Below are 96697 nucleotides of genomic sequence, written 5' to 3' on the forward strand. Positions count from 1 at the left end.
CACAGCCCGCTCCCGCATGGTTGCTTACACGGGATGAGCGGAGCGTTTTGAGCTCGGACTGCCTTTTTGCAGATTCTATCCATTTCTCAGCGCAATGCGATGAGTACTATGGAATCAAGAACGGCAGTACGAGCCAAAACGCGCAGCGATTCCCGCACACAGCCCGCTCCCGCATGATTGCATACCTGGGATGAGCGGAGCGTTTTGAGCTCGGACTGCCTTTTTGCAGATTCTATCCATTTCTCAGCGCAATGCGATGAGTACTATGGAATCAAGAACGGCAGTACGAGCCAAAACGTGCAGCGATTCCACGCATAGCAACAGCCCCACATTACCCCTCGCTCTCAGCCGGCTTAATCAAGCTCAGCGCAGTGTCTATGGCACTTGCAACGAACGAACGATCAGGCCGGGATTTCAAAAAAACCGTAAGCCCGATCAATTGAATGATCAGCGACTGAGCGGTCTGTTTGGCATTGATGCCATCATCTAACTCCCCCGAGCGTATGCCGCGCTCAATCGTTTCCTGAAAAATAACGGACAAGTACATCTGGTGCTCCCGTGTCAAAATCTCGAATTTCTCATCATGAGGCGAAAGCTCGACCATCGTATTAATGCAGAAGCATCCCCTGCCTGGAACTTGCTCGTAAGCCTCATCCGCCAAGCTTTCAAAATACGAGCGAAACGCTGCTCTTACAGATGCATTCTTCTGAAGACTAGCCCGAATGGATGCAGCATGATTTTGCGTATATTTCCGAAAAGCCGTTTCAAACAGCTGCTTTTTATCTCCAAATGCGGAATATAGGCTCGGCCGTTGAATCCCCATGCTCGATGTCAGATCGGTTAACGAAGTCGCCTCATACCCCTTCTCCCAAAACTGCTCCATTGCGGCAGTCAGCGCCTTCTCCTCGTCAAATTCCCGTGGACGTACCATTCCCATCCCTCTTTTCATACTGAAAGGTATATATAAATACTACGAATAAGCAAGATCAATGTCAAACAGTTGACATGAGATCATTATACACTATATATTTATCGAGCAATAATTTTGTACCGATCAGTATAAAAAAGGAGGCTTCCTAAGCATGATCGATAATTCCGCAAACGGAAATGCAGCACCGGCATCTGCCATATCCGGATTCACTGCCTTTTTATTCGCTATAGCTGCCGGCTTGTCCGTAGCTAGTATTTATTATGCACAGCCATTGCTGGACACGATGTCGAACGAGTTCAGCCTTGCACCCTCATCTATGGGTATCGTCATCACCGCTACACAAATCTGCTATGCGCTAGGTTTGCTGCTGCTTGTTCCGCTAGGCGACAAGCTGGACCGGCGCAAGCTGATCTCCGGACAAATGCTCTTGTCCGTTGCGGCTCTGCTCGCCGTCGGATTCGCGCCTAACGCAACCTTCCTATTTGCTGGTGTCGCAGCCATCGGTTTGCTTGCGGTTGTCACGCAGACACTCGTTGCGTTTGCTGCTAGCTTAGCTTCTCCCGTTGAACGCGGTCGTGTAGTTGGAGTTGTGACAAGCGGCATTGTCATCGGGATATTGCTTGCCCGGACGTTTGCCGGCACCTTGACGGACCTCGCCGGCTGGCGTGCCGTCTATCTCGTATCCGCATTGCTCACACTCATTATGGCAGTGACACTGTTCCGGATATTGCCTAATAGCGAGCAAGTACATCAACGGGAAGCATTGCCTTACTGGCGGCTTATCCAATCGGTGCTGCTGCTCTTCGTCCAAGAAAAGGTACTGCGCATCCGCGCTGCTCTAGCCTTCTTTATTTTCAGTGCGTTCAGCATTTTATGGACTTCTCTTGTGCTTCCGCTAAGCAGTCCGCCACTCTCACTCTCTCATACGGCAATCGGCGCGTTTGGCCTCGCCGGGGCGGCAGGCGCACTTGCAGCTGCGCGAGCCGGACGCCTTGCAGACAGCGGGCATAGCCAGCGGACAACCGGAGTTGCACTAAGTCTTCTGCTCGTTTCCTGGCTGCCGATTAGCTTCGCCGTTCAGTCGCTGTTCGCACTTGTGGCAGGCATTATCTTACTCGATCTTGCCGTTCAAGCCGTTCATGTTACGAGTCAAAGCATGATTCTGTCCATTCGGCCGGAGGCGCGCAGCAGGCTGACAGCGGGTTATATGATTTTCTATTCGATAGGCAGCGCGACAGGCTCCATCGCCTCGACGCTTGTATACGGAAATTTCGGATGGCACGGCGTTTGCTGGCTTGGCGCAGCTGTCAGCGGCATTGCTCTTCTATTTTGGGGAGTTACCCTTCGCCATACGAGCGGCAAAAAGCTGCAAACAATACGATAGAGGAATTTCGTTCAAAATGCAGAAATGATTACTAAAAACTGGAGGTGTCTTTTATGCCAGATCACCATAAAACTAACATCCATGCCGTTCAATCTCTGAAAAACTACAAATTCAGCGGACTGGATGCTTCTCTTGTAGGCGCCGTTAAATCAGCAGCAGACTATTATCAAATCGATGTTTCTACCGCATGGCTGTATGGCATAACAGGCAACGCTTTTCTGCATATTTTGGACGAAAACTTGAAGGAACCAAACGGCGGCGATATTGAGCCTGATGTTTTTCGGCTAGTACGGAATATTGGAATCGATATTCAGGGCCGTCATCAATATGCCAACGGTGAGCGTTTTCTGCAGCTTCAGAAGGAGATGTGGGAGAAGGCGAAGCTCGCCATTAATGCCGGACAGCCTGTATTCGCTAAAAACCTCGACATCAACAATCAGACTTCCCTTATTACCGCTTATGATAAAACCGGCTATTATACGGATTCGTGGCATACCGGAGAAAAGTTCGCAGACAACGTCATCGCCTGGACTGATCTGGGGTTTAGCCGCTGCACCTGCATAAATTGTGTCCAAACCCGAGATCAAACAGAAATCTCTCCCCTTCCTGTAGACAGACTGATTTCTTTGCACTGGGCAACGTCTGCTCCGGCTGCCGATCCTTATTCTGCATTCAAGGAAACGTTGGCGTTCGTCATCCGCTTAAATGATGAAGAGCAATACACCAAGGCAGGAAAAACATACAGCGTTGGCAATAAGGCTTATCAAAAATGGCTGACAGCTATTGAGGCAGGCGAGGCGGATGCCTATTACTTCAGCCTGTTCATAGAAGTGTTACGGGAAGCCAGACGCAATGCAGTCCAATTTCTGACTGAAGCGCAAGAAAAACTTCCGGCATTAGATCCGTCACTGCTGAATGAGAGCATTGCAATCTACAACCAAATTGCCGCAGATTATTCGATATTAGGTGCTATGTATCCTTACTCGGAGCCTCCCGTGCGCGAACTGAAAGAAAAAGAGCGTTGCATCGAACTCATTAGCGGTATTATGCACCTTGAGAATAAAGCGCTGGACACCTTAAAAAGATTTATGCACACTTGATCTAATAAGGTGCTGTGCTCGCAGAAAGCCATTTCACAAAAAAAGCCGGACTGGCGTCCTTAAAAGGACACCAGCCCGGTTTCATAATTCATTAGACATGCTGTGCGTTATTCAACTGCTTGAACATTTCGTCGCGTTCCGCGCGGGAAGCTTGCGAGGTAAGCTTGGACCAGCCATACGCAATCTCTTCTTCGCCTTGCGCGAGGCCTTCCATAACGGCATCGGCAAACTCGTCGAGCGGCACGCCCGCGGTATTGGCTCCAGGTATCCCTAAGTCGGTATTCGTATGCGGAGGACAAATCTCAATGACTTGAACGCCATGCTGAGCCAGCTGATGCCGAAGCGTCAGCGTAAATGAATGAAGCGCCGCTTTAGTGGCACTATAAACAGGAGCAGATGCGATAGGCACATGAGACAAACCGGATGTAACATTCAGGATGGCCGATTGCTCCTTGTTTTTCAAATGCGGCGTGAATAAAGCTGCCAGATGAATCGGCGCTGCCAAATTTGTTGTCAGCTCAACCTCTGTATCCTTCCAAGGCTCCCCGCCATCCACCGTTATAAACCGCATGACACCGGCATTATTAAGGAGCACATTGACGTCCGGATGCTCCTGTGTGACCCGTTCAAACAGTGCTATACGCTCTTCTTCCTTGGACACATCGAATCGATACGTATGCAGCTCCGGATAAAGCGCTTTTGCTTCCGCCAGCTTGTCCTCTCTTCGTCCAACAATAATTACTTTATTGCCTGCCTGTATCCATCTTGCGGCAAGCGCCAAGCCAATGCCGCTCGCGCCTCCGGTAATGAGAATCGTATTGGAATCCCGTTTCATATCCATTCTCCCTCTCGTGTAATTGATTTATGCTGCGTCTTCACATAAGCTATTGTATAGCTGAAAAAACGCATCAAGAAGGTGTCTGGTTATACTGGTATTACGACTCCCACCCTTCTACCGATCATGAACAGGAGGACTGGAATTTGGCCACAACTGAAATTAACCGATATAACGAATTAGCTCATTTTCTCCGAAATCGCAGAGAACGCTTAACGCCGAAGCAGGTCGGGCTTCCCGAAGCCGGCCGCAGGCGAACGCCCGGACTGCGGCGCGGAGAAGTTGCCATGCTTGCCGGAGTCAGCTTGGAGTGGTACACCTACTTGGAGCAAGGCCGTTCGATTCATGTGTCAACGGAAGTGCTGGAAGGACTAGCGATTGCCCTGCAATTAGACGCGGCGGAGCGCAAGCATATGTTTCTGCTGGCACATCGGCAGCCCCCGCCTGAGCAAATGAAATCGCAAAGCGAAGTGAGTCCGGCTCTGCAGCGCTTTCTCGACGCGCAGGGCTTAAGCCCGTCTTGCGTTATGGATGCCCGAATGAATATCGTGGCGTGGAATGAGGCCAGCTACATACTGAATGGCGATTTGAGCCGGATGCCGGAGAGGCAGCGGAATTTGTTATGGTATACTTTTACAAACGATGATTTCCGTAAATTGAAGGGGCCGCAATGGGAAGATCATGCACGCCGGACCGTCGCTCAATTCCGTGCTGATTATGCCCGTTACGGAGACGATCCTTGGTGGGGCGAGCAGGTCAGAGACCTGTCCGGGATCAGTGAGGAATTTCAGACTTACTGGGAACAGCATGACGTCTTGGACTATACCCAGGCGCATAAAATTATGCAGCATCCGGTTGTTGGCGAGCTTGCATTCGACTATATTTCGTTCCAGCCGCAGGACAAGCCGGATTTGAAAATTTCCATTCACATTCCGCTCGATGACGGGGTAACGAAGGAAAAAATCCGAAAGTTTCTGGAAGAGAGAAACTGATGTCCCGTGCTAAGCCCGCTTCGTTTCCTGCGGCGGGCTTGGCACAAGCCGCACGTCCTTCGTAAACCATAAGCGATAGCTGATCTGGCTTAACAAAATTGCCGTTAATGCTGCGGAAGATGCGAGTACAAACATAATCAGCATCTGATAACGGACCGCTTCGATCGGATCGGCTCCGGCCACAATCATGCCCGTCATCATGCCGGGCAGTTGAACGAGTCCGACCGTTTTCATTCCGTCAATCGTCGGAATCATGCTGGAGCGGACAGACCGTTTGACCGATCCCTGTATCGCTTGCCGGGCTGTCGCCCCAAGCGCCAGCAGCGTCTCGACCTCGCCCCGGGACGATTCTAGCTCACGCTTCATTTGACTCAAATAAATGCCGGCTACAATCATAGAGCTTCCGATCACGATACCGCTCACCGGAATAATATATTGCGGTGTTGGCTCTATGATGGAGAAACCGAGCAGCAGCGCCATCGTCAGCCCTTCCGTACAAGCCAGCGTTATCGCAATCCGAAGGCGAATGCCGCGTATTTCCTTAGCTCGCGACCCTGCATTCCAAGACGCGACGCCAATCATAGATAACAAAATAAGGACGATAAATACAGGATTACGCGTATCGAATATGAAGTGAAGCACATAGCCGATAAAAAGCAGCTGCAGCGCAGAGCGGACCGTTCCGATAAGGATGTCCTTCTCCAAGCCAAGCTTTTTCCAAATGGACAAAAAAGCAGTAATGGCGACAAAAACAAGCGTACTCGCCAGCGCTAAATTACTCATCCCCATCCGCCTCTCTTTCAAGAGGCTTTTGAATAAAGCGCCTTGCCTGCTCGGTAGATGGCCCTTGAAAAAAAGCTTTCGTATCTCCGCGTTCCAGCAGCTTTCCCTCGCCCATGAACCAAATTTGATCGCTGACTGACCGGCTTTGCTCCATGTCATGCGTAATCCATGCCATTGCCGCCCCTTCTCGCTCAGCCCACCGGTTAAGCATCTGCTCCACCGCTTCTTTACTAGTCGGATCTAAGGAAGAAGTCGTCTCATCCAATAAAAGCATCGATGGACGAAGCAGCAAGGATCGGACCAGCGCAGTCCGCTGCTTCTCGCCTCCCGACAGCTCTACGGCAGGCTTCGTCCAATCCAAATGTCCAAGCTCCGCTTCGGCCATGCAGCGGCGGGCTAGCTGTTCATCAAAAGGCGTGCCATGCAGCAGGCTGGCTGTTCGCAAGTTTTGTTCCACAGTCCCGGCAAGCATAACCGGTGCCTGCGCGACGTAGCTAAATTTTTTTCCGCCATTGCTCCGGTTTAAATGATTGTTGTGCTTTGCCTTCCAATTGAAGCTCACCTTCATCCATCGATTCTAGCAAGGCGGCAATGCGCAGCAGCGTGCATTTTTCCCCGTGCCTGAAGCTCCCAGTAGCGCAATACGCTCCCCTTTATCTATGCTAGCCGTAATCTCTTGGAACAGCCATTCTCCCGCTTTATCCGGCCTTCGTTTACTTATCTTATTCATGCTTAATAATGGTGCCAAGCTTGTTCCTCCCGTAATTCGTTTGTACGAGTATATGTATATCTTCATTATAAACCTGATGCTGCCCATCTTACATATCTCTTCTATCGATTCTTCGCTTCACGTATAATGGGAGAGAAGGAGTGATATTCTATTGTTGACAGCAATAAACAGGCAGGCTTTTATCTCGTATGACGATGAAAGTCTGGCATCCGCTTGCTTTAAGCCATTAATTACGGCTTACAAGGAGATTGAGAGCCGGGGAGGAGATTTCTCCGCCGAGCTGTACCCGCTTCTGACTTCAGGTCAAAAGGCGCTGTTCGTATTCCGAACGCATTACCTGCATGCCATCAAGTCTGAAGCTGACTATTACTGGTGGACGGCCTATTATATGGCCCAGCCTTTGAGGTGGAAGGGACTGCTGCAAAGCCTCAAGTATTTCGATGATTCTGAAATGCTTGCTCTGCTGGAACGTACAGAACAATCGCTGAGACAGCGAAATCATCCTAGAAACCTGGCAAACTTCGACGTCTCACTGCAGGATATGGAGACGGATCCTAAGCTTCATGTCGAGATGAGCAATTTTTATCATTTTTATTTGGAGGCGTCACACTCTACCTGGAACGTAATTACCCGATATATTCGTCTGCATCCCGAACAATTCGTCCATTTCGAATAGAATCATTATAAAAAAGACTTACCGGATTCACGATTAAATCTTCGCGAATCGGCAAGTCTTTTTGTTATCTATTATACGCCTGCTTTAGCCTGTTCGAATTGCGATCTGACGATTTCTGTCGCTTCAATCATCGTACGCAGCGATGCGACAGTCTCGTCGATGCCGCGTGTTTTCAATCCGCAGTCCGGGTTAATCCAGAACAGTTCCGGATCCAGCACTTTCAGTGCGCGTCCGATCATGTTCGTCATCTCAGCAACCGCCGGTACACGAGGGCTGTGAATGTCGTATACGCCAAGACCAATGCCCAGATCATACGTATGCTCTTCAAAGCTGTGAATCAGCTCGCCGTGGCTGCGCGACGTTTCGATCGAAATAACGTCTGCATCCAGTGCACGAATGGAATCGATAATGTCATGGAATTCGCAATAGCACATATGCGTATGAATTTGCGTTGTGTCCGCAACGTCCGAAGTCGACAGACGGAACGCCAGCACTGCCCAGTTCAGGTAATGCTCCCAATCCGCACGTTTGAGCGGCAAGCCTTCACGCAGCGCCGGCTCATCCACTTGAATCATTTCGATGCCCGCGCTCTCCAGCGCCTTCACTTCTTCTGCAAGAGCTAATGCGATTTGGTACGCAACTTGCTCACGCGTAATGTCGGAACGGACGAAGGACCAGTTCAGAATCGTAATCGGACCTGTCAGCATTCCTTTTACTGGCTTAGAAGTCAGCGACTGCGCATATACCGTTTCTTCAACAGTCATTGGCTGGCTGAATTGTACATCGCCATAAATAATCGGCGGCTTCACGCAGCGGGAACCGTAAGATTGTACCCAGCCGTTGCGAGTGAAGGCAAAGCCGTCCAGCTTCTCCCCGAAAAACTCGACCATGTCTGTACGTTCGAATTCGCCATGTACGAGCACATCAAGGCCAATTTCTTCCTGCAGCTTGATCCACTTCGCAATATGCTCGCGAATAAATGCTTTGTAAGGCTCATCCTGCAATTGGCCTTTGCGCCATTGCTGGCGTGCCGCACGAACGTCAGCTGTCTGCGGGAAGCTGCCGATCGTCGTCGTCGGAAGGAACGGAAGATTCCAGCGTGCTTTTTGCGCGGCATTACGCGATGCGAATACGGATTTTCTGGACGAGGACTGTTTGCCGATCTCGGCTACAGCATCCTGAACGCTTTTCCGGTTGCGGGAAGCTGATTCATTCAGAGTACGAAGCACAGCATCATTGTTGTCCAGCTGATCTTGCACAGCCGCTTCGCCTTCACGGACTGCGCGGGCAATAACAACGATCTCTTCGAGCTTCTCGTTCGCGAATGCGAGTGCATCGGACAGCTCGGCAGCAAGGCCAACCTCGCCTTTAGCGGATACCGGCACATGCAGCAGGCTGCACGAAGGCTGTACAATAAGTCTCTCTTGCGGAACGACAGCTGCGATACGATTTACAAGCGCCGTTTTGTCGCGAAGATCGGCACGCCAGATGTTCCGGCCATCCACAACGCCTGCGGCAAGCACTTTATTAGCCGGGAAACCAAGCGCCTCCAGCTGCTTCAAGCTGCGGTCCCCAATCGTAAAGTCGAGGCCAATGCCTTGTACGGGCAGCGTGACTACCGCTTCATACTGCTCAACGGATTCGAAGTAGGTTTGCAGAAGCAAATTCAAGTTCGGAGCAGCTTGGTTCAACCAGGCGTAAATCGATTGCACCAGCTTCAGTTCCTCTTCCGATACGCTTGCCACTAACGAAGGCTCATCGATTTGTACCCACTTCACGCCTTCAGCTTCCAGCTCTTGCAGCACCTGCGCATACAAAGGCAGGAACTGGTCAACAAGCGCTGCAAACTGGGACGGCTCATAGCCTTTCGACAGCTTAAGGAATGTGTAAGGACCCACGATGACAGGCTTGCCTTCAATGCCAAGCTCCTGCTTCGCTTCGCGGTAAGCGTTTAGCGGACGGTTTTCAACCAGCTTTGGCGCAGCGCCGTTAAGCTCAGGCACGATGTAGTGGTAGTTCGTATTGAACCATTTCGTCATTTCCGATGCCGATGCTTCTTTATTGCCGCGAGCGATTGCGTAATAGACGGATACTGGCACTGGACCGCTGCCCAAATAGCCGAAACGCGCAGGCACGACACCAAACATCGTTGCTGTATCAAGGATGTGGTCGTACAGCGAAAAATCGTTAACCGGGATAAGATCGATTCCGGCATCTTTCTGTACTTGCAGATGCTTCAAGCGAATCGACTTCAATTGCGTCAGCAGTTCTGACTCTTCCAGCTTGCCTGCCCAAAAAGCTTCAAGCGCCTTTTTCCATTCTCTGTTTTCACCAATACGCGGATAACCCAAATTGCTGCTTCTCAAAATAGTCAATGATTTCAGCCTCCCAATCGATTTGTAAAATTCCAATAAATAAGCGCAACAAAAAAAGAGCCATCTTTACCCAAGTTCGAAAGAAGCATAGGTAAAGACGCCCCCCGTATAAGCAACGATGGCTATCTTTAACACCTCCCTATCTCCCGTAGGTACAGCAGTGCTGTCGAAACAGGCAGGTCTCCTGGCTTCAGCCTCAACATCCTTCGCTGCCTTCCCAATCCCGACCGGATCAGTGGCTTTTATAATGCGAATGGACTCCGCTGTTACAGTGGCGGGACCGCGCCGGCATTGAACCGGACTTCCCTTTTAAGCTCTAATCCGGGTCTAGTCGGATAAGAGCACCTGTTTCCTTCATATGAAGTTTTGTTTTCAAGTTTTGAAGCATGTATAACCATACGACATGACATATATTTATACAACGCTTTTTTTCATACCTGAATGCTATGAATTATACACGGTTTCTTAGAAGAAGGACAGCACAATTCCGACGGCGAAGCCGCAGATCGCGCCGTTAACGCGAATCCATTGCAAGTCATTGCCGATTTTTTGCTCCAGCATTTCGACGAGCGATTTATCATCCATTCTATCCAAGTTGTCTCGAACGAGCATGCCGATCCGGTAATGATTGCGTTCAATAAGCTGAACCGTATAATCGAGTATGGTCCGCTCCCATTGCTGAAGCAGCTCCTCCTTCTCTTTGGCGCGATCCGTTAAGTAACGGACTCCCTTCACCACAGAGCGGCCGCCCCGGCTATATTCTTCCTCCAGCTTGTCCAGCAGCAATTGACGCAGTTCTTCCAGGCGCAGGTGAATAAACCGTTCCAGCTCCACGCTGTCAGCTCCGTTCTCCAGCCACTGCTTAAGCTGTTTCATGAGCGCTTCATTCTCATGCAGCTTCTCGGCTGCGGACTTCACTTCGTTCAACAGCTTGGTCCGGTTCTCGCTTCCAGGCTGGCTCAAGTCGCGAATGGCAGAGAGCAGCATGTTTTGCACCATTGGACCGAGCTTTTCTGCACTCATAAATCCGATAAACGCTTGTACAGCAAATCCCATAAAGCCGCCAACCTGCAGCTCCTCCAGCTTGCTGTGGGCTAATTTTCCGAGCAATTGCTCTGTTTCCCGCTTCGACACCCACTGCTTGCCCGCTCCAAGCAAATAATCGAGCGCTTTCTCGTCCCAGCCCTCATGAGCAAACTTATCGGTCAGCTTCAGAACGATTGGCCGAATGTCTTGCTTCCGCACATAATCGGCGACAAATCCACGAATGATTCCGCTAAAACGCTCCAAAGGCAGCCGATCCAGCGAGGTTTGCGCGAATTGGACGAGACTCAGCCTCGTTTTACGTTTGCCGATCAGCCGAACGGCTCCTGAAGCAATGCCATTGAACAGCTTTAACTCGCTCAGCTTGCGGCTGATGCTGTCCTTGTTCAACAGCTCCGTCTCCATTGCCGATATAAGTGAATTCACGATTTTATTGCGGTTTTTGAGCAGCAGCGACGTGTGTGGAATCGGTATGCCAAACGGATGGCGGAATAACGCGGTCACCGCAAACCAATCGGCAATACCGCCGACAAGCCCTGCTTCAAAGCCGCTTTCGAGCATTCTGGCCCAGCCTGCATCCGGCAGCATATATTTGGTGACGATAAATCCCGCACCCATTGCGGCAAGCGAAATCGTTGCGATATATCTTGTTCTCATCAAGCTTACTTCCCTTCTGAAACGACTGTCCTGCAAACCAATGCGTTCAGCGTTAATCTCGGTTGCATCTAACCTAATTATACCAGATAATAAAGTGAACATTTCAATCTGGCGCAATGCGTCTTTTTTGTTGAATAAAAGGAGAATTACATTGACGAAGACAAAAGCAATTTTGCTTAAAATAACACCGCCTCAATTTTTGACGCTTGGCTTCATTATTATTATAAGCATCGGCTCGCTCCTGCTCTCGCTTCCGGCCGCAAGCACTGATGGAATCCGAACTCCGTTCATCGATGCTCTATTCACGGCCACTTCGGCGGTATGCGTAACCGGCCTTGTCGTTGTGGATACGGGCACCCATTTTACGATGTTTGGACAAGTCGTCATTTTGGCACTGATGCAGATTGGCGGCCTCGGCTTTATGACGATGGCGACGATGCTCGCACTCGCTTTCCGCAAACGCATCTCCCTGCGGGAAAGACTGCTGCTTCAGGAGTCGATGAATCAGGCTTCGCTGGAGGGTATCGTCCGCTTTATCCGGCGGGTGCTGGTCTATGCATTTGTCATCGAGATCGTTGGCGCGCTGCTGCTCGCAATGCGTTTTTCGCTAACGATGCCTATTGGCAGGGCGCTCTATCTGGGCATCTTTCATAGTATTTCCATGTTTACGAACGCTGGCTTCGACGTGATGGGAACGGTAAATGGCCCCTTCTCCAGCTTTGTCGGCCACGTAAACGATCCGATCGTCAATTTCGTCATTATTATGCTAATCTTTCTCGGCGGCATCGGCTTTATCGTATTGGCGGAGTTGTGGGACTTCTCGAAGGTTCGCAAGCTCAGCCTCCATTCCAAAGTAGTGCTGACCGCTTCGGGCGTACTCTTTTTAGCCGGGGCTGTACTTATATTTATTTTTGAATTCACGAATGCCAGAACGTTGGAGCCGCTCAGCATCACCGGCAAACTCTACAGCTCGCTGTTTCAGTCGATTTCCCCTCGTTCAGGCGGGGCGAATACGCTCGACATCGGCGCTATGCGGAGCGCGACCCAGTTTTTAATCGTCCTGCTGATGTTCATCGGAGCTTCTCCTGGTTCAGCGGGCGGCGGCATTAAAGTAACGACCTTCGCCATTCTCGTCGGCGCCGTCATCACAATGATCCGCGGCAAGGAAGACGTCGTCTTTTTCAAAAGAAGACTGGCAAAGGACCGGGTTCATAAAGCGCTGACGATCTCCATCGTTGCGCTGTCCGCCATCGTCCTGTTCACCATGTTAATAAGCGCCACGGAGGACGTCGAGATATTGACCGCGCTGTTCGAAGTCACCTCGGCGTTCGGTACGACAGGCTTATCGATGGGATTAACGCCCCATCTGACGCTGCTCGGCAAGGTGCTCATCATTACGATGATGTTCATCGGCCGGCTGGGGCCGCTGACCCTCGCCTTCACGCTCGCTCCTGGCGAGAAGGAGCTGTACCGCTACCCGGAAGGGAAAATTATGATCGGCTAAGCTGAGGGCTTAGAAGGAAAGAGAGAGCTTGGACACATTAGTTGTGTTCTGGCTCTCTTTTCTATTGTTTGCGAACCTGCTTCGCTCTCTCCTGACACTCAGCAGAACGCCGCTCTACCCGTACGCCCAGCAGCACGCCACTCTACTACGAACCTACTTCGCTATTTTGCGAAACTAACTTCGCTCTACCCGTACGCCCAGCAGCAAACCACTCTAGAACGAACCTGCTTCGCTATTTTGCGAAACTATCTTCGCTCTCCGATGATACTGTGCACATAGCAGCAAGTTGCAGCGAAGCTAGCTTCGTTATTCGTGAACCTTGGTTCTCCAATTGCGAAAATTAATTCGCTATCGTGCCCATACTCCCTGTTACAGAGGTCTACTGCGAAATTTAGTTCGCTAATTTGCGAACCTGCTTCGCTCTACCTAAACGCCCAGCAGCTCGCCACTTTACTACGAACCTACTTCGCTAATTTGCGAAACTAACTTCGCTCTACCCAAACGCCTAGTAGCACGCCACTCTACTACTACGAACCTATTTCGCTATTTTGCGAAACTAACTTCGCTCTACCCAAACGCCCAGCAGCACGCCACTCTAGAACGAACCTGCTTCGCTAATTTACGAAACTAACTTCGCTCTCCGATGATACTGTGCACATAGCAGCAAGCTGCAGCGAAGGTAGCTTCCCTATTCGTGAACCTTGGTTCTCCAATTGCGAAAATCAATTCGCTATTGAGCCGACGCTGCCCGACTCAGAGGCCTACAGCGAAATTCGGTTCGCTATTTTGCGAACCTGCTTCGCTCTTCCCAATGCCCAATGCTCAATGCCCAATACAAAACCCCCAGCAGCCAGCCTCACTACAGCGAACCAGCCTCGCTCTAGCCCACTGCACAGCACTAAAAGCGCAAAAGGCGCTAAGAGGGGGATCCCCCCTCCTCTTAGCGCCTAACCCAATAAAATGTTACTTTTACCTTCCTGCACCCTGCTTCTTTCGCTCAATAGCCATCCGTCTAGCACGGATGTGAAGGCTTACTCCTATTGCTGCTTCACCCGAGCGCTCACAACGTCCTGGCAATCAAGTACAACCGCACCTATCAGCAGCAAACAACAAACAGTTAAGCCTCCCACTCTACAATCCGGTCGCACAACCGGTGCAGCAGCGGCCGCTCGTGGCTGATGAAGACCAGGCCAAGCTGGCGCTGCCTCGCGATTTCCAGCACGGCGCTCCAGATTTGCGCCTGCGTCAGCGCATCGAGCATCGTCGTCATCTCGTCGGCGATCAGCATCTTTGTGACCCCCGCCCAGCGCCCTCGCAATGCAAAAGCGCTGCAGCTCGCCGCCGGACAGCTCGCCGGGCCGCCGGCCGAGCCACTCCTCGGCAATGCCCATCGCCTCCAGCAGCCCAGGCTCCGGCATCCCGCCTTCCGCTACAATCCGCTGCATGCGCCAGCGCGGATTGACGGCCCGCTCGGGATGCTGAAACACCATCTGCACCGGACTATAGCCTTTAACAGCCAACGGCATACCGCCATACAGCACCTCGCCCTCCCCGGGGATCGCGCAACCCGCAAGCAGCTTGGCAAATGTCGTCTTACCGCAGCCGCTTGGCCCCGCTATCCCGACAATTTCCCCGGCGGCTACCGACAGGTTCCGATCGCGGAATATCCAATCTCCTCGACGGTCATAACGGTATCCCAGTCCTTTCCCCTCAAGAAGCATAGAAGCACCTCACGGCCCCGTCCCGCAACGGCATAAATTCCGGCCGCTGCGACCCGCATTCTTCTGAAGCATGACTGCAACGCGGAGCAAAAAGACAGCCAGGCGGCAGCTTGTCCGGATGGGGCTGCGAGCCGCCAAGCGGCTTGAAGTCATTGCCCGGCAGCGCCTGCCACAACGCCTTCGTATACGGATGCCGCAGCCTTTCTCCATCACCTGCAAAATCTGCTGCCGCTGCGTTCTCCATCACGGTTCCCGCATAAAGCACAACAATTCGATCCGCAAAGCTCAAAGCAAGCTGGATATCATGTGTAATGAACAGCACGGCGCAGCCCGCGTCCGCCAGCTCGCGGAACTGCCGCGCCGTCTCGCGCGCAGCCTCCTCATTCAAACCCGGAGTCGGCTCATCCGCCACAATCAGCTTGGCGCCGCTCACAATTGCCGTCGACGCCAATACGCGTCTAGCCATGCCGCCTGACAGCTCATGCGGATACAACCGCGCCGTTTCCTCCGCCAGACCGTTGCGGGCAAACACCTGCTTTTGCAGCTGTTCACCCCCTTCACCGCTAGCCGCAACGGCATGACGCACCTGCTTCCCGACCCGCATTAACGGGTCCAAATAGGTAACAGATTGCGGCACAATCGCAATCTCCTTGCCCCGCAACGCCGCCTGCCTGGCTGCATCAAGCGGCGCGCCGTCATAGCGGATGCTTCCGCTATAATGAGCATTATCCGGCAGCAAGCCCATAATCGCATGGGCAAGCAAGCTTTTGCCAGAGCCGCTAGAGCCTACAACCGCTACGACTTGTCCGGCATCTACAGTAAGCTCCAGCCCGTGAATGACTTCCATCGTCCTCTGTCTGAACAAACCGGACTGCCGCCGGAAGGATACCGTCAACCCTTCTACTTCCAACAAAGCCATTCATGCCGCCTCCCCTGTCTAGTCATGCAATCCTCTGGCATCCGCAAGCCGCTTCATCAGTTCGCCGAACATACCGAAGGCCCGTACCGTAAATAGCAGGCATAATCCCGGAAAAAAAGCGAGCCACCACATGCCGGTCGATAAATAGCGCATCGATTCCGACAAAATAATGCCGATTGCAGGCTGATGCGGCGACAGCCCAAGCCCGATAAACGTAATTGCCGCCTCGTGCAAAATCGCATGAGGGAACAGCAGCAGCATACCGACAAGAAGCTGCGGAACCAAATGGGGCGCCATATGATGCATGGCAATCCAGAGTCGTGATTTGCCCAGTCTTTGCGACACTAGCACAAATTCGGCGCTGCGCAGTTGCATCACTTCAGCCCGGATAACCCGGGCGAGGCTAGGCCAATGCGTACAGGCAATGCCGATTACGATGCCCTTCAATCCGCCGCCGCACACGAAGGCGATAAGAATCAAGGTGACCAGATGAGGCACGCTGAGAAATAGATCGATCAGCCAGCTTAAAAAACGGTCAGCCGCTTTCCCCATAGTCGCAGCAAGCAGACCAACAACAGCAGCGATCACGCTGCTCGAAATCGCCCCGAGAAAACCGACAGCCATGCTCAGGCCAAGTCCTTTGACCGTACGGGTAAACATGTCGCGGCCCAGCCAGTCCGTACCAAAGAGATGCTCCAGAGAAGGTGCTAAGTTCCGGCTGCCCAAATGCGTAGACAGCGCTTCACTGCCCAGCAGCAGTCCTCCTGCCGCAGCAATCGCCAGATACAGAACCGAGATGCCTCCCGACCATAGCGCGCGGCGGCCGCTGAACGATCTCTGCTTTAATACCGGTACCGGTTTCATCTACAGCGTCCCCCGTTCTTTCATTCTCGGATCGACAGTCCGGTAAAGGATATCGGCAATCGCATTACCCGCAAATACGAACATCGCCGTGAACAGTACGATGCCAAGCAGCAGCGGAACATCGCCGCGCAATCCGGCTTCGACGGTAGCTTGTCCGAGTCCCGGGTAAGAGAAAACCTGCTCCGCCAGCACCGCACCGCCAAACAGCTCGCCAAACGATGTAAATTGCAGCGTCAGTGCGGGCAGTGCAATGTTGCGCAGGCCATGTCTGAAAAAGAGCGTAAATCCCTGTTCTCCGCGCGCTTTGGCAAACCACACATAATCGCTGTCCAACACGTCGATCAGCTTTTGCCGTGTATGCAGCGCGATGCTCGAGATTCCCACAATGCTCAACGTCAAGGCCGGCAATATCATATGTCGAAGCCGGTCAAACAACGACACATCCTCCGCAAGCTTGCCTGCGGGCACGCCAAGCGCAACCGGAAACCAGCCAAGCCACACTGCAAAAACAATGAGCAGCAGCAGTCCCATCCAGAAAGTTGGAGTTGAGGCCAGTGCATAGCAATACCATTTAATGATCCGGTCAAGCCAGCGATCCTTGTTCATTGCGGCGAGAACGCCTGCCGTAAATCCGATAACGCCAGATAGCAGCCAAGATACCGCCATTAGCGACAAGGAACTGACAAAGCGCTCGCCAATTACCTCGATGACCGGCTGCCGATAAATCATCGAGACGCCCAGATCGCCGTGCAGCAAAGCGGAGCCCCATCTCATAAACTGCTCCGCAGGCGGATCATCCAGCCCCCAATAGCTGGCGATAAGCTCACGCTGCTCATGACTGACGACGAGCATATCTGCACCGATATAAGCCTGAACCGGGTCGACAGGAGAATTGCTGACAAGGACAAACGATACGATGCTGATCGCGGCAAGCAAGGAAGCGAGCCGCAATGCCTTCCACAGCAGCGCCTTCGTCACTTGCAGAAGAGTATAATTTCTCCGTTCGCTTGCTTTACTCATTTATCCAGCGCCACTGCTCGATATTGTTGGTAACCGGCCAGCCGTGCCCATGCGGATGAATCTTTTGCTTACCGATATCCAGTCCGTCTTTTACTAGATACAAATGATCAATATTGACGAGCCATGCCCACGGCGCATCGCCTTGTACGCTTGTGCCCGTCTTGCCGTCCCACTGCGATTTTTTCCAGTAGTCCATCGCATCCTTTTCCTTCGTCGCGCGAAGCGCCTTATCCATCCACTCATCGACCGCCGCATTGCTGTAATAGCCAGAGTTGTTGTAGTCGACACCACGGAACTTGCTGCTGTATAGATTATACATTTCAATCGGGTCCTGACTGCCGAAGCCATATAAGACCGCATCCGAGTACATCAGCTTGCCGATATCATCCCAGCTCTTGCCCGCTGCATCGATCTGAATGCCCGCTTCCTTCGCCATATCCGCTGCTGCAAGAGCCAGCGATTGGCGCGTCATATCGCCTGCCGGGTACAGCAGCGAGAACTGCGCTTTGACGCCGTTCTTTTCCACGATGCCGTCTCCGTCCGTATCCTTCCAGCCGCCGTCCTCCAGCAGCTTGGCCGCTTTGGCAAGGTCTCCGTCCTGGAATACGGTATCCGGATTCCACCACGGAAGCCCGTCATTGACTGTGTACGCCGGAGTGCCATGACCTTCCAGAATGCCGTCTACCAGCGCTTGGCGGTCGAGTGCATAATTAAGCGCTTGACGGATCGCAAGATCCGAGGTTACGGCATTGCCAATCGGATAACCTTGATCCGTCTTTTCTCCAGGCTTAACATAAGGAAGCATAATGCCCCGGTTATCAACCGATTTCGCGGCTTCAACACGCATTCCCTTTACCTCCTGCTTACTGAATGCCGAAGGAATGTATGCGACGTCAAGCTGACCCGATTTGGCCGCAGCAAATGCAGCATCCTCGCTCAAGAATAAGAATGTCATCTTTTTGAAAAAAGGCTTGTCTCCGTAATAGAGATCATTATAGGCAACAATAACCTGCTGGCCGCGATCCCACTGCACGAGCTTGTAAGGGCCGGAGCCGACAGGATGCGACGCGTAGTCACCGCCGTAAGCATGCTCAGGAACGATGCCAAGTGACGTTAGCAGTGTAATGAAAGTTGACTGCGGTTCCTTCAACGAAAAAACGATCTCATCATCACCGTTGACCGTAATAGCCGCTATATTCGTTACGTCGATGGCTGAGCCTTTGCTTCCCGCTGTCTCAAACGTAAATTTCACATCCGAGGCGGTCAGCGGTTTCCCGTCAGAAAACTTTACGTCATCGCGAAGCTCAACGGTCCATTGCTTGCCGTCTTCAGACAGCGAGTACTTCTTCGCCAAATCATTGGCAATGCTCATATCGCTGTTTCGCTTCAGCAGCGTGCTCTGAAACATCGGAGAGCCATATCTTCCCCATCCGGTCGTTGGATCAAAGCCCCCTTCCGGCTCTGAGCCTACAGCCAGAAGCAATTCATCCTTAGCCTCTGCTGCTTGTACTGGCTGGCGGTCAGGTTTCGCCGCACCTGAGCATCCCGATAAAATAACCAATAACGCCGACAATGCCAATAAAAGGGTTGTCCTTTGCCAGTATCGTTTATTGCTCATCCTGCTCTCTCTCCCCTTCTTATAAAAGCTCATTTCTGCAAACCAGTTTCCGCCTGCTTGCTATCGTGCCACGTTTTAACAAAATTGTAACACAGAAAAAGGAAACGAACATCCCTTTTCCCCTTAAAAATTGATTGTAAAGTCAGAAAACCTAACGTCAATCTAATATATTGGTAGTATCATCGTTTTAGGTGGTTTATAATGGAAAAATGAGGCTTCAACTCGGAGGGAATGACATGCCTATCAAAAAACAAGCTGCTCTTATGTTAGCTTTACTCCTACTATTGCTCACTAGCTGCACAGCCAAAGTGGAAGAGGAGACGCTTACCGACCCTTATCCCCCCTACGAGCTGCCCATTATCAATAAACCGAATGAGGATTTATTGGTTATTCCGCTGCCAAGCGATGGCATGCTCCGGGATACCGAACAATATCTTATAGGCTCGCTGCTTGTCGTTGAGCCGAAATACGAGACGCAGGTATACCGCAGAGGAGATGTTGTTTATTACAAAACACCTGCTGATAACTTAGCATTCGATATGGCCAGAATCATTGGACTCCCGGGCGAAGTGATCCGTATCCGACAAAGCAAGATTTATATCGACGGCATGAGGCTAGATGCGTTTTACGGTCAGGAATCGTTTGGACTCCAAGGGGCGAAATCTCCCGATCCCATTAATATGGAGCTGACGCTGCCTGAGGAGCACTATTTTCTGCTAGGCGATCTATGGTGGAGAAGCTTCTATAGCAGCATCGTCCAAGGACCAGTATCTGAATCGGCCATTCAAGGTCAGGTTGTGGCATGGACGGGACGAAATCAAATAAGCACGGTCCATCCCCAGCGATGATCGGCTGAGCAAATAGGCGCACAATCTCATAATTACCAAGCTATACAGCCGGATGACCATAAAAAAGGCTCCTTGTCAGGCCATTACTCGGCCATGCAAGGAGCCTTCGTCCATTACCGGTGCCCATGCCCCGGATGATCATGTTCTTCCCCGGCATGTTCTTCTTCCGCGAACGTTACAGACAATTCGGCATAGGTTACACCCTTTTGCACCTGAATTTGCTGATGCAATTGGCGCAGCTTGGCAAGCTGCCCCCGGACCGCGATGATCTCAAGGCACTGGTTATGATTCAAATGCACATGCATATTCGAAATGATATCGCGATGATAATCATGCTGAATCTCCATCAGCAGCAGCGGCAGCTCTCTCGCATGATGGTCATAGACCATTACGATCGTACCTGCGACTAGCTGCTCCGGCTTCAAACGGGACGGCTCCAGCAGCGCTTTGCGCGCCAGATCCCGTATTGCCTCAGAACGATTCGAATAGCCTTGTTCTTCGACGTATTCGTCAAATTGTTCGATCAGAGGCGCCGGGAACGATACCCCGAACCTCGTCAATTCCTCTTTATCCGCCATTTTGGACAACCACCCAGTCTAACCGTATAATTGTCCAAAGTTTACCACAGTTCTACCGGTTCATCCAGCCGCCGTCCACGCATAATACGTGACCCGCCATATAGTCCGAGGCTTGCGATGCAAGAAAAATCGCCGGCCCCATTAAGTCTTCCGCAGTTCCCCAGCGCGCTGCCGGAATGCGGTCGAGAATCTGCCTGCTGCGCACCGGATCATCACGGAGCGCCTCCGTATTATCCGTGCTCATGTATCCAGGAGCAATCGCATTCACTTGGACACCCTTTGCCGCCCATTCATTGCCCAGCGCCTTCGTTAATCCAGCAACGGCATGCTTGCTCGCCGTGTAGCCCGGAACGTTGATGCCGCCCTGGAAGCTTAACATCGAAGCGATGTTAATAATTTTGCCCGAGCCTTGAGCGATCATATGATTGCCCGCCAGCTGACAAAGTACAAATACCGAATTTAAGTTCACGTCCAGTACATCCTGCCAATCTTCAAACCGGTGCTCAGCTGCCGGTGTACGGCGGATAATGCCTGCATTGTTGACGAGAATGTCCAGACGTCCCAGCCCTTGCAGCGTCCCTTCAATGATGCCTGGCAGCAGGCTGCGGTCCGATATATCCGCTTGAATCGTAATCGCTTTACGGCCAAGCGCCTCAATCTCGGCTTGAACAGCCGAAGCCGGCGTGCTGTTCGTTACGAGCGCAATATCAGCTCCCGCTTTGGCTAAACCAATCGCAACCGCCGTGCCAAGCCCCCGGCCTGCCCCGGTTACAATTGCCGTTTTTCCAGTTAGATCAAAAAAACTCATTTTACGTTCCCCCTACGCCTTCATAATCCGGATGCCCTGCTCCTCATACTTGCGTACGACAGCATCATCGACAGCTGCGTCCGTCATAATGCAATGAACCGCATCCAGCTCTGCGAACGTAATTAGAGCGCCACGGTCAAATTTGCTATGGTCGGCTACACAATAAATTTGCTTGGCGCATTCCATATAAACTTGCTTCAGCTTGGTCAGCTCTTCGGTAAAAATCGTCAAGCCGTATTCCATATGAATGCCCGTCGTCGATAAGAACAGCTTGTGCACGTTAAGCCGCTTAATCCACTCATGCCACTCATTGCCGATCAACAAGTTATGATGACGATAACCGCCCGGCACGATAAGCCGAACCTGGTCCTTCGCCGTCAGCTCGCGAATAATGAGCAAATCGTTGGTCAACACCGTAATCGGCATGTTTTTCAGCCGCTTCGCAATTTCAAGCGTCGTACTCCCTGCATCCAGCGCAATAATGTCGTCTGGCTCGATGACAGAAATCGCAAGCTCAGCAATGGCCGCTTTTTCCTTCTGATGCTTGCTGTTCGGAATTTGCAGCGGCAGCAGGCTGTCTTCGCCATCCTGAGCCATGACGGCTCCGCCGTGAATCCGTTTGAGAAGCCCTTTCTCCTCCAGCTTCTCCAAGTCTTCACGTACTGTTTTCTCTGTGACCCCAAACGATTCGCTTAATTCGGAAACCTTGACGCTTCCTTTCTCCTCCAACTGCTTGACGATATACCGATGACGTTCTGCCGCAAGCATACTACTTCAACTCGTCCATTTTTACGACATCCATATCGGTGAAGGTATAGTTCTCTCCCGCCATCGACCAGCAGAACGTATAGTTGCTCGTGCCCGCTCCGGAGTGAATCGACCATGGCGGAGAAAGAATCGCTTGCTCGTTAGCCACGACCAGATGTCTCGTCTCCGAAGGCTCGCCCATCATATGAAATACACGGGCATCCGCATTCAGGTCGAAGTACAGATATGCCTCCATTCGGCGGTCATGGAGATGGGATGGCATCGTATTCCAGATACTGCCCGTCTTCAAGCTGGTTACGCCAAGCATCAGCTGGCAGCTTTGAATACCGTCTGCATGGATATACTTGTAAAGCACCCGCTCATTGGACGTCTCAAGCGAGCCGAGATGTGTCGGATTTGCCTGCTCCACCGTCATTTTCCGCGTCTCCAGTTCTTTATGGGCAGAGGTGGAACAGAAGTACAGCTTCGCAGGATTGGCGCTGTCCTTGCTGGCAAGATGAACCTCGCGTTTGCCTTTGCCGACATAGAGTACATCCAGCCGCTCCAGCTCATAGACTTCGCCGTCTACCGAGATAACCGCTGTGCCTTGACCAATATTCAGAAAGCCGACTTCACGGCGCTCCAGAAAATAGTCCGTTTTCAGCGTATCGGGATCTGCCAGCTCCAGCTTCTCTTGAATCGGGAAAGCACCGCCTACGACCATCCGGTCATAATGGCTGTATGTCATCGAAATTTGATCAGGATTGAACAAGCCCTCGATCAAAAAATCTTTTCTCAATCGTTCTGTCGTGTATGTTTTGAAATCCTCAGGGTTCGTTGCGTGACGCACTTCCATTGTCAATTCCTCCTCATTCGTATAGGGATGTTCGAAAATGTTCGTTTTCATAATAACACACATTTACGAACTTAAATAGCTGTTTGTTTCTTTTTCTGCAACCTTTCAAAAATCGTTCACGTCTGAGGGGTGTCAAGCTACATGACATACATTCTCGGTAAATACGGAAGGAGCTTGCTTGTATGACACATAAGAAAAAACTGATCGTATTGTTGACCGCCGCCGGCTTGCTAGGCACATCTGCTGTAGTTGGAGCTGCTGGAATGGTAGAGAAAGTAACGGGTATTTTGCATAAGGACGTGAAGGTAGTCGTCAATGGAGAGAACACCTCCCTGACCCCCGTCTACATTAACGGACAAGCGTATGTTCCGGTCCGCGGTGCTGCAACTGAGCTGGGATACACACTCCATTATGATGCGAAAAACAAGGAAATCGAGCTGAATGGCAAAGGCCAGGAAGAGGCTGACTATATGCGCGGTACCGGCGTTATCGTCAATGTGACGGAGGACAAAGGGCAATACCGGATTGAGCTGCTCGGCAAAGGCTCCAACTCCTGGGTGATTCTGTTCGCCGACGCGAAGACTGTTATTAAGGATAAAGCCGGCAAGACCGTAGCGGCTAAGGATTTGAAAGCCGGCCAGCAAATTAACGCAGAATATGGGCCGGTGATGACGATGAGCTTCCCTGGCCAGTCACACGCTGCGAAAATTACAGTTGAAGCGGACCGTGCTGTGAAGGAAGATGTCATTCAATCGGTTAAACATACGGAGGATGGCTGGCAAGTTCAATTCGGCGAGACCAAGGATGGCAAAGCTGTTCCAACGCTGACACTGAATGCCGGCAAAGAAACTAGCGTCCTGACACCTCAGGGCGAATCGGTGAAATGGGAGGATCTGAAAGCCGGCACGAAGGTACGTGCTTACTATGGTCCGTTCGAGACGAAAAGCATCCCGCCGCAAAGCCCGCTGTTCTATCTTGTCGTGCTGTCTGACGTCCAGACTCCTGGTAAAATGACGCCTGAAGCTGCTCAGCAATACCGTGATTTGGCTTGGGCGAAAGTATCCGATCAAGCGAAGCACATCAAAACCAAAAAAGATGAAGCAGTCGTTGAAATCGTCTCTGCACAGCACTCAGGAGTTATGGCTTCCAGCGATGAGCAGAAAAAAGCTGCTTGCCGAAATTAAAGCTGCGAACGGCAATCTCGTAACGGTCACTTACACTACCGATCAGGATGAATTGCTTGGGCCGTTGACCGCCGTATTCGATTTCAATACGAAAGCGTTCATTGGCTTTAATATCCGCAAGTAAATCTTCTATATAATAGAAGGTAACAAAAGGACATAAAAAGGCTGCCGGGTCGCTTGCTTGCGATTCCGGCAGCCTTTTTATGTTATACATGTGATCTGGCGCGGCTGCGCTAGACCAGTGTTTTAACCATATACAACAGCAGCTCATCATCTACTCTGACGGTAGTTCCGGGCTTCACTTCCTCATTACTATACATAATGCCGTTACCATCCAGAACGTAGCCGCGTTTCGTATACATCATTTGAGCGTTCCCGTAGTCCTTGTATAAGCCCACGCCTAGGCCAATCTTATTGCCAGTCTTGGCAGCGATAGCCTCCAGTTTGTCAAATAAGGCACTGGCAATTCCTTTGAGTCTGTATGCCGGAAACACGTCCAAACTGTTTATTTCGGGAATTGCTTTCTGATTAAAATCAGGATAAGCGGAGCTGTACAGCAAGTGACAGCATCCGGCTAATTCGCTGCCGTAATAAGCGATAAGCGTTACCCGCGTGCCCTCCCGGTTTTCAGCCAAACATTTCTCGTAATAATCACTAGAGCTATACCACGGGTAGATGGCTGAAAAGTTTTCATCCAGCGCCGATGCTTCCTCTTGAGAGGATAGCCGTTTCAACGTAATTTGCTCTTCCATTCTAGTTCTCCCCCCTGTGAAGCTTCTATATAGATGCTACAAATGTGGCGCCGCGTTACGGAATCTTATAATAGAGAAATCATCCAAGGTAGAAGACAACACCGCATCCCGGAGCGGATGCAGATTCGGTGTAACGCGCAGCTCAACGCCTGAAGCCGTTATTTTATGGAGCAGATCATCAATCGGTTCGACAGCCTGCGGCTTAACGGCGTTCTCCGAAATATAATAGCCTGCATTTTCATCAAAGCATTCAAATCCAATGTGGTCAAAAGCATACTGATAAAGCCTCGTCTGATTAATTCTCTCGTACCAACCGCTTTCTATTGCAATAATGACCTTTGCAGTCGTAAAGGAGAAAAAATCGCTCCTGGTCCCCATCGCTCACTCCGTCTGATAATGCATAGATGACACGAGGACACTCTCTCGGAAACAGATAGTTAACGAGATGCGCCTCATCCAGCGCCCATACAACCGGTGACATTCCCGGATATGCAGCAGGCGGTCTGGGACTAAATTGTGCAATATCCGACTCTTCGCTAATATGATAGAGCAATCGTTAGCCTCCCTTAAATGGATGGTATTCCCTCTTTTTCCGTATAGCTCATCATACAACAACGTTCTTGTTAATAAAAACGGCTAGAGAATTTGGTTCTTCTTTACAGTCCGAGCTCCTGCTCTGTTTATTGCTTAGATAAACATATTTTTGCGGAATTCCATATTTGATGATTGTATTTTTATTCGTTTAAGTGTATATTTATTCAATAATCAATACGTGATGGGGGTTTGATGAGGATGACGAAAGCTGTACAATCGCAAACGGCCGGCCTGTTGGCTGCTGCGGAGCAATCGGTGCTGTTTACGGCGAAACGTCCGGCTGTAGTAATGCAACGCGGCGAGGGCATGCATTTATGGGATACGGAAGGCAAGTCGTATTTGGATTTTATCGGAGGCTGGGCAGTGACGTCGCTTGGTCATTCGCCTGCTATTTTGCGGGAAGCACTCCTGAAGCAGTCTGGAGAGCTCGTTCATGCGAGCCCCGGCTTTTACAATAAGCCGATGATTGAATTTTCACAGCTGCTAACTGGAATTTCCGGCTTTGATAAAGCTTTTTTTCGCGAGCAGCGGCTCCGAAGCTAACGAAAGCGCGGTAAAGCTGGCGCGTAAGCATGGCGCTCTTCACTTGGGCGGTGCATATGAGATCATTACGCTAACGAACAGTTTTCACGGCCGAACGCTGGCTATGATGTCAGCCACGGGCAAAGCCCAATGGGATACGCTTTACGAGCCGAAGGTTCCCGGCTTTATTCATGTGCCAATCAATGACTTTGACGCTTGCTTTGCGGCAATCAGCCACAACACCTGCGCGATTATGCTGGAGCTTGTACAAGGCGAGGGCGGCGTGAATGCGGTCGATCCCGCTTATTTGCAGGCAATCCGCAAGGCATGCGACGTTTACGGCATCATGCTAATTGTGGATGAGATTCAGACAGGACTGGGCAGAACCGGCAAGCTATTTGCTTTCGAGCATTATGATGTTCAGCCTGACGTGTTAACGCTTGGCAAAGGAATCGGCGGAGGCTACCCGTTATCCGCAATGTTGACGAAGAGTAAATTCGACCTATTCGAGCAAGGCGATCAGGGCGGTACGTACGCCGGGGCGCCGCTAGGGATGGCCATCGGTCTCGCAGTCGTCAAGGAAATCGTGCGCCTCGGTCTCGCAGAGCAAGCCGCCATAGTCGGCAGTTATGCCATCAGCAAGCTGCAAGAACTGGCACGAGTCTATCCGCTCTCCAATATTCGCGGCAAAGGACTGCTGCTTGCTTTTGATGTTCCTGAAAGCTCTGCCCAATCCCTCGTCGCCCAAAGCATGGAAGAAGGGCTGCTGATTAATGCGCCAAAGCCTTCTACGATCCGCTTAATGCCTCCACTGATTGCAACAAAATCCGATGTGGATGAAATGATTCGCTTGCTCCAGCAGGCGCTGGCACGCATCGGCTTGGCAGCTTCCTAGCGTTTATTCCTAACGTGTACCCCCGAACTCCTTCCTATTGAGAAGGTGTCCGGGGGTATTTGTGCAATAAATTCGGGACTGCGTAGAACAAATTGCTGTTTGCCCTCGGCTTTTCGCCATGGGCCTAACAATGCTATAATTTTTAGAAATAAGGACAGAGCGGAAGGCAGGCGTTACTTACGATGAAAACAGAACTGGAGCTTATCGTTCGCCCCACCGAAATTGATGTGAACGGCCATGTGAACAATGCGAAATATTTGGAGTATCTGGAGTGGGGCCGCGAGGAATGGTATGAAGCCGGCAGCCTCCACTACGACGTATTGAAAGCGCTAGGCGTTCAGACCGTTACGGTGAATATTAATATTAGCTACCGGCATGAATGTGTGCAAGGAGACCACTTAACTGTAGCAACCGAGCCAAAAACCGTTGGACGAAGCAGCTTCGTACTGGAGCAGCGAATCTATAACGAGGCGGCTGTCCTTTGTGCTGAAGCACTCGTCACGAGCGTCGCAATGGACCCTCAAACCAGGAAAAGCCGTCCGGTGCCGGACGAGCTTAGAAGGCTTTTTGAAGCCGGGCTTTAATCGGAACAAAGGCTAAGTTACATAGAATGCATACAAAAAAGCGTGCTGACGGCGGAACTGCCCTCCTCTGCACGCTTTACTTTTATCCTTGCACAATTAAATCTGTCTGCTGCGACTCATATTCCGATTTCCGGATGCCGTAGTACACGATATCTTCGAACACATCCCACTTCAAAATATGCTCCTTCAGTTCGCCTTCCCACTTCATTCCAAGCTTCTTCATTACATTCGTGGACGCCGGATTTTTGACCATCGCAATGGCGTAAATTTTGTTGAGTCCCAACTCCTGAAAGCCGAAAGAAAGCACGCGCTTTGCCGCTTCCGTCGAATAGCCATGTCCCCAGTACGGCTTGCCCAGCCAATAACCCAGCTCTGCCTTACGGTGCGGCTTAGATAAATTCAGGCTGATACAGCCGATTAATTTGCCATCGTCCTTCGTAACGACTGCAAAAGGGAATCCGTTGCCCTCGCGGCTGTTATTTTTGCTGGAACGTATCCATATCTCCGCCCCGCCATCCGGATAAGGATGGGGAATGTTCAGCGTCATTTGGGCAATCTCGATATGACCAGCCAACTGCTGAACCTCCCTTGCATCCGACAATTCGAACGGCCGCAGCAACAATCGGTCTGTTTCTAATGTAGGCAGCATCATCGCCATCCCCCTTCGGCTTCTATTTCAACCGATTATAGTACAATTTCTGGAAAAGACAATAGTTACAAAGAAGGAAAATTAGTAAAAGAAAAGGAGCAAATCAGTAAAAACTGTAGCATTCTACGGCCCTGGAATTGGGCTAACCCCTTCTTATTGATCAACATCCTCTAGAACGAAGTAGCTTCGCTATTGAGCGAATCCCGCTTCGTTAATAAAGCCGCTCCGCCTCTCCATACAGATTACAGCGAACCAATTTTCGCTAATGGAGAAGCAAGGTTCTCGAAAAACGAAATTCTCTTCGCTAGCCCTTCACATGCACGCCCAGCCTCACCGAACAGCGAAATATGCTTCGCTATATTGCGAAGCAGCTTCGTTATGCGACGCACATTGCCATAGACATAGACATAGACAGCCATCAAGCTCAATAAGAAGCTATAACGAAAGAAAAACGGCCATCACGGCCGTTCCTCTCATTCCGATACCTGTTTGGCCAGCTGGCAGAAATCAACATGGCTCATTAAATCGCTTAACGTATATTTTGCAAGAAGCTGTATCGTCTGCTGTTCCGCCTCGGCCATAATGCTGCCTAGCGCTTCATCCAGCTTCATAATCGCTTCACCGGCTTGATTGCACTCTGTGCCCTTGACCGACTCCAGCTCTTGCTTGCATTCCGTTTCTTTGATCGGCTCGCCTGCACTGCAATCATCGGACTTCACCGCTATATAGATGTCGCCAAGCGTAAGCTTCTCCGGCACCACTTTCAAGCAGTAGCCGCCATCGCGGCCCTCTCTGGCTTCCACAATACCGGATTGTGACAGCAGTGCCAGCACTCTGCGAAGAAAGGTAGCATGGGAGTTCACTTTCCCAGCGATCGATGCGCTTGTGACGAATCCTCCGCTTTGGGCCAACCAGATAAGCGCATGAACGGCTATTCCGAACCGTGGTGGACCGACTTGTATGCTTCGCGTATTCATGGCATATCCTCCTTATGAATCATGACAGTGTATACATTTAAGTGTATCGTAATTAGCCGCTTATGCGCAAGCCGACCTAGCCTCCCCACCAAGCCCCCTCAACACATGAAAAAAAGCGGAGCCACATCGCTCCGCTTCTTCCAATCTGCCCGCCAGGCGAGCACATGCCTATGTTAACTATTTACCTTCACCTTGGCGTAACGGTTGTCAGGAACCGGCAGCTCCAGGTTGCCCCTTAGCGTACCCGATTCATACTCGGTTCGGTAAATACCGCGCTCCTGCAAAATCGGAACGACCAGCTCTACAAACTCATCCAGTCCTTTAGGTGTAGCCGCGTGGAAAATAAAGCCGTCAGCCGCTTCTTCCTCATGCCACTGCTGAATGAGATCAGCGACTTTTTTCCGGCGTGCCGATAAACGGCGTGCGCGGCGTAGCTGAGCGAAGCGCAACCTGACGCAGCGTCAGATTTTGCTCCTTCGCGATCCGTTTGATCTTGTCGGTACCGCTCTTGAAGCTGTTGCCGCCAAGCTCGCCCAGATCCGGGAACGGCTCATCCAGCGGATATTGCGAGAAATCATGATGCTCGAAGAAACGACCCAGGTACTCAAGCGCTTTTTCGATTGTAACGAGCTTAGTCAGTTCCTCGTATTTGGCATCGGCCTCTTCTTGCGTCACGCCGACAATAGGCCCGAAGCCAGGCAAGATCGCAATCTCGTCGGCCGAACGGCCGTAGGCAGCCGCTCTGCTTTTCACATCGGCATAGAACTGCTTAGCTTCCTCAATGGTTTCGTGACCAGTGAATACGGCATCAGCGCTTTTCGCTGCCAAGTTTTTGCCGGCTTCCGATGAGCCCGCCTGGAACACAACGGGATGGCCTTGCTTCGAACGGGCAATATTAAGCGGCCCTTGTACCTTGAAATATTCGCCTTCGTGATCCAAGCGGTGAAGCTTGGAGGGGTCAAAGAACACGCCGGATTCCTTGTCGCGGACGAAAGCGTCATCCTCCCAGGAATCCCACAGCCCTCTTGCTACTTCCAGATATTCTTCGGCGATCTTATAACGTTCAGGATGCGACGGATGCTCTTTCTTGCTGAAATTTTTAGCTGAACCCTCCAGCGGAGACGTTACAACGTTCCAGCCTGCGCGGCCGCCGCTGATTGTATCAAGAGAGGCAAATTGTCTGGCGACCGTAAACGGCTCGCTATAGGAGGTCGAGAGCGTTCCCACAAGACCGATGTTTTTCGTCACCGCACCTAAAGCGGACAAAATTGTAATCGGCTCAAAACGGTTCAAGAAATGCGGGATCGACTGCTCGGTAATATAAAGGCCGTCCGCAATGAAGATCAGGTCGAATTTACCCTCCTCCGCTTTCAGCGCCTGCTGTTTGTAAAATTCGATATTAACGCTAGCGTCCGTTAACGCATCGGGATGCCTCCATGCGCCTATATGTCCGCCAACACCGTGAATGAGAGCTCCGAACTTCAGTTTTTTGCGTTTAGCCATTATGTTTCCCTCCAATTATATCGTGATAAACCGTTTGCCGAGCGCCAACACAATGCCATTCAATTTCCTGTAAGCATTAACTTAACAAAGCTGTTTCTTTCAACAGCAGCCGGTAGCACTTAACCAGCACTTCGCCCTTCTGCATTTCCTTATCGAAAGCCCGCTCAAAGCCCAGCCGTTCGTACAACCGGACAGCAGACTCCATCATATCGGAGGTATGCAGATGCAGCGTGTCGGAGCCAAGCTCAATGGACCTGCGGGCACTTTCTTTAATAAGAGACGTTGCAACGCCTTTGCCTCGCGCTTTCGGCGAGGTAGCCAGCAGGCGGATAATCGGAGTATCGATCCCGAGCTCCGGCGCGCCGTAGGCGGTTTCCGAAGAGGTGAACATCTGAACACTTCCGACAATTTCACCGTCCAGCTCCGCAACGATGCGGGCAACCGGTCCCTCCCGGTCAACAGACTCCCTAATACTCTCTGCATATTGCAGCCAGCCGTCACCCGGCATTACCTTCTCATATTGACCGTAGGATTCCAGCATGAGCGCTAGAATAGCGTCCCGGTCCTTGTCCTCCGCATCACGGATTATAATACCGTTAATTTCCGTCATCGGATCATCATCCTCCCTATTTGCCGTGCTAGCTTAAAGCAAAGCTTTCCCGGAAAACTTATAATTCCCATGAAATAAGTAAGATTAATATATTTACCTTAACATGAGCCAGGTCCAGCCGTAAAATCAACCTTTTCGATCGATGTATTAAATTTTTGAATAGGCTTCTTTAATCCGGCCGATTTGCCCGATGTGGCGCTGAACGTGATTGGTGAATCCTTCAACGGCCGCAGCAACGCTAACTGCGTCGCCTTTAAAGTTAATGCCCGATTTCCCCCAGTCGGCCTCGCTTAATCTGCCAAACAAGAGGCTGTTGTAGACGAGCAGCGCTTTGAACAAAGCCAGCACATCAGATGCATCGCCTTGATTCCCCTGTTGTCCACTAACCCATAGATCTTGGCTGAAAGCAGGCAGCGTGGCTTTCGTATCTGCCAATATATCCCGAATTCGGAACGATACGACGATATTGTGATCAGCCAGATGCGTCAGCACCTCCGTCACGCTCCATTTCTCTGGCGTTTCCTTCCATTTCAGCTGCGTTGCATCCAGTCCCTTGATCGCTTCCTGCAATTGATCATGCGTATTTAAATAGCCTTGTACATCTGCTGGTTGATTGCTCATTGTCTCTGCCTCCAATAATCGAATTTTACCGCTTGCATCACTATCCCTATTCATTACCGCGACGATGCCTGTTGAAACCGGGCGAGCGAGAACAATCCGATATCCCGCTTCGTGCTGCCATCCCAAGCCAAGTCTGCAAGCAGCTCACCGACGGCGCTGGAAAACTTGAAGCCGTGACCGGAAAAGCCTCCGGCAAGCCATACATTAGGCTGTTCCGGATGAACGTCGATAATAAAATCCTCATCCGGCGTAAATTCGTATTTGCACACCGCTCCGCGCAGCAGCTTGCCTGCTGCCTGCGGCATAAAGGTCTCTAATGCTTGGCGAATATCGCCCTCATCCTCCGGGTAGCTGCCAAAAGGCTTAACGTCCTCTCCAGGCAGCCAAGGCACCCCTGTATCATGCCGGCCAATCTTCACCCCGGCGCCGCCAATACTCGGGAAGCCATAATAGCCGCCGTTCTCCGTACCAAGGGTAAATCCGGGAAAGACTGATTCATTGAATAACGGCTCCGCTGATTCGAACCAGCCCACCGTCTTGCGGACAGGACGAATGGGCAATGTGATGAAGGGCTCCAGCGTCTTGAACCATGCTCCTGCGCTTACGATGACCTTGCCGGCGCGAATGATTCCGCCGGGCGTGTGTACAGCAACACCTTCGCCGTCCGCTTCAATATGGCGAATAATCGTGTTAACGAGCAGTTCCGCCCCTGCGGCCAGCGCCTGCTTCCGATAAGCCGCTACACAGCGCTCACTGAACAGATAACCGGCATTCGGCTCGTAAAGCCCTTGATAATGCTCCGGCAGCTGAATGCCCGGCCAGCGCTTCTGGATTTCATCCGCGTCCAAATATTCAACCTCGACCTTAAAGGCTGCCGAGCTGTCCCGCTTGTCCTCCAAGGAATAAACACCTGGTGAAGCCATATTTATGACGCCTGATTGCACGAGTAATTTCTCGCCGCTCGCATCCTCAAGCTCATTCCACAGCTCATGTGAGCGAAGCGCCAGCTCCGTATAGATGGCTCCTCCTGAGTAGGCGTGGCGGATGAGGCGCGGCTCGCCATGATGGCTGCCATTGCTGTGCGGAGGATCAAACGCGTCGATTAATAGCGTCCGGGCTCCCCGGCTCGCCAGATGGTAGCCGGCACTCATACCCATCGAGCCTGCGCCAACTACGATTACATCATAAGAGGATCGCAACGTACTCACTGGCTGATCCTCCCTGCTGCTGGCTCCTTCAACTGCTCCAACGCAAGCAGCGCAAGCTCGGTGAAGTAACCCGCGCTTAGCGGCAAAGCCCGTTCATCCAGATCAAACGCCGGATGATGCCATTCCTGCGGCCCTGCTGTCCCCATAAAGACGAAGACGCCTGGCACTTGCTTCTGATAAAAGGAGAAATCCTCGCCAGCCGGCGAAGGCACTGGTACGATTGCTGTCAGTCCCGCTCTTTCAGCAGCCTCTTCCGCTACGACAGCAAGCTGTTTATCGTTATAGACTGGCGGCGGCCCTTGAATCCATCGTACTCTGGCCGTTGTTCCGAATGCGGAAGCTACGCCAAGAACAACTTCTTCAAACCGTGCCAGCACCTTCTGCCGCACATCCTCTTCGAATGTGCGAATCGTCCCCTCCAGCACTGCCTTGTCCGGAACCACATTCCAAGTGGTGCCGCTGTTCAGCTTCGTCACGCTGACAACCGCGCTTTGCAGCGTACCGACGTTGCGGCTGACAATGGATTGCAGCGCAGTAACGATATGAGCCGCCGTTACAACGGGATCATTGCCGGCTTCCGGCACCGCTGCATGTGTGCCTACGCCGTCGACTTCAACGATGAAGCCGTCCGCCGCTGCCATTAGCGGTCCTTCCTTCACGCCAACTACGCCAACTGGCAGGTTCGGTTTATTATGCATTCCGAATACAGCCTGCACACCGTTAAGCGCTCCGCTCTCAATTACTTTAAGCGCGCCTTGCGCTTTCTCCTCAGCAGGCTGGAACAGGAAGCGAACCGTTCCATTCAGCTCATGCTCCCGCTGCTTCAGCAGCACAGCCGCGCCAATGATGGAAGCTGTATGAAAATCATGCCCGCAAGCATGCATCTTTCCTTCTATACGTGAAGCGAACGGAAGCCCCGTCTCTTCTTGAATCGGCAATGCGTCGATATCAGCGCGAATGGCGATGAGCGGTCCTTCGCCCGCAGGCTTGCCAATCTCGGCGATTACGCCAGTGGCAAGTCCATAATCGGCAATGCGTACTCCCGCTTCCTCCAGCCAGCGCCGAATGGCTGCCGTCGTCTCGAATTCTTCATTCGACAATTCCGGATATTGATGTAAATGGCGCCGAATATCGATCAAATACTGATCAAAATCCGGCGCAGCATTCCGTGCTTGATTAGCCATATGCAGCTCCTCCTCTTTCCGCAGCCTTTATTAGCTGCCTACCGACAATTCGGAGAACGCCTCGCTGAGCAGCTCGTAGGACCGCAGTCTCAGCCCAAAATCTTTCACAGCGGTCGTGACGATAAATTCGTCTACACCGTATTGCTGCTGAATTTCCAGCAGTCTGCGCCGAACCGTTTCCTTGGAGCCCTTAGTCACCTCGGCGTCCCTCTCCGTAATCGTATATTCCTGACCCGACTGTTTGCCGAATTCCTCTGCTTGCGCAACCGTTCCAAGATTCAGCGTTTTGCCATCCGCCAGCGTAATCCGGACATTTTTCATGTCCGTTGCGAGCAGTGCCGCCTCTTCATCAGTATCCGATACGATTACAGATAATGCAATAATGGCTCTAGGCTTCTTGCCGGAAGCTGAATGGAATCGTTCGCGGTAAAGGGCCAGCGCTTCTTCGGCGACAGCCGGGTCGCTGTTAATGAACTGGGCAAATACGTAAGCGTGGCCCTGCTCTGCAGCCAGCTCCGCACTGCTGACACTCGTTCCAAGCAGATAAATGTCTGCAGGCTGCTGTGGAATTGGCGATGCTTGAATGCCAGCTAGCGGATGCGTATCCGGCAGCGTGCTGTTCACATGATGCGACAGCTCCTCCAGCTTTTCTGACAACGTCTGCGGTTCCGTAATCCCTTTCTGCAACGCTTTGGTCGAACGGGGCAGTCCGCCCGGCGCACGGCCAATGCCAAGATCAATTCTTCCTGGAGCCAGTGTAGCAAGTATATTAAAGTTCTCCGCAACCTTGTATGGACTATAATGCTGCAGCATGATGCCGCCGGAGCCGAGACGAATCCGCTCCGTTTGGCCGATCAAGTAGGCAATCAGCACCTCCGGCGATGATCCGGCCAGAAAACCGTCATGATGCTCGGACACCCAGAACCGGTGATAGCCAAGACGCTCCGCGTGCTGAACAAGCTCTACTGTATGGCGGAATGCATCGACAGGCGTCTCTCCTTCAAAAACCGGACTTTGATCCAAAATGCTAAGCTTGATCGTCATCGGTACCCTCTCCCTTTTGCGCTAGCGCTGTACTAAATGTTATAGACCCAGTCCGATGTAATTCGCTTCAGAAATTGCTTCGTCCGCTCCTCCTTCGGCGCTCCGAACAGTTCATTAGGCTTGCCTTCCTCGACGATGACACCGCCGTCCATAAAGACGACATGATTGGATACTTCACGGGCAAAGCTCATTTCATGAGTCACTACGATCATCGTGATGCCTTCATTAGCGATTTTTCGGATAACATCGAGCACTTCACCGACCAGCTCGGGATCAAGAGCCGATGTTGGCTCATCGAACAATATCACTTCCGGGTTAAGCGCCAATGCTCTGGCGATACCGACCCGCTGCTGCTGTCCCCCGGAAAGCTGGCTCGGATAAGCGTCGAGCTTGGCGCCGAGTCCTACCTTCTCCAGCACCTCTACACTTCGTTTGCGGGCTTCTTCCTTAGGCAGCTTTTGCACGATGACGAGGCCTTCCATGACGTTCTCCAGTGCCGTCTTATGCTTGAACAGATTGTAATGCTGGAACACCATTGCCGATTTTTGACGGAGCTGGTGGATATCCTTCTTTCCGGCATGCTTGCAGTCTACAGTGTAATCGCCGATTGCAATCGTGCCGTCATTAGGCCGCTCCAAATAGTTCAGGCAGCGCAGCAGCGTCGTTTTGCCGGAGCCGCTCGGGCCCAGAATGACAACGACCTCTCCCTTTTCTACAGAAAGGGTAATATCTTTAAGCACCTGATTTTTCCCGAATGATTTTGAAATCCGACTCAGCTTGATCATGCTACACCACCTCGATTATAGTTGTTGATCCGGCGCTCCAGCAGTGCTGTGCCCCGTTCGATCAATATCGTCATTCCCCAGAACAAGAGCGCTGCTGCAATATAGGCCTCAAGAAATTTCCAATTGCTTGCGGCAACGATCTGCGCCTGTGCATTAATCTCAACGACCGACACGGTAAACGCAAGCGTTGATCCGTGCAGCATGCCGATCAGGTTGTTCGACAGGTTAGGCAAGCTGACAGCGAGTGCCTGCGGCATTACGATCCGCCGCAGCGCTTGCGGCGTTGTCATTCCGATTGAGTATGCCGCTTCCAGCTGGCCTCTGTTAACGGCCGTAATACCTGCTCTGACTACCTCCGACATATAAGCGCCGGCTGTTATGGAGAATGAAATATAGACAAATCCAATTAGCGGAATGGCCGTTGAACGAATTCCCCAGCCAAGCGCTCCAGCAATGCCGTCGATCAGCATCGGAAGCCCGAAATAGATGAGCAGCAGATGCATAAGCATTGGTGTCCCCCGGACAAACAGAACATAGCCGGAGGCGATGGGATGAAGCACGGGAACACGGTAAATGCGAATTAACGCCACTGCCGTACCGATCAGGAAACCGACAAGGACCGATACAGCCGTAATAAGCAACGTGTTCGGAAGGGCTTTGAACAAACTCAGCAGTGCCGTTCCGATAAAGCTGAAATCAAGCTGCATATCGATCTAGCCCCCTTCCTCGATGCGCGTCACGAGCGGTTTGCCCCATAAGCTGCGTTTTCTCGATCTGTGCCCATGCTGGACAAGCTGCTTCTCATGCTTCAGCAGTCTGCGCTCCACATAATGGAACGCACGCTCCAGCACCGTGCTGATTACGAAATAAATGAGCGATAGAGCAATATAGGTTTCGATAAAATGCTGCGTCGCCGTGCCTAGCGTCTGCGACTTTCCAGTCATCTCCATCGCACCCAGCGTGAAGGCAAGCGACGTATCTTTCAAATTGGCAATCGTGAGGTTAGCGAATATCGGCACTGAGATGGCCAGCGCCTGCGGCAATATAATCCGGGTAAAGGCCTGAAAGCCGTTCATCCCAACCGAGTAGGCCGCTTCAACCTGCCCGCGCTCCACCCCGTTGACCGCAGCCCGGATGCCTTCGGAAATGAAAGCCCCGCTATGCAGTGAGTACGACAAAATGACAAACACAAGCACATCCGTCCGGGATAGATCGATATTCACCAGCTTGAACAACTCCGGCACGCCGTAATAGACAAGAAACAGCTGAATAAGAATCGGAGTGCCACGGAAAAAAGATACATAAACCTGGGATACTCGTTTCAGCACCGGAACGTTGTACATCCTCGGGAGCGCCACCAGAAAGCCAATTAGCAGTCCAAACACAAGCGACGCCGTAACGATAAACAATGTAATGTCCAAATAAGACAGCAATTTGGGTATAAAGTCGAGCACGTAGTTTATGTCGAATTTTTTGCCCATTTTCACACCTCACCTTATACCCAAATGATTAACTTAAAGATTACTTCGTCGTTGCTTCGTCCAATGATTTCGTGAAATCTTGACCCAGCCATTGAACGCTAAGCTTCGACAGCGTGCCGTCTTCCTTCACCGATTTGATCGCCTCGTCCAGCTTATCGGACAGCTCCTGGCTGTCTTTGCGGAGCACGAACAGCACATCCGATTGGATAAGCGGCTCGCCTACCGTTTTCAAAGCCGGCTTGCCGTCTGCTCCAGGGTAGAACGCCAATGCAAAGTCGGTTGCCATCGTAGCGTCAACACGTTTGCTTTGAATAATATTAACAAGGTCATTGGCTGCGCCGCTGGAGTAAACGATGTTAAGCGCGTTGTCATGCTCTTTGTTGTATTGCTCAAGGAAGTAAGCTGCGTTGCTGGTTGGCGTTGTATATACCTTTTTGCCTTTCAAGTCTTCAATGGAGTTAATCGTCGTATCGTTTTTATCTACAGTCACCTTCGTCAAGAAAATGCTGTACGGCTCTTTGTTGAATAGAAATTTCTCGATCCGCTCCGGATTTTTCTCCATTTGATGGGCGATGAAATCTATTTTATTCGTCTCGAGGCTCAGCAGCAGATTGGAGAAATCCATCGTCTTGAACTCGAATTCATATTCCGGCAGACGTTTGTCCAGCTCTCTGACAAGCTCAACGTCAAACCCGGTCAGCTTGCCGCTGTCGTCAATAAAGCAAACATTCGGAAATTGGGTGCCGGTACCGACGATAATTTTTTTAACCGTCTTCGTTCCGCCATTATTGCCTGACCCCGATGCAGCGCTAGAACCGTTGCCGCCCCCGCTATTGGCTCCGCAAGCGGACACGACCAGTGCCAATACGATCAATGCCGCTACTATCGAAAACTTTTTCATTTCAATTCCCCCATGAATTTTTATTAAACCTATAATTCCTACTGTTTTTGTAAGAATTGATTTGACATTAATTTATCATCCGCCTTCTCCGCCGTCAATAAGCCGGATAATAGAGTTTTTCTATAAGAGAATTCAACAATCCAATAAAGGCTGTCAGAGCTATATTTTAGCGGAAAAACGGATGCTCCTTGGCCAGCTTCTGAAGGGTATTAAAGTACGTCGTATGTTCGCCGCCGAGTGCGATCATATTCGTCTGCAGTGAAATCCCGGCGACCTCAGGGAAGTCAATCGGGAACAACTGGCCGCTGTTCACTTCTTCGAATGCGCACAAGCTCGGCAGGAAGCTGATCCCCGCTTGCTCTAGCACGAGTTTTTTGGCTGTTTCCAAATTGTCGGTATGATAGACGATAGCAGGCGGCTCATTCAACTCTTCAAAGGCACGGTGAATGCGAATCCAATCCAGCGCGCCGCATTCAAAGAATACAAACGGATAATGCCCGATTCGATCGATCGTAAGCTCGGAATCGCCGATGAACGGATGGCCTTTATATACATGAAGACGGATGGGGTCCTCGTACAGCTTCACTGACTGCAGGTTCGGATGATTCGTATGGCGCACGAAGCCGATATCGATTTCTTTGCCCAGCACCTTATTGACGATATCGTCTGTTCCGCTTGTAATGACTTTAAAGTGGATGTCCGGATATATTTCCTTGAAGGCCGGCAGCAGATGCGGCAGGACGTAGTTGGATACCGACACGGTGCAGCCGATGCGCAGCTCGTTCGGGAGCGCTTTTTTCTGATGCAGATGAAGTTTTCCTTTTTGCAGCGTTTGAAGAATCGATTGCGCATAAGGCAAAAACCGCTTGCCCTCCTCCGTCAGCTGAATTTGCTTCCCCAGCCTGTCGAATAATTTGCAGTCGAGCTCCCGCTCCAGCGATTGAATACGCGCCGTTACCGACGGCTGTGATAAGAATAAAATTTCCGCCGCTTTGTTAAAGCTTCCGTAATGTATGACGTAGACAAACGCCTCGATATTGTCGATATTCATCATCGTTTCCCCCTTGCCCGCTCTTTGTTTACTTTTCCAATTAGATAACTAGGATTTAGTGGATTGGATTAATAGTAGATCAGGTCGGCTAAAGTGTCAACAGTTGGAATTTCCGGTGAACGCTGGACAATGGCCGCTTGCGGGCAATCTGCTCTGTCAGGCATCGAGAACGATACTTTAGTGCGTCATTCCACTGCCGATCTATGTAAAAAAAGAAGCCCGCTGACTTGTGACGTCAACGGACTTCCTCTTATTCAATGGCGTTTATTTAATAACGCCCTTCTTCAAAATCAGGTTCGCATACAACGCGCTTTCGCCGGTTGCGATAACAGCATAGGCCTTTTTTGCCCGCTCGTAAAAAGCGAAACGCTCCACTTCCTCGAACGGCTCCTTCAGCCCGGTCCGCGCTTCAATAATCGCGCCATATTCCGCCCAGATCGGCGTCTCCGCCGTATCACCAGGCACAACGCCCATCAGCGCAGCTGGCTTCTCGACATACTGATCGAGAGGGAAAAGCTGCAAAATCGCATCCAGCAGCTCCGGAATGTTATGCCCGTCCGCTCTTACAAGACGCTGCGTATGGCTAGCGCCAGGAAAGTTGCCGTCGGCGATGACGATCTCGTCGCTATGACCCATTTCCATCAATATTTTCAACAGCTCGGGCGAAATCAGCTTGGAAATACCAATCAGCATTCATCTCACTCCTTCAGGTTGTATCACGATCACTCTTCATCGCTCAAAGCAAGCTTTAAAGCAATTGCTTGTATGCCTCATAGGCTTCGTTCCAGACAGCAGCTTCCGCCTCATCCGGCAAGTAAGTCTCCACAGGGAAAGATGCTGCAGACAGCTCGCGTGCTTCTGCCAAGTTGGAGCATTGGCCCTGCGCCACTAACTGCATCAGCATATTGCCGATCGCACTCGCCTCTACCGGACCAGCCCATACCGGGCGACCCAGCGCGCCTGCGGTCAGACGGCACAGCAGCCGGTTCTGAATACCGCCTCCGACCATATGCATTCCCGCGTAGGCATTACCGGTCAACTGCTCCATTTTCTCCAGCGCATGGCGGTACTTGAGCGCCAGACTCTCCAGAATACAGCGGGCAATCTCCGCTTCCGTCTCCGGTACCGGCTGCCCCGTCTCCGCGCAAAAGGAACGAACCTTCTCCGTCATATCGGACGGACCAAAGAAACGTGTATCGTCAGGATTAATCAAGCTGCGGAACGGAGCGGCCTGCCCCGCCAATTCGGCAAGCTCGGCGAATGAAATGACATTCCCCTTCTCATCCCACTCACGCTTGCATTCCTGCAATATCCATAAGCCCATAATGTTCTTAAGCAGCTGGTATTTGCCGAAAGCGCCGCCCTCGTTCGAGAAGTCATGCTCCATCGCCTCTGCCGTTACAAGCGGTTGATCCAGCTCCGTGCCAAGCAGCGACCAAGTCCCGCATACGAGATAGGCAAATGCTCCTTCGCCTGCTGGAACTGCGGCTACCGCCGATTCCGTATCATGCGTAGCAACAGCTACCGCCTCTATCGGCGGCACATCCAGTTCCTCGCATACCTCTGGCGTCAATGGACCAATACGCGTACCCGGATGAATCGGCTCCAGGAACATACTGGACGGAATACCCAGACGATCCATCAGCTCCGTGTTCCACGCTTGCTGCTCGGGATGGTACAGTTGCGTCGTCGTTGCCATCGTAAACTCGCACACCTTACGGCCCGTCAAGAAATAAACGAGCAGATCCGGTGTCAACAGCAAAGTCGCAGCCGCAGCCAGCTTCGGAGAAGCCGCCTTTCGCATCGCATACAGCTGATAGATGGTATTGAACGGCATAAACTGAAGTCCGCCCTGCTGGAACAGTTCCTCCTTGCCGACCATGCCGATAACTTCCTCAATTAGCCCCTCTGTCTGCGGATCACGATAATGATACGGGTTGCCAAGCAGCTCGCCATTGCCGTCGATCAGGCCGAAATCGACTCCCCAGGTGTCGACGCCAAACGTTTCCGGGCGATGCCCTTCTTGAAACGCTTTGCGGATCGCCTTCTTCATCTCATGCAGCAGCCGTAAAATATCCCAGTGCAAATGGCCGCCGACTCCAATCGCATGGTTCGGAAAACGGTGAATCTCTTCGACCTTCAGCTCGCGCTGCCCGTCCTCCGCTTGCATGAGCTTGCCGATTAGCGCCCGCCCGCTGCTTGCTCCCAGATCGAAAGCCAATACGGTTGACAGCAACATCGTTATGCCGCCCCTTTCCTTATTGCATTTTTTGCAGCAATTGAATCCGGTAAGCTTCGCTCTCCAGCGAGGCGATTTCCTCGAATTCCTCTTTGGTGAGCACCTTTGGCTCTTTAATCGCTTTTGCGATCAAGAAAATTTTCGAGCTTTCCTCGACCACTTCGGTCCGGTAATACGCTTCGCGCAAATTGCGGCCTGTCGTAACCAATCCGTGGTTGCCGAGCAGAATCGAACTTGCGTCGTTTACTTTTTCAACAAGCGCTTCAGCCAATTTGTCCGTTGTAGGCAATACGTATGGCACGTAAACTGTTTTGCCAACGAGAGCTGCCTGGTCCGGGAACATAATCGGAAGCTCTGTCTCCACGAGCGTGAACGCGATGCAATAAGGCGGATGCGTATGAACAATTGCTCCGATCGACGGATTTGCCCGGTAAGCCCACAGATGCATCAGTACTTCAGAGGAAGGACGCAGACCGATGTCTGTAATGGCTCCCGTCTCGATATCCACCTCTACCCATTGCTCCGGCTCTACTTCATCCAGTGCAAAGCCGCTTGGGGAAAGATACATTTTACCCTCATGCTTGGCGCTAATATTGCCGCCGGGACCAACCACCAATTTATTAGCTACCGTTTTTTTTGCGTATTTGCACAGTTCCTGACGAATGTCCATGCTGCTCATCCTATTTTCCCCCGATCCCTAATATCGTTTATCTGCCTAATGGCATAGCGCAGCCGAGCGCCTCTCGGGTGGGAGAAACGGCTCGGCATGCGTCAAGCTAGCTTAGTTGTACAGTGGTCCAAAATTGCTGCAAGCGCGGTAGTCGGCGCTTTCTTTGCTTTCTGTGCCGAACAGGCCCCAAACGCGTGGACGGAAGATTTTCTCTTCCGGCACGTTGTGCATGTTAACCGGAATGCGCAGCATCGAGGCCAGCGTAATCAGATCCGCGCCGATATGGCCGTAGCTGATCGAGCCATGGTTCGCTCCCCAATTGTCCATAACGTCATAGACTGTCGTGAACGCGCCTTCGCCTGTCAAGACAGGTGCAAACCAAGTTGTCGGCCAAGTGGAGTCCGTACGTTTGTCGAGCGTGTCATGCACATCTGAGGGCAGATCAACGGAATAGCCTTCCGCGATTTGCAGCACAGGCCCGATTCCTTTAACCAAGTTGATACGGGACATCGTCATTGGCATGCCGCCGCGAGTCAGGAAGTCCGAAGAGAAGCCGCCGCCGCGGAAATATTCCACGCCAGCCGGACGCCATGAAGTCGCAGACAAGCAGTCAGCTGCTTCCTTCTCCGTAATATCCCAGAACGGCTTGAGCGCCGGCTTACCGTCGATCTGCTGTTCGCCAGTACCGTCCAGCGTCGCTGAGCCGGAGTTGATCAAGTGAAGAATACCGCCGGCAGCATGGCCTGTCAGCTCGTGGCCCGTCACGCGTTTAACGGATTCAGGACTCCAGTACGTACGCACATCGGCGAAAATTTGCGCCGTATTCGTCAGCAAGTAGCCGAAGAGCATAACGACGCCATTCAAGCTGTCATTCTCCGTCGATACGAGGAATGGAGGACGGATGCCGTTCCAGTCAAAGGAAGAGTTCAAGATCGACTCCATAAAGTCACCGTTCGGGAAATGGTCCGTCCATTGACGTTGACCCTGGAAGCCGGAGACGATCGCATTATGTCCCATCGCCTCTTCACCGAAGCCAAGCTCAGCTAGACGCGGATTGCCAACCATCAGATCGCGGGCGATGAGTGCCATTTTGACAACAGTCTCCCAGTCCTTGTCCTTCTGCTCACGCGTCGTTTGAATGCTGGCCGGGTTGTTGTCCGGACCCTCGAGGCAGTTTTCTTTCGTCCATGCAAGCGCTTTCTCGAATTCCGCAACATCATAGATTTGCTCTTCGAAGCGGCGTACAAATTCGGACATATCGATATATTCAGTGCGCATGCCCAGATACTCCTGGAAGAACGCATCATTAACGATGGAACCAGCGATACCCATCGATACAGAGCCCATCGACAGATAGGATTTGCCGCGCATGTAAGCAACAACCAGACCTGCATTTGCGAACGAAAGCAGCTTGCTCTTCACATCCTGCGGAATCGAAGTGTCAGATGCTTCTTGTACCTCTTGACCGTAGATACCGAAAGCAGGAATGCCTTTTTGCGCATAGCCGGACAATACAGCAGCCAAATAAACCGCACCAGGACGCTCTGTGCCGTTAAAGCCCCATACTGCGTTTGGAATCGATGCATTCATGTCCATCGTTTCCGTACCATAACACCAGCAAGGCGTTACCGTTATCGATACCCCTACATTTTCACGGGCAAATTTATCCGCGCAAGCAGCTGCTTCCGCCACGCCGCCGATGGTGCTGTCTGCAATGACGCATTCCACCCGTTCGCCGTTCGGATAGCGCAAGTGCTCCGAGATCAAATCGGCGACCGATTGCGCCATATTCATCGTTTGTACTTCAAGCGACTCGCGAACCCCTTTGCGACGACCGTCAATCGTTGGACGAATACCGATCTTCGGGAAACCACTTTGAAAGCGATATGCTGTATCCACCATAATAAACCCTCCAATGTTAAAATGAGTGCCGGTATCGAATCATTTGCGTTACCGATAACTCCAATTTATCAAGGCTGTACCTTGCTGTCAACTTCTTTCTCTTGTAATATAAAATTATGATTTGACGCGAGGAGCTTAACGGTATGGTTACGATCTATGATATTGCCGCCAAAGCGAATGTATCGGCTATGACGGTTTCTAGAGTTATCAATAACACAGGACGGATTAGCGAGAAGACGAAGGCTAAGGTCAAGAAAGTGATGGAGGAAATGAATTATGTGCCGAATCAGATGGCGCGCAGCCTCGTTCTTCAGCAGACACGGATTCTTTTTCTCCTAATTACCGATATTACAAACCCCTTCTATACGACATTGTCACGCGGAGCGGAGGATGCCGCTACGAAAAACGGCTATCGCCTCCTGTTCGGCAACAGCGATGAGAATCTGGAGAAGGAAGCCGGCTACATGAATACGATTCTGACTACGCGGGTAGACGGCGTGCTCATCGCTCCTACCGGCGATCCTTCACTGCCTCACCTAGAGCAGCTGCGCTTGCATAATATTCCGTTTGTGCTGCTCGACCGTGAAGTACCCGGTATCGAATGCGACATCGTGCTTGGCGATAGCAAAGAAGGAGCCCGGCAGCTCGTTGACCAACTGGCCAGCCAAGGCCATAAGCATATCGCCTTGGTTAATGGCTCCAGCTCTGTCTCCAGTGCCAGAATGCGGCGGTTAGGCTATGAGGAGGCGCTCAAGCTGAACGGACTGCCGCTGCATGAAGATCGGGTTTTCGAGACGAGCTTCGGCCCGCGCAGCGACCTGACCGGCCTTGACGCATGGATCAGCTCGCTGGATCCGCTGCCTTCGGCCATCGTAGCCGGCAACAACGTGCTGGCTGTCGAAGTGATCGGACTGCTGCGCAAACGCGGACTGCGTATCCCTGAAGACATCTCCATCGTCTGCTTCGATGACTTCGGCCCCTACTCCGAGATCGATCCCTTCATTACAGTGGTCGCGCAGCAAGCTTACCAATTCGGCTATATGGGCATGCAGATGCTCATCGACCGGATTCAGAACCGCGAGGATGCCGGTCCGTGGAAAAAGATCGTGCTCCCCGCTGAGCTCGTCGTCCGCAGCTCTGTGAAGCGGCTGGTTGACTAAGCAAGCGGGCGGGTATATAAATGAAACTGTGCAATTCAGCTATTCCTCTCCCGGCTTAGACATTCCTTAAACGAAGCGGCTTCGCAAATAGCGAAGCCGCTTTCGTTTGTGGCAGTTGTCTAACGGCCTAACGGCCAGTAAATATGCTTGAAGGCAGCTAAGAGGGACTTCGCTGATCACTTCAGCGTTGCATTTTCGCTATTAACGGAGAATTGAGTCGCCAAAAGGGACTAGCTAGAACTCATCATGGCTGCCCTCTGAATGGCTTGCAACGAAGCAGCTTCGCTAATTAACGAAGCTACCTTCGCTGCAGGAGTCAATGTGCGGTTGTTACCGCAGCGGAGCGAAGCAAACTTCGCTATTGGTGAACCAAGGTTCGCGAAGAACGAAAATCACTTCGCTAATTGAACAAAACGGCTTAGAGCATAGGCAAATAGCGAATATGGCTTCGTTAGATAGCGAAGCAGCTTCGCTGGAGGCGCAAAACAGCTTTGCAAAAAAAAGACTAGCCCTTGAGCATCAAATCTGCTCAAAGGCCAGCCTGGTTTACTGTTTAAAACTACTCAACTTTAATGGAATCAAAGAATTTCTCTTGAACAAGCTTAGCTGCAGCATCCAATTGACCTTGCAGGTCAGTGCCTTTTTTGGAGAAGACTTCTTGAATGACGTTAGCCATAGCGCCGTAGTAATCTTGCGTGTTGTACTGCGCTTCTGCTTTACCGTCCAGCAATTTATTCGATTCAGCGTTGTATTTGTATACATTGTCGTATTTGTCGAAGATTGCTTGAAGTTTTTTGCCATATTCCGAATCCGCTGCAAAGTAGTTGATGTGCGGCGGAATAAAGAATTTGCCTTCCGTTTTACGAGTTTGGATATCCTTCTCGATTGCTGCCAAATAGTTGTCTGTGAAATAGTCAAACGTAATGTAGCGGAATGCCATTTCTTGCTCGTCTTTCGTAGCGTTAGGGTTAATGATCAGGTAGTCGCCACCCAGAACGCCAGTGTGCTTGCCGCCTTTTTCAGCTGCAGGCATCGGGTAAGTCAGAACGTCTTCAATTTTCATACCGCCTTGGTTCAAAGCTTGCTCCAGAATGTTCTCAGCACCAGCCATAACCATTGCTGTACGTCCATTTGCAAATGCGCCTAATGCATCGCCCCAGCCCAGTGCCCAGTCTTGCGGAATAACGTTTGCTTCCCATCTCAGCTTGTTGTAGAACTCAAGCGCTTTCAAGCCAGCTTCGGAGTTGAATGCAGATGTTACTTTGCCGTCAACTGTTTGCACATCGCCGCCTGCTTCGAACAAGAAGTTCGTCCAGTTCCAGCCAGCTTCTGTTCCTTTACCCATAGGAGCGATACCAGCGATGCCTTTTTTCGTGTCGGCTACGCCTTTTGCTGTGTTCAGCATATCTTCCCAAGTCCAGTCATAGGAAGGAAGGGCAACGCCTTTTTCATCCAGCATTTTTTTGTTCACAACAGTCGTTACTACGTAGCCTTTTTGCGGTACGCCGTAAATTTTACCGTTGATGTTAAACGTGTTTTGCAATACAGGGTTGATTTGATCTTTGAATTCATAGTTATCATACAGTTCAGTGATGTCAGCCGCCCAGCCTTTTTACAACCAGGAAGCTCGCTTCTGTCGCAAACGTGTTGTAGAACGTTGGCGCTTCATTCGCAGCCATTTTAATTCCGATTTCTTCCGGTTTATAGTGCCAATCGCTCTTCACGATTTCAACATTCGGATAAACGGCGTTAAAACGTGCAATTTTGTCGTCTTCCATCTTGCGGTTTTCCACTTGGTCAGGCAGCGGATAGTAGATACTGATTTTAATTTTTTCTTTGTAATGTCATCTTCCGGTGCCGCCGTTGCGTCTGTCGTAGCTTCCGGTTTTTGCGTTTCCGTGTTCGGTTCTTTTGTCGGTTCGTTGTTGTTTTTGCTTCCGCCGCTGCAAGCCGAAAGCATGGAGATCAAAAGGACAAGACTGATAAAAATGCCTGCGTATTTACGCATGGAAACTCCCCTTTTCGCTTCGAAATGTTGTTGCATATTCATCATAAGGGAGCGCAGCGATACAACACGAGGTGTATTCCTATTCCGATTGTGTGCATCATTACGCTCCGTGAAATTTGTCATTAGCCTTTTACTCCGCCCAAATGCAAGCCTCTCATAATGTACTTTTGGAAGACCAAGAATATGGCGATCGGCGGAAGCATGACGAAGGTCAGAATAGCGAAGCGAATGTTGACATCCATCCTTTGTGCTTCTATGACATACTTGTAAATAGCCGTTGCCAGCGGATAGCGTTGGTTATTGTGCATGACGAGCGATGGCCAGAACCAGTCATTCCATGCCGTCGAAAAGACGAAGATCGCGAGTGTCGAAAAGATCGGAATCGACAATGGTACGGCAATTTGCGTGTACGTTCTCCATTCAGAGGCTCCGTCGATTCTTGCCGCTTCGAACATTTCAAAGTGAAGGTCGTCGAAGAAATTTTTAAGCAGCAGCAGGAAAAATGCATTAGCGCCAGCCGGCAGCCAGAATGCTGCAAACGTATTCAACAGTCCCAAATCCTTCAGGTTCAAAAAGTTCGGAATGATGTACGTTGTTGGAGGAATAAACAGCGTCATCATGAAGAAAAACTGCACCATTTTTTTACGAGGCACATTAAGCTTGGATAAGCTGAATGCAGCAAGTCCCAGCACGCCGATCGTTACAACCATATTGCCCAGGAAGATAAACATCGTATTGCGGAAAAAGAGCGGAAGCTCAATGAAATTCCACGCTTTCTTGTAGTTCTCGAAATGCCATCCATCCTGCGGCAGGAAATGCGGCGGGAAAGAATTGACCTCCACATTTGCCTTCATACCGTTGAACAACGTAGACAAAATCGGATACAACATCGATGCAACCATAGCAATAATAACGAGTATCATGATACCGTAACCGATCTGGTTCGGTCTTCTCTTAAAGTCATGCGGGGACATTATCCCCCTGTCCAATGGCTTCATTGTTAGTTTTCCCCTTTCCGCTGCAGCCTGTATTGCAAAACGCCGATGCCGCCCAATACGAGGAACATGAGTACACCCAGCGCCGATGCAACGCCGTAATCAAGTCTCGTGAACGCATTCTTGACGATATATAGCGAGTACGTAAGCGTCGCTTTATTAGGTCCGCCGTCAAGCATAGCGAGTTGAGATTGATAGCCTTGCGTTGTTGCAATAATTTGCAGAATCAAGAGAAGTCCAACCAATTTGCTGATGGAAGGCAATGTAATGTACCGGATCCGGTTCCAGACGCCGGCGCCGTCAATTTCAGCCGCTTCGTACCAGTCGCGAGGAATACTAAGTACAGCAGCCAAATAAATCAGCATGGCAGAACCGAAGGATTGCCAAGTTTCCATGAAGACAATTGATATCATCGACCAGCTTTTATTGGTCATAAAGGCTATGGGGTCCAGTCCCATTTTTGTGATTAGCCCGTTGATCGGGCCAACAGAATCATAGAACCAGCGCCATAGGCCGTAGAGAACGACAAAGGGAAGAACGTTAGGCAAATAAGCAGCCACCCGTACAAACCCTTGAAACCGGCGCAATTCAGATATTGCAATCGCAAACAATATCGGAACCCAGAAGCCGATAACAAGACATAGCAACATGTAATATAACGTATTTTTCACTGCAATCAATACATCGCTGTCGCCAAAGACGGACTTATAATTGTCGAAGCCGACAAAATTGTCGCCTTTGACAAAATCGATGTGATAGAAGCTGTATACAAATCCTTTTACAATCGGCACCCATAGAAACAGGATGAAGATTGCAATTGCGGGCAATAGAAACAAGAGTCCCCAAAAATATTTCCTTGTCCCGCGGGCCAGCCTGCTCTTCTGCTTAGGTGCGGTATCCGGCGGCCCATACATAGCTGGTGTTGATTGTTCCATTATGTCTCCCTCATTTCTTATCTATCGCTCCATCTCATTGTAGAAAAAAAGACCCCTACTAGATAAGGTGCGTATCTAAGCTAATGATAGGCAATTTTACTTCTTTAGCTCGCTAGGACTAATTCCGAAATATTTTTTGAAAATTTTGCTAAAATGCTCGGGCGATTCGTACCCGACCCGTTCCGATATTTCATAGCGCCGCAAGTCGGTCTGAAGAAGCAGCCGACGGCTCTCTTCCATTCGCAATTTAATAACATACTCCCATAAATTGATGCCGGTTTCCTTTTTGAACAAGTAGCTTAAATAATTCGGGCTTACGTGATTGTTATGCGCGACCTCATGCAAGGTCAGCCCCTTTTGCGCATAACGTTCGTGAATGTACGTCTTCGCTTTGTCTACGATCATGCTGGTCTGTGCGCTCAGCTCTTCTTCGGATGGCTGCTTCGGATAGAGACTCCAATTGAAATCACCGTAATAAAAGACGAAATGATCCGGATGCTGCCCGCTGAGCTGCAGCGCTTTGTTCGATTGCTCATTTAATACATTGAGATACTCGATCCCTTTCATAATCTGACTGATTCCGACCATGCTCGATATGCCTAAAAACTTATGAATGTTGAAATTAAGACTGCGGCCGATCATATCAAGCTCATTGACACGATCAGCTCCCGCTTCCTCATACTGCTCCTCGTTCCATTGCAAAATAACGCCGATTTCTTGATCGGAGCAATAGAAGGCGGTATGGCTTCTCTGCTCGTTGAGCAGCTCGTTCGTTATGTTAAGTGCGGCATATTGCAGCAGCTTGCTGTCACCACTAACAAGCTTTCGTTTGCTGTCGTCTGGCCCGCCTTTCCAGTTTAATCGAATACGCAGCATCGAGAAATACGGGCCGGCCAGCCGAATCCCGTGCTTCGCTTCCAGCTTCCCCGTAAGCTCGATTGCACCTCGCGGATCAGCTACGAGACGGTTTAGCCAATCCACGCTTTGCGGGAGCGGTTCTGCCATATGAAAATGCTCCCGCAAGCCCGCGATGAGCTCATCTTGCCCCGCCGGCTCCGGCTTGCGCATTTTGAGCAGCACATTCCTTACCGTATCCAGAAATTGATCGCCATTCAACGGCTTGATCAAATAATCCTTCGCCCCGAGCCGCAGCGCCATTTGCGCATACTGGAATGTCTCGTGAGCGGATATGATAATGGTCTCTATCCAAGGCTTAATCATTTTCGCCTGCTGCATCAATTCAATGCCGTTCATCGTTCCCATTTGTATATCTGTAACTAGCAGGTCAATATCCTCCGCCCGCAAGTAATCCAGTGCCTCGTATCCATTATGCGCCATGTGAATCGTCTGAATATCGATGCCAGAAGCGGCCAGAAGGCTGCAAAGCCCTTTACAGATCAACGGTTCATCATCAACGACCAATATCGTATACATCGCTTCGCTCCCCCATTTCAACAGCAACTGGAAGTATGATCGTCACAATCGTACCGCCGCCGCCGCGTTTACTATAATGAATGCCATACAAGTTGCCGAAATGCAGCCGGAGCCTTTGATGAATATTTCGGATTCCGTAGCCCAGCGGCGACGGATTAGAGGGTTCTTCATTCAGCAGTCCCTCAATTGCTTTGTAATCCACTTCCTTATAGCCGTTATCCTCTACACGAATGAGCAGTTTGTCTTCCTCGTAAGCTGCCGATATGACGATCTCCCCATCCTCGCCCATATGCCGAACGCCATGTAAAATCGCATTTTCGATCAACGGCTGCAAGGTGACCTTCGGAATAAGATGATGCATCATCTCGGCCGGGACGGACCAAATCACTTTGAAGTCATAATCATAACGTTTCAATTGCAGATGGACGTAAGCCGCCGCATGCTCCAGCTCCTCTGCAAGCGTGATAAGCTCTCTCCCGCGGCTTAAGCTGATCTTCATCAGCTTGGACAATTCCTTAATCATCTCAGCGGATTCGGACTTGCCTTCCAGTGAGCTTTTCCAATAAATGCTTTCCAGCGTGTTGTACAGCAAATGCGGATTAATCTGCTGATACAAAATTTGCAGCTGATTTTCCTTCTGCTTAATTTCCATCTTGTAATTGTTATGGATGAGCACATTCAATCTCCGTGCCATATCGTACATCGCGGCTATGAGAACACCAACCTCATCGTTGCGCCCTCCGCCGGGGGTCTCCGGTACACGTCTGCCCGGCTCGTAGCCTCGGACGAAGGAAGCCAGCTTCTGAAGCGGTCTCATGAGCGATCGCCAGAAATAGACGATCAGAATACATCCAAACAGCGCGTATCCGATGGAAATGAATTGAATAACCCGCTTCAGTTCATTCTGCTGCTGCAGCAGTGATTTGACCGGAATTTTATAAATCAGCCGGTGCTGTGATGTCTCATTCTCATGCATTACATAAATGTAATCCCCCGTCATGATGGGACGAGCTTCACCCTTGCCGAGGTAAACGTTTTCAGGGAGCGAAAGCGTCGTTCCCATCATGCCTGGCTCGTTGGAAGCGAGTACCTTGTTACTTGTATCTGTAAAATAGATTTCACTGCCCGGCAGCTCGACCGACTGCAGCGACTCGCCGATTTTTTTCTCCATCTTGGTGGCAATCAGCACTCCGATGACGCCGTGTCCCTCGGATGTCGTATATACCGCGCGGACGTAGGCGAGCGTCTGCTTTTTCAGCAGCATATCATTGCTTTCTGTAATGCGCATAAAGCCCTGCCCTCTTTTCTCAACGGCGGCATCAAACCATACAGGCTTGTTGGCTTTATTAAAGAAATACACACCGCTTGGCGTCACTTGGAGCTTTGGCGCAAAAAAATAGTAATCATTCGGATCGTAAATATAAAGAGAATAATAGACTGCCTCTCCGCCGTTCAAAGGCGTAGAATAGGCGGCAAGCAGCTTATCCATTTTGTCATATTTGCGTACGCGTTGAATGACCGTATCGGATTCTCTAGGAATTAGCTGCTGTGTCGTCGGATTTTGAATAATCGTCGTCGTAATTCGATTAACGGTATCAATATCCCGTTCAATCAGCGTATGATTTTGCTTGTTCAGCTCGACATAGGCATTGGTTACATGGCGCTTCAAAATTTGCTCCGCCTTGTTGTTGCCATACCACTGAAGAAGGAAGGTTGGTATAACCAGGATCAGAAACAGCAGAATCAGCTGCTGCCTCACTTTAATGCTCGTCATCGGATTTCTAAAGCCCGCTCTCATCTAGTGCTGCACCCCCAGCTCTTATCCTTAATATAGCAAAAAAGCGAACATCCAGTATGTTTAATTTTACTTATTTTATAGTTGTTTTTACCGAATTTGCACATCCCGACTTCAATCGACAAATGCAGCAAATTACTCCTTACAAAGTTGTGACTTTGGAATCATATACAATCTTTTCCAGAGAAAGCATAATAATTCTGGCAGTCTGTTTCGATGTCGATAATCGATAAAGAGGAGTGTGAGCCCATGTCCAAACCCATTCTCATTCTGACTGGCGACGGAGCTGAGGTTTTAGAAGTCTACTATCCGTATTATCGTGTGCTGGAGGAAGGTTACGAGGCTGTTATTGCTTCCCCGGAAAAGAAAGTGCTGCATACTGTCGTTCATGATTTCATCGAAGGCTGGGATACCTATACAGAAAAGCCGGCGCATCTGCTTGCTTCTCATATCGGCTTCGCCGACGTGAATCCCGCCGACTACGCAGCGCTAATTATTCCAGGCGGAAGAGCGCCAGAATATATTCGCCAGAACCCGGAGCTGCCGCGCATCGTTCAGCATTTCCTCGACACAGACAAGCCTGTAGGTGCAATTTGCCACGGTGCTCAAGTCTTTCTGGCGCTGCCGGACACTGGCTACTTTAAAGGCCGCACTTTGACAGCCTACAATGCCTGCAAACTTGAGGTTGAACGCTTAGGTGCTACTTATGCTGAGAATACGCTTCATGTAGACGGCAAGCTCGTCAGCGGCCATGCTTGGCCGGACCTGCCCGGCTTCATGCGGGAGTTTCTAAAGCTTGTCCGTCAAGAGAATGCCGGCAAAGAGAGTGATAGCGAAGCGTTATCGCTGTAGCCGTCCCGCAAGCTCTTCCCCGCCGTATTGCATAATAAACGGCAGCCGGGGCGATGAGCATATGCTCAGTTTAAATCGCCTCTAGCTGCCGTTGATAGATTAACAGATGCATGTTTTCTTTTTGCTGCCGATTCTGCCCATCGTTTCAATTTTTTCAATATAGGCTTTCGCCAGCGGCACTTTACAGGCGGTATCGCCAACATCGACATGTACTTTGCCGATCGCTTCTCCGGCCGCCTTTGCTTCCTCCGTCAGTTCCTGTAAATAAGCGCCAACCGAAATGACGAACTGATTCATGGAATAGCGTACGCGATTCCGCTCGCTGTGAATGGTAGTACGCACTCTAGCCAGATAGTTCCGGATTTCTTCTATATTGAGTTCTTCGTCAGGCGTAATCGACACATAATTGGAGTAAGTGCTCCAGCCGCATACCGCGATCAGTTCTTCCTCAGATTCTATCCATTCAACAGCCAACTCATGAGCATATGCGCTTTCCGCCGCTACACCTGCAACTGTATATTCCGCAAGTGCGTGCCAGTACGCCTTTTGAACCCATTTTTGGAGCTCGGCCTTTGTTATCATTTTGGGATTTATGGTCAGTCCCGACAAATACATCGCATCGTAGTTTCCCGATTCATAAAGCTGCAGCGCCAGCTGCTGATCCTTTTTAACCGGTTTGACCAGCTTCTTCATATCACCGATTTTGACGCCGAAGAACGGCTCTTTCGCCCCATGCCGTATATAGGTTTTTTTCGTCTGCTCCGTACCCATTCCGGCCAATGCTTCCATTACTTCTTCGTAAGTCATTAGGTTTCGAGTCCCCCTTCTTAGCCACTGACGAAGCATAGTTCGCTTGTCCTTGTTAGTATATCGGAGAGAGCGCTTTCCCTCAATACAAATGTTCCGGTTAAAGTCGTATGAATGACAAGCGGGATGAAAATAATAAAGCTGCCTCAAACAGGTTCGAAATCAACCTTTCGAGACAGCTTTTATATTAATCCCCGATTGGGAACCAGTTCGGCGTACGCTCGACGGTTCTCCGTATCGGGTCGGGTTTGTTGTAATTGTTGTCCGAGGATGGAGCAGCTTTGGTTGTGCATGCCCCTTTATGTCCGCCATTCGCTTCAAACGGCTTTCCTAGCGTATGGGATTCTTCCTTACCGCCGCCTGCATGGTCAAATAAAAGCTGATAATCTCGATTCATCTGCTGCATCATTTCCTTTTCTTTGGCTTGCTTCAAACTCAAGCATGTTCAATTGCTCTGTCAGTTCCATAAACCAGGTCTCATCCCAGGTCGAAAGTGCAAGATCGATCAGATTACGAACAGAAGCCTCATCCTGTTCAATCTGCTCCGGCAGCTTTTTCAGCCATTTCTCGCGTACAACCGTCGGCTTGCCAATCGAACGCTCATTATCCGATTTCACCACATTGACCTTCACGATTCCTTGCAGTGCGTCTATTTGCTCAACAAATCCAAAAATGAATTCACCGTTAACCGTTCTTCCCTGTACCCAGTCGCTCACTTCGTATTTCATGACAGACACCGCCTTAATCAAGAATAGTCAAACTGTAACTTTATTTAGTACTGTAATAATAAAATACACAGTTGAAGATGTCAAGCGGTTGTTGGGGGAAAATTTAAAGAAGGTAGTCTATTCGGCTAACTTCATAATATCGAGCATGTCGTGGCGGAAAAAGAAAAACCACATAGGAGTGTATACTCACATGTGGTCAAATAACTATAACTATTTATCCTATTGTCCTAATCGATTTTATTAAGTCGTAATCATAAATACTGAGATAATTTTTTGGTGTGATGTATTTCCTTATAGATGCTCTTTTGATTGGATGTACGATTTCCCATTTGTCTACATCAAGATTAGCATACAAAACATTCGTTTCCCTGCTTCTTTCAACATGCTCAACTTCACCAATAAAAAGGAAACTGTTCTCTACCTCAAACCAATTAAAATCAAACTCCCTATTAGATAGGTACTTGTTAGGGTTATTTCGAAATACTTTTACAGCAATGTTTTCTTCCAGATTTGAATTAATATTTGTTTTGGCAATCCATCCTGTATCAAGCACATATTTTGATTCTGTTACGCAAATATAATTTCCGGCTTCTAATTTCAGTTGTGCATCTTCGAGTTTTACTGCAAATTTTATTGGAACAAAGTTAAGCAAAATTGCAATTAGTAATACAGATAACGTTATAGAGAATGCTGCTCTCTTCACTCTGCCAACTTTATCTGACAACATTGACATCACCCTCATCGTGTAAACTTCAACAAAGTACGATTAGCCTAATTGTACGGTGTATACGTGTGACTGGAACATTAATAAACAACAAGAGTCCGCCAACTCTCACAGCCGGCGGACTCTTGTTGTTTATTTGAATTTGTACGTCCAGAACCGCTCGGTTCCGAAGCGTTCGCGCACTTCTCTGCGCTTCCAGCTGTCTGGCCCCTCGAGCTCCTTGATCTGGAACTGCGAACGGTGCGCAAGCACGGAGGCGACCTTTTGCTCCAAAAAGTCGTTGACATCATTATACACATCGGGCTCGCCGATATTCTCGACCGTATTTCTTGAGAAGGCCAAGCATAGTACCGGAGGCCGCTCGTTGACCGGCAGACGGCCAACCGTTCTTACGACAGCAGCACCTGTCGCATCATGATCGGGGTGGACACTGTATCCCGGATAGAATGTAATAATAACATCCGGCGCAACCTCTTTGATCAATCCGTCGATTGTTTCGTCCAGCTTGTCCTGATCTTCGAATTCGATCATTTTATCATGGAAGCCAAGCAGCCTTAAATCTTGGATACCTATGGCAAGACAAGACTCCTCCAGCTCTTTCTGGCGGAATTTCGGCAGCGTCACACGGTTGGCAAAAGGCGGAATTCCCATCGTCCGGCCCATTTCGCCAAGTGTTAAGCAGCCATAGGTGACATGCGAGCCATTCTCGATCGCTTTAGCCAGCGTTCCAGACAGGCCGAAAGCTTCGTCGTCGGGATGCGGTAAAATGACGAGAATGCGTTGATACGGTTGAAAAGTTGCCATCGATATGTGCTCCTCTCTTACCTTGTTTCTCTAAAACGGGCTTGGACTTAGCTGCAAGGCGACTACAAGCTTGCCCTGTCCGTCATGACCAGCCAATATGAGCCGTTCTTCATCCAGCTCGTCCCAATGTGTCAAGCCTTCGGAATAGATCCAGCCGGTCGCGGCTTTAAGCCCTACCCGATACGGGCCTTCTCCAGCGATAGAGCCCGCTGAGTAGTGAATAACAGCATTCGTAATAAAAGTAGCCGCCGGATGTTTCGAGCTGTCATTATGGGCTGCATAAGCGCCCGATGTCATCTCGACATGTACATATAGCGACTGATCCTTCCAGGCATCGATTCGTTGCTGGACTCTCTTCTGATTAATAAGCTGCATGCCGTTGCTCCTTCCAAAGCCAATATGGAATGGCGGCCAATGGCCGCCTCAAATTTAATTCTCCGTAACCAGTTCCACTAATGTGCGGACCATTACGCCGGTAGCGCCTTTAGGCTCCCAGCCTCTGCTGCGGTCCAAGAAGGCAGTTCCTGCGATGTCCAGATGAACCCAAGGCAGCTCCTCGGCAAATGCGCCGACAAACAAGCCACCTGTAATCGTACCCGCATAGCGGCCGCCCGTATTTTTCAAATCGGCTGCATCGCTGTTCAACTGCTTCTTGTACTCCGGATAAGCCGGAAGCTGCCATACCCGCTCGCCGCTTCGCTCCGAAGCCCGCTTCACCTGCTCCATCAGCGCTTCATTGTTCGTCACGGCGCCAGTTGCATCAATGCCAAGCGCAGTCAGCACAGCACCAGTCAGCGTCGCGATATCCACAAGCTTCGTAGCGCCGCGGCGGATTGCCGTCGTCAAGCCATCGCCAAGGACAAGCCGTCCTTCAGCATCCGTATTGACGACTTCAACCGTCAATCCGTTCATCATCTTAATGATATCGCCAGGCTTGAACGCACGATCCGAAGGCATATTTTCTGCTGTAGGCACTACAGCGACGATATTAACGGAAGGCTTCAGCTCGCCGATAACGCGCATCGCGCCTAATACAGCTGCTGCGCCGCCCATATCGGAGATCATCGCCTCCATACCCGCTGCTTTTTTCAGCGAGATGCCGCCTGTATCGAAAGTAATGCCCTTACCGATAAGCCCCCATGTCTCAGCATCATCGTGAGCACCTTTATAATGAAGCACGATCATTCGCGGCGGATAAACGCTGCCTTGACCTACTGCGAGCAACCCGCCCATTCCTTGCTCAAGCGCTGTCCATTCATCAATAATCTCGATATCCAAATCATATTCCCGCGCCAGATCCTCGGCATAGGTGGCCAAGTCCTCGGGACGCAGCCGATTTCCGGCCATATTCGTTAAATCTCGTGCCGCAATGACGCCGTCAGCCACCGTATGCCCAAGTGCGATGCCGTTCGCCCATTGGCGGGCAAAGCTGTCGGGATCGGCAAGCTGCGCCGCTGGAGCAAACGTTAGCTTCGGAAGCGAATACCGCTGCTTCTCGTTACGCAGCTCAGGAAGCCTGTCATGTACCGCCAGCCTTAGCCCTTCCGTTAATGCCTGAGCTGCCGCTCCTGGCGACAGCTTGCCCGCTAGTATGCTCTCCGGCAGCAGCAGCTGCACGGTTTGCGCTTTAAGTTTCATAATTGCTTTAGATGCAACTGCACCAGCCAGCCGCAGCCCGTCTAATCCCGCATCTTCGCCGATGCCGACGAATACGATATGGCTTGCGGAATGGAGTCCCAGTGTAGCGAATGCCTCTGCTTGTTCAAGCTCGCCTCTGAACAGCCCTTTCGTTTGAGCAGCACGCAAGGCGTTGTCGATTTGCGGCTGTACCCATTGCGCCTCCTGCTCCTTCAGCTCAGAAGGACTAATTAGACGAATGACAGCTTCCACTGTTCCGGCTGAAGCCGCAGTCTCATATGTAAATGATGTACTCATCAATAATTCCTCTCTTTCAAAAACAAAATCGGGGTGCATACCCCGATTTTAATCGTTTATTCGGTTAATGGCAAATAGATTGTAAACGATGTTCCGCTTCCTTCCAAGCTATCAACACGTATGGAGCCGCCATGATTGCGGATAATTCGATAACTTACCGACAGGCCAAGACCGGTTCCGGCCTCCTTTGTCGTAAAAAAGGGATCGAATAGACGGGCCAATGTCGCCCTGTCCATTCCTTTGCCATTGTCTCTTAACGTTATCTCGGCATTCTGACCGTCGGAACGGGTAATGATATCAATTCTCCCCCTTCGCTGATCACTGACTTCTTCAATGGCATCCAATGAATTTTTCAAAATATTCAGAATCACTTGCTTAATTTGTTTGACGTCAATCGATACCATTACTTCCGTATCCTCGTCATAGGATTCGACATGGAATTGACAATTGCGCATTAACGCTTCACTTTCTGAAAGCAATACAACTTCATTAATCAGTCGATTGATCGATACTGATTTCTTCATGGGAGCAGAAGGTTTGGATGAGTTTAGAAATTCATAAATGATATCGTTGGCACGATCGATTTCCGCTAAGATAATGCGTGCGTACTCTTCCTTGCCAAGCTGCATTAAGTAGGGACGGAGAAGTTGTATAAAGCCTCGGATGGAGGTTAAAGGGTTCCGTATTTCATGGGCAATGGCTGCGGACATACGTCCCAGCATAGCCAGCTTATCGTTCTGAAGCGCGGTTTGCTCGATTTGTTTGTATTCGGAGACATCCTTGACGTTAATCAAAAAATCGCCTTCCAGCTGATCGCCGTATGTAACAGTGACAAGCAAATGCTTGCCATCCTTGTCCTGAAATTCATAATACCCGCTTCGGCGAAGAAACATTTCCTTATAAAGCCGCACGATCACTTTCTTAGTGGCCGTACTGAGCTGCCTATGTGTCAAAATTTCATTCAAGTTGCAGCCAATTAGCGTCTTGCGCGGTATATCCAGCATCTTAGCCATTTGAACGTTGATAAAAGATAAAATTCCATCGCTGTCAAACAGCGCAATGCCGTTATCCATATGCTGCAGCACATTTTCATATTTATTTTTAACCATTTCGAACGAACGATTAGAATGAAACAGCATCTCGCGCATTTCAGTAAAGCGCTGCTCCGGTGATTTTTCCGGAATGCGGTGCAAACGCAGCGTGACCATGACTTCAATCAGAAAAATAAAGGAACGATTATAAAGCTGGATTGCTTCGTCGGAATCGACATTCGCCACGATGATTAACATGCACTCTTCATGTATCGCGATAACTTCCTCTGGATGCATGCCATGCAAATCAGTACCGAGCTCCGATGCCTTGTAAAGGGACATTTCTTTTCCGCTCTTAACATATTCGGCAAGCGCCGGGAAATAGCGCTTTCGAATCAGCTGCATCATAAACTCCTCCCCGGCAAATCTATAGACATCATTGCAAATATTTATTTAATCATAAATTTTGTTAACAATAGATGTCAACCGGAAACTTTGTCGAAAAATGGTTATGATAGAAATAGATGGGTGACGTTTTTCCCGTGGCTGTACACCTATACTAGACTTAGAGGGTACTAGGAATGTTTCATAATAACGGAAATTTCCCCCTGTGAACCTGATCATTTTCGACTAATTTTATTATCCGACCTGCTCATTATTCTGGTGATGACGGCCTTTCCCCTTATGTTTATGACCGGAATCTTTACCGTTGCCGTTGTGGTTAACATTGTCATTGTTACCGTTGTTCTTGCCGTTTCCCTTGCCTTGTTCCTTGCTCTGATCCCCCTGTTTGCCTTTATCCTTGCCCTTGTCCTTACCGTTGCCGGAATTCCAGTTGTGACCGCCGCCCCTCTGCCCTCGTTCCTCTTTATCCTTTTTTCCGTGATTGTGACCCTCCCAGTCCCGGTGGTTGCCTCCGCTTTTACCTTCGTGCTCCCTGCCGGAACCTCCTCCTTTACGGTTGTCCTTTTGTTCCTTCCAGTCTCCCTTTTTGTCTGGTTCCTTTGGCTTATTCGGCTTATGCGGCGTTTCCGGTTTACGAATAGGATGCTTGCCCGGTGTAGCAGAAGGCTTATTGGGTTTATTGGTAATCGTTGCTGACGCAGGCTTGCCTCCATCGGTTGCAGGCTTGACTATGATTGGTGCCTTGCTTCCCTTATCTTTCTTTGCCTCATTCTCCAGCTTCTCTTTGTCCACAAGTTCTTTCAGCTTCTCTTTGCTCGTATGGTCAGACTGCTCAACGATCGTATTTACACCGCCGATTGGCTCTGTCACTTTATCGATAGACTGCTGTTTCAATGACTCTATTGGTATCGCATAACCTTCTGCCTTTGCCATCAAATAGACGGCCATCTTTCCTGAGGAGATTCCATTCATCGCCGCCTCATCGCGAAGTTCGACCGGAATCGACAGTGCCGTAATCTTTGTTTTCGTGTCGAGCGTTAATTGACTTATCATCCGCTTAATCGCCTGATCGACCTGCAGCGACAAGGCCGCTTCAAACTCGGGTCCAATCTTCGGATTCAGGAGCAAACTCGTAATGACGATATCTTTTTCAGGGCCGCTCAAATAATGGGCTCCCGCTATATTCTTCATAATTGAATCTGCAACCTGTTCAATCGGCTTACCCTTATAAGCTATATTTTTAATCATTTTACTGCCATCTTCATTCAGAGCACGCAGCTCCCACACATTTTTTCTTCGCATCAACACCGATTTCAATACTCGGATTGATATCCATGCTTACATAGGCAACAACGGGATGATTCTCGCTTTGGACGAAAAAGAGGATCGGCAGCATCAGCAGAATAATTGCGGCTGCAGCTCCAGCATACCAGTAGCTGCGCTTCCTTCTCGGCTTAGTAAAAGCAGCGGCAGTGGAAGCCCCCGCCCCTGTATTCGCTTCAAAGAGAATCTCTTCGCCAATCTGGACCTTCTCCTTCAGCGGGATGGATACGAATCTGCCGTCCGCCGTCATTACGACTGCCTGTTTCCCGTTCACTTGCATTACGACACCGCGATTCATCTTCCCGCCTCCTCACTCAAATCTCTCTCTTGTCCTGATATGTTCAAATAATCATATAAATAGGGATACGACCCTTGTAAAAGAAATGAAACTGCAATTATATATTTACGATTGCGCTCGACAGTTTTGCGCGACACGCCGCAAAGCTCTGTCAGTTCTCTGACCGGCAGCTTGCCGCTTGCGCGAAGATGCTCGAATAAATGCGTCTCTCCTGCAAGAGTAGAGGCAATGCCAAGCAGCATTAGCCTGGAATCTGCATGCTTTGGCGAGCTGTCCACCAGCTCCATGAAAGAGATTCCAAAGCTCTCCAGCTCTTTGCTATATTCCTGAATTTCCATCTTCCGTTCATCGGAAGCGAGCTTCATCTCATAGGCTTGCAATGCCTGCCTCGTCTCAATGGGATTATAGGTCTGCTCATCCTCATCCTGCATCTCGAAAGTGCTGTAAGGAAGCGATTGGGTATGCCTTTGCTCCTTGCGCACGAAGTCAATCAGCCGGCGTCGCATAACCGTTTCGGCGAAGCCCAGAAAGGATCTGCCGGATTCCGTTGAGAACTGATTAATGGCTTCATTAAAAGCCATCAAGGCAATGCTGAATTCATCATCCCTTGACGGATCTACGTAGCGTTTACAGAACCGGCTGGTTACTTTGGCGATATACGGTCTGTAGTCCGAAATAAATTGCTCCCGTAAGCTCTCATCGCCTTGCCTAATCTGCGTCACAATGGCTTCAGGAGTTTTATTTTGTTTTGTATCTGTTGGAGAAGCGGTCTTTCCGAAAAACCGTTTGAACAATAAGAGTAGCAAACCGCTCCACCTCTCTGTTATATGTATCGATAACGTTTTATGGATTTAGGGGGTAATAAATTAAATTTATGAGAATGGCCTTTAAACGGGCATTTGCCGCCTCGCGGCGGCAAATGAAAAGCCTCCCGTAAAAGGAGGCATCACAGGTCAATCAACAACATTAAACAGAAGTTCTTCTCTGCCTCAACTTATTGCGTCTGCCGTTTAAGGTGCCTAACCGTTTCTTCAATTGTTCTTGCCATTCCTTATCGCCGATCTGTCCGGCAAAACTCAGCAAATCCAGCGCCATATCAATCTGGCTAAGTACGACGTCCATCGGATCCTCGTTCTCATGATTGACGCAGTTTTCCAGCAGCGCTTTGTGTTCCTGCTCGACATACTCTTGAAAATCCACTTCCGCGGCGCCGTCGCCATGCGCGTATTCTGCCAATATTTCATATTCGTTCTCGATGAGATAATGAATTTCTACCCGGTGACAAACCGGACAGAACATTATAGGCACATTATGGATATGGGTCCGAAAATGTTTTAACGTTCCCTTCGTGCCAATCATACTTGCACCGCAGCAGAAGCTCATTGACGGCTCCCTCCTTATACGCCTGCCTGCATAACGCTGGCGAACGATAATGATTCGTTTCAATAACTTATTCTAGGCCGAGGGTCGAAATTCCTGCTTTACAAGCACATTTGCCCCGATATAGGCTGGTAAAATCCAAAAAAAGCCCGTGCCTTCCGGCACGGGCTTTCTCTTCAAATCTTACTTCGCAGTCAAATGCTGTTGGCCTGGTTTCCAGTTCATTGGGCACAAACCGCCGGATTGCAAAGCTTGCAGTACGCGAAGCGTTTCGTCAACACTACGGCCTACATCGTTGTGGTTAACCACTTGATATTTCACTTCGCCTTGCGGATCGATGATGTACAGGCCGCGAAGCGCGATACCTTCTTCTTCGATCAGCACGCCGTAGTCGGATGCTACTTTTTTCGTGATGTCTGCAGCAAGCGGGAAGTTCAGCTGGCCAAGACCATTATCGTTAACCGGCGTATTGATCCACGCGCGGTGGCTGTGTTTGCTGTCTACGCTGACGCCAAGAACTTCAGTGTTCAGCTTGGAGAACTCTTCAGCAGCAAGGCTCAGAGCCGTAATTTCTGTCGGACATACGAATGTAAAGTCCAGTGGATAGAAGAAAAGAACAAGCCATTTGCCTTTGTAATCCGAAAGAGATGCCGTACCGAAATCTTTACCGTCACCAGTTGCTGTATCCATCGTAAAATCAGGTGCCGGGCGGCCTACCAAACGTTCTGCCATATTGAATTCCTCCTTGACCTATCTATCATATTTTTTGTCACTTTATATAGGTGACTCACTTGATAAATCTTATCACCAGACGATAATAAAGTCAATATTAAAGTCTTTATTTTTTTATAATAATTATAATTAAGCTTTTTTCATTGCTGCAACGATAAGATCGCCCATTGCAGTCGTACCGATCGCTTTGCTCTTATCAACAGCGATATCGCCAGTACGGTGGCCAGCATCCAGCACGTTTTTAACAGCATCCTCAATAACTTGAGCTGCCTCGTGGTAACCGAACGTAAGACGGAACATCAGCGCAACCGAAAGAATCGTTGCAATTGGGTTGGAGATGCCTTGTCCTGCAATATCAGGAGCAGAACCATGGACTGGCTCATAAAGGCCAAAGCTGCCTTCACCCAGCGAAGCGGAGGACAACATGCCGATCGAGCCCGTCAGCATAGCTGCTTCGTCGCTCAAGATATCGCCGAACATGTTTTCCGTTACGATAACGTCGAAGCTCGAAGGACGGCGAAGCAATTGCATTGCGCAGTTGTCGACGAGTACGTGCTCCAGCTCAACTTCCGGATACTCAGGCGCAATCCGGTTAACGACTTCGCGCCACAAGCGGGAAGTTTCGAGAACGTTCGCTTTGTCGACCGAAGCCAGACGTTTGCCGCGAGTCATTGCAATATCGAAAGCTTGGCGAACAATACGCTCAACCTCTTGTACGTTATAGACGCAAGTATCAACAGCTTCTTCGCCATTCGCACCTTCACGGCGGAATTTCTCACCGAAGTAGATGCCGCCAGTCAGCTCACGAACAACAATCAGGTCCGTGCCTTCCAGCACTTCCGGTTTCAGCGTCGACGCTTCTTTCAAGCAATCGAATACCGTTGCAGGACGGATGTTCGAGAACAAACCCAGTTCCTTACGAATGCCCAGCAAGCCAGTCTCCGGACGAAGCTCCTTCGAATTGTTATCCCATTTCGGTCCGCCAACAGCGCCAAGCAATACTGCGTCTGCGCCTTTGCAAAGATCAAGCGTTTCTTGCGGCAGCGGTGTGCCCTTCTCGTCGATGGCGATACCGCCGAACAAACCGTTTTCCGTTTCGAATTGATAGCCGAACAGTTCTTCCGTTTTTTTCAATACTTTAAGCGCTTCGCCTACTACCTCGGGACCAATGCCGTCGCCTGCGATAACCGCGATTTTTTTAACTTCTGACATAATTCTGTACACTCCCTTATTTAAGCTCAATTAGCGATTCTCAAACTATTATCATTTGTACCACATTTCGTCCATTTAAACAAAGATATAAAATCTATCATCTTTATAGGCAATCCTTATAAGCTGACCCTTTCATCGCTATCCATGAAGCAGCTTCACATAAAAAGTACGGCTTCTTGGCCCATCAAACTCACAAAAATAAATGCCCTGCCACGTTCCCAGCAGCAAGCGTCCGCTGCTAACGATTACGGTCTGGCTTGTCCCGGCTGTAAGCGCCTTTAGATGAGATGCTGTATTTCCTTCCGCATGACGGTATTTCGGATGCTCCCACGGATATACTTCATCCAACCGCATTAGAATATCATGCTTAACGTCAGGGTCCGCGTTCTCCTGAATGGTAATGCCTGCTGTTGTATGCGGGCAATAGACGACTGCCAGCCCGTCCGACAGCCCTTCACGGGCGACAACAGCGGCTACCTGGCGCGTAATATCGATCATCTCGTCCCTTTTGGACGTTCGCAGCGTTTCTTTAATGACCATTTTCGTTCCTCTCCCTTTCAATTTGGATAACTCACTGCAAACTGAGCAGTCTGCGATAAGCAAATAAAGAAAAAAGCCCTGGAGAGGACTTTGTCATTAGAGCAGGAAACAGAATTATCCCGGCTTGCACAGAGCGAAGCGATCGGATACGCAAAGCATCCGGACTTGCTCCGGCGAACCGGGATAATATCGTTCATTTGCAGTCTAGTTTAGCTAGGCTGCCAATATGAATTGGACTCGTTAATTACTTCTTGATCCAGTGCATCAGTTCGCGCAGCTGTGCACCAGTTTGCTCGATTGGGTGAGCAGCTTCGTTACGGCGAGTAGCCGTCAGCATAGCACGGTTCGATTGGTTTTCAAGGATGAAGTCACGAGCGAAACGGCCGGATTGGATGTCTTCCAGAACGCGTTTCATTTCTTTCTTCGTTTCTTCAGTAACGATACGAGGACCTGTTACATAGTCGCCGTATTCAGCTGTGTTGGAGATGGAATCACGCATAGTCGCAAGTCCGCCTTCATACATCAGGTCAACGATCAGCTTCAGCTCGTGCAAGCACTCGAAGTAAGCCATTTCTGGAGCGTAGCCAGCTTCAACCAAAGTTTCGAAGCCTGCTTTAACGAGCGCAGAAGCGCCGCCGCACAATACCGCTTGCTCACCGAACAAGTCAGTTTCTGTTTCTTCTTTGAAAGAAGTTTCGATAACGCCTGCACGCGTACAGCCGATACCTTTTGCATAAGCAAGGCCGATTTCTTTCGCTTTGCCGGAAGCATCTTGGTGAATTGCGATCAAGCCAGGAACGCCAAAGCCTTCTTGGTAAGTACGGCGAACCATGTGACCTGGCGATTTAGGCGCAACCAGGAATACGTCTGTATCTTTGTTAGCTACGATTTGACCGTAGTGAACGTTGAAGCCGTGGGAGAACATGAGCGAAGCGCCTTTTTTAAGGTTAGGCTCGATTTCTTCCGCGTATACTTTTGCTTGTGTTTCGTCTGGCAGCAAGATTTGAACAACGTCAGCAACTTTAGTCGCTTCAGCAACTGTCAGAACCTCGAAACCGTCTTTTTTAGCAACGTCAGCGGATTTGCCTGGACGAAGGCCGATAACGACTTTCAGGCCGCTGTCGCGAAGGTTTTGCGCTTGCGCGTGGCCTTGGCTGCCGTAACCGATTACTGCAATTGTTTTACCTTGAAGAACGCTGATGTCTGAATCTTTTTCATAGTACATTGTAACTGCCATGTTAATGATTGCCTCCTTTGATTTAACCCTTTTGAACGGGTGTTTAAGCAGAGAAATTCGTTCTCCCCTTAAACTCCCGCTCAAAGCGGGATTGGTGATTTGGATAAATAGTAGACTGAACTAATTAGTGACTTCGATCTTATTTGCTGCCGCGGTTCAGCGCAGTTACGCCTGTGCGGGACAGCTCGCGAATGCCGTAAGGCTTCAAGAGCTCGACCATCGCATCGATTTTCTCGGTATCGCCGACAACTTGTACAATAAGCGAATGAGTGCCGATATCGACGACAGCCGCACGGAAGGTTTCGACAACGCCGAGAATTTCCGGACGAGCCGCAGGCTCTGCGCTTACTTTAATAAGCGCAAGCTCGCGGGCAACCATCGGGTTGGAGCTGAGATCGATAACTTTAATGACATCAATCAGCTTGTAAAGCTGCTTCGTTACCTGCTCCAGCGTATGGTCATCGCCGGAAGTGACGATAACCATGCGGGAGAGGCCTTGCTCTTCGCTTGTTCCTACTGTAATGCTCTCAATATTGAAGCCGCGGCGTCCGAACAAGCCGGATACACGTTGCAATACGCCGGGTTGGTCATTAACGATTACTGCAATTGTATGCTTTTTCATTACGCATCCCCCATGATCATTTCGTCGATCGTGCTTCCTTGGGCAACCATCGGATACACGTTTTCTTCTTTATTTACGACGAATTCTACGACCGCTGGGCCCGGATGGCGGAGTGCTTCCTCCCATACCTTGCGAGCGTCTTCCTTATTCGTTGCGCGGAAGCCGCGAACGCCATAAGCTTCAGCAAGCTTAACGAAATCCGGGCTGCCGGCGAGGTCGATATGGCTGTAACGGTTATCATAGATAAGCTCTTGCCATTGGCGAACCATGCCGAGCACTTGGTTGTTGATAATCGCGACTTTAACCGGAATGTTGTTGATCGCGCAGATCGCAAGCTCTTGCGCGCACATTTGCATGCCGCCGTCGCCGTTAATGGATACGACAACCCGATCCGGATTAGCCATTTGAGCGCCAATCGCAGAAGGGAATCCGAAGCCCATTGTGCCAAGACCGCCGGAGGTTACCCAAGAACGCGGTTTGTTAAAGTTGTAATATTGCGCAGCCCACATTTGATGCTGGCCTACGTCTGTTGTTACAATTGCGTCGCCGTTTGTCGTGTCGTGGATCATCTCCACAACCCATTGCGGCTTGAGCACTTCTTCCGAGTCGATATAGCTGAACGGGAACTCAAGCTTGGATGCTTGAAGCTTCGTACGCCAATCATCTGCCTTGTCAGCACGTTTCGCTTGCTGGTTAGCAAGCTGCAGAACAGTTTTCACATCACCAACGATCGGAATGTCCGTCGGAACGTTTTTGCCGATTTCAGCCGGATCGATATCGATATGAACGATTTTCGCCAGCGGTGCAAAACCGGAAAGTTTACCCGTAACGCGATCATCGAAGCGGGCTCCGATATTAATTAGCAGATCCGCGCTTTGAATCGATTTGTTAGCTGTGTACGTTCCGTGCATACCCGGCATGCCGAGCCACAAATCGTTGCCGCTTGGGAATCCGCCAAGACCAAGAAGCGTTGTCGTGATTGGAATTTCTGTCTTCGTTACGAATTCAAGCAATTCCTCATGAGCGCCGGAGTATACAACGCCGCCGCCTGCAAGAATAAGCGGGCGTTCCGCTTGCTCAATTGCCTGAATCAGTCTGTCGACTTGGAGCTTGTTCGGCGAAACCGTAGGGTTGTAGCCGCGGATGCTCACTTCCGTTACCGGTTTGAACAAGGCTTTGTTCGCCGATACGTCTTTCGGAATGTCGATCAATACCGGTCCTTTACGGCCCGAATTTGCAATGTGGAAAGCCTCATGAATAACACGCGGCAAATCTTCAACGTCGCGCACCAAGTAGCTGTGCTTCGTGATCGGCATCGTAATGCCGGTAATGTCCGCCTCTTGGAAAGCATCGCTGCCGATTAAGCTGGACATAACGTTGCCGGTAATGACAACGAGCGGTACAGAATCCATATATGCAGTTGCGATACCCGTTACCAGATTCGTTGCCCCTGGGCCTGATGTTGCAATACATACGCCAACTTTGCCGCTGGCACGTGCATAGCCGTCTGCCGCATGAATCGCTCCTTGCTCGTGGCGGGTAAGCACATGATTGAAATCGGAGAATCCGTGCATCGCGTCGTAAATGTACAACACTGCGCCGCCCGGATAGCCAAACACGCATTCGACGCCTTCCAGCACCAAACTACGGAGTAACATTTCAGAACCTGTAATTACTTCAGGTTTCTGCAATTTTTCGATTAATTCTTGCTTTGACTTCAGTGTTGCACTTTGCGTGACCATCTGCCATCCTCCTCCTAGCTTACTTCATACCTTTTTTTAGTTCGACGAAAACAAAAAAACCTTCCGCCCCTCTTGCTTCGCATAAATCGAAGACTCGAGGGACGAAAGGTTGAACTTCCGTGGTACCACCCAAATTCGTTATACATCTCTCGATGTATAACCTCAATAGGTAAGAACGTGTGTGCACAAAACGTCCATACCTGTGGCACAGTAACGCGTGCCTTGCGATTTCCCCTAATACGCAAATTGCTTTTCAGGGAAACAGCTCCGAGGTGAGCTCGCAAAAAGGGATTCTGGCGACGGTTGCAGCAAATCCGTCCACTCTCTGAGCAAAAGAGCCCTTAATACTTCGTCCTCATCATTGCCGATGACATATAAAAAATAAGATTGCTTTCATTATATTCCGTCAATTCTCTTACGTCAAGAACATTCCAACGGACAATTCCAAAAAATACGGACACGTTCCGCCAGCGCCTAAATGCACATATGATAGTATAGCCGTTTTTGGCAATCTCATTCCTAAGCAGGAAGGATTGTTTTGTTGATGCCAACGATTCGAATGCGAAACTCCAGAACCGATGATTCCGAGATATTCAGATTAATTCGCACGGAATTAATGCCCCTTGCCCATTCCGTTCACCCGCTTGATGCACATGCTGTACGTGAGCTGCCTGTCCGTTTCCGGACTGGCAAAACTTATGTTGCAGCTGCGGGCAAGACCTCAAAACCGTACGGATTTGTTCATTTTGAACAGTATGGTCCGCTTCTCTACATCGATATGCTCGTCACCCATCCTCATCATCGCAATCGGGAATGGGGTAAAAAACTGATGGCCAGCTGCGAAGCATACGGCTCAACGCATCAGTGCACACACGCAAAACTTTTTGTGGATGATATCAATACAAAAGCACAACGCTTTTACACCCGGCTTGGTTATCAAGCTGTCCGATATGATCCTGAATTGCGCTGCTACGAGATGGTTAAGACGCTTGCTCCGCCCCAGCCTCAGTCTGGAATCTAGTTCGTATTAGTAGCCGTTATAGCCTTGAGGACCATAGCCTTGGCCATAATTACCGCCGTAGCCTCCGCCATAGCCTTGACCGTAGCCTTGGCCATAACCGCCGCCATAGCCTCCGCTATTGTAGTTTTTTATGCCATATCCGCCTCCGTAGCCGCCGCCGTAGCCGCCCCCACATTTACCGCAGCCTCCGCCTCCGCAGCCGCAGCCTCCGCCTCCGCCTCCGCCGAAGAATGAAAGCGTCCCGATTGCTAGCAGATCAAACAATACAAGCGGGAGCAAAAACCCCTTTGTATGAACGGTTTTGCCTTTGGTCTTTTTCCTCAGCGGAGCAATGACGAGCTTGTTGTTATGCACCCGAACGAGTTTGCCTTTCACGACAGAACCATCTTTGCGCAACGCGTAAATTGTTTTGCCGATCAACTGCTTTGCCCGTTCCTTAGTGACATTACCCATGCCAAATCCCTCCCTTCCCCGTTGTTCTATAGTTTATTCGCTTTAAATCTATTTGCTTGTTTGTTTGTCCGATAGGAATGGGAATGGATATGGGTATATGTTGGAGAAGGCGGGGGGTTATTCTCGCATAGTCTATTTAGTACGAACATATTGTCTTCCTGATGGAAATCGCATACAATTACTGCATATTGCAGGGAGTGAAGCACACCCCGGCCTTGGCGTATTTGACGCTTTAGGCCCGGGTGTTTTTTTATTCCCCAGATTATCATTGAGGAGGCGTTGAGATGCATTACGAACTATCCCGATTTGTTGAAGCCTATGAACGCGAAGCTGTGCAGAATGGCAAGCTTCGCAGCAAGCTGGGCCGAATGGAACTGCTGTTTCTGGAGCAGGTATGGGGCCCTGCCTTTAACTACCGTTACGAAGGATTAACGGCGGAATTCCCTTTTCGCGATTATAAGGGGGGCCAGCGTTTTGCCGATTTTGTGTATACCCGTAATGGCACTCGCTTACTAGTTGAGGTAGACGGATTTACCACTCATGCGCGGGATATTAACCACGGCGAATTTAACGATCACCTGTCGCGTCAGAACGATCTGATCCTTTCAGGATGGCTGCTGCTTCGTTTTTCCGCTTGGCAAGTCGAGCATCAGCCCGAGCGCTGCCGCCAGACGCTTATGCAAGCTATCGGCTACTGGTGGTCTCGGACATACGGCCCCCAAAGCGGTGATCATCTTCAGCTATGGGAAATCAAAAAGCAGCTCATTACCCAGTTCGCTATAAGCAGGGATGGTAAAATCCGGCCAGACGATGTTGCCAAGCTTTTTCAAATTTCAAATCGGACGGCGGGCAACTGGCTGCGCAAACTATTGGATGAGGGAATGCTTACATGCGCCTCTCCCGATGCGAAACGGATTACCTGCTATCATCTGAACAACTTTGTTGAGTAATGGAGAGTACGCGCCATGTTATCTTCGCACCCCAAACATATCAAGTTTGCAGTTCAAGCTGCTTAAAGAAATCTCCTTCGCTGTATCATGATATTTTTTCTTTAATTTATATGGGGATTGGCTCTTTTTGCTTGCTTCTAGGGATATAAGTGAAGTTTTTTCTCTATTGCGAAATCAATTTCCGCTACTGTTTACTTTTATACCTTAAAACTTCGTTTCACGATAAACAGGGTCTAATTAGAGAAAACAATGACATAATAAAGTAACTTTTTGCGCTAGGTATGTTCAGTATGCGGATTTGCCATCAGTAGAGGGCAGAGGCAAAGATAAATTACTTTTAAAGACCAATATGCCTACGCTTCAGCGTGCAGGCGTACATGCCCCCCAGAGCACCGGCCAGCGCACATAAAAAAAGAAGAGGTTGTCCCCTCCCGGGACAACCTCTTCGATATCGCTTAGTCAATACTAAGCGTTGATTTTCGCTTTTGCAACGCCTGCAAGGGAGTTGAACGAGTTGATGTCGTTAACAGCCAGGTCAGCAAGCATTTTGCGGTTTACTTCTACGCCAGCCAGTTTCAAGCCGTACATGAATTTGTTGTACGACAAGCCGTTCAGGCGAGCAGCCGCGTTGATACGAACGATCCACAGTCTGCGGAAGTCGCGCTTTTTTCGCACGACGGTCACGGTAAGCATACAGCAGGGATTTACCTACTTGCTCCTTCGCTGTTTTAAACAGACGATGTTTCGAACCGAAATAACCTTTAGCTAGCTTTAGAATTCTTTTCCGACGACGAGTGCGGACAAAACCGCCTTTAACTCTTGCCATGAGTGGAAACCTCCTGTAAGTTGAATTTGCTTTTTATAATGGTCGTACAATACTATTTCAGGTTAGCGAGACCTTGCTGAATGCGGCGAACGTCGCCAGCAGCCATAAGCGGTTGGCCAGCAAGTACACGTTTTTGACGTCCCGATTTGTGGGACAGCAAGTGGTTGCGGTACGCTTTATAGCGTTTTACTTTACCAGTACCGGTAATTTTGAAGCGGTCTTTCAGACTGCTGTGTGTTTTCATCTTAGGCATGTCGTTTATCCTCCCTTAAATTAAGTGTTGCTTTTTGGTGCCAAAATCATAATCATGCTCCGGCCTTCCAGCTTCGGTGCACGTTCAACGCTGCATATTTCGGCAACCTCTTGCGACAGACGGTCCAGAATCTTCTGGCCGATCGACGCATGGGCGATTTCACGCCCACGGAACCGAACGGAAGCTTTGACCTTGTCGCCTTCATTCAAAAATTTCACGACGTTACGGAATTTCGTCTGGTAGTCATGCTCATCGATATTCGCACGGAACCAAACTTCCTTCAAGTCGACGATTTTTTGATTTTTGCGAGCTTCCTTCTCTTTCTTCTGCTGCTCATAACGGAATTTGCCGTAGTCCATAATGCGACATACCGGCGGCTTAGCCGTAGGAGCGACGTTCACCAGATCCAGGTTTAAATCAATTGCCATTTGCATAGCATCACGAATTGATTTAATGCCGATTTGCTCACCTTCTGCGCCAACAAGGCGTACTTCTCTAGCCCGGATCTCATCGTTGATTTGATGTTCTCTGCTAATAACGTGCCACCTCCAAAGTGGAATAATCGTTTATAGTTACAAGAAAATAAAAAATGCGGGTTCACGCGAACCCGCATTCCATAACCGTTCTCAGCATTTCATAACGAAATGTTCGATAACAATCGATTATCGCAAACCAGTCAGCGTTGCCGAAAGGTGAGAAGCGGGTGCTTCTTCTTGTGCGTACTATTCATCTTTTCAAAACTGCTACCGAGTTAATATATCATAGCTGTCATATGGGTGTCAACCCTTTTACAACTGCTTGCTTTGTACTTCTTCCAGCCGGATAACACGCGTGTGCTGCGTATGGCTCCACTTCTTGTTGTTTTGCGTGAAAAAGGCGTGAACCGTAATCGGCCACCACGACAGTGTGAACAACAGGAACGTCGGAATCCGCAGGTACAGCTTCCAGTCGACTTTCGCCATGTACATCGAAAGCGGGATTTGCGTGAATATATACAGCATGTACGGGATGCTCAGCCATATCGGCAGCATGTTGTATACCGAAGTCACATTGTCGCCGCCGGACAAGAAGATATCGCCCCAGACGATCGTTGTGATGAAAAAGCCGGCCAGATAGTTATAAGCATTGAAAACATACAGCGCAGCGTCGATCTTCGTCCAGCTGCCTTCTTTAATGCCCTGCCACAACAGCGGCAGCATATATTTGCGGGTAACGTCGAAATGGCCTTGCATCCAGCGCAGCCGCTGACGTGCGGAAGCTTGGAACGTGATCGGCTTTTCGTCAAATACTTTCGCTTCAAAGTTGAATTTCGGATAGATGCCCCTTTTAATACAACGAACTGTGAACTCCAGATCCTCTACGAGGCTCGTTGCACCCCAGCCCATTTCCTTCAGCAGCTTGGCTTCAAAGCACATACCGGTGCCGCCCAAAAAGTTAGCGAGCTTCAAGTTCGTGCGCGGCAGCTGCCACAACCGGTTGCAGAACCAGTAGTTGATCGCATTCGCGGAGCTAACCCACGAGTCGTTCGGGTTCTTCGTATCCAAGTAACCTTGAATGACGCGGTTTCCGTTGCAAAGATCGTTGTTCATGTACTGCAGGAAGTCGGTTGCCACCAGGTTGTCAGCGTCAAAAATACAAACGCCATCATAGTTTTTCGGCATCTTCCACAGCTCTTTAAGCATCCACTCCACAGCGTAGCCTTTGCCGCGCTGATTCGTGTTCACCCGTTCACAGGCGTAGACGCCGTCATAGCTGTTCACGACTTTGACCGTTCCGTCTGTGCAGTTGTCGCAAATGACGAAAATATCGTACAGCTCGCGAGGGTATTTCATTTTCAGCAAATTCTCGATTAATGCACCAACGACTTGCTCTTCATTATGGGCCGCGATAAGCAGTGCGAATTTCTTTTGCGGCGCATGGGATAAATCCTCTTTCTTCCTGCTCCAGCCGAAAAACGTTAGAAACAGCTGATACAGACCTAACAATGCAAAGCCGATTTGAAACACAAACATTATCGTATTGAACATTCGGTACTGCCCCCTTGAGACCCCTTTTTAATTGCTTGTTCTGATCACCGTCGTACATGCCCAAAAGAAATGCCGGCGGCCCCGACAAGCTCTTTATTACTCTCTCTCTTGTCTGTGTACAGCGCTTTATCTATTTGGAAGCGTTCTGCGACCTATCTGATTTTCCACACAATGACCATCTTTGTCAAAACCGTAATTTGCCGCCAATATGCATTTTCCAACCGGAAAAACGCTTCCATGGCGCATCAATATCACAATTACCTCCTTTTGCGGCGCGTCGCCCTTATTTTCATCCATTTGCTGATTTTTTAGCACTTCCGACCTTACATACGAGAAAAGTTGCGAAAAAGTTTCTAACCCTGCGGACGGCGTATTGTGTCGAAACCGTGAACCGGATGACCCTGAAGGCCTAGTCTTCCATATAAGCTTTACCAATCGGGCCGTTTTGTAATACGTAAAGCCTTCATATAAATTTCAAATACACAACTTATTATTTTTTAAACATTTTCGTCGTAATATCGGGTATAATGTGTGCGAATCGAGCTTTGCCCTCGATGATTTATTAGGAGGATACGGATGAGACGAATGATAGAATGGCTGAGAACCCGCGAACAGGAGTTCATCGTCTGGGCGAATCAACGGCGGGGGCACAGAAGGTTGCACCGATGGCTGGGCAAATGGCTGTCTACGGTAACCCATATGGGCGGTGCTACGTTCACCGTTTTGAGCTCGCTGCTCTTCGCGCTCCTCGCTCCGGCTCCTTGGAACACAACGGGCTGGCATTGCTTTACCGCAGTCGTTATCAGTCATTTTCCTGTGTTTATCGTAAAAAGAAAATTCAAGAGGCTGCGCCCTTATCAGGCGCTGGAGGGAATGAATACGGGCAGGAAGCCGCTAGTGGACTCCTCTTTCCCTTCCGGTCATACGACCGCTATCTTTGCTTGGCTCATACCGCTGGTTGCGGCGAGCGGCCCCTGGTTCGTCATCGCGCTTCCAGTTGCGGTAATTATCGGGGTATCGGTGGGCTGGTCGAGGATGTATCTGGGCCTGCATTATCCTTCCGACGTGGCCGTCGGCGCGCTTATCGGCACGCTGACAGCCATCGCGGTCGAATATAACTGGGTGACTCCGATCTAGCTTCATTCTGGAGTTCCAGCTCAATGTCGCTTACTGTTACTCCGTTTCTTCCCCATCGGCTTGCCCTGCGGCTTCCGCAGCTTCAGCGGCTTCCGCAGCCGCCGCTTCACGGCTCGCAGCCTCTCGCTTGCTGGTACGGTATTGCTCCAGCGCGGTTTCGCCGATCACGGCCTCTAGCCGGTAGATCGGCTGGCCTTTGCCCATGAACTTCATTTCATATTCGGTGAACACGAGATCCTCTCGCGGTCCGTCCTTATGAAGGTGAAGCGAAATGTTGCGAAGCTGCATTTCGACTTCGGCAAAGCTGTTCAGTGAAAACTCGAATAGAGACTGCGAATCAGTCTTAAAATGAATCTCACCGCGCTCGTTCAGCAGCTGCGCATATTTCGCGAGAAAACGCGGATGTGTCAGTCTGCGGCGGGCGTGTTTTCCTTTTGGCCATGGATCGCTGAAATTCAGATGAATCCGCTCTAATTCTCCCGGCTCGAACATATTCTCGATATGCTCGATATTCGCACGGAGCAGCGCCAGATTAGGCGGGCTTTCTTCCCCTTTTTCCTCCCATACCGCTCGAGCCTTCTCGCTGGCACGGCGAATCAATTCGTCATACATATCGACACCGATAAAGTTAATTTCCGGATTGCGGGCGCTCATATGGCTGATAAATCTGCCTTTGCCCATACCCAGCTCGATATAGATCGGATTGTCATTGCCGAAAAACTCGCGCCACTTGCCTTTATGCGGGGCGGCGTCCAATACGACCAACTCCGGCTGCGCTTCTATGCTTTCACGTATTCCTTTTCTTCCTCTTAGACGCATACTGATCTTGTCCTCCTAGACTCCATTAAACTGATTCTTATTTTGCCCCAAGACCGCCTCCCATGTAAAGGGTTGACGGCAAATAGAAAAGCCGCAGGAGACCCTGCGGCTAATTTGCGAATATGGAATTAGGTGAGCATCTGGTAATTGATCGGGCTGCCGCTCGGCTCGATTTCGAACGTCTCCTCGAGCACCTCGTTCAGTTTTTTGCGTGCCGACACTTCTAGATGATGATTATTGGGAAAGCGGACGCCGCTAAGCACCATCAGCTCTTTCACCGTTAACTCAACCGTAACTTTCTCATCGCCATGCGGAATTTTAGTCGTTTGACTCATTTCATATCACCTCATCGATTTTTTATACAGCATTTCCAGTTAATCGACGTTCTATGACAATCGCTACGATTAAGGCATGTAAGGTTTTTTTATTGTCTTTTCACACTTTTAATATAACAGATGATGTAAGGTTTATCAAGCCTATTTTTCTTGAAAACGTTTTATTTTTCCAGCTAATTTTAACCAGTACCTGAAGCAATCCGGCATGGCATTTCAACGCGATTTCCGATAAAATAGAGGGGCAGCCTTTCAAGGAAGAAGGAGAATGAATGAACGCATTGCAAATGACGCCTCAGCAGCCGCAGCTGTGGGGCGATAAACGATTTCATACATGGAATTACGAGATGCGCGAGCAGTTCGGCGGCAAGGTGTTCAAAGTCATGCTCGACGCGGGCTTTACTTGTCCCAACCGTGACGGCACGATCGCCAAAGGCGGCTGCACGTTCTGCAGCGCGCGGGGATCAGGCGATTTTGCAGGCAGACGCCGTGACGATCTGGTCACGCAGTTCAATACGATTCGCGACCGCCAGCATTTGAAATGGCCGGATGCCAAGTACATCGGCTACTTTCAAGCTTATACCAATACTTACGCGCCGGTTGAAGAGCTGCGCGAGTATTATGAAGAGATTTTACAGCAGCCGGGAGTTGTTGGATTATCCATCGCAACCCGCCCCGATTGTTTGCCCGATGACGTCGTGGACTACTTGGCCGAGTTGAACGAGCGGACTTACCTCTGGGTTGAAATGGGTCTTCAGACGATTCATGAATCGACCTCGACGCTGATTAACCGGGCCCATGACACCGAATGCTATCTGGATGCGGTACGCCGGCTGCGTGAGCGCGGCATTCGCGTCTGTGCCCATATTATCTACGGCCTGCCGCAAGAAACACATGAAATGATGCTGGATACCGGCCGCGCCGTCGCACAGATGGACGTACAGGGGATCAAAATCCACCTGCTTCACCTCATGCGCAAGACACCGATGGTTCGCCAGTACGAAGCTGGACTGCTTCGTTTCCTGGAGCAGGACGAATATGTGAAGCTCATTGTCGATTCGCTGGAGTTTTTGCCGCCGGAGATGATCGTTCATCGTCTAACTGGCGACGCGCCTCGCGATTTGCTGATTGGACCCACCTGGAGCCTGAAGAAATGGGAAGTGCTCAATGCCATCGACGACGAGCTGAAACGCCGCGATACTTGGCAAGGCAAGCTCTGGGGGAACAGCTAGCATGGGTTTCCTCTCTGTCCTGAGCATGGCTCATAAATGGATTGGCGAGCGGACGAGCTCTGGCGATATCGTTATCGACGCTACCGCAGGCGGCGGCGTTGATACGCTGGCGCTGGCTTCTCTGGTGGGATCTGGAGGAACCGTGTACGCTTTCGATATTCAACAGGAGGCGCTAGATCGGACGCAGGAACGGCTTGCCGCCTTGGAACCGGAAGGCCGGCTGCCCAGGCTCCGGCTGCTGCTTCAAAGCCATGCCGAAATGGCCGCGGCTGTAGATGACGACGCGCATGGGAAAGTGGCGGCTGTCATGTTCAACCTCGGCTATTTGCCGGGAGGCGATGAATCTGTCATTACGCAGCCAGAGACGACTATTAATGCTTTAGACGCTGCGTTGTCGCTTCTCCGCCCCGGAGGCATCGTTACCTGCGTGCTTTACCCTGGACATCCTGGCGGTGAACTGGAAGCCGCAGCCGTTGAAGCTTGGGCTTCACAGCTGCCGGGTTCCCTCGCGGCTGCCGTCGTCTATCGGCAGCCGCAGCGAACAACCGCACCTTATCTGGTAGCCGTCGAGAGAAGACAGCGCTAGACTGCTAATTAACAGTTTAACAACACAATCAATTGCTATTAAACAAACCAACAAACAGGGAGAGAAATTCATGACTGCAAACGTAAAACCTTACCCGCTTCAATTTCAACCAGAAATGAAAGAACGTATCTGGGGAGGACGCGCACTGGAGCAATTCGGCCTGACGCTTCCTGAAGGCTCGATTGGCGAAGGCTGGATGATCGGCGATCACCCGAACGGTACGACAAAGGTCGTAAATGGCGAGCTGGCTGGCAAAGGACTGGATGAAATCCGCGAGTCCTATGGCCGCGAGTTTTTCGGAACGAAAGGCTTTTCCGAGAAAAACGGCCGTTTCCCGCTCTTGATCAAGCTGCTGGACTGCAATGACGATCTGTCGGTTCAAGTTCACCCTACAGACGACTACGCTGGCCTGCCTGCCGGCGAGTTGGGCAAAACCGAAATGTGGTACATCCTTGATGCGAAGCCAGGCGCGAAAATCATCTACGGCTTGAAAGACGGCGTTGACCGTGCAGCAATGGAAGCCGCTATATCCGAAGGCCGTATTACGGACACTCTGCAAGAGGTTTCCGTCAAAGCGGGCGATGCGTTCTACATCCCAGCAGGTACGGTTCACGCGTTGTGCGCTGGTGTAGTAGTAGCAGAAATCCAGCAAAACTCGGATACGACCTACCGCTTGTACGACTATAACCGCCTCGGCCTCGACGGCGAGCTGCGCGAGCTCCATATCGAGGATTCGCTGAATGTTATCGCCTACGAGGGCTCGGGCGCAAGCCGCATGACGACTGAAGGCATCGCCGATGGCGAATGGCTGACGATCGCATCCTCCCCTTACTTCATCGTTGAAAAAGGGATCGTCGCTTCCAAAGCTGCTTACTCGACAACAGCTGAAAGCTTCGTTATCGTTGTCGTTGCAGAAGGCAGCGGCAAGCTGAACTGGGCAGACGGCAGCTTGGACGTAAAAGCAGGCGAATGCTTCCTGCTTCCTGCGAACCTCGGCGGCTATGAGCTGGACGGCTCGATGACGGTGCTTCGCAGCGTCGTTCCTGCTTAATACAGATTAAATGAATTGAGCCCGATGCTGATGCATCGGGCTCTTATTTTACGAGCGTGTGACCTTCGAAGTATGACCGGGCACCGAGCATCGCGCGTCTGATATCGAGAGCGATGCAGAGTTGCCGGGAGCGGCTAGCCAAGGCAGCGGCTGCGGTGTTTAAAGCTTTGCTTAGTGTGGCTGCTCTGCATAATTGTTCTCTTTCCGCACCAACGCGGCACGCGGCACGCGGTACTCGGTACTCGGTCGCACGTCGGCGAACAAACCTTGTGACTTTGCCTTCAGGGCGGTCCAATCAGCCGGCTCCCTCGCACGAGCAACCGCGTATGCGCGCTTGCTCGTTCCACGTGTGGAACAAAATGCAAAAATACATTTTGATGACCCCCAAATTGCCTCAAATATCGATCAAAATGCAAAAGTGCATTTGAAAACTGCCAAATCTCCCATTTGGGGACTTTTTACGCCAATCAACCTGCACATTTGCATTTTGAAGCGACAAATCGGCGAAAAAGCGCCAAACAAAATGTACTTTTACATTTTGATTTGTACATTCCAACGAATCAGCGAACTTTACTAGTGTCGTCATAGTGAGAGCACCAAAATGATAATGTCGAACGGTAGCGTTGTGCAACAGCTTAAGCAGCAAACTATGCACAGTCCGCGTGACAACAACACGTCTGGCGAGCCTGCGGCATACCATGCGGCAATCCGAGCTACAACACGTGCAGCCATCCGGCGGCAAATCGTACGTCAGCTCGAGCTATAACACGTACGGCGAACAGCGGCATACCGTACGGCAGTCCCAGCTACAACTTGTGCGGCGATCCGGCGGCATACCGTGTGGCAGACAAGCGGCAGCGCTGGGGGCAGCGACAGCGTTCGAGCGAAGCTGGTTCGCTTTTTTGCGAACCTATTTTCGCTGTTGGAGCTTAATAAAGCACCTTGCAAGCACTTAACGAAGTGAATTTCGCTTTCCGCGAAGGTAGGTTCGCGAACAGCGAAATTCACTTCGCTATTCGCAAACATGGTCTGCATAACCCCTCATATAGCGAAGCGAGCTTCCTTATATAACGAACCTGGTTCGCTACTCCCCACCCGGACATAGTCCCGCAGAATACAAACTTCAAGGAAAAACCGAATTTGTAGCCCTGCAACCTAGTCACCGACGAAAAACAGCTTCGCAGGAGCAATCCCTGCGAAGCTGTTTCACTCTAAGCGCCGGCAATTTGCGCCGCGCCGCTTATTTTCAACATATAAGGCTTCGGAACCGGCTTGCTGCCGCCGCTGCCATCTAGCGCATAGAGCACGGCAAGCAGCGTTGCACTGTCCTTGCGAAGCTCTCCGGTCTCCAAGTATGCAGCCAAATCGAATGGCAGCGTCTCGATGACCGCATGCTTATGCAACTCCTTCTCGGACAGGCGATGCTGCGCAAACTCTGCCGAGACGTCCTCCGGACGCTCCAGGAGAAGACGCATCCAACTGCCCCATACCGACTTCTCCATCGTGAACTCCCACCACGTTTTACGCGGCTTATAGTTATGGTTCAGGAAGAAGTCGTATTTCATCAAGCCAAGCACGACCTCCAGATCCAGCTTGCCGCCGCCGGAAGCCTCGTCATGCGCTTTATACTCTTGAAGGAACGCCCAGAGACGGGAGAACAAGTCTTCCAGCTGATGACCGATCTTTTGCCAGCCGCGCGCTTCCCAGTAGTCCCCAAACGTCTGGAAAAAGGCGAACGCCGACGGGAAAACATTGTCCACCAAGTAGAGCAGGGTACGGTCCATCCGATGCGCATTCCAATACTTTTCAAGAACATCCTCTACCCGCTTAATTCGCACGATGTCGCCAAAAGGCATCAGATCATTGCCCAGCATCTCATAAGGCGATTGATCCATGTAAATGTAGCCCCATTTGTCGGCGTCACGGCGAAGGCCTGTACCGCGGAGCATTTTCAAAAAGCCCAGCTGCAGCTCCTCCGGACGAAGAGCAAATACATCATTGAATGTACCGCTGAACGTCTCGTAATTTTCCAAAGGCAATCCGGCAATCAAGTCCAAGTGCTGGTCGATCTTGCCCGACTCCTTCACCTTCGTCACGGTACGAACGAGCTTCGACCAGTTTTGGCGGCGTTGTACAGCAAGGTTAGTAGGGTCATTCGTTGACTGCACGCCGATCTCGAACCGGAATACACCCGGCGGTGCATGCTCGGCCAAGTAATCCAGCACCTCGGGACGCATAATGTCCGCCGTAATCTCAAACTGAAACACGCAGCCGCGATGGTTCTCGATAAGAAACTGGAACATTTCGAGAGCGTAATCCCGCTTAATATTGAACGTACGGTCGACGAATTTAATCAGCTTGGCACCGGAATCAATCAGATATAAAATATCTGCCTTCGTGCGGTCCATATCGAAATAACGAACGCCTACCTCAATACTCGACAAACAGAATTGGCAGCTGAACGGACAGCCTCTGCTCGTCTCAAAATAGACGATACGGTTCGCCAGCGTCGGAATATCCTCCTTGAACCGGTAAGGCGACGGCAGCGTAGCAAGGTCCAGCTTCGGACGGCCCGGATTGACGAGAATCTCGACCCGGTCCGCACGCTGCTTCCGATAGGCCAAACCGAATACCATGTGGAACTTGGAAGCCCCGTTCAGCTCGGTAAGCAGATGGTGGAAGGTCTCTTCCCCTTCACCCACGACAATGAAATCGACCTCCGGAATTCGTTCCATCCAGAACTCCGTATCATAGCTGACCTCCGGTCCCCCAAGCACGATCTTCAGCTTCGGGTTGATTTTACGCAGCATGCCGATTACCGTAATCGTCTCTTCGATATTCCAAATATAGCAGGAAAAGCCTACAACATCAGGATTACGGGAATAGAGATCGGAGACGATGTTCATCGCCGGATCTTTAATCGTATACTCGGCAATATCGATATCAAAGTCTTTTTCGCTGTACGCCTTCAGACAACGAAGCGCCAGTGACGTGTGAATATATTTAGCATTTAGGGTGCTCAAAACAACTTTCATAGCATTACCTCTCTAACTTCAAATCTAAGTGAACCAAAATCACTACCATTGTACCGAATAGCCGGGCAAAAAAGAAGAGGCCCTCCTCAGCACCTATGCCGAGGGGACCTCCACTCTATATAATCTATGCAAAAAAATGAATGATAGCGTTAATCTCTAACTTTAATGATCAGCGAGTTTTTCACTTGCAGATCGACTACCGTAAATGCCAAGCGCCATTTGTCATTGCCTAAGTCCGTCACTTCGTCTGCCGCATAGCCGCGCGGCTTGAAGCCGTAAGTCCGGTCAAACTTGACCAGGAACTGGATCTTCTCATCTGGAAGCATCCGGTTCAGCTCAGCGCCGATATTAATTGACCAAGAGCGCAGTTCGGCTGCAATCGAGCTTCCATACTGCATGTAGAACGAAGGATCGATATTGGCCGAAATAACGAGCCAGCCCTCAGAATCGCGTTTTACTGACCAATCGGTAAATTTCGCCGTACCGTCTTGCATTTGAACAGCAGAGAAATGCTTGTCCATCAATTTCCGAATCGTATCCTCTGATTCGCCTACCAGCGTTGCAGGAAGTGTCGGGTCGAGAAACTTCACATTGGCAGCAGGCTTATTGCCCAAATTACCAAGCATTAGCGTCGCATGACTAACCGCTACTGCAAAGTTCAGGTCTGCATTCGACGTGATACCAGCAGAAGTGATACCGATCAATTCACCGTATTCATTGAACAAGGCACCGCCGGAGCTGCCATGATCGATTGGCGCACTCGTCTGGATATAACGGACGCCGTTCTCATATATGAAATTGCTGATCAAGCCGTCGGACACTGTATTTTGCAAGCCCAGCGGACTGCCGATCGCAATTACCTTATCGCCCTTTCGGGAAAAGAGGTCATAACCCAAGCTTACCGGAGTAGCATCCAGCGGCTCTTTCATCTGGATGATTGCCAAGTCGGCTTTCTCGTTCGCCGCGGCAACGCCTGCCACTTCCAGCTCATCGCCGTTTAAAGTTACAACAGTTGCAGAGGATGCATCCTCCATCACATGATAATTGGTTAGAATCCAATACTTCCCTACGACGATGCCGCTGCCCAATGCGCGGTTGGTCGTAATCGTGACAACACTGTCATCATACTCCTCTACCAATTGTGCCGTCGTCAGCTTCACTCGGCTCGCTTCGGCATCCTTCATAATTTGCTGATACAGCTTCCAATTCTCATATTCCTTCGTCGTAATGCGGATCGACGAATCCTTGCTGTTCCATTTCACATTCGCATCCAGCGCCTCCGCGATAAAGCGGGCTGGCACATATGTAACGCCATTCCGGACGAGCGGAGCAGCATCAAGCTTAACCGGCTTTCCGTTGACGATTGCCGTTTTCTTGCCGACTTTAAGCGAGATGCTTACGCCGAATTTAGATCCGATAATCGTCTCTGTTGTGGCTTCCCAGGATACGTTTGCGCCGAGCGCATCGAAAATCGGACGCATTGGTACGAGAGTAACACCATCTTGCGTAAAAGGAGCCGTCGTGAGCGTCAGCTTTTTATCATCGACATAGACGGAGATCGGCTTCGCTATCGTTGCTGGAGCAGCAAGCTTGGTTGCGCTTGAGACAGGAGCGACAGCGGCATTGGCAATCCCGCCGGACAGCGGCGCGAGCAGCAAGCTCGCCGTAATACAAGTGCTTAACAGCATTTTCAATCGTAGTGTTCTCACAGCGGTAATCCTCCATTTTTTTACTACATTGCCATAATGGCTTCACAAGTTCTATTATCGTAACACTCCGGCTGGCTGTTTGTCTATGAAAACGGTTTTCATAGATTGACAGCCTAAATAGGAGGGTACAGAGGGCCCGCTTGGGGCATCCCCAATAGTATTGATAACCCAATCATGATATAGTGATTGCAGCAAGGAACATGCAGGAGGTTGTCAGCAATGCCCAAGAAACCGTTCAGCTCCGCCAAACCGAAATCCAGCTCGCCTGACCGGAAATATCAGGTCAACGAGGAAGCGGAACTGCTCTCTTTTCTCATCACCCATCTCAATCAAGGCCGCAACTCGATCAAATCACTGCTTGCACGCGGACAAGTATTTGTCGGCGAACGCGCCGAGACGAAATACAATTACTTGCTGAAGCCGGGACAAGTCGTCACGATTCGCAAGGAGGGGACTGCGGAGACCGTTCCGCTGGCCGGACTCGTAATTTTGCATGAGGATGATGATCTCATCATCGTCAATAAAGATTCTGGTCTGCTGTCGATTGCCTCAGATAAAGAGGCCGACTTGACCGCATACCGTCAATTAACTGCCCATGTGCGGGTAAACGATCCGAAAAGCCGGATATTTGTCGTACACCGGCTTGACCGGGATACGTCAGGCGTCATGATGTTTGCCAAAAGCGAAGCCGTTCAACAGAAGCTTCAGACCAATTGGCAGGAAATCGTCAAGGAGCGCTCCTATGTCGCCCTGGTAGAAGGCACAGTCAAGAAAAACGAGGGAACGATTAAATCCTGGCTGAAGGAAACAAGCACGCTGCGCATGTATTCCAGCGAACGTCCGAATGACGGACAACTCGCCGTAACCCATTATAAGCTGCTTCAGGCTGGAAGGCAGTTTTCGCTGCTTGAGGTTCATCTGGAGACGGGAAGGAAAAATCAGATTCGCGTACATATGGAGGATATTGGCCATCCGGTCGTCGGGGACAAAAAATACGGCTCAAAAACGAAACCAATTCCACGGCTCGGCCTTCATGCCCGCGTACTAGCTTTCGAGCATCCGTCATCTGGCAAGCTGATGCGGTTTGATACTGGCATTCCAAAGCTGTTCAATAGTCCATTTAAGGGCGAGAAATAAACAGACATTTACAATGGAGGACAACAAAAACATGGAACTCTTAACGGTTACAGCCTACAGCGTTGAATTTGTGAAAGATCCGTTTGGTATTTTGGCTGGACGGCGCTATGAATTTCTGATTGATCTCGACTTGGACGAGGAGGATGAGCTCTATTCTGCCAAAGGCATTTATTTACGTGTCGTCTACGGCGTAGAAGACGGTAACGGCTCCATCGTCAAGCATGATCTGATTGAAAAAGAAACGGATCGCCATCTCGACTTTGAGCTCGAGGACGATGAGCTGGAAGAGCTCGCCGCTTTTTGCGCCGAGCATTACCGGGAAGCCGAGTAATATGGCTCTGCTGGACTGAACGAAACCAAAACGCTCGCAGCCATCCCTTAATGGATAAGCTGCGAGCGTTTTTTCATTTGTTTCTATAAAGGAATGCGATACGAAGAATGCTCTTCAATAATATGCTCCCCGTTGTTATATACCCACTTGAACGAGAAGGAATTGCCTGTATAACCCGTGCGATTGCGAATATCGGGCAAAATAACCTGCTCGAAGTTCTCCTGAATCGTCTGCTGCAAGCCAATAATTCGCTGTGCATTAGCTTCGTGCAGCTTCTCCGCTTCCTCTTCCGATTGTGCACTCTGCATGAAATAGGCGACGCCGATTTCCTTGTCACTCAAGCCATCCGGCAGCGGATAGCCTGAGCCACGAAATATTTCTTTTACCGTGTCATTCCAATCCCGGTATAAATCGATAGCCAATTCCAACATATACGTTCTCTCTCCTTATACTAAAGCTACCAGTTAGAGCCTCCCGACGAATTGCCTCCGTTATTGGAGCTGCCCCCGCCGGAGCCCGAACCCCATGATCCTCCGCCGGAGGAATGGTTTGAGGAGGAGGATGAATGCTGCTGTTGTTGCTGCCTCATCATCTCTGCTCTGCGCTCTTCTGCTTCTACCGCTTCATAATCCCGGTGCATCTGATCCACAATCCGGGTTAGACCGGCCATTTCACTAATCGCTTGAGCGTACATGCCTGCCGCGATCATCTGCTTCGTATGCTCGCTCAATGAATTAAAGTTGCTGCTATAGGTATGGCGGTTGATCTTCGAGCCCGCTCTGCGGTAGACGTTGTCATACATCGCCTGGGCTTCGCGTATACGGCGCTCGGCTTCCCGCTTCTCCTCCAGCTTCCGGTTCACTTGCCCCTGAAGCGCATGGATATCGCCTTCGAATTGCTGAAGCTCGCTTTCGATCTCATCCATTTGGAGCGGCGGCTGCGACAGAACGCGGCTCAGCTTGCCATATGATTCTTCAATGACGGAGTAGGATTGCTGCCAGCCCTGATTGAGCGGCAAAGCTTCTCGTCTAACCAGCGCTTGAATGCCATCGAACTGGCTCCAAAGGCTGTCGACCGACCGTTTCACGCGCTGCTGCCGTTCGTCCAGTTCACGGAAGACTCCTCGGCAATCGGCAATCGTATCATCACATTCATGATATCGGCTGAGCCAGCCGTCAATCAGCTCGCGCGCACGGTCATAATGCTGTTCACTGTCTCCGGTTAATAGATTCAGCTCAGGCAGCTGGTGGGCAGCTTCTTGAACATCTGCCTTCATTTGTTCAAACCGTTCGTATAGCTGAAGCCAATGATGCCGCGAATAGGTCGAGCGGATATAGCTGAATTGCTGCTCCAGCTCCGAAATATCTTGCTGGAATGGCTTCTGCTTCTCCTCCAAGTAATCGATATCTTTACGGTTCAGCTTCTTCAGCTCCGCTTGCCGGTTTGCAATGCCGACAGCCTCGGCCAAAAGCCGGTCCGCTTCATCGCCAAGCTGAATCACCTCGTCCATCGCGCCTTCGCGAAGCCTTTCATTCAGCTTCTCCATCATTACGCGGGCTTGATCCAGCAGCGCAAAAGGATTAAGCCGCATAATTGCTTTGCGGATTCCATTCTCATCCGTAATCCGTTCGATTTCAGCTCTTCGTTCTGCAGTTACGGCAGCAAAATCACGGTGCTTGCTCATATAACGCTCGATAGAACCGATATGCCCAAGCAGCGTACCGCTGTCCGTCCAGCTTTCGGTGGCAATCCGATTGGCTTCAATGGGATCGAATACTTCGAGGCGGTCCGCCTCCTCCAGCTTGACGGCCAGCCGGTCGAGCTCCGTATAAATGAGCTGAAGCGAATACGACAGCCGGTTACGCCATTCGTCCGTCTGCTTGCGCAGCTCCGGCAGACGTTCATGCAGATCATCCGTCGTCTTGCGTACATTCGCATCAGCCTCCACAATGCGGCCAATCTCACCGCGCAGCTTCGACAGCTTCGATTCCGAGCCGTCAAGCGCCGCTTTCAGCGCGTTGTGCACTGCATTCAGCTTCGGATAGTGAAGCGGGAATATGCGCTCGCTCTCCGCTTTAGTCCGCAGTTGATCAAGACCAACAAGCAGTTCCGACAAGCTTTGATCGATTGATGCGACAAGCTGCTCGGTTTTCCCCTGCGTCAACCCGACAAATGGCTTCAGATCGGCATTGGCATTCTCCACCTCAACCATCAACCGGCCGGTTCTTTCCTTCTGACGCGCAAGCTTGCGCAGCTTGAAGAAAGAAACAGCGGCTGCCCACAATGCGCCAATTAAAGCGCAAACCACAAGCACCCACACAAAACCCGATCCTTGCTGTGACCTGGAATGTTCCAGCACAGGCTGCTGATTTACAGACGGATTCGTTACGATCGGCCGATCTGACCCTCCGCTTCCGCCATTGCCTTGGGATGCACCGCTGCCTCCTGATCCGACAGCTCCGGTCTCATCATCATCATCATCATCTGGCGTTTCCGCAATCGGCGGAGCCTCCAGCACATTGACGGCCTCCATCAGCGAAATCGAAGCCTGAACGAAATCTCCATTTTTCGCCGAAGGGATAAAGTGCAAATTAACGAGCTCGGTCAGCTTCGACTCCGTACCGTCGCCATTGCCGTCGTAATCGTTAGGCAATTGTTCAATCGCAGCCTGCAGACCGGGATTGTTGAAGTTCATCTCGATCCGTCTTTCCTGCTTGGAAATGACGAGCAGCACATCACCCGTGTGAAGCTTCCACGTTTTATAAGCCTTGGTGGCAAATGCTGCGGAATCCTCCCCGTCCAGACTGTTAATGGTCAGTACATAAAACTGGTATAAACCCGATTGAGCGGCCTGCTCCAGTTCATCCAGCCGGCTTTCGTCAAGCATCGCTGCGGCGTCCTTGATATGGCCTTCCGGCTTATCCGGTACAGCTGCGGCAAACAATGCCCCGGGCAAAGCCACAGCCAGCATCAGAATAAGCGGCAGCAGCAAAATGAATCTTTTCAAAAGAGAACCCTCCTCCACATCCTGCAACGAATGAACCACTACACCTTTTTACGTTAGTTTACGACACCTCGTTGCGCGGAGCAATGCACAACAAAGAACCCGGCACGAGAATGCCGGGTTCTTTGTTTATCCAATCGGGTAATGGCAGGCTGTAAAATGATCGGTCCCTACCTCGCGCATCGCAGGCTCCTCATTACGGCACCGGTCAGTTGCAGCCGGGCACCTCGTATGAAACCGGCAGCCGCCAGGGGGCTTCGCCGGTGAAGGAATCTCGCCTTGAATGGCGATAAATTCTCGCTTGCGCGCCGGATCAGGCTGAGGAATCGAAGATATGAGCCCTCTCGTATAGTGATGGGCCGGATTCCGGAACAGCTCTTCACTGGGCGCAATTTCCACCAGCTTGCCCAAATACATAACGCCGATCCGATCGGAGATATGTCGAACAATATTGAGGCCATGCGCGATGAACAGATAGGTCAGATTCAGCCGCTGCTGCAAATCCTTCATGAGATTGACGATCTGCGCCTGCACTGACACATCGAGCGCCGATACCGCTTCATCCGCCAATATAAATCGGGGCTGAAGCGCAATCGCCCTTGCTATTCCTATGCGCTGGCGCTGTCCGCCTGAGAACTCATGCGGATAGCGGTCATACCAGGCAGGATTCAGTCCAACAAGCTCCAGCAGCTCCTCCACTCGTGCTCTGCGCTCTTTGCCGCCGAGCGCCTTCTCATGAACGCGCAGCGGCTCGCCAATGATCTCGCCAACTGACCATCTAGGATTTACTGAGCCTTGCGGGTCCTGGAATACAATCTGCATGTCGCGCCGCGCACGTCGCAAATCCGCACCTGACAGCTCCGACAGGCTTTGGCCGCGAAAGCTGACGCTTCCCTCGGTAGCCCCTTCAAGCTGAAGCAGTACCCTGCCAAGCGTAGATTTGCCGCTGCCGGATTCTCCAACAAGTCCGAAGGTCTCGCCTTGACGAATAGCGAACGAGACTTGATCAACTGCCCGAATACGCGATTGAGAACGGTTAAGAAGACCTCCCCGAATCGGATAGTGCTTGGACAGTCCCTCTACTTTGAATAGCAACTCCGAAGCTGAGGACTCATTGATCTTGCTATCCGAAGAAGTATTCGAATCCACCTCTAATTGGAGGCGATTCGCAGCAATCGATTTCACCTCCAGATGTTGCTTCTTGTCCGGTACAACACTCTCGCTCGTCTCAGCCGTCTTCTCTGACAATACCGAATACCAGGAATCGGATTGAACCAGCCGCCCGGCATGCCAGCAGGCGGAGAGACGGCCATTCACCTCTGCAAGCGGAGGCGTTTCAGCCAAGCATTGCTCGGTTGCAAATGGACAACGCGGATGAAAGCGGCAGCCGCCCGGCAGCTCGGACAAGTTCGGAATCGAGCCTTGAATGGCATACAACCTGGCGTTCCGGTCGCTGTCCATCGTCGTGATGGATTGAAGCAGCCCCCTCGTGTAGGGATGATGGGGCTGCTCAAACAGCTGTACCGCCGTCGCCTGCTCGACAACCTGACCTGCATACATGACGATGACCCGATCGGCCATCTCGGCCGCGATGCCCATATCATGCGTGACGAGCAATATCGCCATATTGAACTCTTGCTTCAGCTCCTGCAATAGATGTAAAATTTGCGCCTGGATCGTCACATCAAGCGCAGTTGTCGGCTCGTCGGCGATCAGCAGCTCAGGGCCGCAAGCAAGCGCCATAGCAATCATCGCCCGTTGAAGCATGCCTCCGGAAAGCTCATTCGGATACTGCTTCATCCGAACCTCAGGCTCAGGAATACCAACCCTCCGGAGCAAATGAACAGCATGCTCCCATGCTCCCGCCTTATTGCGCTGCTTATGACGCAGGATGACTTCTATAATTTGGCTGCCTACAGTGAACACAGGATCAAATGCCGCCATCGGCTCCTGAAAGACCATTGCCATTTTTCTGCCGCGCAGCGCCCGCAGCTCCGATTGCGGCATCGTTGACAGCTCTTCTCCGTCCAGAACGATCGAACCGCCGGAGATAACGCCGTTCTCATAATCGATTAACCGCATGATGGACTTTGACGTAATCGTTTTGCCGCTGCCGGATTCTCCGACCAGACAGACCGTCTCGCCGGCCTCCAGATGCAGAGACACATCCGATATCGCTCTCAGTCTTCCTTTAGCGGTTGTGAAATCGACCGATAACCGGTCAATGGCCAAAAGCTGGCTCATATCGTTCCTCCTTTCATTGGTTGATGCAGCGCCCGCCGATGTATGCAGCATGCTTCGTGTAGTATTCGGAGTACGACATGCCAGATGCCGCCCTTAACCCCGGCTGCGCTTCGGATCAAGCCGGTCTCTGACCCGGTCACCCAGAATATTGACTGACAAGACGAATACCGTAATCGCCAGTCCAGGAAACGTGCAAATCCACCAGGCAACGGTCAAATACCCTCGGCCTTGAGAGAGCAGTGCTCCCCAGTCCGGAATTTCCTTAATCGTGCCTAGTCCAAGAAAGCTTAGCCCCGCTCCAGTCAAAATCGATGATCCGATTCCGATTGCCGCCATAACGAACATAGGCGATAACGAATTCGGCAGGACATGGCGCCAGAATATAACTGGACCTGTCGCACCAATCGAACGCGAAGCCGTAATGAAAGGCCTTGCCTTCATGCTCATAATTTGCCCCCGCATTACTCTGGCGTACCCTGGAACTGTTGCGGCTGCAACGGCCAGAACGACATTCGTCAGACTCGGCCCCAGCGCCGCAGCGATGGCAAGCGCCAGCAATACGCCAGGTATTGTCATCAGCACATCCACGATACGCATCAATATCGTGTCGATGATGCCGCCCGCATAACCCGCTAGCGCCCCTATTAGACCACCCGTCAGACTGCCGACCAGCACGGAGACAAAACCGATAATAAGCGAATCACGGCTGCCGTATACTACGACACTAAGGACATCCCGGCCAAAATAGTCCGTTCCGAGCGGATGTGACCAGTTCGGATGCAGAAGCACCTGGTCGGCCTGCATCGCTGTAGGGGAATACGGTGCAAGCCACTGCGGCGCTATTGCGCAAAGAAGGATCAGAGCAACGGCAATGGCTGCGCCGTATACGAATAAATCGGATGCGGAAAGCTTGCTTATATTAAAGTGTGGGAGACGGAGCAGCCTTCTCCTTGCAAGCGAGAGGCCGCCGCTCGATACCGCTGCTTCTTTCATGAATGGGAACGCCCCTTTCTAACTCGCCCGCCTTACGCGAGGATCGATGAATGAATAGGACAGATCGACAAGCAGATTGACGATGATATACACAACTGCTGAGAAAAACACAACGCCCTGTACAACCGGCAAATCCTTTGCCATAATGGCATCTGCAATAATACGGCCGATCCCCTGCCGCGAGAATACCGTCTCGATAACGACGGTTCCAGCCAGCATCTCACCGACGATCATGCCAATCATCGTAATCGCCGGTATTAAGGCGTTACGAAGCGCATGCTGATACATGATCACCCGCTCCGACAAGCCTTTGGACCGAAGTGTAACGATAAAGGACTCGTTAATGACATCCAGCATACTCGTTCGCACCATTCGGACAATAAAGCCCGCTCCGACAAGGCCAAGCGTAAGTGACGGCATAATGAGCGATTTGAATCCGGTTGAGCCCATCGCCGGCAGCCATCCCAATTGAACCGAAAAGATTAGAATGAGCAGGATACCCGACCAGAAGGTCGGCATGGAAATGCCGAACAATCCGATTAATCTGGCCAGCAAATCGATAGGCTTATTGCGGTGTAAAGCCGACAGCACGCCAAGTACAATTCCAATAACGACTGCGATCGCCGAACTCATAGCCGTAAGAGCCAGCGTCGCAGGAAAGTGTTTAATGATTTTCGGCAGGACCGGGTCCGAATTGACCATGGAATTGCCGAAATCACCATGCAGCAGGTTGACGAAATATTCAGCAAAACGAACGTAGAACGGACGATCTAGGCCAAGCTGATGACGCATCGTGGCGATCATCTCGGGCGTGGACTCGGCGGGATCCAGCATCATGAGAGCAGGGTCGCCAGGCAGCACGTTCATAATGATGAATACGACGATCAACGCTCCAACCAGCACAAGAAGGGAAGTATAGATCCGTACAAAAACGGATTTGCCCATGCTGCAGCAGCCCCCTTATTTCGTCAAATAGGTGTCATTGAAGCGCGGATATGCAAGCGCATCAAGCTTGATATCCTGAACGCGGTTAGAAGCAGCTATCGTATATGGAAATACGTAGATCGGGATAATGAGGGCATTGTCGATAATGTGATGCTGAACTTGCTTGTAAATTTCAACCCGCTTCGCTTCGTCCTTCTCTACCGCCCCGTCTTCAAGAAGCTTGTCGAGCTCCGCATTGGAATAGCCATGCAGCGTCGGACGGCCTGTTGGAGCTGCCGTATGATAGAACGGATAGAGAGAGTTTGGATCGGCATTGACTTGGCTGTTGCCATAAATATCGTAATCATCATTGACGAAAATTTGGTTGACGTAATCTTTCGTAATGTCGACTTTAACGTCAACGCCGATTTCCTTCAGCTGCTGCTGGATAATGGCTGCAATGTCATTGCGCTTCTCCCGGTTCGGAGAGGCGTCAACATAGTGCAGCGTCAGCTTCTTGCCATCCTTCTCGCGGATGCCGTCGGCACCCTTCGTCCAGCCAAGCTCATCAAGCAGGCTGTTGGCTTTGTCGAGGTCTTTCTTAATCCCATTCTCCAGCGATGCATCATAGCCCAGCGTGACCGGCGCTAGCGGCGACCATGACTGCTCATACGTTCCTAAATAGAGGGATTTAACGATGGAGGTAACATCAATGGCCGATTGCAGCGCTTGTCTCGCTTTGAGTTCGTTCCATGGCTGCTTTCTTTCGTTGATGAACAGCGTGTACGGCAAGCCGCCTGTGTTCGTCGACAGAAGCTGGAATTTTGAATCATTCTTAATGGAGACGATGTTTTGCGGCGGAACGGTTTCCGCTGCCAGCACTTGGCCGCTTTGTACGCTGCCGATGCGAGTCGCTTCTTCCGGTACGATTTTGAACGTGATTTTATCCAAGTAAGGAGCGCCCTGGTTCACTGCTGTTTCATTCGCCCACTTGTAATCAGGATTCCGCTCGATCACGATTTCCGAGTTCTCATCCCATTTCACAAACTTGAACGGACCGGAGCCGACCGGATGCGTTGCGAACTGTTCGCCGTACTTTTTGGCAGCCGTTGGTGAAACGATGCCCAGCGTGCCTTGAGCGATATTGCGCAGAAATGCTTGCGACGGCGAAGCCAGCTTCACTTCAACCGTATATTCATCTATCACTTTGGAAGATTGATAGGGCTGAATGAGAGCAAACGCATTGGATACTTTCGTCGCTGGATCAATTACCCGGTCAAAATTGAATTTGACTGCCTCCGCATTAAACGGTGTACCGTCGTGGAACTTGACGTCGTCGCGCAGCTTGAACGTATACGTCAGGCCGTCCTCCGATATCGTCCATTCTTTCGCCAGCCAAGGCTTAACCGTACCGTCTGGCAATTGCACAACCAGATTATCGTATAAGTTGTTAATGATGCGGACACCAACTGCCAGACCGTTCGTATGCGGATCAAGCGATACCGGCGACGTAGCCAGCGCATAGGACAATTCGCCTCCTTGAACAGGAGCGCTTGTTTCTGCAGCTTTAGCGGGACTGTTGCTGTTCCCTTCTTTATTTGATGCGGCGGAGCTGCAGCCTGTCAGCGCGATAATTGCCGCGAGCGTCACTGCTCCGTATTTCCACCAGCTTGCTTTGCCTGCCTTCTTCATCTTTCTCTCCATGGTCGTCTCCCCCTCTTATGCAAGCGATCCGTTAGCGATCGCTGTCTCTCTTTGTTTCGTATAACGGTTAACCGGCACCGGAACGCCCAGATGGCCGCGAAGCGTGTCATGCTCGTACTCTGTACGGAACAATCCGCGCTCCTGCAGGATAGGTACTACGAATTCGATAAATTCACTTAAACCGTTCGGAATCGCTTCGCCGATAATGAAGCCGTCAGCCGCACCTTCCTCGAACCATTGCTGAATCCGGTCAGCAACCTGTTCTGGCGTTCCGATGAACGCCGGTCGAGGCGTTGCTTCCTGCTGCGCCACTTGACGGAGCGTTAGCCCCTTCTCGACAGCGTTGCTCTTAATCCGGTCCGTCGTGCTGCGGAAACTGTTTTGCCCAAGCTCGCCCAAAACCGGAAACGGCTCGTCAAGCGGATACTGCGAGAAGTCATGATGCTCATAGTAGCGGCCGAGATAAGCCAGCGCATGCTCGATATCTACCAATTCAGCTAACTGAATATATTTGCGCTCCGCTTCTTCTTCCGTCTCCCCGACAATTGGTCCAATTCCCGGCAAAATAACGATTTCGTCTCTGGACTTTCCGTAGGCTGCTGCTCTCGTTTTGACATCCTCATAAAATTGCTTGCCCTGTTCAATCGTCTCGTGGTGCGTGAATACCGCATCCGCTTCTTTGGCTGCCAGCGTTTTTCCGTCCTCCGAGGAACCGGCCTGGAATACGACAGGCTGTCCTTGCTTCGATCTGGCAATATTCAAAGGCCCTTGCACGGAGAAAAACTCGCCTTCATGATCCAACCGGTGCAGCTTTTCTGGATCAAAGAATACGCCTGATTCCTTGTCGCGGGTAAAGGCATCGTCCTCCCACGAATCCCACAGCCCTCGCGCTACCTGCAAATACTCGGTTGCAATCCGGTACCGCTTCGGATGATCGGGATGCTCTTTTTTATTGAAGTTGTTGGCTGTTGCAGCTAGAGGCGAAGTAACGACATTCCATCCTGCTCTTCCTTCGCTGATATGATCCAGCGAGCTGAACTGTCTGGACACCGTGAACGGCTCGCTATAGGAAGTGGACAATGTGCCCACTACGCCGATTCGCGAAGTAACAGCAGCAAGCGCGGACAGCACTGTCAACGGTTCAAAGCGATTCAGAAAATGAGGAATCGATTTCTCGTTAATATGCAAACCGTCGGCGATGAACACAAAATCAAATTTGCCCGCCTCTGCATTTTGCGCTTGGCGTTTGTAATGCTCGAAGTTAACGCTAGCGTCGGTGATGGCATCGGGATGCCTCCAGCCTGAAATATTGCCCCCTACCCCGTGAAGTGCTGCGCCCAGCTTAAGTTGACGTTGATTAGCCATGATGAATTCCTCCTGAACCATAATTTTTATAATTCCTATTGGTTTTGTCGACTTTAATATTGAAACGAGTTTATCATTGCAGACAGCCATTCGGCTAATAGAGCTTTTCTATAAAAAAATAAATAATATCGATTCGTGCTTCGTTCTGCTGCGAATAGTCAGCAGCATGAACTCAAATCGCTCCGCTCGCCCTATGCGAGCAAACTGCCGCCAATTAACAGGGGTCGCTGCGCGTTTTGGTTCATGCTGCCGTTCTTGATTCCATCAACCTATTCGCGTGCGCGATAGGGGATGGAGAGAACCTGCGAAATGTCATCCTGAACTCAAAACGCTCCGCTCGCCCTATGCGTGCAAACTGCCGCCAATTAACAGGGTCGCTGCGCGTTTTGGTTCATGCTGCCGTTCTTGATTCCATCAACCTATTCGCATGCGCGATAGGGGATGGAGAGAACCTGCGAAATGTCATCCTGAACTCAAAACACTCCGCTCGCCTTATGCGAGCAAACTGCCGCCAATTAA

The 96697-nt window shown here is 50.5% G+C and carries 98 protein-coding genes, 2 pseudogenes, 1 riboswitch and 1 other annotated feature; of the genes and pseudogenes, 23 read left to right on the forward strand and 77 right to left on the reverse strand.

Annotated elements, in window-relative coordinates:
- Positions 1-331: 331 nt before the first annotated feature.
- On the reverse strand, positions 332-931 hold the full coding sequence (locus tag TY10_RS12860) for a TetR/AcrR family transcriptional regulator (RefSeq protein ID WP_042164026.1): 600 nt from the start codon (positions 929-931) through the stop codon (positions 332-334).
- A gap of 151 nt (positions 932-1082) precedes the next feature.
- Between TY10_RS12860 and TY10_RS12865 the strand changes: the two genes are divergently transcribed.
- Positions 1083-2315: an MFS transporter gene (locus TY10_RS12865; protein WP_042164028.1), complete on the forward strand. Its 1233-nt coding sequence runs from the start codon at positions 1083-1085 to the stop codon at positions 2313-2315.
- Between the two features lie 53 nt (positions 2316-2368).
- Complete coding sequence (locus tag TY10_RS12870) at positions 2369-3415, forward strand: hypothetical protein (protein WP_042164032.1); 1047 nt, start codon at positions 2369-2371, stop codon at positions 3413-3415.
- Positions 3416-3506: 91 nt separating this feature from the next.
- Here TY10_RS12870 and TY10_RS12875 read toward each other — a convergent pair whose 3' ends face one another.
- Positions 3507-4250, reverse strand: a complete 744-nt coding sequence (locus tag TY10_RS12875) for an SDR family oxidoreductase (RefSeq protein ID WP_042164034.1) — start codon at positions 4248-4250, stop codon at positions 3507-3509.
- Between the two features lie 146 nt (positions 4251-4396).
- Here TY10_RS12875 and TY10_RS12880 point away from each other — a divergent pair, with 146 nt between their 5' ends.
- Positions 4397-5242, forward strand: coding sequence for a helix-turn-helix transcriptional regulator (locus TY10_RS12880; protein ID WP_042164038.1), 846 nt, complete (start codon positions 4397-4399; stop codon positions 5240-5242).
- A 9-nt stretch (positions 5243-5251) separates the two neighbouring features.
- Here the strand turns inward: TY10_RS12880 and TY10_RS12885 are convergent, their stop codons facing one another.
- The 3 genes from TY10_RS12885 to TY10_RS31535 are packed head-to-tail and all read right to left on the reverse strand — an operon-like array spanning position 5252 to position 6773.
- Positions 5252-6025: an ABC transporter permease gene (locus TY10_RS12885; protein ID WP_042164040.1), complete on the reverse strand. Its 774-nt coding sequence runs from the start codon at positions 6023-6025 to the stop codon at positions 5252-5254.
- Positions 6018-6593 (reverse strand): ATP-binding cassette domain-containing protein, encoded by a 576-nt coding sequence (locus tag TY10_RS31530; RefSeq protein WP_272945292.1) that lies wholly within the window; start codon positions 6591-6593, stop codon positions 6018-6020. The genes TY10_RS12885 and TY10_RS31530 overlap by 8 nt, the downstream gene beginning before the upstream one ends.
- Before the next feature lie 9 nt (positions 6594-6602).
- Entirely contained in the window at positions 6603-6773 is a 171-nt protein-coding gene (locus TY10_RS31535; RefSeq protein ID WP_238327577.1) for a hypothetical protein, read from the reverse strand.
- Positions 6774-6906: 133 nt separating this feature from the next.
- On the opposite strand from TY10_RS31535, the gene TY10_RS12895 reads away from it, so the two are divergent.
- Complete coding sequence (locus tag TY10_RS12895; RefSeq protein WP_052350534.1) at positions 6907-7431, forward strand: hypothetical protein; 525 nt, start codon at positions 6907-6909, stop codon at positions 7429-7431.
- A 71-nt stretch (positions 7432-7502) separates the two neighbouring features.
- On the opposite strand, the gene metE is transcribed toward TY10_RS12895, so the two are convergent.
- On the reverse strand, positions 7503-9800 hold the full coding sequence (metE, locus tag TY10_RS12900) for a 5-methyltetrahydropteroyltriglutamate--homocysteine S-methyltransferase (RefSeq protein WP_042164222.1): 2298 nt from the start codon (positions 9798-9800) through the stop codon (positions 7503-7505).
- Between the two features lie 163 nt (positions 9801-9963).
- A riboswitch (cobalamin riboswitch) is annotated at positions 9964-10170 on the reverse strand.
- Between the two features lie 101 nt (positions 10171-10271).
- On the reverse strand, positions 10272-11507 hold the full coding sequence (locus TY10_RS12905) for a DUF445 domain-containing protein (RefSeq protein WP_042164041.1): 1236 nt from the start codon (positions 11505-11507) through the stop codon (positions 10272-10274).
- Between the two features lie 151 nt (positions 11508-11658).
- Here TY10_RS12905 and TY10_RS12910 point away from each other — a divergent pair, with 151 nt between their 5' ends.
- Positions 11659-13011 carry a TrkH family potassium uptake protein gene (locus TY10_RS12910; RefSeq protein WP_042164043.1) on the forward strand — a complete coding sequence of 451 codons (1353 nt, stop codon included), beginning with the start codon at positions 11659-11661 and terminating at the stop codon, positions 13009-13011.
- Positions 13012-14048: 1037 nt separating this feature from the next.
- On the opposite strand, the gene TY10_RS12915 is transcribed toward TY10_RS12910, so the two are convergent.
- Genes TY10_RS12915 through TY10_RS12935 form a run of 5 tightly spaced genes read right to left on the reverse strand, consistent with a single transcriptional unit; the run spans position 14049 to position 19153 of the window.
- Positions 14049-14732, reverse strand: a complete 684-nt coding sequence (locus TY10_RS12915) for an ATP-binding cassette domain-containing protein (protein ID WP_337588356.1) — start codon at positions 14730-14732, stop codon at positions 14049-14051.
- The gene (locus TY10_RS12920; protein ID WP_042164045.1) at positions 14722-15651 is read right to left on the reverse strand and encodes an ABC transporter ATP-binding protein; all 930 of its coding nucleotides are present in this window, start codon (positions 15649-15651) and stop codon (positions 14722-14724) included. Before TY10_RS12920 ends, TY10_RS12915 begins: the two co-directional genes overlap by 11 nt.
- 18 nt (positions 15652-15669) lie before the next feature.
- A complete protein-coding gene (locus TY10_RS12925) occupies positions 15670-16515 on the reverse strand; it encodes an ABC transporter permease (protein ID WP_042164047.1) in 846 nt (281 codons plus the stop codon).
- Positions 16516-17535, reverse strand: coding sequence for an ABC transporter permease (locus tag TY10_RS12930; protein WP_042164049.1), 1020 nt, complete (start codon positions 17533-17535; stop codon positions 16516-16518).
- On the reverse strand, positions 17528-19153 hold the full coding sequence (locus tag TY10_RS12935; RefSeq protein WP_042164051.1) for an ABC transporter substrate-binding protein: 1626 nt from the start codon (positions 19151-19153) through the stop codon (positions 17528-17530). The genes TY10_RS12930 and TY10_RS12935 overlap by 8 nt, the downstream gene beginning before the upstream one ends.
- A gap of 236 nt (positions 19154-19389) precedes the next feature.
- On the opposite strand from TY10_RS12935, the gene lepB reads away from it, so the two are divergent.
- Positions 19390-20001 carry a signal peptidase I gene (gene lepB, locus TY10_RS12940; RefSeq protein ID WP_042164053.1) on the forward strand — a complete coding sequence of 204 codons (612 nt, stop codon included), beginning with the start codon at positions 19390-19392 and terminating at the stop codon, positions 19999-20001.
- Positions 20002-20114: 113 nt separating this feature from the next.
- Here lepB and nikR read toward each other — a convergent pair whose 3' ends face one another.
- Genes nikR through kduI form a run of 4 tightly spaced genes read right to left on the reverse strand, consistent with a single transcriptional unit; the run spans position 20115 to position 22990 of the window.
- A complete protein-coding gene (nikR, locus tag TY10_RS12945) occupies positions 20115-20579 on the reverse strand; it encodes a nickel-responsive transcriptional regulator NikR (RefSeq protein WP_042164056.1) in 465 nt (154 codons plus the stop codon).
- A 52-nt stretch (positions 20580-20631) separates the two neighbouring features.
- On the reverse strand, positions 20632-21387 hold the full coding sequence (kduD, locus tag TY10_RS12950) for a 2-dehydro-3-deoxy-D-gluconate 5-dehydrogenase KduD (protein WP_042164059.1): 756 nt from the start codon (positions 21385-21387) through the stop codon (positions 20632-20634).
- A gap of 12 nt (positions 21388-21399) precedes the next feature.
- Positions 21400-22155, reverse strand: a complete 756-nt coding sequence (locus TY10_RS12955) for a DeoR/GlpR family DNA-binding transcription regulator (protein WP_042164062.1) — start codon at positions 22153-22155, stop codon at positions 21400-21402.
- A gap of 1 nt (position 22156) precedes the next feature.
- Positions 22157-22990 (reverse strand): 5-dehydro-4-deoxy-D-glucuronate isomerase, encoded by an 834-nt coding sequence (gene kduI / locus TY10_RS12960; protein WP_042164065.1) that lies wholly within the window; start codon positions 22988-22990, stop codon positions 22157-22159.
- Positions 22991-23172: 182 nt separating this feature from the next.
- Between kduI and TY10_RS12965 the strand changes: the two genes are divergently transcribed.
- Together TY10_RS12965 and TY10_RS30435 are read left to right on the forward strand one after the other, a co-directional pair.
- Positions 23173-24174, forward strand: a complete 1002-nt coding sequence (locus tag TY10_RS12965) for a stalk domain-containing protein (protein WP_042164070.1) — start codon at positions 23173-23175, stop codon at positions 24172-24174.
- Positions 24143-24298 (forward strand): hypothetical protein, encoded by a 156-nt coding sequence (locus TY10_RS30435; protein WP_155985850.1) that lies wholly within the window; start codon positions 24143-24145, stop codon positions 24296-24298. The genes TY10_RS12965 and TY10_RS30435 overlap by 32 nt, the downstream gene beginning before the upstream one ends.
- 109 nt (positions 24299-24407) lie before the next feature.
- Here the strand turns inward: TY10_RS30435 and TY10_RS12970 are convergent, their stop codons facing one another.
- From TY10_RS12970 to TY10_RS32270, 3 genes are read right to left on the reverse strand one after another with little or no spacing between them, the layout of a single operon-like run.
- Entirely contained in the window at positions 24408-24926 is a 519-nt protein-coding gene (locus TY10_RS12970; RefSeq protein ID WP_052350535.1) for a GNAT family N-acetyltransferase, read from the reverse strand.
- 36 nt (positions 24927-24962) lie between these two features.
- A complete protein-coding gene (locus tag TY10_RS12975) occupies positions 24963-25304 on the reverse strand; it encodes a DUF6886 family protein (protein ID WP_238327580.1) in 342 nt (113 codons plus the stop codon).
- On the reverse strand, positions 25222-25479 hold the full coding sequence (locus tag TY10_RS32270) for a DUF6886 family protein (RefSeq protein WP_337588357.1): 258 nt from the start codon (positions 25477-25479) through the stop codon (positions 25222-25224). The genes TY10_RS12975 and TY10_RS32270 overlap by 83 nt, the downstream gene beginning before the upstream one ends.
- Before the next feature lie 239 nt (positions 25480-25718).
- Here TY10_RS32270 and TY10_RS32055 point away from each other — a divergent pair, with 239 nt between their 5' ends.
- The 3 genes from TY10_RS32055 (at position 25719) to TY10_RS12985 (ending at position 27521) form a co-directional block, all read left to right on the forward strand.
- Positions 25719-26063, forward strand: a complete 345-nt coding sequence (locus TY10_RS32055) for an aminotransferase class III-fold pyridoxal phosphate-dependent enzyme (RefSeq protein ID WP_272945293.1) — start codon at positions 25719-25721, stop codon at positions 26061-26063.
- The gene (locus TY10_RS12980; RefSeq protein ID WP_272945294.1) at positions 26023-26937 is read left to right on the forward strand and encodes an aspartate aminotransferase family protein; all 915 of its coding nucleotides are present in this window, start codon (positions 26023-26025) and stop codon (positions 26935-26937) included. Before TY10_RS32055 ends, TY10_RS12980 begins: the two co-directional genes overlap by 41 nt.
- Positions 26938-27119: 182 nt before the next feature.
- Positions 27120-27521 (forward strand): acyl-CoA thioesterase, encoded by a 402-nt coding sequence (locus TY10_RS12985; protein WP_042164073.1) that lies wholly within the window; start codon positions 27120-27122, stop codon positions 27519-27521.
- Between the two features lie 82 nt (positions 27522-27603).
- Here TY10_RS12985 and TY10_RS12990 read toward each other — a convergent pair whose 3' ends face one another.
- From TY10_RS12990 to TY10_RS13070, 17 genes and pseudogenes are all read right to left on the reverse strand, one after another.
- Entirely contained in the window at positions 27604-28173 is a 570-nt protein-coding gene (locus TY10_RS12990; RefSeq protein WP_042164076.1) for a GNAT family N-acetyltransferase, read from the reverse strand.
- A gap of 470 nt (positions 28174-28643) precedes the next feature.
- A complete protein-coding gene (locus TY10_RS12995; protein WP_042164079.1) occupies positions 28644-29147 on the reverse strand; it encodes an RrF2 family transcriptional regulator in 504 nt (167 codons plus the stop codon).
- Between the two features lie 173 nt (positions 29148-29320).
- Positions 29321-30650 (reverse strand): annotated as a pseudogene (locus TY10_RS13000) (LLM class flavin-dependent oxidoreductase).
- A gap of 76 nt (positions 30651-30726) precedes the next feature.
- A complete protein-coding gene (locus tag TY10_RS13005) occupies positions 30727-31260 on the reverse strand; it encodes a GNAT family N-acetyltransferase (RefSeq protein WP_042164081.1) in 534 nt (177 codons plus the stop codon).
- 147 nt (positions 31261-31407) lie between these two features.
- Positions 31408-31881: a DinB family protein gene (locus tag TY10_RS13010; RefSeq protein WP_042164083.1), complete on the reverse strand. Its 474-nt coding sequence runs from the start codon at positions 31879-31881 to the stop codon at positions 31408-31410.
- A gap of 53 nt (positions 31882-31934) precedes the next feature.
- A complete protein-coding gene (gene solA / locus TY10_RS13015) occupies positions 31935-33089 on the reverse strand; it encodes an N-methyl-L-tryptophan oxidase (RefSeq protein WP_272945295.1) in 1155 nt (384 codons plus the stop codon).
- On the reverse strand, positions 33086-34273 hold the full coding sequence (locus TY10_RS13020; protein ID WP_042164085.1) for an amidohydrolase: 1188 nt from the start codon (positions 34271-34273) through the stop codon (positions 33086-33088). The genes solA and TY10_RS13020 overlap by 4 nt, the downstream gene beginning before the upstream one ends.
- Before the next feature lie 30 nt (positions 34274-34303).
- Positions 34304-35317, reverse strand: a complete 1014-nt coding sequence (locus TY10_RS13025) for an LLM class flavin-dependent oxidoreductase (RefSeq protein ID WP_042164087.1) — start codon at positions 35315-35317, stop codon at positions 34304-34306.
- Between the two features lie 32 nt (positions 35318-35349).
- Positions 35350-36102 (reverse strand): amino acid ABC transporter ATP-binding protein, encoded by a 753-nt coding sequence (locus TY10_RS13030; protein WP_042164089.1) that lies wholly within the window; start codon positions 36100-36102, stop codon positions 35350-35352.
- Positions 36099-36809, reverse strand: coding sequence for an amino acid ABC transporter permease (locus tag TY10_RS13035; RefSeq protein ID WP_042164092.1), 711 nt, complete (start codon positions 36807-36809; stop codon positions 36099-36101). The genes TY10_RS13030 and TY10_RS13035 overlap by 4 nt, the downstream gene beginning before the upstream one ends.
- A 6-nt stretch (positions 36810-36815) precedes the next feature.
- Positions 36816-37583 (reverse strand): amino acid ABC transporter permease, encoded by a 768-nt coding sequence (locus TY10_RS13040; protein ID WP_042164095.1) that lies wholly within the window; start codon positions 37581-37583, stop codon positions 36816-36818.
- 40 nt (positions 37584-37623) lie between these two features.
- Complete coding sequence (locus tag TY10_RS13045) at positions 37624-38484, reverse strand: transporter substrate-binding domain-containing protein (RefSeq protein ID WP_042164097.1); 861 nt, start codon at positions 38482-38484, stop codon at positions 37624-37626.
- A 166-nt stretch (positions 38485-38650) separates the two neighbouring features.
- Positions 38651-39535: a LysR family transcriptional regulator gene (locus TY10_RS13050; RefSeq protein ID WP_042164100.1), complete on the reverse strand. Its 885-nt coding sequence runs from the start codon at positions 39533-39535 to the stop codon at positions 38651-38653.
- A gap of 264 nt (positions 39536-39799) precedes the next feature.
- On the reverse strand, positions 39800-40228 hold the full coding sequence (locus TY10_RS13055) for an RbsD/FucU family protein (protein WP_042164103.1): 429 nt from the start codon (positions 40226-40228) through the stop codon (positions 39800-39802).
- A 55-nt stretch (positions 40229-40283) separates the two neighbouring features.
- On the reverse strand, positions 40284-41774 hold the full coding sequence (locus TY10_RS13060) for a rhamnulokinase (RefSeq protein WP_042164106.1): 1491 nt from the start codon (positions 41772-41774) through the stop codon (positions 40284-40286).
- A gap of 19 nt (positions 41775-41793) precedes the next feature.
- Positions 41794-42453 (reverse strand): class II aldolase/adducin family protein, encoded by a 660-nt coding sequence (locus TY10_RS13065; protein WP_042164109.1) that lies wholly within the window; start codon positions 42451-42453, stop codon positions 41794-41796.
- 102 nt (positions 42454-42555) lie between these two features.
- Positions 42556-44346 (reverse strand): L-fucose isomerase, encoded by a 1791-nt coding sequence (locus tag TY10_RS13070; RefSeq protein WP_202903181.1) that lies wholly within the window; start codon positions 44344-44346, stop codon positions 42556-42558.
- A 143-nt stretch (positions 44347-44489) separates the two neighbouring features.
- Here TY10_RS13070 and TY10_RS13075 point away from each other — a divergent pair, with 143 nt between their 5' ends.
- Positions 44490-45506: a LacI family DNA-binding transcriptional regulator gene (locus TY10_RS13075; protein WP_042164115.1), complete on the forward strand. Its 1017-nt coding sequence runs from the start codon at positions 44490-44492 to the stop codon at positions 45504-45506.
- A gap of 559 nt (positions 45507-46065) precedes the next feature.
- On the opposite strand, the gene TY10_RS13080 is transcribed toward TY10_RS13075, so the two are convergent.
- The 7 genes from TY10_RS13080 to TY10_RS13100 all read right to left on the reverse strand — a co-directional run bounded on the left by TY10_RS13080 (position 46066) and on the right by TY10_RS13100 (position 52676).
- On the reverse strand, positions 46066-47049 hold the full coding sequence (locus TY10_RS13080; protein ID WP_337588358.1) for an ABC transporter substrate-binding protein: 984 nt from the start codon (positions 47047-47049) through the stop codon (positions 46066-46068).
- A 52-nt stretch (positions 47050-47101) separates the two neighbouring features.
- Positions 47102-47230, reverse strand: coding sequence for a hypothetical protein (locus TY10_RS32275; RefSeq protein ID WP_337588359.1), 129 nt, complete (start codon positions 47228-47230; stop codon positions 47102-47104).
- Positions 47227-47637 carry a hypothetical protein gene (locus TY10_RS32280; RefSeq protein ID WP_337588360.1) on the reverse strand — a complete coding sequence of 137 codons (411 nt, stop codon included), beginning with the start codon at positions 47635-47637 and terminating at the stop codon, positions 47227-47229. The genes TY10_RS32275 and TY10_RS32280 overlap by 4 nt, the downstream gene beginning before the upstream one ends.
- Positions 47637-48512, reverse strand: coding sequence for a carbohydrate ABC transporter permease (locus tag TY10_RS13085; protein WP_042164117.1), 876 nt, complete (start codon positions 48510-48512; stop codon positions 47637-47639). Before TY10_RS13085 ends, TY10_RS32280 begins: the two co-directional genes overlap by 1 nt.
- Before the next feature lie 2 nt (positions 48513-48514).
- Positions 48515-49444: a carbohydrate ABC transporter permease gene (locus TY10_RS13090; protein WP_081735262.1), complete on the reverse strand. Its 930-nt coding sequence runs from the start codon at positions 49442-49444 to the stop codon at positions 48515-48517.
- A gap of 96 nt (positions 49445-49540) precedes the next feature.
- Complete coding sequence (locus tag TY10_RS13095) at positions 49541-50878, reverse strand: response regulator (RefSeq protein ID WP_042164119.1); 1338 nt, start codon at positions 50876-50878, stop codon at positions 49541-49543.
- Complete coding sequence (locus TY10_RS13100; protein ID WP_042164121.1) at positions 50856-52676, reverse strand: sensor histidine kinase; 1821 nt, start codon at positions 52674-52676, stop codon at positions 50856-50858. The genes TY10_RS13095 and TY10_RS13100 overlap by 23 nt, the downstream gene beginning before the upstream one ends.
- 246 nt (positions 52677-52922) lie before the next feature.
- On the opposite strand from TY10_RS13100, the gene TY10_RS13105 reads away from it, so the two are divergent.
- Positions 52923-53525 carry a DJ-1/PfpI family protein gene (locus TY10_RS13105; protein WP_042164123.1) on the forward strand — a complete coding sequence of 201 codons (603 nt, stop codon included), beginning with the start codon at positions 52923-52925 and terminating at the stop codon, positions 53523-53525.
- 99 nt (positions 53526-53624) lie between these two features.
- On the opposite strand, the gene TY10_RS13110 is transcribed toward TY10_RS13105, so the two are convergent.
- From TY10_RS13110 to ilvB, 18 genes are all read right to left on the reverse strand, one after another.
- On the reverse strand, positions 53625-54332 hold the full coding sequence (locus TY10_RS13110; RefSeq protein ID WP_042164125.1) for a DNA alkylation repair protein: 708 nt from the start codon (positions 54330-54332) through the stop codon (positions 53625-53627).
- A 187-nt stretch (positions 54333-54519) separates the two neighbouring features.
- Complete coding sequence (locus TY10_RS13115) at positions 54520-54729, reverse strand: hypothetical protein (RefSeq protein ID WP_042164127.1); 210 nt, start codon at positions 54727-54729, stop codon at positions 54520-54522.
- A complete protein-coding gene (locus tag TY10_RS13120) occupies positions 54701-55060 on the reverse strand; it encodes a hypothetical protein (RefSeq protein ID WP_042164129.1) in 360 nt (119 codons plus the stop codon). The genes TY10_RS13115 and TY10_RS13120 overlap by 29 nt, the downstream gene beginning before the upstream one ends.
- A 214-nt stretch (positions 55061-55274) precedes the next feature.
- Positions 55275-55787, reverse strand: coding sequence for a hypothetical protein (locus TY10_RS13125; protein ID WP_042164131.1), 513 nt, complete (start codon positions 55785-55787; stop codon positions 55275-55277).
- Between the two features lie 129 nt (positions 55788-55916).
- A complete protein-coding gene (bshB2, locus tag TY10_RS13130; RefSeq protein WP_042164133.1) occupies positions 55917-56588 on the reverse strand; it encodes a bacillithiol biosynthesis deacetylase BshB2 in 672 nt (223 codons plus the stop codon).
- Positions 56589-56618: 30 nt separating this feature from the next.
- Positions 56619-56963 (reverse strand): YojF family protein, encoded by a 345-nt coding sequence (locus tag TY10_RS13135; RefSeq protein WP_042164135.1) that lies wholly within the window; start codon positions 56961-56963, stop codon positions 56619-56621.
- Positions 56964-57017: 54 nt separating this feature from the next.
- Positions 57018-58523 (reverse strand): leucyl aminopeptidase, encoded by a 1506-nt coding sequence (locus TY10_RS13140; RefSeq protein ID WP_042164137.1) that lies wholly within the window; start codon positions 58521-58523, stop codon positions 57018-57020.
- A gap of 56 nt (positions 58524-58579) precedes the next feature.
- The gene (locus TY10_RS13145) at positions 58580-59959 is read right to left on the reverse strand and encodes an ATP-binding protein (protein ID WP_042164139.1); all 1380 of its coding nucleotides are present in this window, start codon (positions 59957-59959) and stop codon (positions 58580-58582) included.
- Between the two features lie 234 nt (positions 59960-60193).
- Positions 60194-61207 carry an anti-sigma-I factor RsgI family protein gene (locus tag TY10_RS13150; protein WP_155985851.1) on the reverse strand — a complete coding sequence of 338 codons (1014 nt, stop codon included), beginning with the start codon at positions 61205-61207 and terminating at the stop codon, positions 60194-60196.
- A gap of 13 nt (positions 61208-61220) precedes the next feature.
- Positions 61221-61580 (reverse strand): anti-sigma factor domain-containing protein, encoded by a 360-nt coding sequence (locus tag TY10_RS13155; RefSeq protein WP_042164144.1) that lies wholly within the window; start codon positions 61578-61580, stop codon positions 61221-61223.
- Positions 61577-62386, reverse strand: coding sequence for an RNA polymerase sigma factor SigI (gene sigI, locus TY10_RS13160; protein WP_042164148.1), 810 nt, complete (start codon positions 62384-62386; stop codon positions 61577-61579). Before sigI ends, TY10_RS13155 begins: the two co-directional genes overlap by 4 nt.
- A 160-nt stretch (positions 62387-62546) precedes the next feature.
- Entirely contained in the window at positions 62547-62963 is a 417-nt protein-coding gene (locus tag TY10_RS13165) for a hypothetical protein (protein ID WP_042164150.1), read from the reverse strand.
- Between the two features lie 180 nt (positions 62964-63143).
- Positions 63144-63692 (reverse strand): peroxiredoxin, encoded by a 549-nt coding sequence (locus tag TY10_RS13170; RefSeq protein ID WP_042164152.1) that lies wholly within the window; start codon positions 63690-63692, stop codon positions 63144-63146.
- Positions 63693-63821: 129 nt separating this feature from the next.
- Complete coding sequence (leuB, locus tag TY10_RS13175; RefSeq protein WP_042164155.1) at positions 63822-64904, reverse strand: 3-isopropylmalate dehydrogenase; 1083 nt, start codon at positions 64902-64904, stop codon at positions 63822-63824.
- 138 nt (positions 64905-65042) lie between these two features.
- Positions 65043-65444, reverse strand: coding sequence for a secondary thiamine-phosphate synthase enzyme YjbQ (locus TY10_RS13180; RefSeq protein ID WP_042164158.1), 402 nt, complete (start codon positions 65442-65444; stop codon positions 65043-65045).
- 244 nt (positions 65445-65688) lie between these two features.
- Entirely contained in the window at positions 65689-66681 is a 993-nt protein-coding gene (ilvC, locus tag TY10_RS13185) for a ketol-acid reductoisomerase (protein ID WP_042164161.1), read from the reverse strand.
- A gap of 139 nt (positions 66682-66820) precedes the next feature.
- Positions 66821-67303, reverse strand: a complete 483-nt coding sequence (gene ilvN / locus TY10_RS13190) for an acetolactate synthase small subunit (RefSeq protein ID WP_042164163.1) — start codon at positions 67301-67303, stop codon at positions 66821-66823.
- Positions 67303-69045 carry a biosynthetic-type acetolactate synthase large subunit gene (gene ilvB, locus TY10_RS13195; protein WP_042164167.1) on the reverse strand — a complete coding sequence of 581 codons (1743 nt, stop codon included), beginning with the start codon at positions 69043-69045 and terminating at the stop codon, positions 67303-67305. The genes ilvN and ilvB overlap by 1 nt, the downstream gene beginning before the upstream one ends.
- A gap of 544 nt (positions 69046-69589) precedes the next feature.
- On the opposite strand from ilvB, the gene TY10_RS13200 reads away from it, so the two are divergent.
- Positions 69590-70066, forward strand: coding sequence for a GNAT family N-acetyltransferase (locus TY10_RS13200; protein WP_042164169.1), 477 nt, complete (start codon positions 69590-69592; stop codon positions 70064-70066).
- Positions 70067-70072: 6 nt separating this feature from the next.
- On the opposite strand, the gene TY10_RS13205 is transcribed toward TY10_RS13200, so the two are convergent.
- The gene (locus TY10_RS13205; RefSeq protein ID WP_042164171.1) at positions 70073-70519 is read right to left on the reverse strand and encodes a hypothetical protein; all 447 of its coding nucleotides are present in this window, start codon (positions 70517-70519) and stop codon (positions 70073-70075) included.
- Positions 70520-70803: 284 nt separating this feature from the next.
- Here TY10_RS13205 and TY10_RS13210 point away from each other — a divergent pair, with 284 nt between their 5' ends.
- Positions 70804-71469 (forward strand): hypothetical protein, encoded by a 666-nt coding sequence (locus TY10_RS13210; RefSeq protein ID WP_042164173.1) that lies wholly within the window; start codon positions 70804-70806, stop codon positions 71467-71469.
- A 465-nt stretch (positions 71470-71934) separates the two neighbouring features.
- On the opposite strand, the pseudogene rplT reads toward TY10_RS13210, so the two are convergent.
- The 4 genes and pseudogenes from rplT to TY10_RS13230 all read right to left on the reverse strand — a co-directional run bounded on the left by rplT (position 71935) and on the right by TY10_RS13230 (position 74575).
- Positions 71935-72295: pseudogene (rplT, locus tag TY10_RS13215) on the reverse strand (50S ribosomal protein L20).
- Between the two features lie 52 nt (positions 72296-72347).
- Positions 72348-72548 (reverse strand): 50S ribosomal protein L35, encoded by a 201-nt coding sequence (gene rpmI, locus TY10_RS13220; RefSeq protein ID WP_015842912.1) that lies wholly within the window; start codon positions 72546-72548, stop codon positions 72348-72350.
- A gap of 20 nt (positions 72549-72568) precedes the next feature.
- Positions 72569-73066 carry a translation initiation factor IF-3 gene (gene infC, locus TY10_RS13225; RefSeq protein ID WP_042164182.1) on the reverse strand — a complete coding sequence of 166 codons (498 nt, stop codon included), beginning with the start codon at positions 73064-73066 and terminating at the stop codon, positions 72569-72571.
- 59 nt (positions 73067-73125) lie between these two features.
- Positions 73126-73269, reverse strand: a sequence feature (ribosomal protein L20 leader region).
- Positions 73270-73336: 67 nt separating this feature from the next.
- Complete coding sequence (locus TY10_RS13230) at positions 73337-74575, reverse strand: glycosyltransferase family 2 protein (RefSeq protein WP_042164185.1); 1239 nt, start codon at positions 74573-74575, stop codon at positions 73337-73339.
- Between the two features lie 56 nt (positions 74576-74631).
- Between TY10_RS13230 and TY10_RS30440 the strand changes: the two genes are divergently transcribed.
- Both TY10_RS30440 and TY10_RS13235 read left to right on the forward strand, forming a co-directional pair.
- Entirely contained in the window at positions 74632-74988 is a 357-nt protein-coding gene (locus TY10_RS30440; RefSeq protein ID WP_155985853.1) for a hypothetical protein, read from the forward strand.
- A 163-nt stretch (positions 74989-75151) separates the two neighbouring features.
- Positions 75152-75712, forward strand: a complete 561-nt coding sequence (locus TY10_RS13235; protein WP_042164188.1) for a phosphatase PAP2 family protein — start codon at positions 75152-75154, stop codon at positions 75710-75712.
- A 36-nt stretch (positions 75713-75748) separates the two neighbouring features.
- Here TY10_RS13235 and trmB read toward each other — a convergent pair whose 3' ends face one another.
- Together trmB and TY10_RS13245 are read right to left on the reverse strand one after the other, a co-directional pair.
- Complete coding sequence (gene trmB / locus TY10_RS13240) at positions 75749-76531, reverse strand: tRNA (guanosine(46)-N7)-methyltransferase TrmB (protein ID WP_042164191.1); 783 nt, start codon at positions 76529-76531, stop codon at positions 75749-75751.
- Between the two features lie 128 nt (positions 76532-76659).
- Positions 76660-76866 (reverse strand): hypothetical protein, encoded by a 207-nt coding sequence (locus TY10_RS13245; RefSeq protein ID WP_042164194.1) that lies wholly within the window; start codon positions 76864-76866, stop codon positions 76660-76662.
- A gap of 269 nt (positions 76867-77135) precedes the next feature.
- On the opposite strand from TY10_RS13245, the gene mnmL reads away from it, so the two are divergent.
- The 4 genes from mnmL to TY10_RS31540 all read left to right on the forward strand — a co-directional run bounded on the left by mnmL (position 77136) and on the right by TY10_RS31540 (position 80498).
- Positions 77136-78095: a tRNA modification radical SAM protein MnmL/YtqA gene (mnmL, locus tag TY10_RS13250; RefSeq protein WP_042164196.1), complete on the forward strand. Its 960-nt coding sequence runs from the start codon at positions 77136-77138 to the stop codon at positions 78093-78095.
- Position 78096: 1 nt separating this feature from the next.
- On the forward strand, positions 78097-78681 hold the full coding sequence (gene mnmM / locus TY10_RS13255; RefSeq protein ID WP_042164199.1) for a tRNA 5-(aminomethyl)-2-thiouridylate-methyltransferase MnmM: 585 nt from the start codon (positions 78097-78099) through the stop codon (positions 78679-78681).
- Positions 78682-78751: 70 nt separating this feature from the next.
- Positions 78752-79732 carry a type I phosphomannose isomerase catalytic subunit gene (locus tag TY10_RS13260; RefSeq protein ID WP_042164202.1) on the forward strand — a complete coding sequence of 327 codons (981 nt, stop codon included), beginning with the start codon at positions 78752-78754 and terminating at the stop codon, positions 79730-79732.
- Between the two features lie 607 nt (positions 79733-80339).
- The gene (locus TY10_RS31540) at positions 80340-80498 is read left to right on the forward strand and encodes a hypothetical protein (protein WP_155985854.1); all 159 of its coding nucleotides are present in this window, start codon (positions 80340-80342) and stop codon (positions 80496-80498) included.
- Between the two features lie 445 nt (positions 80499-80943).
- Here TY10_RS31540 and TY10_RS13265 read toward each other — a convergent pair whose 3' ends face one another.
- Positions 80944-82767 carry a B12-binding domain-containing radical SAM protein gene (locus TY10_RS13265; RefSeq protein WP_042164204.1) on the reverse strand — a complete coding sequence of 608 codons (1824 nt, stop codon included), beginning with the start codon at positions 82765-82767 and terminating at the stop codon, positions 80944-80946.
- Between the two features lie 149 nt (positions 82768-82916).
- Entirely contained in the window at positions 82917-84476 is a 1560-nt protein-coding gene (locus TY10_RS28870; protein WP_155985855.1) for a stalk domain-containing protein, read from the reverse strand.
- Positions 84477-84695: 219 nt separating this feature from the next.
- On the opposite strand from TY10_RS28870, the gene TY10_RS13275 reads away from it, so the two are divergent.
- Both TY10_RS13275 and TY10_RS13280 read left to right on the forward strand, forming a co-directional pair.
- Entirely contained in the window at positions 84696-85613 is a 918-nt protein-coding gene (locus tag TY10_RS13275; protein ID WP_042164206.1) for an RluA family pseudouridine synthase, read from the forward strand.
- A gap of 31 nt (positions 85614-85644) precedes the next feature.
- A complete protein-coding gene (locus tag TY10_RS13280; RefSeq protein ID WP_042164208.1) occupies positions 85645-85944 on the forward strand; it encodes a DUF6509 family protein in 300 nt (99 codons plus the stop codon).
- 83 nt (positions 85945-86027) lie between these two features.
- On the opposite strand, the gene TY10_RS13285 is transcribed toward TY10_RS13280, so the two are convergent.
- The 7 genes from TY10_RS13285 to TY10_RS13315 all read right to left on the reverse strand — a co-directional run bounded on the left by TY10_RS13285 (position 86028) and on the right by TY10_RS13315 (position 96178).
- A complete protein-coding gene (locus tag TY10_RS13285) occupies positions 86028-86375 on the reverse strand; it encodes a hypothetical protein (RefSeq protein WP_202903182.1) in 348 nt (115 codons plus the stop codon).
- Positions 86376-86401: 26 nt separating this feature from the next.
- Positions 86402-88951, reverse strand: a complete 2550-nt coding sequence (locus TY10_RS13290) for a septation ring formation regulator EzrA (RefSeq protein WP_042164210.1) — start codon at positions 88949-88951, stop codon at positions 86402-86404.
- Positions 88952-89077: 126 nt separating this feature from the next.
- Positions 89078-91192 carry a dipeptide ABC transporter ATP-binding protein gene (locus TY10_RS32060; RefSeq protein WP_042164212.1) on the reverse strand — a complete coding sequence of 705 codons (2115 nt, stop codon included), beginning with the start codon at positions 91190-91192 and terminating at the stop codon, positions 89078-89080.
- Positions 91193-91285: 93 nt separating this feature from the next.
- Positions 91286-92185: an ABC transporter permease gene (locus TY10_RS13300; RefSeq protein WP_042164214.1), complete on the reverse strand. Its 900-nt coding sequence runs from the start codon at positions 92183-92185 to the stop codon at positions 91286-91288.
- An 18-nt stretch (positions 92186-92203) separates the two neighbouring features.
- Entirely contained in the window at positions 92204-93130 is a 927-nt protein-coding gene (locus TY10_RS13305; RefSeq protein ID WP_042164216.1) for an ABC transporter permease, read from the reverse strand.
- 15 nt (positions 93131-93145) lie between these two features.
- Positions 93146-94813: an ABC transporter substrate-binding protein gene (locus TY10_RS13310; protein WP_238327582.1), complete on the reverse strand. Its 1668-nt coding sequence runs from the start codon at positions 94811-94813 to the stop codon at positions 93146-93148.
- A 15-nt stretch (positions 94814-94828) separates the two neighbouring features.
- Entirely contained in the window at positions 94829-96178 is a 1350-nt protein-coding gene (locus TY10_RS13315) for an LLM class flavin-dependent oxidoreductase (protein ID WP_042164218.1), read from the reverse strand.
- Between the last annotated feature and the right edge of the window lie 519 nt (positions 96179-96697).

This window comes from Paenibacillus gorillae, assembly GCF_000513275.1.
GTDB lineage: Bacteria > Bacillota > Bacilli > Paenibacillales > Paenibacillaceae > Pristimantibacillus > Pristimantibacillus gorillae.

What these genes read in the sequence shown, in the direction of transcription:
- TY10_RS12860 (WP_042164026.1), bottom strand. Translation starts at nt 931, where the DNA reads ATGGTACGTCCACGGGAATTTGACGAGGAGAAGGCGCTGACTGCCGCA.
- TY10_RS12865 (WP_042164028.1), top strand. Translation starts at nt 1,083, where the DNA reads ATGATCGATAATTCCGCAAACGGAAATGCAGCACCGGCATCTGCCATA.
- TY10_RS12870 (WP_042164032.1), top strand. Translation starts at nt 2,369, where the DNA reads ATGCCAGATCACCATAAAACTAACATCCATGCCGTTCAATCTCTGAAA.
- TY10_RS12875 (WP_042164034.1), bottom strand. Translation starts at nt 4,250, where the DNA reads ATGAAACGGGATTCCAATACGATTCTCATTACCGGAGGCGCGAGCGGC.
- TY10_RS12885 (WP_042164040.1), bottom strand. Translation starts at nt 6,025, where the DNA reads ATGAGTAATTTAGCGCTGGCGAGTACGCTTGTTTTTGTCGCCATTACT.
- TY10_RS31530 (WP_272945292.1), bottom strand. Translation starts at nt 6,593, where the DNA reads ATGAAGGTGAGCTTCAATTGGAAGGCAAAGCACAACAATCATTTAAAC.
- TY10_RS12905 (WP_042164041.1), bottom strand. Translation starts at nt 11,507, where the DNA reads ATGAGAACAAGATATATCGCAACGATTTCGCTTGCCGCAATGGGTGCG.
- TY10_RS12915 (WP_337588356.1), bottom strand. Translation starts at nt 14,732, where the DNA reads ATGCTTCTTGAGGGGAAAGGACTGGGATACCGTTATGACCGTCGAGGA.
- TY10_RS12920 (WP_042164045.1), bottom strand. Translation starts at nt 15,651, where the DNA reads ATGGCTTTGTTGGAAGTAGAAGGGTTGACGGTATCCTTCCGGCGGCAG.
- TY10_RS12925 (WP_042164047.1), bottom strand. Translation starts at nt 16,515, where the DNA reads ATGAAACCGGTACCGGTATTAAAGCAGAGATCGTTCAGCGGCCGCCGC.
- TY10_RS12930 (WP_042164049.1), bottom strand. Translation starts at nt 17,535, where the DNA reads ATGAGTAAAGCAAGCGAACGGAGAAATTATACTCTTCTGCAAGTGACG.
- TY10_RS12935 (WP_042164051.1), bottom strand. Translation starts at nt 19,153, where the DNA reads ATGAGCAATAAACGATACTGGCAAAGGACAACCCTTTTATTGGCATTG.
- lepB (WP_042164053.1), top strand. Translation starts at nt 19,390, where the DNA reads ATGCCTATCAAAAAACAAGCTGCTCTTATGTTAGCTTTACTCCTACTA.
- nikR (WP_042164056.1), bottom strand. Translation starts at nt 20,579, where the DNA reads ATGGCGGATAAAGAGGAATTGACGAGGTTCGGGGTATCGTTCCCGGCG.
- kduD (WP_042164059.1), bottom strand. Translation starts at nt 21,387, where the DNA reads ATGAGTTTTTTTGATCTAACTGGAAAAACGGCAATTGTAACCGGGGCA.
- TY10_RS12955 (WP_042164062.1), bottom strand. Translation starts at nt 22,155, where the DNA reads ATGCTTGCGGCAGAACGTCATCGGTATATCGTCAAGCAGTTGGAGGAG.
- kduI (WP_042164065.1), bottom strand. Translation starts at nt 22,990, where the DNA reads ATGGAAGTGCGTCACGCAACGAACCCTGAGGATTTCAAAACATACACG.
- TY10_RS12965 (WP_042164070.1), top strand. Translation starts at nt 23,173, where the DNA reads ATGACACATAAGAAAAAACTGATCGTATTGTTGACCGCCGCCGGCTTG.
- TY10_RS30435 (WP_155985850.1), top strand. Translation starts at nt 24,143, where the DNA reads ATGAGCAGAAAAAAGCTGCTTGCCGAAATTAAAGCTGCGAACGGCAAT.
- TY10_RS12970 (WP_052350535.1), bottom strand. Translation starts at nt 24,926, where the DNA reads ATGGAAGAGCAAATTACGTTGAAACGGCTATCCTCTCAAGAGGAAGCA.
- TY10_RS12975 (WP_238327580.1), bottom strand. Translation starts at nt 25,304, where the DNA reads ATGGGGACCAGGAGCGATTTTTTCTCCTTTACGACTGCAAAGGTCATT.
- TY10_RS32055 (WP_272945293.1), top strand. Translation starts at nt 25,719, where the DNA reads ATGACGAAAGCTGTACAATCGCAAACGGCCGGCCTGTTGGCTGCTGCG.
- TY10_RS12985 (WP_042164073.1), top strand. Translation starts at nt 27,120, where the DNA reads ATGAAAACAGAACTGGAGCTTATCGTTCGCCCCACCGAAATTGATGTG.
- TY10_RS12990 (WP_042164076.1), bottom strand. Translation starts at nt 28,173, where the DNA reads ATGATGCTGCCTACATTAGAAACAGACCGATTGTTGCTGCGGCCGTTC.
- TY10_RS12995 (WP_042164079.1), bottom strand. Translation starts at nt 29,147, where the DNA reads ATGAATACGCGAAGCATACAAGTCGGTCCACCACGGTTCGGAATAGCC.
- TY10_RS13005 (WP_042164081.1), bottom strand. Translation starts at nt 31,260, where the DNA reads ATGACGGAAATTAACGGTATTATAATCCGTGATGCGGAGGACAAGGAC.
- TY10_RS13010 (WP_042164083.1), bottom strand. Translation starts at nt 31,881, where the DNA reads ATGAGCAATCAACCAGCAGATGTACAAGGCTATTTAAATACGCATGAT.
- TY10_RS13020 (WP_042164085.1), bottom strand. Translation starts at nt 34,273, where the DNA reads ATGGCTAATCAAGCACGGAATGCTGCGCCGGATTTTGATCAGTATTTG.
- TY10_RS13025 (WP_042164087.1), bottom strand. Translation starts at nt 35,317, where the DNA reads ATGACGATCAAGCTTAGCATTTTGGATCAAAGTCCGGTTTTTGAAGGA.
- TY10_RS13030 (WP_042164089.1), bottom strand. Translation starts at nt 36,102, where the DNA reads ATGATCAAGCTGAGTCGGATTTCAAAATCATTCGGGAAAAATCAGGTG.
- TY10_RS13035 (WP_042164092.1), bottom strand. Translation starts at nt 36,809, where the DNA reads ATGCAGCTTGATTTCAGCTTTATCGGAACGGCACTGCTGAGTTTGTTC.
- TY10_RS13040 (WP_042164095.1), bottom strand. Translation starts at nt 37,583, where the DNA reads ATGGGCAAAAAATTCGACATAAACTACGTGCTCGACTTTATACCCAAA.
- TY10_RS13045 (WP_042164097.1), bottom strand. Translation starts at nt 38,484, where the DNA reads ATGAAAAAGTTTTCGATAGTAGCGGCATTGATCGTATTGGCACTGGTC.
- TY10_RS13050 (WP_042164100.1), bottom strand. Translation starts at nt 39,535, where the DNA reads ATGAATATCGACAATATCGAGGCGTTTGTCTACGTCATACATTACGGA.
- TY10_RS13055 (WP_042164103.1), bottom strand. Translation starts at nt 40,228, where the DNA reads ATGCTGATTGGTATTTCCAAGCTGATTTCGCCCGAGCTGTTGAAAATA.
- TY10_RS13060 (WP_042164106.1), bottom strand. Translation starts at nt 41,774, where the DNA reads ATGTTGCTGTCAACCGTATTGGCTTTCGATCTGGGAGCAAGCAGCGGG.
- TY10_RS13065 (WP_042164109.1), bottom strand. Translation starts at nt 42,453, where the DNA reads ATGAGCAGCATGGACATTCGTCAGGAACTGTGCAAATACGCAAAAAAA.
- TY10_RS13070 (WP_202903181.1), bottom strand. Translation starts at nt 44,346, where the DNA reads ATGGTGGATACAGCATATCGCTTTCAAAGTGGTTTCCCGAAGATCGGT.
- TY10_RS13075 (WP_042164115.1), top strand. Translation starts at nt 44,490, where the DNA reads ATGGTTACGATCTATGATATTGCCGCCAAAGCGAATGTATCGGCTATG.
- TY10_RS32280 (WP_337588360.1), bottom strand. Translation starts at nt 47,637, where the DNA reads ATGACAAATTTCACGGAGCGTAATGATGCACACAATCGGAATAGGAAT.
- TY10_RS13085 (WP_042164117.1), bottom strand. Translation starts at nt 48,512, where the DNA reads ATGAAGCCATTGGACAGGGGGATAATGTCCCCGCATGACTTTAAGAGA.
- TY10_RS13090 (WP_081735262.1), bottom strand. Translation starts at nt 49,444, where the DNA reads ATGGAACAATCAACACCAGCTATGTATGGGCCGCCGGATACCGCACCT.
- TY10_RS13095 (WP_042164119.1), bottom strand. Translation starts at nt 50,878, where the DNA reads ATGTATACGATATTGGTCGTTGATGATGAACCGTTGATCTGTAAAGGG.
- TY10_RS13100 (WP_042164121.1), bottom strand. Translation starts at nt 52,676, where the DNA reads ATGAGAGCGGGCTTTAGAAATCCGATGACGAGCATTAAAGTGAGGCAG.
- TY10_RS13105 (WP_042164123.1), top strand. Translation starts at nt 52,923, where the DNA reads ATGTCCAAACCCATTCTCATTCTGACTGGCGACGGAGCTGAGGTTTTA.
- TY10_RS13110 (WP_042164125.1), bottom strand. Translation starts at nt 54,332, where the DNA reads ATGACTTACGAAGAAGTAATGGAAGCATTGGCCGGAATGGGTACGGAG.
- TY10_RS13115 (WP_042164127.1), bottom strand. Translation starts at nt 54,729, where the DNA reads ATGAATCGAGATTATCAGCTTTTATTTGACCATGCAGGCGGCGGTAAG.
- TY10_RS13120 (WP_042164129.1), bottom strand. Translation starts at nt 55,060, where the DNA reads ATGAAATACGAAGTGAGCGACTGGGTACAGGGAAGAACGGTTAACGGT.
- TY10_RS13125 (WP_042164131.1), bottom strand. Translation starts at nt 55,787, where the DNA reads ATGTTGTCAGATAAAGTTGGCAGAGTGAAGAGAGCAGCATTCTCTATA.
- bshB2 (WP_042164133.1), bottom strand. Translation starts at nt 56,588, where the DNA reads ATGGCAACTTTTCAACCGTATCAACGCATTCTCGTCATTTTACCGCAT.
- TY10_RS13135 (WP_042164135.1), bottom strand. Translation starts at nt 56,963, where the DNA reads ATGCAGCTTATTAATCAGAAGAGAGTCCAGCAACGAATCGATGCCTGG.
- TY10_RS13140 (WP_042164137.1), bottom strand. Translation starts at nt 58,523, where the DNA reads ATGAGTACATCATTTACATATGAGACTGCGGCTTCAGCCGGAACAGTG.
- TY10_RS13145 (WP_042164139.1), bottom strand. Translation starts at nt 59,959, where the DNA reads ATGCAGCTGATTCGAAAGCGCTATTTCCCGGCGCTTGCCGAATATGTT.
- TY10_RS13150 (WP_155985851.1), bottom strand. Translation starts at nt 61,207, where the DNA reads ATGATTAAAAATATAGCTTATAAGGGTAAGCCGATTGAACAGGTTGCA.
- TY10_RS13155 (WP_042164144.1), bottom strand. Translation starts at nt 61,580, where the DNA reads ATGAATCGCGGTGTCGTAATGCAAGTGAACGGGAAACAGGCAGTCGTA.
- TY10_RS13165 (WP_042164150.1), bottom strand. Translation starts at nt 62,963, where the DNA reads ATGAGCTTCTGCTGCGGTGCAAGTATGATTGGCACGAAGGGAACGTTA.
- TY10_RS13170 (WP_042164152.1), bottom strand. Translation starts at nt 63,692, where the DNA reads ATGGCAGAACGTTTGGTAGGCCGCCCGGCACCTGATTTTACGATGGAT.
- leuB (WP_042164155.1), bottom strand. Translation starts at nt 64,904, where the DNA reads ATGTCAGAAGTTAAAAAAATCGCGGTTATCGCAGGCGACGGCATTGGT.
- TY10_RS13180 (WP_042164158.1), bottom strand. Translation starts at nt 65,444, where the DNA reads ATGGTCATTAAAGAAACGCTGCGAACGTCCAAAAGGGACGAGATGATC.
- ilvC (WP_042164161.1), bottom strand. Translation starts at nt 66,681, where the DNA reads ATGGCAGTTACAATGTACTATGAAAAAGATTCAGACATCAGCGTTCTT.
- ilvN (WP_042164163.1), bottom strand. Translation starts at nt 67,303, where the DNA reads ATGAAAAAGCATACAATTGCAGTAATCGTTAATGACCAACCCGGCGTA.
- ilvB (WP_042164167.1), bottom strand. Translation starts at nt 69,045, where the DNA reads ATGGTCACGCAAAGTGCAACACTGAAGTCAAAGCAAGAATTAATCGAA.
- TY10_RS13200 (WP_042164169.1), top strand. Translation starts at nt 69,590, where the DNA reads ATGCCAACGATTCGAATGCGAAACTCCAGAACCGATGATTCCGAGATA.
- TY10_RS13205 (WP_042164171.1), bottom strand. Translation starts at nt 70,519, where the DNA reads ATGGGTAATGTCACTAAGGAACGGGCAAAGCAGTTGATCGGCAAAACA.
- TY10_RS13210 (WP_042164173.1), top strand. Translation starts at nt 70,804, where the DNA reads ATGCATTACGAACTATCCCGATTTGTTGAAGCCTATGAACGCGAAGCT.
- rpmI (WP_015842912.1), bottom strand. Translation starts at nt 72,548, where the DNA reads ATGCCTAAGATGAAAACACACAGCAGTCTGAAAGACCGCTTCAAAATT.
- TY10_RS13230 (WP_042164185.1), bottom strand. Translation starts at nt 74,575, where the DNA reads ATGTTCAATACGATAATGTTTGTGTTTCAAATCGGCTTTGCATTGTTA.
- TY10_RS30440 (WP_155985853.1), top strand. Translation starts at nt 74,632, where the DNA reads ATGCCCAAAAGAAATGCCGGCGGCCCCGACAAGCTCTTTATTACTCTC.
- TY10_RS13235 (WP_042164188.1), top strand. Translation starts at nt 75,152, where the DNA reads ATGAGACGAATGATAGAATGGCTGAGAACCCGCGAACAGGAGTTCATC.
- trmB (WP_042164191.1), bottom strand. Translation starts at nt 76,531, where the DNA reads ATGCGTCTAAGAGGAAGAAAAGGAATACGTGAAAGCATAGAAGCGCAG.
- TY10_RS13245 (WP_042164194.1), bottom strand. Translation starts at nt 76,866, where the DNA reads ATGAGTCAAACGACTAAAATTCCGCATGGCGATGAGAAAGTTACGGTT.
- mnmL (WP_042164196.1), top strand. Translation starts at nt 77,136, where the DNA reads ATGAACGCATTGCAAATGACGCCTCAGCAGCCGCAGCTGTGGGGCGAT.
- mnmM (WP_042164199.1), top strand. Translation starts at nt 78,097, where the DNA reads ATGGGTTTCCTCTCTGTCCTGAGCATGGCTCATAAATGGATTGGCGAG.
- TY10_RS13260 (WP_042164202.1), top strand. Translation starts at nt 78,752, where the DNA reads ATGACTGCAAACGTAAAACCTTACCCGCTTCAATTTCAACCAGAAATG.
- TY10_RS31540 (WP_155985854.1), top strand. Translation starts at nt 80,340, where the DNA reads ATGTCGAACGGTAGCGTTGTGCAACAGCTTAAGCAGCAAACTATGCAC.
- TY10_RS13265 (WP_042164204.1), bottom strand. Translation starts at nt 82,767, where the DNA reads ATGAAAGTTGTTTTGAGCACCCTAAATGCTAAATATATTCACACGTCA.
- TY10_RS13275 (WP_042164206.1), top strand. Translation starts at nt 84,696, where the DNA reads ATGCCCAAGAAACCGTTCAGCTCCGCCAAACCGAAATCCAGCTCGCCT.
- TY10_RS13280 (WP_042164208.1), top strand. Translation starts at nt 85,645, where the DNA reads ATGGAACTCTTAACGGTTACAGCCTACAGCGTTGAATTTGTGAAAGAT.
- TY10_RS13285 (WP_202903182.1), bottom strand. Translation starts at nt 86,375, where the DNA reads ATGTTGGAATTGGCTATCGATTTATACCGGGATTGGAATGACACGGTA.
- TY10_RS32060 (WP_042164212.1), bottom strand. Translation starts at nt 91,192, where the DNA reads ATGAGCCAGCTTTTGGCCATTGACCGGTTATCGGTCGATTTCACAACC.
- TY10_RS13300 (WP_042164214.1), bottom strand. Translation starts at nt 92,185, where the DNA reads ATGAAAGAAGCAGCGGTATCGAGCGGCGGCCTCTCGCTTGCAAGGAGA.
- TY10_RS13305 (WP_042164216.1), bottom strand. Translation starts at nt 93,130, where the DNA reads ATGGGCAAATCCGTTTTTGTACGGATCTATACTTCCCTTCTTGTGCTG.
- TY10_RS13310 (WP_238327582.1), bottom strand. Translation starts at nt 94,813, where the DNA reads ATGGAGAGAAAGATGAAGAAGGCAGGCAAAGCAAGCTGGTGGAAATAC.
- TY10_RS13315 (WP_042164218.1), bottom strand. Translation starts at nt 96,178, where the DNA reads ATGGCTAATCAACGTCAACTTAAGCTGGGCGCAGCACTTCACGGGGTA.